This window comes from Maritimibacter sp. UBA3975, from assembly GCF_002384975.1.
Classification (GTDB): Bacteria; Pseudomonadota; Alphaproteobacteria; order Rhodobacterales; family Rhodobacteraceae; genus Maritimibacter.
The window spans coordinates 194643-307689 of record NZ_DGCP01000017.1 but is presented as its reverse complement, the minus strand read 5'-3'; the positions used below and the strand labels follow the sequence as shown (position 1 = coordinate 307689).

The 113047-nt window shown below is 64.4% G+C and carries 105 protein-coding genes (2 of these 105 only partly in view); 64 read left to right on the top strand and 41 right to left on the bottom strand.

Annotated elements, in window-relative coordinates; all coding sequences use genetic code 11:
- On the top strand, positions 1-459 hold the 3' portion of the coding sequence (locus B2585_RS18160) for an ABC transporter ATP-binding protein (RefSeq protein ID WP_292025350.1). 1203 nt of this gene lie to the left of the window's left edge; 459 of the gene's 1662 nt are visible here — the last part of the coding sequence; its start codon lies beyond the left edge, outside the window; its stop codon occupies positions 457-459.
- 94 nt (positions 460-553) lie between these two features.
- On the opposite strand, the gene B2585_RS18155 is transcribed toward B2585_RS18160, so the two are convergent.
- From B2585_RS18155 to B2585_RS18115, 9 genes are all read right to left on the bottom strand, one after another.
- Positions 554-676, bottom strand: coding sequence for a hypothetical protein (locus tag B2585_RS18155; protein ID WP_292025349.1), 123 nt, complete (start codon positions 674-676; stop codon positions 554-556).
- A gap of 318 nt (positions 677-994) precedes the next feature.
- The gene (locus tag B2585_RS18150) at positions 995-2554 is read right to left on the bottom strand and encodes a flotillin family protein (protein ID WP_292025348.1); all 1560 of its coding nucleotides are present in this window, start codon (positions 2552-2554) and stop codon (positions 995-997) included.
- 13 nt (positions 2555-2567) lie between these two features.
- The gene (locus tag B2585_RS18145) at positions 2568-4043 is read right to left on the bottom strand and encodes an aldehyde dehydrogenase family protein (RefSeq protein ID WP_292025347.1); all 1476 of its coding nucleotides are present in this window, start codon (positions 4041-4043) and stop codon (positions 2568-2570) included.
- A gap of 16 nt (positions 4044-4059) precedes the next feature.
- Positions 4060-5265, bottom strand: a complete 1206-nt coding sequence (locus tag B2585_RS18140; protein ID WP_292025346.1) for an ABC transporter ATP-binding protein — start codon at positions 5263-5265, stop codon at positions 4060-4062.
- Complete coding sequence (locus tag B2585_RS18135) at positions 5258-5989, bottom strand: ABC transporter ATP-binding protein (RefSeq protein ID WP_292025662.1); 732 nt, start codon at positions 5987-5989, stop codon at positions 5258-5260. Before B2585_RS18135 ends, B2585_RS18140 begins: the two co-directional genes overlap by 8 nt.
- Entirely contained in the window at positions 5989-6921 is a 933-nt protein-coding gene (locus B2585_RS18130) for a branched-chain amino acid ABC transporter permease (RefSeq protein ID WP_292025345.1), read from the bottom strand. Before B2585_RS18130 ends, B2585_RS18135 begins: the two co-directional genes overlap by 1 nt.
- A complete protein-coding gene (locus B2585_RS18125) occupies positions 6918-7784 on the bottom strand; it encodes a branched-chain amino acid ABC transporter permease (protein WP_292025344.1) in 867 nt (288 codons plus the stop codon). Before B2585_RS18125 ends, B2585_RS18130 begins: the two co-directional genes overlap by 4 nt.
- 63 nt (positions 7785-7847) lie before the next feature.
- Complete coding sequence (locus tag B2585_RS18120) at positions 7848-9047, bottom strand: amino acid ABC transporter substrate-binding protein (RefSeq protein ID WP_292025343.1); 1200 nt, start codon at positions 9045-9047, stop codon at positions 7848-7850.
- A gap of 39 nt (positions 9048-9086) precedes the next feature.
- On the bottom strand, positions 9087-10535 hold the full coding sequence (locus B2585_RS18115; RefSeq protein ID WP_292025342.1) for an aldehyde dehydrogenase family protein: 1449 nt from the start codon (positions 10533-10535) through the stop codon (positions 9087-9089).
- 147 nt (positions 10536-10682) lie between these two features.
- Here B2585_RS18115 and B2585_RS18110 point away from each other — a divergent pair, with 147 nt between their 5' ends.
- On the top strand, positions 10683-11573 hold the full coding sequence (locus tag B2585_RS18110) for an AraC family transcriptional regulator (RefSeq protein ID WP_292025341.1): 891 nt from the start codon (positions 10683-10685) through the stop codon (positions 11571-11573).
- A gap of 7 nt (positions 11574-11580) precedes the next feature.
- On the opposite strand, the gene B2585_RS18105 is transcribed toward B2585_RS18110, so the two are convergent.
- Positions 11581-12480 (bottom strand): LysR family transcriptional regulator, encoded by a 900-nt coding sequence (locus tag B2585_RS18105; RefSeq protein ID WP_292025340.1) that lies wholly within the window; start codon positions 12478-12480, stop codon positions 11581-11583.
- 131 nt (positions 12481-12611) lie between these two features.
- Here B2585_RS18105 and B2585_RS18100 point away from each other — a divergent pair, with 131 nt between their 5' ends.
- The 5 genes from B2585_RS18100 to B2585_RS18080 all read left to right on the top strand — a co-directional run bounded on the left by B2585_RS18100 (position 12612) and on the right by B2585_RS18080 (position 19284).
- The gene (locus B2585_RS18100; RefSeq protein ID WP_292025339.1) at positions 12612-13619 is read left to right on the top strand and encodes a TAXI family TRAP transporter solute-binding subunit; all 1008 of its coding nucleotides are present in this window, start codon (positions 12612-12614) and stop codon (positions 13617-13619) included.
- 107 nt (positions 13620-13726) lie between these two features.
- A complete protein-coding gene (locus tag B2585_RS18095; RefSeq protein ID WP_292025338.1) occupies positions 13727-15643 on the top strand; it encodes a TRAP transporter permease in 1917 nt (638 codons plus the stop codon).
- On the top strand, positions 15630-16676 hold the full coding sequence (locus B2585_RS18090) for an amidohydrolase family protein (protein WP_292025337.1): 1047 nt from the start codon (positions 15630-15632) through the stop codon (positions 16674-16676). The genes B2585_RS18095 and B2585_RS18090 overlap by 14 nt, the downstream gene beginning before the upstream one ends.
- Positions 16673-18322, top strand: a complete 1650-nt coding sequence (locus B2585_RS18085) for an FAD-dependent oxidoreductase (RefSeq protein WP_292025336.1) — start codon at positions 16673-16675, stop codon at positions 18320-18322. Before B2585_RS18090 ends, B2585_RS18085 begins: the two co-directional genes overlap by 4 nt.
- Complete coding sequence (locus B2585_RS18080; RefSeq protein ID WP_292025335.1) at positions 18319-19284, top strand: amidohydrolase family protein; 966 nt, start codon at positions 18319-18321, stop codon at positions 19282-19284. Before B2585_RS18085 ends, B2585_RS18080 begins: the two co-directional genes overlap by 4 nt.
- A gap of 19 nt (positions 19285-19303) precedes the next feature.
- Here B2585_RS18080 and B2585_RS18075 read toward each other — a convergent pair whose 3' ends face one another.
- On the bottom strand, positions 19304-20113 hold the full coding sequence (locus B2585_RS18075; RefSeq protein WP_292025334.1) for an enoyl-CoA hydratase/isomerase family protein: 810 nt from the start codon (positions 20111-20113) through the stop codon (positions 19304-19306).
- A complete protein-coding gene (locus B2585_RS18070; RefSeq protein ID WP_292025333.1) occupies positions 20110-21828 on the bottom strand; it encodes an AMP-binding protein in 1719 nt (572 codons plus the stop codon). The genes B2585_RS18075 and B2585_RS18070 overlap by 4 nt, the downstream gene beginning before the upstream one ends.
- A 137-nt stretch (positions 21829-21965) precedes the next feature.
- Here B2585_RS18070 and B2585_RS18065 point away from each other — a divergent pair, with 137 nt between their 5' ends.
- Complete coding sequence (locus B2585_RS18065; RefSeq protein ID WP_292025332.1) at positions 21966-22469, top strand: MarR family winged helix-turn-helix transcriptional regulator; 504 nt, start codon at positions 21966-21968, stop codon at positions 22467-22469.
- Between the two features lie 55 nt (positions 22470-22524).
- On the opposite strand, the gene B2585_RS18060 is transcribed toward B2585_RS18065, so the two are convergent.
- Complete coding sequence (locus B2585_RS18060) at positions 22525-24537, bottom strand: acetoacetate--CoA ligase (protein WP_292025331.1); 2013 nt, start codon at positions 24535-24537, stop codon at positions 22525-22527.
- 263 nt (positions 24538-24800) lie between these two features.
- Between B2585_RS18060 and B2585_RS18055 the strand changes: the two genes are divergently transcribed.
- The 5 genes from B2585_RS18055 to B2585_RS18035 all read left to right on the top strand — a co-directional run bounded on the left by B2585_RS18055 (position 24801) and on the right by B2585_RS18035 (position 30086).
- Positions 24801-25226: a GFA family protein gene (locus B2585_RS18055; protein ID WP_292025330.1), complete on the top strand. Its 426-nt coding sequence runs from the start codon at positions 24801-24803 to the stop codon at positions 25224-25226.
- Positions 25227-25395: 169 nt separating this feature from the next.
- A complete protein-coding gene (locus B2585_RS18050; protein ID WP_292025329.1) occupies positions 25396-26355 on the top strand; it encodes a TAXI family TRAP transporter solute-binding subunit in 960 nt (319 codons plus the stop codon).
- Positions 26352-26828 carry a DUF1850 domain-containing protein gene (locus tag B2585_RS18045; RefSeq protein WP_292025328.1) on the top strand — a complete coding sequence of 159 codons (477 nt, stop codon included), beginning with the start codon at positions 26352-26354 and terminating at the stop codon, positions 26826-26828. The genes B2585_RS18050 and B2585_RS18045 overlap by 4 nt, the downstream gene beginning before the upstream one ends.
- Entirely contained in the window at positions 26825-28834 is a 2010-nt protein-coding gene (locus B2585_RS18040) for a TRAP transporter permease (RefSeq protein ID WP_292025327.1), read from the top strand. Before B2585_RS18045 ends, B2585_RS18040 begins: the two co-directional genes overlap by 4 nt.
- Positions 28821-30086 (top strand): aminotransferase class V-fold PLP-dependent enzyme, encoded by a 1266-nt coding sequence (locus tag B2585_RS18035; protein WP_292025326.1) that lies wholly within the window; start codon positions 28821-28823, stop codon positions 30084-30086. Before B2585_RS18040 ends, B2585_RS18035 begins: the two co-directional genes overlap by 14 nt.
- A 6-nt stretch (positions 30087-30092) precedes the next feature.
- Here B2585_RS18035 and B2585_RS18030 read toward each other — a convergent pair whose 3' ends face one another.
- From B2585_RS18030 to xylF, 3 genes are all read right to left on the bottom strand, one after another.
- Entirely contained in the window at positions 30093-30851 is a 759-nt protein-coding gene (locus B2585_RS18030; protein ID WP_292025325.1) for an ATP-binding cassette domain-containing protein, read from the bottom strand.
- Positions 30851-32143, bottom strand: a complete 1293-nt coding sequence (locus B2585_RS18025) for a sugar ABC transporter permease (RefSeq protein ID WP_292025324.1) — start codon at positions 32141-32143, stop codon at positions 30851-30853. Before B2585_RS18025 ends, B2585_RS18030 begins: the two co-directional genes overlap by 1 nt.
- 75 nt (positions 32144-32218) lie before the next feature.
- On the bottom strand, positions 32219-33238 hold the full coding sequence (xylF, locus tag B2585_RS18020; RefSeq protein WP_292025323.1) for a D-xylose ABC transporter substrate-binding protein: 1020 nt from the start codon (positions 33236-33238) through the stop codon (positions 32219-32221).
- 226 nt (positions 33239-33464) lie between these two features.
- On the opposite strand from xylF, the gene B2585_RS18015 reads away from it, so the two are divergent.
- Together B2585_RS18015 and B2585_RS18010 are read left to right on the top strand one after the other, a co-directional pair.
- Positions 33465-34721 (top strand): ROK family transcriptional regulator, encoded by a 1257-nt coding sequence (locus B2585_RS18015; RefSeq protein WP_292025322.1) that lies wholly within the window; start codon positions 33465-33467, stop codon positions 34719-34721.
- On the top strand, positions 34718-36214 hold the full coding sequence (locus B2585_RS18010) for a CRTAC1 family protein (RefSeq protein ID WP_292025321.1): 1497 nt from the start codon (positions 34718-34720) through the stop codon (positions 36212-36214). The genes B2585_RS18015 and B2585_RS18010 overlap by 4 nt, the downstream gene beginning before the upstream one ends.
- Here B2585_RS18010 and B2585_RS18005 read toward each other — a convergent pair.
- Positions 36211-37539 (bottom strand): cytochrome-c peroxidase, encoded by a 1329-nt coding sequence (locus B2585_RS18005; RefSeq protein ID WP_292025320.1) that lies wholly within the window; start codon positions 37537-37539, stop codon positions 36211-36213. The genes B2585_RS18010 and B2585_RS18005 overlap by 4 nt on opposite strands.
- Positions 37540-37673: 134 nt before the next feature.
- Between B2585_RS18005 and B2585_RS18000 the strand changes: the two genes are divergently transcribed.
- The 7 genes from B2585_RS18000 (at position 37674) to pip (ending at position 43123) form a co-directional block, all read left to right on the top strand.
- Entirely contained in the window at positions 37674-38723 is a 1050-nt protein-coding gene (locus B2585_RS18000; protein WP_292025319.1) for a LysR family transcriptional regulator, read from the top strand.
- Positions 38724-38889: 166 nt separating this feature from the next.
- On the top strand, positions 38890-38970 hold the full coding sequence (pqqA, locus tag B2585_RS17995; protein WP_292025661.1) for a pyrroloquinoline quinone precursor peptide PqqA: 81 nt from the start codon (positions 38890-38892) through the stop codon (positions 38968-38970).
- Between the two features lie 41 nt (positions 38971-39011).
- Positions 39012-39935: a pyrroloquinoline quinone biosynthesis protein PqqB gene (gene pqqB / locus B2585_RS17990; protein ID WP_292025318.1), complete on the top strand. Its 924-nt coding sequence runs from the start codon at positions 39012-39014 to the stop codon at positions 39933-39935.
- Positions 39932-40702 (top strand): pyrroloquinoline-quinone synthase PqqC, encoded by a 771-nt coding sequence (pqqC, locus tag B2585_RS17985; protein ID WP_292025317.1) that lies wholly within the window; start codon positions 39932-39934, stop codon positions 40700-40702. Before pqqB ends, pqqC begins: the two co-directional genes overlap by 4 nt.
- Positions 40699-41019 (top strand): pyrroloquinoline quinone biosynthesis peptide chaperone PqqD, encoded by a 321-nt coding sequence (pqqD, locus tag B2585_RS17980; RefSeq protein ID WP_292025316.1) that lies wholly within the window; start codon positions 40699-40701, stop codon positions 41017-41019. The genes pqqC and pqqD overlap by 4 nt, the downstream gene beginning before the upstream one ends.
- Positions 41012-42166: a pyrroloquinoline quinone biosynthesis protein PqqE gene (pqqE, locus tag B2585_RS17975; protein ID WP_292025315.1), complete on the top strand. Its 1155-nt coding sequence runs from the start codon at positions 41012-41014 to the stop codon at positions 42164-42166. The genes pqqD and pqqE overlap by 8 nt, the downstream gene beginning before the upstream one ends.
- A 9-nt stretch (positions 42167-42175) precedes the next feature.
- A complete protein-coding gene (gene pip, locus B2585_RS17970) occupies positions 42176-43123 on the top strand; it encodes a prolyl aminopeptidase (protein WP_292025314.1) in 948 nt (315 codons plus the stop codon).
- Between the two features lie 82 nt (positions 43124-43205).
- On the opposite strand, the gene B2585_RS17965 is transcribed toward pip, so the two are convergent.
- Both B2585_RS17965 and paaZ read right to left on the bottom strand, forming a co-directional pair.
- Entirely contained in the window at positions 43206-43991 is a 786-nt protein-coding gene (locus B2585_RS17965) for a PaaX family transcriptional regulator C-terminal domain-containing protein (protein WP_292025313.1), read from the bottom strand.
- 31 nt (positions 43992-44022) lie between these two features.
- Positions 44023-46053 (bottom strand): phenylacetic acid degradation bifunctional protein PaaZ, encoded by a 2031-nt coding sequence (gene paaZ, locus B2585_RS17960; protein ID WP_292025312.1) that lies wholly within the window; start codon positions 46051-46053, stop codon positions 44023-44025.
- 107 nt (positions 46054-46160) lie between these two features.
- Between paaZ and paaG the strand changes: the two genes are divergently transcribed.
- Genes paaG through B2585_RS17940 form a run of 4 tightly spaced genes read left to right on the top strand, consistent with a single transcriptional unit; the run spans position 46161 to position 49289 of the window.
- Positions 46161-46952 carry a 2-(1,2-epoxy-1,2-dihydrophenyl)acetyl-CoA isomerase PaaG gene (paaG, locus tag B2585_RS17955; protein ID WP_292025311.1) on the top strand — a complete coding sequence of 264 codons (792 nt, stop codon included), beginning with the start codon at positions 46161-46163 and terminating at the stop codon, positions 46950-46952.
- The gene (gene paaI / locus B2585_RS17950) at positions 46949-47383 is read left to right on the top strand and encodes a hydroxyphenylacetyl-CoA thioesterase PaaI (RefSeq protein WP_292025310.1); all 435 of its coding nucleotides are present in this window, start codon (positions 46949-46951) and stop codon (positions 47381-47383) included. The genes paaG and paaI overlap by 4 nt, the downstream gene beginning before the upstream one ends.
- Positions 47380-48690 carry a phenylacetate--CoA ligase PaaK gene (gene paaK / locus B2585_RS17945; protein WP_292025309.1) on the top strand — a complete coding sequence of 437 codons (1311 nt, stop codon included), beginning with the start codon at positions 47380-47382 and terminating at the stop codon, positions 48688-48690. Before paaI ends, paaK begins: the two co-directional genes overlap by 4 nt.
- Positions 48690-49289, top strand: a complete 600-nt coding sequence (locus tag B2585_RS17940) for a TetR/AcrR family transcriptional regulator (protein WP_292025308.1) — start codon at positions 48690-48692, stop codon at positions 49287-49289. The genes paaK and B2585_RS17940 overlap by 1 nt, the downstream gene beginning before the upstream one ends.
- Positions 49290-49298: 9 nt before the next feature.
- Here the strand turns inward: B2585_RS17940 and B2585_RS17935 are convergent, their stop codons facing one another.
- From B2585_RS17935 to B2585_RS17895, 9 genes are all read right to left on the bottom strand, one after another.
- Positions 49299-50060, bottom strand: a complete 762-nt coding sequence (locus tag B2585_RS17935; RefSeq protein WP_292025307.1) for a Phenylacetic acid catabolic protein — start codon at positions 50058-50060, stop codon at positions 49299-49301.
- On the bottom strand, positions 50050-51120 hold the full coding sequence (locus B2585_RS17930; protein ID WP_292025306.1) for a 2Fe-2S iron-sulfur cluster-binding protein: 1071 nt from the start codon (positions 51118-51120) through the stop codon (positions 50050-50052). Before B2585_RS17930 ends, B2585_RS17935 begins: the two co-directional genes overlap by 11 nt.
- A 10-nt stretch (positions 51121-51130) precedes the next feature.
- A complete protein-coding gene (gene paaD / locus B2585_RS17925) occupies positions 51131-51592 on the bottom strand; it encodes a 1,2-phenylacetyl-CoA epoxidase subunit PaaD (protein ID WP_292025305.1) in 462 nt (153 codons plus the stop codon).
- Between the two features lie 4 nt (positions 51593-51596).
- Positions 51597-52364: a 1,2-phenylacetyl-CoA epoxidase subunit PaaC gene (gene paaC / locus B2585_RS17920; protein WP_292025304.1), complete on the bottom strand. Its 768-nt coding sequence runs from the start codon at positions 52362-52364 to the stop codon at positions 51597-51599.
- Complete coding sequence (paaB, locus tag B2585_RS17915; protein WP_292025303.1) at positions 52364-52648, bottom strand: 1,2-phenylacetyl-CoA epoxidase subunit PaaB; 285 nt, start codon at positions 52646-52648, stop codon at positions 52364-52366. The genes paaC and paaB overlap by 1 nt, the downstream gene beginning before the upstream one ends.
- Before the next feature lie 11 nt (positions 52649-52659).
- Positions 52660-53652 (bottom strand): 1,2-phenylacetyl-CoA epoxidase subunit PaaA, encoded by a 993-nt coding sequence (gene paaA, locus B2585_RS17910; RefSeq protein ID WP_292025302.1) that lies wholly within the window; start codon positions 53650-53652, stop codon positions 52660-52662.
- 24 nt (positions 53653-53676) lie between these two features.
- Positions 53677-54882, bottom strand: a complete 1206-nt coding sequence (gene pcaF / locus B2585_RS17905) for a 3-oxoadipyl-CoA thiolase (RefSeq protein ID WP_292025301.1) — start codon at positions 54880-54882, stop codon at positions 53677-53679.
- Between the two features lie 185 nt (positions 54883-55067).
- Entirely contained in the window at positions 55068-56291 is a 1224-nt protein-coding gene (locus B2585_RS17900) for a M20 family metallo-hydrolase (RefSeq protein WP_292025300.1), read from the bottom strand.
- Positions 56284-56946, bottom strand: coding sequence for a DUF1028 domain-containing protein (locus B2585_RS17895; protein WP_292025299.1), 663 nt, complete (start codon positions 56944-56946; stop codon positions 56284-56286). The genes B2585_RS17900 and B2585_RS17895 overlap by 8 nt, the downstream gene beginning before the upstream one ends.
- A gap of 117 nt (positions 56947-57063) precedes the next feature.
- Here B2585_RS17895 and B2585_RS17890 point away from each other — a divergent pair, with 117 nt between their 5' ends.
- The 6 genes from B2585_RS17890 to B2585_RS17865 all read left to right on the top strand — a co-directional run bounded on the left by B2585_RS17890 (position 57064) and on the right by B2585_RS17865 (position 64408).
- The gene (locus B2585_RS17890; protein WP_292025298.1) at positions 57064-58650 is read left to right on the top strand and encodes an ABC transporter substrate-binding protein; all 1587 of its coding nucleotides are present in this window, start codon (positions 57064-57066) and stop codon (positions 58648-58650) included.
- Positions 58651-58797: 147 nt separating this feature from the next.
- Positions 58798-59745: an ABC transporter permease gene (locus B2585_RS17885; RefSeq protein WP_292025297.1), complete on the top strand. Its 948-nt coding sequence runs from the start codon at positions 58798-58800 to the stop codon at positions 59743-59745.
- Positions 59742-61607 (top strand): dipeptide/oligopeptide/nickel ABC transporter permease/ATP-binding protein, encoded by a 1866-nt coding sequence (locus B2585_RS17880; RefSeq protein WP_292025296.1) that lies wholly within the window; start codon positions 59742-59744, stop codon positions 61605-61607. Before B2585_RS17885 ends, B2585_RS17880 begins: the two co-directional genes overlap by 4 nt.
- Positions 61604-62563, top strand: coding sequence for an ABC transporter ATP-binding protein (locus B2585_RS17875; RefSeq protein WP_292025295.1), 960 nt, complete (start codon positions 61604-61606; stop codon positions 62561-62563). Before B2585_RS17880 ends, B2585_RS17875 begins: the two co-directional genes overlap by 4 nt.
- Positions 62532-63299, top strand: a complete 768-nt coding sequence (locus B2585_RS17870; protein ID WP_292025294.1) for a FadR/GntR family transcriptional regulator — start codon at positions 62532-62534, stop codon at positions 63297-63299. Before B2585_RS17875 ends, B2585_RS17870 begins: the two co-directional genes overlap by 32 nt.
- A 47-nt stretch (positions 63300-63346) precedes the next feature.
- Entirely contained in the window at positions 63347-64408 is a 1062-nt protein-coding gene (locus B2585_RS17865) for an AbrB family transcriptional regulator (protein ID WP_292025293.1), read from the top strand.
- A 3-nt stretch (positions 64409-64411) separates the two neighbouring features.
- Here the strand turns inward: B2585_RS17865 and B2585_RS17860 are convergent, their stop codons facing one another.
- Positions 64412-64696, bottom strand: a complete 285-nt coding sequence (locus tag B2585_RS17860) for a hypothetical protein (protein ID WP_292025292.1) — start codon at positions 64694-64696, stop codon at positions 64412-64414.
- 152 nt (positions 64697-64848) lie between these two features.
- Between B2585_RS17860 and B2585_RS17855 the strand changes: the two genes are divergently transcribed.
- Together B2585_RS17855 and B2585_RS17850 are read left to right on the top strand one after the other, a co-directional pair.
- Positions 64849-65922 (top strand): acyltransferase family protein, encoded by a 1074-nt coding sequence (locus B2585_RS17855; RefSeq protein WP_292025291.1) that lies wholly within the window; start codon positions 64849-64851, stop codon positions 65920-65922.
- 3 nt (positions 65923-65925) lie between these two features.
- Positions 65926-66291 (top strand): DCC1-like thiol-disulfide oxidoreductase family protein, encoded by a 366-nt coding sequence (locus B2585_RS17850; protein WP_292025290.1) that lies wholly within the window; start codon positions 65926-65928, stop codon positions 66289-66291.
- Positions 66292-66297: 6 nt separating this feature from the next.
- Here B2585_RS17850 and B2585_RS17845 read toward each other — a convergent pair whose 3' ends face one another.
- The 5 genes from B2585_RS17845 to B2585_RS17825 all read right to left on the bottom strand — a co-directional run bounded on the left by B2585_RS17845 (position 66298) and on the right by B2585_RS17825 (position 72148).
- The gene (locus tag B2585_RS17845; protein ID WP_292025289.1) at positions 66298-67716 is read right to left on the bottom strand and encodes a hypothetical protein; all 1419 of its coding nucleotides are present in this window, start codon (positions 67714-67716) and stop codon (positions 66298-66300) included.
- A 117-nt stretch (positions 67717-67833) separates the two neighbouring features.
- Entirely contained in the window at positions 67834-68577 is a 744-nt protein-coding gene (locus tag B2585_RS17840; protein ID WP_292025288.1) for a maleate cis-trans isomerase family protein, read from the bottom strand.
- A complete protein-coding gene (locus B2585_RS17835) occupies positions 68574-69734 on the bottom strand; it encodes a M24 family metallopeptidase (RefSeq protein WP_292025287.1) in 1161 nt (386 codons plus the stop codon). Before B2585_RS17835 ends, B2585_RS17840 begins: the two co-directional genes overlap by 4 nt.
- On the bottom strand, positions 69731-70765 hold the full coding sequence (locus B2585_RS17830) for a pyridoxal-phosphate dependent enzyme (protein ID WP_292025286.1): 1035 nt from the start codon (positions 70763-70765) through the stop codon (positions 69731-69733). Before B2585_RS17830 ends, B2585_RS17835 begins: the two co-directional genes overlap by 4 nt.
- Positions 70766-72148: an aspartate aminotransferase family protein gene (locus B2585_RS17825; RefSeq protein WP_292025285.1), complete on the bottom strand. Its 1383-nt coding sequence runs from the start codon at positions 72146-72148 to the stop codon at positions 70766-70768.
- 126 nt (positions 72149-72274) lie between these two features.
- Here B2585_RS17825 and B2585_RS17820 point away from each other — a divergent pair, with 126 nt between their 5' ends.
- From B2585_RS17820 to B2585_RS17805, 4 genes are all read left to right on the top strand, one after another.
- Positions 72275-72658: an acyl-CoA thioesterase gene (locus B2585_RS17820; protein ID WP_292025284.1), complete on the top strand. Its 384-nt coding sequence runs from the start codon at positions 72275-72277 to the stop codon at positions 72656-72658.
- An 83-nt stretch (positions 72659-72741) separates the two neighbouring features.
- Positions 72742-73776, top strand: coding sequence for a phosphatase PAP2 family protein (locus B2585_RS17815; protein ID WP_292025283.1), 1035 nt, complete (start codon positions 72742-72744; stop codon positions 73774-73776).
- A 79-nt stretch (positions 73777-73855) separates the two neighbouring features.
- Positions 73856-76330: an ATP-dependent helicase gene (locus B2585_RS17810; protein WP_292025282.1), complete on the top strand. Its 2475-nt coding sequence runs from the start codon at positions 73856-73858 to the stop codon at positions 76328-76330.
- Between the two features lie 288 nt (positions 76331-76618).
- Positions 76619-77626 (top strand): Hint domain-containing protein, encoded by a 1008-nt coding sequence (locus B2585_RS17805; protein WP_292025281.1) that lies wholly within the window; start codon positions 76619-76621, stop codon positions 77624-77626.
- 380 nt (positions 77627-78006) lie between these two features.
- On the opposite strand, the gene B2585_RS17800 is transcribed toward B2585_RS17805, so the two are convergent.
- On the bottom strand, positions 78007-78225 hold the full coding sequence (locus B2585_RS17800) for a DUF1127 domain-containing protein (protein ID WP_292025280.1): 219 nt from the start codon (positions 78223-78225) through the stop codon (positions 78007-78009).
- Positions 78226-78505: 280 nt separating this feature from the next.
- On the opposite strand from B2585_RS17800, the gene B2585_RS17795 reads away from it, so the two are divergent.
- Entirely contained in the window at positions 78506-79585 is a 1080-nt protein-coding gene (locus tag B2585_RS17795; protein WP_292025279.1) for an Mrp/NBP35 family ATP-binding protein, read from the top strand.
- 44 nt (positions 79586-79629) lie between these two features.
- Positions 79630-80091 carry a VOC family protein gene (locus B2585_RS17790; protein ID WP_292025278.1) on the top strand — a complete coding sequence of 154 codons (462 nt, stop codon included), beginning with the start codon at positions 79630-79632 and terminating at the stop codon, positions 80089-80091.
- Here the strand turns inward: B2585_RS17790 and B2585_RS17785 are convergent.
- A complete protein-coding gene (locus tag B2585_RS17785) occupies positions 80088-80975 on the bottom strand; it encodes a DUF4253 domain-containing protein (protein WP_292025277.1) in 888 nt (295 codons plus the stop codon). The two genes, B2585_RS17790 and B2585_RS17785, sit on opposite strands and share 4 nt — an antisense overlap.
- Positions 80976-81616: 641 nt before the next feature.
- On the opposite strand from B2585_RS17785, the gene B2585_RS17780 reads away from it, so the two are divergent.
- Genes B2585_RS17780 through mraY form a run of 7 tightly spaced genes read left to right on the top strand, consistent with a single transcriptional unit; the run spans position 81617 to position 89321 of the window.
- Entirely contained in the window at positions 81617-82117 is a 501-nt protein-coding gene (locus B2585_RS17780; protein WP_292025276.1) for a division/cell wall cluster transcriptional repressor MraZ, read from the top strand.
- Positions 82117-83106, top strand: a complete 990-nt coding sequence (gene rsmH / locus B2585_RS17775) for a 16S rRNA (cytosine(1402)-N(4))-methyltransferase RsmH (RefSeq protein ID WP_292025660.1) — start codon at positions 82117-82119, stop codon at positions 83104-83106. The genes B2585_RS17780 and rsmH overlap by 1 nt, the downstream gene beginning before the upstream one ends.
- A gap of 6 nt (positions 83107-83112) precedes the next feature.
- Positions 83113-83502: a cell division protein FtsL gene (ftsL, locus tag B2585_RS17770; protein WP_292025659.1), complete on the top strand. Its 390-nt coding sequence runs from the start codon at positions 83113-83115 to the stop codon at positions 83500-83502.
- A complete protein-coding gene (locus B2585_RS17765; RefSeq protein WP_292025275.1) occupies positions 83499-85286 on the top strand; it encodes a peptidoglycan D,D-transpeptidase FtsI family protein in 1788 nt (595 codons plus the stop codon). Before ftsL ends, B2585_RS17765 begins: the two co-directional genes overlap by 4 nt.
- A gap of 19 nt (positions 85287-85305) precedes the next feature.
- Complete coding sequence (locus B2585_RS17760) at positions 85306-86793, top strand: UDP-N-acetylmuramoyl-L-alanyl-D-glutamate--2,6-diaminopimelate ligase (RefSeq protein WP_292025274.1); 1488 nt, start codon at positions 85306-85308, stop codon at positions 86791-86793.
- Positions 86790-88214 carry a UDP-N-acetylmuramoyl-tripeptide--D-alanyl-D-alanine ligase gene (locus B2585_RS17755; protein ID WP_292025273.1) on the top strand — a complete coding sequence of 475 codons (1425 nt, stop codon included), beginning with the start codon at positions 86790-86792 and terminating at the stop codon, positions 88212-88214. Before B2585_RS17760 ends, B2585_RS17755 begins: the two co-directional genes overlap by 4 nt.
- Positions 88215-88232: 18 nt before the next feature.
- On the top strand, positions 88233-89321 hold the full coding sequence (mraY, locus tag B2585_RS17750; RefSeq protein WP_292025272.1) for a phospho-N-acetylmuramoyl-pentapeptide-transferase: 1089 nt from the start codon (positions 88233-88235) through the stop codon (positions 89319-89321).
- A gap of 2 nt (positions 89322-89323) precedes the next feature.
- Here the strand turns inward: mraY and B2585_RS17745 are convergent, their stop codons facing one another.
- A complete protein-coding gene (locus B2585_RS17745; RefSeq protein WP_292025271.1) occupies positions 89324-90493 on the bottom strand; it encodes a Hint domain-containing protein in 1170 nt (389 codons plus the stop codon).
- 179 nt (positions 90494-90672) lie between these two features.
- On the opposite strand from B2585_RS17745, the gene murD reads away from it, so the two are divergent.
- From murD to recN, 16 genes are all read left to right on the top strand, one after another.
- Complete coding sequence (gene murD / locus B2585_RS17740; RefSeq protein ID WP_292025270.1) at positions 90673-92076, top strand: UDP-N-acetylmuramoyl-L-alanine--D-glutamate ligase; 1404 nt, start codon at positions 90673-90675, stop codon at positions 92074-92076.
- Positions 92066-92998, top strand: coding sequence for a DMT family transporter (locus B2585_RS17735; RefSeq protein ID WP_292025269.1), 933 nt, complete (start codon positions 92066-92068; stop codon positions 92996-92998). The genes murD and B2585_RS17735 overlap by 11 nt, the downstream gene beginning before the upstream one ends.
- Before the next feature lie 223 nt (positions 92999-93221).
- The gene (gene ftsW, locus B2585_RS17730) at positions 93222-94391 is read left to right on the top strand and encodes a putative lipid II flippase FtsW (RefSeq protein ID WP_292025268.1); all 1170 of its coding nucleotides are present in this window, start codon (positions 93222-93224) and stop codon (positions 94389-94391) included.
- Positions 94388-95515 (top strand): UDP-N-acetylglucosamine--N-acetylmuramyl-(pentapeptide) pyrophosphoryl-undecaprenol N-acetylglucosamine transferase, encoded by a 1128-nt coding sequence (locus B2585_RS17725; protein WP_292025267.1) that lies wholly within the window; start codon positions 94388-94390, stop codon positions 95513-95515. Before ftsW ends, B2585_RS17725 begins: the two co-directional genes overlap by 4 nt.
- Before the next feature lie 45 nt (positions 95516-95560).
- Positions 95561-96955, top strand: coding sequence for a UDP-N-acetylmuramate--L-alanine ligase (gene murC, locus B2585_RS17720; RefSeq protein WP_292025266.1), 1395 nt, complete (start codon positions 95561-95563; stop codon positions 96953-96955).
- A gap of 77 nt (positions 96956-97032) precedes the next feature.
- Positions 97033-97872, top strand: a complete 840-nt coding sequence (locus B2585_RS17715; RefSeq protein ID WP_292025265.1) for an aldo/keto reductase — start codon at positions 97033-97035, stop codon at positions 97870-97872.
- A gap of 66 nt (positions 97873-97938) precedes the next feature.
- Positions 97939-98391: a GNAT family N-acetyltransferase gene (locus B2585_RS17710; RefSeq protein WP_292025264.1), complete on the top strand. Its 453-nt coding sequence runs from the start codon at positions 97939-97941 to the stop codon at positions 98389-98391.
- A gap of 50 nt (positions 98392-98441) precedes the next feature.
- A complete protein-coding gene (locus tag B2585_RS17705; protein WP_292025263.1) occupies positions 98442-99632 on the top strand; it encodes an APC family permease in 1191 nt (396 codons plus the stop codon).
- 98 nt (positions 99633-99730) lie between these two features.
- Positions 99731-99988: a DUF2484 family protein gene (locus B2585_RS17700; protein WP_292025262.1), complete on the top strand. Its 258-nt coding sequence runs from the start codon at positions 99731-99733 to the stop codon at positions 99986-99988.
- A gap of 124 nt (positions 99989-100112) precedes the next feature.
- Positions 100113-101042 carry a UDP-N-acetylmuramate dehydrogenase gene (murB, locus tag B2585_RS17695; RefSeq protein WP_292025261.1) on the top strand — a complete coding sequence of 310 codons (930 nt, stop codon included), beginning with the start codon at positions 100113-100115 and terminating at the stop codon, positions 101040-101042.
- A 45-nt stretch (positions 101043-101087) separates the two neighbouring features.
- The gene (locus B2585_RS17690) at positions 101088-102008 is read left to right on the top strand and encodes a D-alanine--D-alanine ligase (RefSeq protein WP_292025260.1); all 921 of its coding nucleotides are present in this window, start codon (positions 101088-101090) and stop codon (positions 102006-102008) included.
- A complete protein-coding gene (locus tag B2585_RS17685) occupies positions 101996-102898 on the top strand; it encodes a cell division protein FtsQ/DivIB (RefSeq protein WP_292025259.1) in 903 nt (300 codons plus the stop codon). Before B2585_RS17690 ends, B2585_RS17685 begins: the two co-directional genes overlap by 13 nt.
- Positions 102895-104229 carry a cell division protein FtsA gene (gene ftsA / locus B2585_RS17680; RefSeq protein ID WP_292025258.1) on the top strand — a complete coding sequence of 445 codons (1335 nt, stop codon included), beginning with the start codon at positions 102895-102897 and terminating at the stop codon, positions 104227-104229. The genes B2585_RS17685 and ftsA overlap by 4 nt, the downstream gene beginning before the upstream one ends.
- 236 nt (positions 104230-104465) lie before the next feature.
- Positions 104466-106124, top strand: coding sequence for a cell division protein FtsZ (ftsZ, locus tag B2585_RS17675; RefSeq protein ID WP_292025257.1), 1659 nt, complete (start codon positions 104466-104468; stop codon positions 106122-106124).
- Between the two features lie 259 nt (positions 106125-106383).
- Positions 106384-107277 (top strand): outer membrane protein assembly factor BamD, encoded by an 894-nt coding sequence (locus B2585_RS17670; protein ID WP_292025256.1) that lies wholly within the window; start codon positions 106384-106386, stop codon positions 107275-107277.
- 9 nt (positions 107278-107286) lie between these two features.
- Positions 107287-108939: a DNA repair protein RecN gene (gene recN / locus B2585_RS17665; RefSeq protein WP_292025255.1), complete on the top strand. Its 1653-nt coding sequence runs from the start codon at positions 107287-107289 to the stop codon at positions 108937-108939.
- Between the two features lie 27 nt (positions 108940-108966).
- On the opposite strand, the gene B2585_RS17660 is transcribed toward recN, so the two are convergent.
- Both B2585_RS17660 and B2585_RS17655 read right to left on the bottom strand, forming a co-directional pair.
- The gene (locus B2585_RS17660; RefSeq protein ID WP_292025254.1) at positions 108967-109179 is read right to left on the bottom strand and encodes a hypothetical protein; all 213 of its coding nucleotides are present in this window, start codon (positions 109177-109179) and stop codon (positions 108967-108969) included.
- Positions 109180-109232: 53 nt separating this feature from the next.
- Positions 109233-110603, bottom strand: a complete 1371-nt coding sequence (locus tag B2585_RS17655; protein ID WP_292025253.1) for an FAD-binding oxidoreductase — start codon at positions 110601-110603, stop codon at positions 109233-109235.
- Between the two features lie 78 nt (positions 110604-110681).
- On the opposite strand from B2585_RS17655, the gene B2585_RS17650 reads away from it, so the two are divergent.
- Entirely contained in the window at positions 110682-112370 is a 1689-nt protein-coding gene (locus B2585_RS17650; RefSeq protein WP_292025252.1) for a chloride channel protein, read from the top strand.
- A 27-nt stretch (positions 112371-112397) separates the two neighbouring features.
- On the opposite strand, the gene B2585_RS17645 is transcribed toward B2585_RS17650, so the two are convergent.
- Positions 112398-112739 (bottom strand): DUF427 domain-containing protein, encoded by a 342-nt coding sequence (locus B2585_RS17645; RefSeq protein WP_292025251.1) that lies wholly within the window; start codon positions 112737-112739, stop codon positions 112398-112400.
- Positions 112740-112798: 59 nt separating this feature from the next.
- Positions 112799-113047, bottom strand: partial view of an aminopeptidase P family protein gene (locus B2585_RS17640; protein ID WP_292025250.1) — the end only. It continues 1551 nt past the right edge of the window; the window shows 249 of its 1800 coding nt (coding positions 1552-1800); its start codon lies beyond the right edge, outside the window — the gene reads right to left on this strand; its stop codon occupies positions 112799-112801.

The following is a 113047-nucleotide window of genomic DNA, read 5'->3' as shown; positions in this document are numbered from 1 at the left end:
GTAGACGAGTTGCTCGACCTGATCGAGCTCGAGCCGTCCAAGTACTACTACCGTTACCCGCCGGAACTGTCGGGCGGCCAGAAACAGCGGATTGGCATCGCCCGGGCGCTGGCGGCTGAGCCGGAGTTCATCATCTGTGACGAGGTGACGTCAGCGCTCGACCAGCTGGTCGCCGAGGGCATCCTCAAGCTCCTAGACCGACTACAGAGAGACCTGGGCCTGGCTTACATGTTCATCACCCACGACCTCGCCACGGTTCGTTCGATCGCCGACGAGGTGGTCGTGATGCAGAACGGCAAAGTGGTGGAGCAGGGGCCAAAGGACAAGATGTTCACACCGCCGCACCACCCCTATACCGACCTGCTCTTGTCATCGGTGCCGGAGATGGACCCCAACTGGCTCACCACCCTGCTTGAAGAGCGGGGCGTCGACAATATTGGCGAAAAAGCAGACGTCTGATTGCCTTGGCGACCGCGTGCTACAGAAATGGCCCCGATGCGAAAGTGTCGGGGTCTTCGTCAATTCATGGCTGGGGCGTGTGTCGGTCGCGCGCTCAGATGATGGCGGAGGCGGTCAGAACGAGCACGGCGATCAGACCGACATAGAACACCACCAGACCGGACAGACTTCCACTGCGGGCTTCGTATTCGCGGATCAGTTGTTCGCGTGTCAGCATGGCCTTGCTCCGTTCGGTTCGAGCCAGTGTTTTCTTCGTCGCTTCAATTCGCCCGTTACACCCGTTCAATGCCTCGATCAAGCGTTCTTTTTGATGCAATCGCCGAAATCTTTTCGCTGGCGTATTGTCCGGCAAGAACCCGCGGACTCCGGTCCAAAACGCGACATCTAGGAGCGGTCTTCACCTCTTGGGGAGCCGTATTTGAAAGCCTGGCAGGACCGGATGTCATCGCACAGGTCGCCGGATTTTGGCCGCCATAATGAGATTGGGCCCCCGCGATATGCGGAGGCCCATGGTACTGTCTTGGCGAGATTTGGTTTAATCCGCCTTCTTGGCCCCAGTGCGTTTTCCGACGTTCTCACCGATCATTTCGCCGAGCTGGTTCATGGCCGGGGCCGAAACCGCCAGGTCCAGGATCGAGTCCACGATCTGTGATACAGGCGAGCTGGAAGCCTGACCTTCCGCTGCGCTATCGCGCCGACCGAGGCCGTTCAACTGATGAATCGTGATGCTGTCGATCTTCTCGGCAGGCTTGACCATCTGGCTCACGATGCCCGGCATGGCGTCGAGGCGCATCTTCTCCATCTCCAGCGCGGCGAGCGCGTCGGAGCGGGCGTTCTGGGCCTTGATCCGGGCGGCTTCGGCCTCGACCTCGGCCAGTTGAAGATACTTCATCGCCTCGGTCTCTTCCCGCTTGGCCTCGGCCTTGTCCTTGGCGGTGGCCTTGTCGCTTTCGGCGGCGATGCGCGCGCGGGTGGCAGCCGTTTCGGCATCCTGCTGCGCGGACAGAAGCGCCACGGCCTTGCGCCGCTCGGCCTCGGCCATCTGACGCGCGGTCTGAATGGCTTCTTCCGCCTTCACCGCTTCAGCGCGGGCGGTGTCCGCATCGGCGCGGGCGCGGCTTTCCTCCTGCGACTTGGCGGAAATCTGGATCTGCCGCTCTTGCTCCGCGATCTGGAGCGCGCGTTCCTGCGAAATCTCGGCCTCTCGTATCGCCAGTTCGCGGGCGATGTCGGCGGACTGGATTTCCTGCTCCATGCGGATGCGGGCATGGGCCGCCGAGCGTTCGGCGTCGGCCTTGCGGCTCGCCACCTCGGCCAGTTGCGCGGCCATGAGGGTTTCGACCTCCTGCGCCTGCGCGATCTCGGCCCGGCGTTCCTCCAAGTCGATCTCCAGCTTGCGGCGCGAGGCCTCCATCGCGGTGCGCCGCACTTCGACTTCGCTGTCGCCCTCGATCTGGGCGCGCTCGCGTTTCGACTTGGCTATCACCTCGGCCAGTTTGCGCATGCCGACCGCGTTGAAGGCGTTGGTTTCATCCAGCGAGTTGAAAGGCGTCTGGTCGAAATCGGTCAAAGACACGCTGTCGAGTTGGAGGCCGTAGCGCCCGAGCGTCTCGCCCAGAATGTCACGCACCTCGCGCACGAATTCGGCGCGGTTCTCATGCAACTCGTCCATCGTCATCTGGGCCGCGACCGTGCGCAGCGCGTCGATCATCATGCCGTCGATCAGGCTTTTCAGCTCGTCGGGCTGGAACGTGCGCCGCCCCAGCGTCTGCGCGGCCCGCGCGATGGCATCCGCCTCGGGCACGACCGAGGCATAGAACTCGGCCCCCACGTCCACCCGCATCCGGTCCTTGGTGATGAGGGCGCTGTCACCGCGCCGCACCACGTCCATGCGGATCGTCTGCATGTTCACGCGGTTGATCTCGTGAAAATACGGGATCGCCAGCGTGCCGCCGTCGATGATGACCTTGCGGCCCCCGATCCCGGTTTTCACGAGGCTGATCTCGTTCGTCGCCCGTTCGTAAAACCACGCGGCGAGCGCGATCAGAACGGCGGCGACGATAACGAGGAGGATGATCCATCCAATCGCAGTCATGGCGTGTCCTTTCTCAGAAGACCGGCGGGAAATGACGCCCGCCGCGGTCGAGGGTGATCCAGCGCAACTCGGTGAACGCGTCGAGCGACCAGCGCCCGCCGTAGCGGCCCACGCCGGAGGCCTTTGTGCCGCCAAACGGCACATGCGGCTCGTCGTTGATGTTCTGGCAGTTCACGTGGCAGATGCCGGTTTCGATATGCTCGGCCATTCGCAGGGCCTTGGCCTCATCCGCCGTCATGATCGCCGCCGTCAGCCCGTATTCGGTGTCATTGTTCAGCGCGATCGCCTCCTCTTCCGTGCGGAAGGGGGCAACGATGACGACGGGGCCAAAGGTCTCGTCATGCCAGATGTCCATGTCCGCGCTCACGTTGGTGAGCACCGTGGGTTCGACGAAGTTGTCCCACGCATTGCCGCCCAGTTCGACGGTCGCGCCTTTGGCCACGGCATCGTCGATCAGCGCCTTGACGCGCAGCGCCTGCCGCGTGTTGACCAGCGGGCCGATCACGTTGTCCTTGTCCTTGGTGTGCCCCGTCTTGAGCTTGGCGGCACGGGCGAGGAACTGATGCATGAAGTCGTCGTAGACACCGTCCTGCACAAGGATCTTTTCGGTCGACATGCAGACCTGACCCTGGTGCATGAACGAGCCGAAGTTGGCGGCCTTGGCGGCGTGGTCGAGGTCGGCGTCGTCCATGATGATCATGGAGTCCTTGCCGCCCAGTTCCACGCAGGCCTTCTTCAGATGCGCGCCGCACTTGGCCGCGATGTGACGCCCCACGGCGGTCGATCCGGTAAAGGACACGGCCTTGACCGTCGGGTTCTCGATCATCTCGTCGCCCACGGCGCCCACGCTGTCGCGTGAGCAGGTGACGACGTTGAACACCCCCGGCGGGATGCCCGCCTCTTCCAGCACTTCGGCAAAGTAGAGCCCGCCGGAATAGGGCGTATCCTCGGAGGGTTTCAGAACCACGGTATTGCCCACGGCCAGCGCCGCCGCGAACCCGCGCGAGGTCAGGATGCCGGGCATGTTCCACGGGGAAATGACGCTGACGACGCCCAGCGGAAAGCGGGTCGCCATCATGAACTTGTGGTGCTCGGAGGGGAGCACCTCGCCGATGTTCTGGTAGCAAAGCGCCGAGGCGGAACGGAACACTTCTGCCACGTATCCAGCCTCGAACACGCCCTTGCCGAACCAGCCGCCGCCCTCTTGCACGGCGGCGTTGATGAAGTCGCCCTGACGCTTGTCCCAGACCTCGGCGATCTTGAGCAGGTAATGCGCGCGCTGGTGAAAGGCGAGGCCGGACCACGCCGGGAACGCCGCCTTGGCCGCCGCGATCGCCTTTTTCACATCGTCCGGTGAGCCGTCGGGGATGCGGGCGTAAAGCGAATTGTCGGACGGGTTCAGGTCATCGAAGGTACGGGACGCGGGCGTCCACTGGCCGTCGATATACATGCCCTTGATGGTGGGCGCTTTGCTGGGACTGTCGAGCATCGGTGTCTCCTCTCCCTCAGGGTTTGCCACGGTGCCGGGTGCGCGAACGGTCGCGGGCCCGGGCGGCGGCGGTTTCGATTTCAGTCAGTACGTCGCGCAGCCGGTCGCTGTGGCTGCCGAGGTCCGGCATGGGCGTGCTGGGGGGCCGGCGAACGGGCTTCGGCGGCTCCGGCATCGGCGCGGGGCGCGGCGGCAGACTGGGCGGCGCATCGCGGCGCGACGACTGGGTCGCGGCCTTGGACACATAGCTTGCCGTATCGATGCCTGTGGGCTTGGAGGTCGCGGCAGGTGCGGGGCGCGGCGCGGGCTTGGCCGCTGGCGGGGCCGGCGGCGGCGCGGGGCGCGGGGCTGGCTCTGGTGCCGGTGTGGGTTTCGCCGGGCGCGCCGGGGTGATCCCCTGCATGGCCTGCGCGGCGATGTCCGAGGGCGACGGCCCCTTTGCCGGACGCGGGGCGCTTGGCGCGGGCATGGGGGAAGCCTCGGGTTTCCCCTTGCCAGCCCCGCCCTTGGCTGCAGCGCCACCCAGGTAGGCCTTTTGCACCGCCGGGTCTTTGGCAAGGTTGGCGCCGGTATCCTCGTGAATGATCTCGGTGTTCTCGAGCAGGTAACCCCGATCCGCGATGGCGAGCGACGCTTTGGCGTTTTGTTCGACCAACAGGATACCGATGCCGGTGTCGCGCACCGCCTTGAGGCTTTGGAAAAGCTCCTTGGACAGAAGCGGCGAGAGGCCGAGCGAGGGTTCGTCCAGCGTCAGAATAGCCGGGTTCGACATCATGGCGCGGCCGATGGCGACCATCTGCTGCTCGCCGCCCGACATGGTGCGCGCGACCTGTCTGCGTCGTTCCAGAAGCTTGGGAAACAGCGCATAGACCCGGTCGAGGTTCGTGCGTTCGGCATCCTTGGCCCGCTCGGAATAGGCGCCGAGCGTCAGGTTTTCCTCGACGGTCAGGTCGCCGAAAATGCCGCGCCCCTCGGGCACCAGCGCGATGCCCTCTTCCACGATCCGGTCGGGCTTCATGCCGACAAGCTCATGCCCGTTCATGCGAACCGTGCCCGTGACCTTGCCCTCACAGATGCCGCTGATCGCCTTCAGGAGCGTCGACTTCCCGGCGCCGTTCGCGCCGAGGATCACGACGATCTCGCCCTTGCCGACGCGCACCGAGGCGTTGTTCAGCGCGGGGTGCTGGCCGTAGGCAGCGGAAAGTCCCTTCACCTCAAGCATCGTCATCCCCCAGATAGGCGCGGATGACTTCGGGATCGGACAGCACGTCGTCTGTCGTCCCTTCCGCGATTTTCTTGCCTGAGGACATGACCACGCAGTTGTCGCAAAGCGAGCGGATCGCATCCATGACGTGTTCAACGAGGATGATCGTGCGCCCCTCGTCGCGCAGCCGGTGGATGAGGTCGATGCCTTCGGAAAGCTCGGTCGGGTTCAGCCCGGCGAGCCATTCGTCGAGCAGCAGAACCTCGGGTTCGCCTGACAGCGCGCGGGCAAGCTCGACCCGTTTCGTGTCGATATAAGTCAGCTGGCCGACACGCGACTTGGCCTTGTCCGCCATGCCGATCTTTTCGAGCACCTGCATCGCGTGGCGTTCGGCCGACTGCCCCCAGCGGCGGCGGTGGCCAAAGACGCCCCCGGCCATGACGTTTTCGAGCACGTTCATCGAGGGCAGGAGCCGCACGAGTTGGAAGGTCCGAGACACGCCCTTGCGCGCGATCTGGCGGGCGGGCAGTCCGGTGATCGTGCCGCCGCGCAAGCTGATCTCGCCATCCGTGGCGGGCAGCGCGCCGGAGATGAGGTTGAGCGTCGTGGACTTGCCCGACCCGTTCGGGCCGATCAGCCCCAGCACCTCATGCTCGCGCACGTCGAAGCTGACGTTGTCGACCGCGACCAGTCCGCCGAACTGCTTGGTCGCGCCGCGCAGCGATATGACCGTATTCGCCATCATGCCATTGCGCTCCGCTTGGCCGCGCGGCCCTTGAGACGGTCGTAGAGACCGACGAAGCCGCCCGGCAACAGGTAGACAATGGCGAGGAAGCTGAGGCCCAGAAGCAGCGTCGTCTGGTTCGGGAAGGAGGACGAGATCGCCTCCCAGAGCAGCGTGAAGGGGATGACGCCGACGAGCGGACCCCACAGCCGACCCGTGCCGCCCAGAAGCGCCATGATGACAACCTGGAAAGACAACATTGGCGTGAAGGCGGTCGAAGGTTCGATATAGACATATCTGGGCGCGATGATGGCCCCGACGATGGCAGCCACCGCTCCGGACACCACAAAAAGAGCCACTTTGGACAGCGCGGTGTTGATGCCGACATGGCGCGCCACGTCCTCGTCATCGCCGATGATGCGCAGCGCGAAGCCGAGGCGCGAGCGGCCGATGCCCCAGCCGACGAGATAGACGAGTGCAGCGAGGCCGAGAAGCTGCCAGTAGATGTCGTTGTCGGTCAGGTCGGTCAGAACATAGGTGCCCTTGTGCCCGGTCTGGTTCTGGTACCACGTCACCCCTTGCCGGGTCATTTCGGCCAATCCCAGCGTGAAGATCACGAAGTACACGCCGGACAGGCGGAGGGTGGCGAGACCCACGAGTGCGGCGAGCACGCCCCCGATCAGCCCGGCGATGGGCAGGAGCACCCAGTAGGGCAGGACCTCGATCCCGGACCCCATGACGTAGGTGCCGATCCCGAAGAACGCCGCCGTCGCGAGAGAAATGTAATGTGTGGGCCCGGAGAACAGCGCCCAGCTTGTCGCGAGTACCGTGTACATCGCGATCGAAACCCCGAGCGAGATTAGGTAGCCGTCACCTGTCAGCGGCAAGAGCGCTGCGACGGCGAGCAGGGCAGTGGCCCAACCCAGCGTTTTCCACTCGTCGCGCTTCATGTCGGCTTCCTCCCGAAGAACCCCTGTGGACGGAACAGCAGGATCAGGATGAACAGCGCGTAGGCCGCGACGAGCGTGAGGCCCGGATCGATGACGGAGGCGACGAAGGTTTCGCCGATGCCCAGAACCAGGGCCGCGAGGATCGTGCCGCGCACGTCACCGACGCCACCCATGATGACGATAATGAGCGCCTTCATGGTGAACATCACGCCGGTGGAGGCGTCCAGCGTCAGGAAGGTCGAGATCACGGCCCCGCCCACTGCAGTCACCGCTCCACCCAGAGCGAAGGCACGGGCCGAAAGCTTGGGCACGTCGATACCGACGAGTCGCGCGTTTTCGGGCGACACGGCGACGGCGCGGATCGCCATCCCGGCGCGCGAGACGTTGAGCCAGAGGAAGAGTCCCGCGCAGAGTACCGCAGCGCAAAGGAAGGCGACCACACGGTTCAGGCCGAAATTGTCACCGAAAATCACGATGGGCCGCGCGAGATAGGAATAGCTGAAGTAATCGCCTCCGAAGGCCCAGATCATGATGCCCACCATCACGAAGGACAGGCCGAATGTGGTCAGGATCGCATCGACCTCAAGCATTCCCCTATTCTTGGCCCGGTTCACCAGCGGACGGAGCATGATCCGGTAGATCAGCCAGTTCAGGACGTAGGCGAGGGGCGCCACGAGGAAAATCGTGAGGAGCGGGCTGACCTGCCCAACGGTGAAAAGGGTGAACGCGACGAAAGCGCCGATCACGAGCATCTCGCCGTTGGCGAGGTTCATGATGCGCGACACGCCGTATTGCAAGTTCAGCCCTAGCGCGATCAGCGCATAGGTCCCGCCGAGAATGAGGCCGGTGATGAGGATGTCCATGAGGTCTCCGTGACAGCTGGCGGGCCCGGATCGGTCCGGACCCGCCCTTCGCGTTGGACGGGGTTATTCCCAGCCGGTCTTGACCATCGGCTCGACGGCACCTTCGCGGCCCGTCTCCTTGATCCCCTTGAACTCGCCGTCCTGCCACTGGCCGACAGTCCAGTAGGCCGTGTTGTTGTTCTGATCGTCGAAGTCGATCGTGCCCATCACGGTCTCGAATGCGTTGTCCTTGATGTACTGGGTGACCTCGGCCATATCGAGCGTCCCGGTCGTCTCGATCGCTTCTTCGAGAATTTGGAGCGAGGCATACATCATGCCCGCAGCCCAGTAGTCCGGCTTGGACCCGGTCGCCGCTTCAAGGCGTGCGGCGTAGTCCTGGAACTCCGGCGATGCGGTGTTGACGCCGCCGATGCCCATGACCCCTTCCGCTGCCGCACCGAAACGTGCGCCGTAGGACGGGAATGCGGTGGCGACGGCGGTGTAGAAGGCCTTGACGTTCAGCTCTTCGATCATCGCCTGCTCGGTCAGTCCGAAAGTGTCCGGCGGATAGGACCAAGCCATGAAGGCGTCGGGCTCGGCGGCCTTGGCGGCCTTCATGATGGGTGAGAGGTCCTGCGTGCCCAGCGGGTACGAAGTTTCATAGACGATCTCGAACCCGGCCGCTTCCAGGGCCGGTTTGCCGACGGCTGCAAGCTCGATTCCGAAGGCGTCGGCCACGTTCACCATCGCGACCTTGTTGCCGATCTCGCCCGCTTCACGCAGGTCAGACAGCACCTCGACCGCATCTTCTGCGAGGTCGGTGGACCGGCCAAGCAGGAAGAACATGTCGTTGAACTGCTCAGTCAATTCACCGATCTGGTCAGTCGCGGCCGACGAGGTGATCTGCGGGAACCCGAGCTTGTCGAAGATTGGCGCGGCGGCGAGGTTCAGGCCGGTCGAATAGGGCGCGAGGATAATATCCGCGTCGTCCTGCGTGGCCAGGCGCTGCACCGCCTTGATGGTCTCGGACGGGTTGGTCTGGTCGTCGTACTCGATGACTTCGAGCATCCGCTGCTCGCCACCCACGTTCAGACCGCCACGTTCGTTCACCTCTTCCACCCAGAGGGCGATGTTCGGCCAATGGGTCACGGCGGCGCCGCCGGCCAGCGGACCGGTCTTGGGCGCCACGGCCCCGACGACAATCGAGTCCTGGGCGAATGCGGCACCGGCCACCAGCGTGGCAGCCAGCGTCGTCGTCACCTTGAAGAGTGTTCTCCGTTTCATGTGTTTCCTCCCTGAGTTCGCGCGTCTGTCGCGCTTTGATTACGTCCAGAACGGGTAATCGGATCTCGGCTCCTGGACGGTGATCCACCGGAGTTCGGTGAATTCGTGAATGGCGGATGTTCCGCCGAAGCGCCCATAGCCCGAGGTTTTCACCCCTCCGAAGGGCTTGGACGGGTCGTCGTAGACGGTCGGGCCATTGATGTGGCAAACGCCGGTTTCGAGCAGGCCGGCAAGGGCGCGGGCCCGGCTCGTGTCAGCGGTGAAGACGGAAGCCACAAGACCGTATTGCGTGTCGTTCGCGATGGATATCGCCTCTGCCTCGTCGCCGGCGCGTATGATGGCGGCGACGGGGCCGAAGCTTTCCTCTCCATAAATCTGCATCTCCGGGGTCACCCGGTCCAGCAGGGTGGGCACCACGTAGGAGCCGGACACCTCGCCGCCCGCGATGAGCGTCGCACCCTTCGAAAGCGCGTCCTCTATCAGACGTCCGACTCGGCGCGCGGCCTCGGCGCTGATAAGCTCGCCGACCTTGTCGCGGTTCTTGCGCGTCAACAACTCGGCGCATTGCGCTTCCATCTCGGCGCGGAACGGATCCGCAACGGCGTCGACCACGATCATACGTTCGGTGGCCATGCAGATCTGGCCCTGATTGAAATATGCGCCGTAGGCTGCGGCCTTTGCAGCAGCGGCGAGATCGGCGTCTTCAAGGACGATCAGCGGCGCCTTGCCGGACAGTTCAAGAAGGCATGGTTTCAGGTGGCGCGCGCAGATGTCGGCCACGCGTCGACCTACTCGTGTCGAACCGGTGAAGTTCACACGTCGCACCGCCGGGTGTCCGGCAAGTGCATCGACCACGGGCTCGGCCATCTCCGGTGCGTGAATGACAGAAGTCAGCGCCCCGGCGGGAAGACCCGCCTCGCAGATCACGTCCACAATTCGCGAATGAAGCATCGGGCACAACTCGCTGCCCTTGAAGACAACCGTGTTTCCGCACGCCAGCGGCCAGACGATGGCGCGCACCGCAAGTGTCACCGGCGCATTCCACGGTGCGATGGCCAGAACCGCGCCCACCGGCTCTCGAAAAACCGTGGATTGGATTCCGCTCTTTTCGGATGTCTCCTCGGTCTGCGTGATCTTTTCGGGTATTTTCATCGCCTCGTTGAACACATCGACCGCGATCGAGACGTTGAACCTAATCCAATCCGGCGTAGAGCCCAGTTCTTCGGCGGCGATCTCGACGAACTCCTCGGTATGTTCGATGAGAAGATCGCGCGCACGGGCGAGGACCTTGCGTTTTTCTTCAACTGACGTGGCACGCCAGACCGGAAAGGCGGCCGCAGAAGCATTGGCGGCGTCACGCGCGTCACGCGGACCTGCCGCAACCGCGCGGGTGACAGGTTGGCCGCTGACCGGCGACAGGCGTTCGAACACGGCACCATCGCGTGCCCCGACTCCCGCGTCGCGGATATGAAGCTTGGCTTCGAACATGATCCTCCCTTGGCCCGCCGGTGTGCCCCGACGTGACCCTGGAGATCAGCATGACCGAGGATCGCTCCAGAAATAATGCCAAAAAATGGGCATGTATTGCTGAAAGTTGGGTAAAGTGCAGGAGGGCTGCACCTTTTGGAGGTCGTCATGTTCGATTCGCCATCGTCCCGGTTCCGAGCGGGCCATATTGAATGCGCGCTTCAGGAGCGCGTCGTCGGTGCGCGCGCAGCGGCCGCGACATATGAGTGGTTCGTCTTCTACCTCGACAGTGGGCAGGCCGTGGCCGAAACCCACGACGGCGATTTCGAGATGTCGGGGCCTGCACTGCGCTGGGGACCGTTGGACGAGCATACCCGATTGCGGGTCTCCGCCGGCGGCGCGGGCTACTATCTCTTCTTCGGCACCCCGGTATTCGAGGATGCCATCGGTCTCGCCGCAGAGGGCGCCGATCTGAGGATGTTCGCGACACAACATCTCGTCGCGTCCTTTGAGCGCAGCGATACGCTGGGGCAGCGGCTCGACACACTTTTTGATCGAATTACGAACGAAGCGACGACGCCGCAGTTCGGAAGCGAAATCGCACTATCGGCCTACCTGCGGCTACTTCTCGTTCTACTCTGGCGCAGTGTTGACCGGGACATCATCCCGCAGGAGCCAAAAAGCCAGGGACTGGGCGACATCAATGTGTTCCGCAATCTGGTGGAGGCGCATTTTCGGGCGCGTTGGACGGCGCGGCACTATGCCGACGAGATGGGCATTACCTATGACCGACTGCATGATCTTTGTGTGCGCCTTGTCGGCAAGCCACCGGCCCGCCTGATCCGTGAGCGCTCGCTCCACGAGGCGCGGGTGCTTCTGCAACGCACGTCCTTGTCCGCAGAACGGATCGCCGCGATGCTCGGCTTTTCTTCCGCGAGCCAGTTCAACCACTTCTTCAAATCGATGGCGGGCGAAACGCCGGGTGCCTTCCGCAAGCAGGCTCTCGGGCGGCGCGAGGAAAGCGAAGTTGGGTTGGAGCGGTTCTCGGACTGGCCGTGAGCCGGAGTCATTTACGCAGGTCCTGTGCCAGCATGTCGATGAAACGCTCCGCACTGGGCGAAAGCGTGTGCCGACGGCGCTTCACGAGACCGGCGTCGCGCTTGATGACCGGGTCGACGAGCGGGAGGCTACGGATGCCCGGCGCCGGCTGCGCGCTGGCCAGACGCCCTGGCAGGACCGCTAGTCCAATGCCGCAGGCAGACATCCACGCCGCGCTGCCGAGAAACCCGACCTCTGCAACCACACGGGGGCGAATGTTCAGTTTCGCAAGCGTCGTCTCAACCATCCCGCGCACACCATAGTCGCGGCGCGACAAGATGAGAGGTTCGTCCACCAGTTCGCTCCAGCCGACGCTCTCGCGGTCGGCAAAGCGATGCTCAGCAGCACAGATGATGCATAACGGGTCGGCATGGAGGCTTTGCCAGTCCAGCGCGGACTTGTCCTCCGGTTCAGTTCCGATGCCGAAGTCGGCGCGCTGTTCGATGATGTTGGAATAGAACTGGTCCGGTGCGCAGTCGTCGAGGATCAGACTGACTGCGGGATAGGCCGCACGAAACCGTCGCACGGTCGGGGGCAGGAGGGTCAGCCCGGTCGCGGGCGTTGCCGTGAGACGGATGCGCCCGCGCTCCAGGTCCCGCAGTCCGCGGATGGTTTCCTCCAATGTAGAGAGATCGCCGAGAATACGCTCCACCAGACCGATCACGCTTTCGCCCGCCGCTGAAGGGGCAAGCGAGCGCGTCGTACGGTCGAACAGAGTCGCTCCGAGGACCGTTTCCGCCTGCCGGATCAGCACACTCGCCGCAGACTGCGTGATGTTGAGTGCTTCGGCGGCCGCCGAGATCTGACCGGTGCGGTAGACCTGCTGGATGGCGCGCAACTGTTTGAGAGTCAGGCTGGAAACCGACATTTGATACATTCATTTTGTTCATGAATTAATTACAAAAATTCAGTTTTGTTATCAAGCGGTTCATATTAGCCTTTTCCCACACACCTCGTCGCATCGAAAAACAAGACGGCGGGGGTGCAGGGAGGAATGACATGTTTTCCAAGATAAAAGGGCTCGCCGTTGCGGCGACCTTCGTGGCGGCGACCGGTTTTGCAGCCGATGACGCCGCGGCCCAGGGCCGCGTGACGATCGGCACCAATCCGCAGGGCTCGCTTTACTACACAATCGGCAGCGGTATCGCGGCCGCGCTTCAGGACTCGCTCCAGCGGCCCGTCACAGTGCAGCCTTTCACCGGGTCGTCGGTCTACCTGCCGCTGATCTCGGCGGGCGAAGTGACGGTCGGGTTGAACTCTGCCATCGACGCAGGTGGCTGGTACAGCGGCGACACTTCAGGCGAGGCGCTGACGGACCTGCGCGTTCTCGCGCGCCTCTGGCCGCTGCGCCAAGCCTATGTCACGCGCGCCAATGACGGTATGACCGAGGTGAAAGACCTCGCAGGCAAGCGCACCGTGGTCGACATGACCGCGCTGACGGGTGTGTCCGCCGTGAACCGCGCGACCATTCAGGCCGGCGGCCTTGCCATCGAGGACGTGGAAGCGGTCGAGGTCTCGGGCCTCAAAGCCGGGCTCGACGCGCTGGTCGAAGGCAACCTCGACGCAACGGCGGCGGCTATCGGTATTCCGCTTACGCAGCAGGCTAACGCCAGCATCCCCGGCGGTATCAGGTACCTGAGTCTGACCGGCGAAAACGCGACCGAGGCGTTCTTTGACGAGAACCTGCCGGGTGTCTACCCGCTCGAGGTCGGTCCGAACCCGGCCATGCCCGAGATCACGGAACCGGTCGTCGTGTCGGCCTACGACATCTTCCTGACCACAAGTGCGGCGGTGGCGGATGAAGAGGCGACGGCGATCCTGTCAGCACTCTACGACGCTTTCCCGCAGCTGCGCGAAGACTATCCGCCGCTGCGCGGTGGGGCGCAGGATGCAATGGGCAATGCCAGCAACACCGTGCCGTATCACCCGGCTGCCATCGCCTTTTTCAAGGAAAAGGGCATGTGGTCGGACGCGAACGACACACGCGAAGCCACCTTCTCCGAGTGAGCTGATTGTGGTGGCCGGGGAGCTTCCGGCCACCAACCTCCGTCGCCCCGCGGGCGATGTTCGGTGACGCCGGATACCCGGCGCACGCCCCATCCCGGAGCCCCAACATGCGTGCCGTTGCCGCTGTCCTTGCCGCGAGCCTTCCCGTGCTCGGCATCGCCTGGACGTTCAACCTCCCCGAGATGATCGGGCAGGTCTATATCACCGAGCAATACCTGGCGGTGATCCTCGGCCTGACGATCATGGCCGGATTGATGGTCAAACGGCAGCCCCCTGTGCCCATGGTTGCAGACCTGGTCTTCGGCCTCGCAGCGCTTGCCGGCTGGTGGTGGCTTGCGATCAACTACCAGGACTGGCTGCTCGACCCGGTCAATCGTGGACCTGAAAAATGGGTCCCCGCCGTGGTCGGCATCCTCGGTTTGTTCGAAGCGACACGGCGACATTGCGGGCTGGTCCTGAGCCTTCTGGGCGTGGGCTTCATGCTCTACGGCTTCTTCGGCCACTTTGCGCCGGGGATCTTCGAGGCTGCTTACCTCACCCCTCCGCGTTACCTGCTTTACGTCTACAACGACTCCAACGGTGTGCCGGGCCTCGTCCTCGGCGTCGGAGCCACGCAGATCCTCGGCTTCATAATCTTCGGGGCGGTGCTCACGGCAGTGGGCGGCTCGGCTGCGATGACCGACCTGGCGATGGCGGCGATGGGCCACCGCCGGGGTGGCCCGGCCAAGGTCGCCATCCTCGCCTCGTCGCTTTTCGGCACACTTTCGGGCTCGACCGTGGCGAATGTCATGTCCACGGGCGTCGTGACCATCCCGATGATGAAGAAAAGCGGCTGGCCCGCACGCCACGCCGGGGCCATCGAGGCTGTGGCCTCCAACGGCGGACAGATCGCCCCCCCGGTCATGGGTGCCACCGCCTTCATCATCGCGGAATTCCTGCAGATTTCCTACACCGACGTGGTGATTGCGGCGCTCCTGCCGGCTGCCTTCTACTACCTGCTGCTTTACCGCCAGGTGGACAGCTACGCCGCCGCGAACGGTCTGCATGGTGAACCCCGCGAGTCCCTGCCGCGCCTCGGGGCTGCGCTGAAAGGCAGCACCCCACTCATCCTGCCGCTGGGCGTGCTGATCTATTTCCTGTTCTGGCTCGGGTATGCGCCCGGCAAGTCGGCGCTCTACGCCTCGGGCGCGGCGCTCGCGCTTTACCTCGCGACCGGGCTGCGCCTGATCTCGGGCCTGCGTGAGCTGCCCGGAATTCTTGTGAGGGCAGGGGAAACGCTGATCCCGATCCTGCTCGTCTGCGCCATTGCCGGTATCATCATCGGCACGATCAACGTCACCGGCCTGGGCTTCGCGCTGACGCTTGCGTTGGGCAAGATCGCGGAACTCGGCGGGGTGCTGCCGCTCCTCGCCACGACCGCAGTGATCGCAATCGTTCTGGGCGTGGGAATGCCGACCTCAGGCGTTTATGTGGTCGTCGCCGTGCTGCTCGCCCCCGCGCTCGTTCGGAACGGGATCAACATCACCGCCGCGCATCTGTTTATCCTCTATTTCGGCCTTCTGTCGATGCTGACGCCGCCTGTCGCCATCGCGAGCTACGCGGCCGCCTCGATCGCCAAGAGCGATATGTGGCAGACTGGTGTGACGGGCGTGCGGCTGGCGTTTGTGGCCTATCTCCTGCCCTTCGTCTTCGCGTTCAACCCTGCGCTCATCATGGAAGGTACATGGTTCCAGATCGCCGTGTCCTGCGCGACGGTCTACGCGGGCGGGCATGTTCTGGCCGAGGTGCTGGCGCGAAAGAGTGCGTTCGGCGGCGGCTTCCTGCGGCTTTTCGCAAGCCTTGGCGGGCTGCTCCTGTTCAGCGCCACGGCCATCGTGAACCCGACCCATCCCATTGCCATCGCCGCGGCCATCGCAGGCATTGCTCTGCTGTTCCTGCTGGCCTGGCAGTCCCGCCGCGCCGCGGCTCAACCAACCTTTTCCCGAGAAACCCTAGAAAACGGAGCGCCAGATGCCCGATCATAACCCAAACCCGCCCTACAAACGGATCGCCACCGAGGAAGCCTGGCTTCCGCAGGAAATCCTCGACCTTTACCGGGCCGAAGTGCGTGACAAGAAAATCAACGAACCCGGCTTTCAGGCTTTGTGGGGCTTCTTTGCTGGCGACAACGACATCGCCAAAGCCCACAACCGTCGCATCGTCGAACTCGGCGAAGAGAGATTGGCCGACATGGACCGTGCCGGCATCGACATTGCGGTCCTTTCGCTGTCCTCGCCGGGCGTTCAGATTTTCGACCCGGCGACCGCTACCAGCCTGTCGATCCGCGCCAACGACGAACTTGCCGAAGGAATTGCCAAGAACCCGGACCGCTACGTCGGTCTGGCGGCCTTTTCGCCGCTCGACCCTGAGGGCGGGGCGAAAGAACTCGAACGTGGCGTGACCAAGCTGGGTCTCAAGGGTGGCATCCTGAACTCCCACACGCTTGGCACCTACATGGATGACGAAAAGTACTGGGCGCTCTTCGAAGCCGCCGAAAGCCTTGGCGTGCCGATCTACCTGCACCCCAATACGCCGTCACCGCAGATGCTGGAGCCGTTCCTTTCACGCGGTCTGGACGCTGCGGTCTATGGCTTTTCCTGTGAAACCGGGCTGCATGCCCTGCGCCTGATCGTTTCCGGTCTGTTCGACCGTTTCCCGAAACTTCAGATCGTCCTCGGCCATACCGGCGAAGCGTTGCCCTTCTGGCTCTACCGGATCGACTTCATGCACACACGCATTTCGCAGTCCAACCGCTATCCCGGGGTCAAGCCGCTCAAACGCAAGGCTTCGGACTATCTGCGTGAGAATTTCTACTACACATCCTCGGGCGTCGGCGATCCCAAGCCCATCATGTATGTGCAGGATGTCATCGGTGCTGACCGGATGATGTACGCGATGGACTACCCGTGGCAGTACGTCGTCGAGGAAACCGCCTATCTCGACGCGATGCCGGTTTCGCCGGAGGTGCTCAAGGCCTTCTACGAGGACAACGCGCGCAAGGTCTTTGGCATCTCATGACGGATCTGTCCGCAGATGTCGTCATCGTCGGCGCAGGCCCGGTGGGCCTGACGCTGGCGATGGAACTCGACCGGCGTGGGGTGAGCTCACTCATCATCGAGAAGCGCCGCGCCGGAGAGCCGCCGAACGTGAAGTGCAATCACGTCTCGGCACGTTCGATGGAGATCTTTCGCGGCCTTGGCATCGCGGACCGCATACGGGCCACGGGGCTGCCCGATGATTATCCCCACAGCGTGAGCTACCGAACGACCGTGACGGGACGTGAGATCACTTGCGTCCCGATCCCGTCGCGCGCCGGGCGTGAGCGGGGCGATCCGGGGCCCGATACGGACTGGCCCACGCCGGAACCGCCGCACCGGATCAACCAGATTTTTCTTGAGCCGGTGCTGTTCGAAGCTGCACTGGAACGCCCCGGAATCGAGATCGTGAACGAAGCCAAAGTCACGGGCTTCACCGACACTGGCGGTGGCGTCACGGTCAGCATAGAGCGCGACGACGGGCGGACGTTCTCCGCGTCAGGGCGCTATATGGTGGGTTGCGACGGTGGCCGCTCGGAGGTGCGCAGCGCGATCGGCGCGAAGCTGCAAGGGGACGCGGTGGTCCAGCGCGTGCAATCCACCTATATCCGTGCGCCCGGACTCATCGACTTGATGGACGGGCCGCCGACGTGGGGGATGTTCGCTTACAATCCGGTGCGCACCGGTGTCGTCTATTCCATCGACGGGCGCGACACCTGGCTTATCCACAATTACCTGAAGGAGGACGAAGCGGATTTCGACAGCGTGGATCGTGACTGGGCGATCCGGCAGATCCTCGGCGTGGATGACGACTTTTCATATGAAATTCTGACGCGCGAGGACTGGTTCGGTCGTCGACTCGTTGTCGACAAACTGCGGGAGGGAAACGTCTTCATCTGTGGAGACGCGGCCCATCTCTGGGTACCCTATGCAGGTTACGGGATGAACGCGGGGATAGCGGACGCGCACAACCTCGCCATGCATATGGGCGGTGTCTTCGCCGGCTGGGCTGACCCCAGTGCGCTCGACGCTCACGAAGCCGAACGGCTCCCGATTACCGAGCAGGTGTCCCATTTCGCGATGAATCACGCGCATGAAATGGCCCGCAAACGCAAGGCCGTGCCGCCGGAAATCGATGACGACACACCAGAAGGAGCGGCCGCACGAGAAAAGGCGGGCAAAGCGCTTTATGACCTGAACGTTCAGCAATACTGCTGCGCCGGTCTCAACTTCGGTTATTACTACGAGGCCTCGCCCCTGATCGTGCGGGACGGGACACCACCGCCTTACAGCATGGGAGATTTCACGGCCTCGACAGTGCCGGGCGCGCGGTTGCCGAATGTGCGTATCGACGACGAGCAATGGCTCTATGATGTGCAAGGCACAGGGTTCGCGCTGATCTGCACCGACCCCGAGTCAGAGGTCGAGTCGCTTCTCTCGGCGGCGCGCGCGGCGGGGCTTCCGATCACGTTGATCGACCTGCCGGATGCGCCGGAGCCATATGGCAAGGCGCTGGTTCTCGCCCGGCCTGACAATCACATCGCATGGCGGAGCAACAAGGTGCCAACTGATCCAACCGCACTGATCGACCGCCTGCGGGGGGTGCGGGTGCCGGAGGCTGTCCGATGATCGTTGATGTTCACACGCACATGGTGACCGAGGACTACCTGAATCTATTGAGACGTGATGGCGGTCCGAAATACACGTTCCGCACGCTTCCGGCTGGCGGTGAAGTGATCGACAAGGATGGGGTGCCGTTTTTCACGCTTCTCCCGGCCATGTGGGACTTCGATCAGCGCATCCGAGACATGGATGCCGCCGGCGTCGACGTGGCCGTGATCTCGCTCACCTCGCCCAATGCGATCTTCGCGGACGGCGATCTGAGCCGCACTGCGGCCCGCTTGATGAACGATGCGTTTGCCGAGGCACGCACCGCGCATCCAGACCGGCTGCGCTGGTTCGCATCCCTGCCTTGGACTGACCCGAGCGGTGCCGTCGAGGAGCTGTCTCGCGCCGTTTCGCTTGGCGCGTCCGGTGTGTTCGCCGTAGCGACCGTGGACGGCCGGCCGCTGACGGACCCGGCCTACGCGCCGATCTGGGAAGCCATTGATACCGCAGGCCTGCCGGTGTTCCTGCACCCGTCCGTGCCGCCGGGGGAGCAGGAGCTGGGCCTTGGTGACCATAACCTGTCGCCGCCGGTCGGGTTCGTATTCGACACGACGCTTGCCATCAGCCGGATGCTCTATGACGGGTTCTTCGAACGCTACAGGCAACTGAGCATGATCCTCGCTCATGGCGGAGGGACGCTTCCGTTCCTGATCGGGCGTCTGGATGTCTGCCACGATCGTATCCCGGCCTGCGCGGCGGGAACGGCGCAGCCACCCTCGGCCTTCCTCGATCGTCTCTATCTCGACAGCGTCGTATATTCAAAAGGCGCCCTCGATCTGTGTATTGAGACGGTGGGCGCGGACCGGATTCTTTTCGGGTCGGACTACCCGCACAACATCGGGGACATGGCCGGTCGCCGGGCATTGCTCGAGGCGAGCGGCGCGCCACATCGCAAGACCGCTGCGGCCTTGTTTGGCCTCTGAGCACTCGGGCAACGCCTCGTCAGGAGCCTTTGTAATCCGGCGCCCGCTTTTCCATGAAGGCGCGGGGTCCCTCCCGTGCGTCATCGGTTTCCATGACGATGGCCTTCGCGCGATCTTCCAGCACGAAGCCCTCCTCCAGAGGTCGGCCTATCGACTCGACGACGGTCTTCTTGATCTGCCGGACCGAGACTGGAGCGTTGGCAGCGATGCGTTCCGCCATGCCCCTTGCTGCTGCTTGCAGGTCTTCGGGCGGAACGATCCGGTTGATCAGGCCGTGACGCAGGGCGGTCTCCGCGTCCATAGGCACATTCGCCACCATCATCTCCATCGCTGCCGTATACGGAATCTGACGCGGCAGGCGCGCGAGTGCGCCCGCGAAGGGGATGACGCCGCGGGCCGCCTCGGGCAGGGCGAACGTCGCGAAAGGCACGGCCAACCGGATGTCCGTCGCGAGCAGAATTTCCATTCCGCCGGCCATGCACGGGCCGTTGATTGCAGCCACGATGGGCTTGTTCATCTCGAAGCCCCGCAAGGCGGTTCGCGCGTGGACGCTGGGGTCGTCAAGAAACCGGTGGTCCCACTCGGTCTCCGGCGCGCGGGCACCTGACAGCAGGGGCAAGGAGAGTTCGAGGTCCCCGCCGGAGCAGAAAGCCTTGTCCCCCGCGCCGGTCAGGATCACGGCGCGGATCGACCCGTCTTCGGCGATATCCGCCATCGCGTCAGCCAGCCGGCATATTACCTCCGGGCTCATCGCGTTGCGCCGCTCCGGGCGGTTGAAGGTGAGCGTGGCAACGTGTCCATCACGCTCGAAAAGGAAGGGCGTGTTCATCGGCGCACTGGGGTCAGCGACCCGTCCGTGATGGCCTGCGTCGCCTGATCGCGCAGAGCGAATTTCTGGACCTTGCCATTCGCAGTCATCGGGAGCGCATCGATCCCAACGATATACTTTGGCATCTTGTGCCGCGCCATCCGCTCCCGGCAAAAGGCCTGTAGCACTTGCGGATCGACCGTCGCCCCGGGCACAGGCACCACGAAGGCGCAGATTTCCTCGTCCAGTTGCTTGTCCGGTACCCCAACCACCTGCGCTTCGCTCACGCTCTGATGATCCAGCAAACACTCCTCGATCTCGACGGGATAGACGTTCTCACCGCCCCGGATGATCATATCCTTGAGCCGTCCCACGATCCTGAGGTGCCCGCTTTGGGCCAGTTCCGCGAGATCGCCCGAATGAAGCCAGCCGTCCGCGTCGATGGTCTCGGCGGTCTTTTCCGGCATGTCGAAATAGCCCGCCATCGTGTTGTAGCCCCGGATGCACAATTCGCCGCTTTCCCCCCAGCCGCGGACCGCGCCGGTGTCGGGGTCCACGATGCGGATTTCGGTGTGGGGAAGGGGCGTCCCCGCCGTGCTGACCTGATCCTCGAAACTGTCGCCAGGGTTGGTCAGCGTGATCACCGGGCTGCATTCGGTCATCCCCATCAGGACAAGCGGGTCGCCCCCGGTCTTTTCCTTCATTGTACGCAGCAGGCTCGGCGGGATGTTCGTTCCGCCGGTATAGGTCTTGCGCAGGGTATGGGTGTTGAAGGAGTCCCAGTCCGGGTGCTCCATCATCCGGATCATCATGGTGGGCACTGCGTTCAGGATCGTCGGCTCATGGGCGTCCCACAGTTCCAGCATGCGGCGCGCGTCGAAGCCGTCCATCGTGACGAGATGCCCGCCGGACACGAGCATCGCCATCACGTTGCAGACGCAACCGGCAGTGTGAAAAAGCGGCATTGCAGAGAGCAGGACATCGTCAGGCCCGAACCCGCCCCGATCACCGGCGAGGCGGGCGTTGTTGACAGTCGAGCGGTGTGTGAGCATCGCGCCCTTGGGCTTGCCGGTGGTGCCCGAGGTGTATTGGATCTGAGCGATGTCCGCGCTTGCCACCTTGGCCTGTCGGGCCGCGAGGGCGTCGGGTGACACCGTGTCGGCGTGGTCACAAAGGTCCCGGAACGACATGGCGAAGGCTGGAGGCTCGCCCACGGCGACCAGCGTTTCGAGGTCGGGAAGCGTCCGGTTGCCCGTCCGCCGTCCTCCCTCGGTCGTGGCGAGGTCCGGCATCAGCCCTGCAAGATGAGCCGCGATGTCGTTTGTGCGGAACTGAGGACAGAAGACGAGCGCTTTCGCGCGGCTTTGAGTCAGCAGGTAGTCGACCTCGTTTTGCAGAAGCGCCGGGTTCACCGTCACAAGCACCGCGCCTGTCTTGGCCAACGCGTATTCCAAAAGGATCCACTCGGCGCAATTCTGCGCCATGACTGCGACATGGTCGCCCCGTTCAATCCCGAGTCCCATGAGGCCGCGCCCAACGATATCGGCCTGCTTCTTCAACTCGGCGTAGGTCCAGGAGGTGCTTTTTGCGCCACCGTTCTCATCCACCGTGACGGCGGTCCTGTCAGCGAAAGCAATCGCCTGCTGGTCCAGCATATCGCCCAGCGTCACATCGAGGATCTCGGGGCCGCTCGCGTCCGGCCGCCACCATGCCAGGGTATCTTCTACCGTCGTCATGTCCCGGTCCTCTTCCTCCGTTCGCCCTGTGCTCGCTCGCCGCGCCGCTGGACGGGTTCCGGATTGGATGTTATCCAATGGTTCGACATCGATCAATTGGGCATCGATCAATTCAACGCCGACGACGATGGTGGCATATGAGCGAACAGGGCACATCAACCCCGAAAGCCGCGCCGTTCGAAGGTACTGAACCCGAAGAGCTTCTGGCGCTTGGTCATGACCTCGACCGGTCGCTGAACTTTCGCATTCGAATGGCTCAGATCCTGTCATTCCGGCATTTCGAAAAACAGCATCCCGGATACGGTGGAGCGTCCCGGTTTCTGGGCCTCCTGTCGATTATCAAAACCAATCCGGGCGCCCCGCAGAACCGCCTTGCCGAGGCCGTTGGCCTTCAGCGCTCCAGTCTCGTTCCGATCCTGGACCGGATGGAGACTGAAGGGATCGTTGAACGGCGCGATGTCGAGGGAGACCGGCGGGCCAAGGCCGTGTTCCTGACCGCGAAGGGCGAAGGTGTCGTCGCAGACCTCAGTGCCTCGGCACTCGAAAGTGAGCGGCGGATGTCTGCCGGCTTGACCGACGATCAGGTGACCGTCCTGATCGACGGGCTGGACCGGATCATCCACAACCTGCGACACCTGTAGGCGCCTGAGCTCTGCCGAGACGCTGGCGCACTTCAGCCACAGTAATTGCGCGACGTCACTCTCTTTTACTTAGCCTCTTCGCAGCGAATTCCGCGAACCAGTCGAGCGCCGCGGGATTGCGTGTGGCATCCTTTGAGGCGACTTTTTCCGGATTTTCGCCCAGAAGCATCCGGCGCACCGGAACCTCCATCTTCTTTCCCGTGAGGGTGGTCGGAATCTCGGGCACCTCGACGATCACGTCGGGCACATGACGCGGCGAGCGCTCCGAGCGGAGGCGTCGAACGATTTCTTTTTCGATGTCCCCGGTCAGCCGGACACCCTGCGCCATCTGAACGAACAGTGGCATGTAGTATCCGCCGTCCGCCTCTTCGATACAGACGATCAGACTGTCGGCGACCTCGTCGAACCCTTCGATGGTGCGGTAGATCTCGGCCGATCCGATGCGAACGCCGAAGCGGTTAAGCGTGGCATCCGAGCGTCCGAGCACATAGGAGCCGCCGCGCTCGTTGAACCGCACGCGGTCGCCATGGCGCCAGACGCCCGGGTACATATCGAAGTAACTGTCGGCATATCGTTTGAATCCGTCGTCGCCCCACAGAAACAGCGGCATGGAAGGCATCGGCTGACGCATGACCAACTCGCCAACGGCGCCGGTCTCCGCTACCTTGCCGTTTTCATCGAAGGCCGCCGCGTCGCATCCGAGCGCCGGCGCCTGAATCTCGCCCGCATGTGCCGGGAGAAGGGGAGAGCCTGCGAGGATTCCTGAGCAGACCTCCGTCCCGCCGGATTGGGTCGTCGCGTAAATGTCCGGTTTCACCGCCTCGTGAATCCAGGCAAGAATTTCGGGCGTCACAGGCGAGCCGGTGAGAAGGATCGTCTCAAGGGGAGCGATGTCGAACTCCTCACCCGGTCGGATACCTTCGTTACGCACCATCTGCATAAAAGTGGGTGACACGCCGAAGGTCGTCACGCCCGTGTCCGCCATCAGACGCCAGAGTGCGCGGGCGTCGGGATAAGTCGGGTGACCGTCATAGAGCGTCACGTGCCCATTCAGCAGCGGCCCCATCATCAGCGTGTTCCACACCATCCAGCCGGTGGTGGAATAGCAGAACTGTACGGCGTCTTCGTGCATATCGAGATGGAACGCCCCGGACTTGAGGTGTTCCAGCACGATTCCGTGGTGGCCGTGAACGATAGGCTTCGGCAAGCCGGTCGTGCCGGACGAAAACAAAACCCACAGCGGATGGTCCGAGGGCACGCGCGTATAGTTGAACGCCTCCCGCGATACCTCCGGCCCGTCCAGCAGACTGTCCCAAGCGAGTGTCTCGCCGGAGAAATCGGGAGTGCCTGCATCAGGCAGATAGTCCAGAAGCACCAGTCGTTCGGCTTTGGGCAGTTGACCCAGGATATTGGTCAGCTCATCCGTGCGGTCGTAGTCCTTTCCCCCGTAAAGGTAACCGTTCACGGCGAAGACCAGCTTGGGTTCGATCTGGCCGAACCGGTCAATTACGGTCTGAGCGCCGAACTCGGGCGCGGCGGAGGACCATGTGGCACCGATCGCGGTGGTGGCCAGCATTGCGATGAAGGTCTCGGGTATATTGGGCATGTAGGCGACGATACGGTCGCCCGGTTCCACACCCATCTCGCGCAGCCGCGTGGCCATCTTGCGAACGTCGCGACCAACGTCGGCCCAGCTCAGGTTGCGTGTCTCTGGCCGGGTTTCGGACAGGTGCGCGATCATCGGACGCGTTGGGTCGCCGGTCGCCTCATGCCGTAGAACGTGCTCGGCGTAGTTGAGGCGCGTGCCCGTGAACCAGCGCGTACGTGGCATCGGGTCGCTGGTCATGACTTCGTCGATCTCGCCGTCGTGGATGATGTCGAAGTAATCCCAGACCGCGCGCCAGAAGCCCGGCACATCCTCGATCGACCAGCGCCAGAGGTCGAAATAGCCGTCGAATTCCTTGCCTCGCTCGGCGGCGAGCCAGTGCAGGAAGCGCGTGGTGTGGACGCGCGTGCGCCGTTCTTCCGACGCGCGCCAGAGTTCCTGGCCTTCGATCACTCTTGTCATACGGGTGCTTTCTTCATCTCGACGTCGTCTACGATGGCCGCGCTTCGGGCCGTCGCCATCTTCCCGGCGCGTAATCCGTTGTTATTATCCATCAATGCTCCCCCCCCAAGCTTTGCGCGGAGTATGCCGCGCCCCCGTCGCGGCTTCCAGCCCTGACACGACGAACCTCGATCAGTCGCCGGGCGCAGGCGGGAGAAGGCCCGGAACTGGACAGTTGCGATCCTCCCGGTGCGCGCGACAAGATGGAAAAAGGGAGGACGGTCATGAGCGAAATACACGAAGGCGGCTGCCAATGCGGTGGCGTACGGTATCGCACCACGGGCCAGCCTCACCGGACCGGTGTCTGTCACTGCCGTTTCTGCCAGACCCGGACCGGGAGTGCCTTTGGTGTGTCCGTCTATTTCGACGCGGATCAGGTGGAAATCCTGTCTGGGGATCTAAAGGACTACAGTTTTACGACCGACGGCGGGCGACGCTTTACGACGCGCTTCTGCAAGACCTGCGGGACGAGCGTGTTCTGGACGCTTGAGCTGTTCGACGATGCCATCGCCGTGGCAGGTGGCACGTTTGATCCGCCCACCTTCTGGTTCGATGTGGGACGCGAAATCTTCACGCGCAGCAAGGCACCCTTCGTTCACCTCGACGTCGCCGAGAGCGACGAGACCACGCCGGGAGCTGCGCAGGAATAGTCATTCCCATCCCGGCGCGAGGATTGGCCGGATCATCTCGGTATCGTCCGTTTTCACGGTTACGGCAGTTGACGGATGCCCCGCAGGTTGGTTTCCTGAAATCTGGTCCGGTCGGGAAACGCGCGGCAGGACACTGGCCCGACAGAGGCCGATCAACTGGGAGGAAATCATGAAGCTTTTCAAGGCCGTTGCGGCCACAGCTATGCTTGCGGCGACGCCTGTTGTCGCACAAACCCCGCTCTCCGTCGCCACCGGCGGCACCGGCGGCGTCTACTATCCGATGGGCGGGGGCCTCGCCGAAGTCATCAACAACCATGTCGAAGGCTATTCTGCCACCGCAGAGGTGACCGGCGCTTCCGTCGAGAACATGGGTCTCGTCGCCACCGGCGACGCAGACCTCGCCATCGGGCTTGCGGACACCGTCTATCAGGCACGCACCGGCACGGGCCGTTTCGAAGGTCAGCAGCTCGAGATGGTCCATGGCGTCGCGTCGCTCTACGCCAACATGATCCAGATCGTGACGCTCGCCGACAGCGGCATCACGTCGCTTGACGATCTGACCGGCAAGCGCGTGTCGATCGGTGCGCCCGGATCGGGCACCGAGGTGAACGCCGAGCAGGTGCTGACCGCCGCCGGCATCAGCTACGACGATATCGAGGAACAGCGCCTCAACTTCAACGAAACCGCCGACGCGCTGGCGAACGGCGACATCGACGCCGGTTTCTGGAGCGTGGGCGCGCCGACTTCGTCGATTCTCAACCTCGCGACAACGCAGGATATCGTCGTCATCGAACTGACGGACGAGCAGATCGCGGCGGCGCAGGAGGCCCAGCCGCTCTTCGCGCGCACGACCCTCTCCGCCGGCATCTATGACGGTGTGGACGAGGATGTGACGGTGCTCGGCGTACCCAACGTACTCGTCGCTTCGTCGGAAATGTCCGAGGACCTCGCCTACGAGATCACCAAGGCGATGTTCGAAAATATCGCGGACCTGCAGGCGGTGCACCCGGCAGCGAACCAGACCACAGTCGAGTTCACCCTGTCGGCGACGCCGATCCCGCTGCACCCCGGCGCCCTCAAGTATTACGAGGAAACCGGCGCGGACATTCCCGACAAACTCCGTCCGTGATCGCCAAAACCGGAGGAGCGCTCGCCGCGCTCCTCCTCTTCCACACCGCTATGCCAGGCCATGCCGGAACGCTCACCGCGTCGCTGGCGGCGACGGGCGAGGTGCTGGCCCGTATCGAGGTCGCGCAGGGCACGGGCTGGTGCGTTCTTTGGCGCCATTCGGTGCAGGGGTTCGAGGTGGAGGATTGTTATGAAAACCGGTCGGGCCGGATGGTGCTCCACCGCTCCCACTTGCCGGATTTCGCTGCCGGGCTCGACCATATCCCCGGTCGCGGGCGGCAGATCTCGGACGGGCAGGGGGGCTATTGGATCGAAGACCTGGATGAAGCTGTGCCGGGCAACGCCTATATCCTGCGACCCGGTACCATGAATGTCGATCACAGGCTGCGCGCGGGTGAGACCGTCATCTCCCTCTCTGCGCTGGCCGCACATGAACGGGTGCGCATCGCGCTCACACCGGATGAGGATCAATGACGGACTTCCAGACCGAGACCCGAGCAGAAGTCGTGCAGCCCAGATTCGTGCTTGGCCTGATCTCTGTCGTCGGGATCGCCCTTTCCCTGTTTCAACTCTATGCCGCTGGCATCCAGCCGCTTGGCCTGTTCTATCAGCGCCCCATCCACCTCGGTTTCATCCTTGTCCTGTGTTTTCTGATCTACCCGGTCTTCGGCAAGCACCGGCCGCGCGGGTTGGTCGGCTGGCTTATCGACGGGCCGCTCATCCTGTGCGGCATCCTTGTGGGCTTCTGGGTGCCTTACAACATCGACACCATCGCCAACGCGATTTTCCCGCGCAGCATCGACGTGGCCGTCGGGATCGTTTCGGTGCTCGTCGTGCTGGAGGCCGCGCGGCGTGCGGTCGGCCTGGTCCTGACCATCATCGGCGCTTTCTTCGTGGTCTATGCCTTCGCCGGTCTGCGCGGGGAGTTGCCGTGGCTCGCCGACCTGATGCCGGGTATCCTGAACCACCGTGGCTATTCCATCGACCGGGTGGCGAGCCAGCTGACCCTTGGCGCCGAAGGGCTCTTTGGTATCCCACTGGGCGTGGCAGCCACGTTCATTTTCATCTTCGTCCTTTTCGGAGCACTCCTCGAGGTAACCGGGGCGGGGAAGTTCTTTATCGATCTCGCCTATGCTGCGACCGGGCGGCAGCGTGGCGGGCCGGCCAAGGCCGCAGTCATCGCGTCGGCGGGAATGGGGTCCATCTCGGGCTCAGCCATCGCCAACGTCGTGACGACGGGTGCCTTCACCATCCCGCTCATGAAGAAACTCGGATACCGCCCCGCGCAGGCCGGCGGGATCGAGGCGGCGGCGTCCACCGGCGGTCAGATCATGCCGCCTCTGATGGGCGCGGGCGCCTTCCTGATGAGCGAGTTCACACAGGTGCCTTACATCGAGATCGTGCTCGTCTCGATCTTCCCGGCGATGCTTTACTTCGGCTCGGTCTACCTTCTCGTACATATTGCGGCGGTGAAGCTGGGGCTGAAGGGCATACCGGCGATTGACCTGCCGCGCGTCCGCGACGTGCTGGCGCAGGGGTGGCATTTCCTCCTGCCTCTCGTGGTGCTCGTCTATTTTCTCGTCTCTGGCTACTCGCCGCTGCGCGTGGGTTTCTTTGCGGTGGTCTCGGTCGCCGCGGCCGCGATCGCGCGGGCACTTTGGGATTTCCTGCGCGACAAACCTTCAATGGCGGGGGCTGGTGCATTGGCCCGACGAGGTCTGGCGCTCACACTTCAGGCTTTGGAATTAGGCGCGCGTAACGCCGTCGCCGTGTCGATGGCCTGCGCCGTGGCAGGCATCATCGTGGGCGTGGTCGGCCTCACCGGACTGGGTCTCAAGTTCTCGGCCATGATGCTCGCTTTCTCTGGCGGCAACATGGTTCTGGCTCTCCTGCTCGTCATCATCGCGAGCCTTATCCTGGGCATGGGCCTTCCAGTGACTGCGGCCTATATCGTGCTCATCATCCTCGTCGGCCCCGCGCTGACCAGCGAGTTCGGTGTCCCGATCCTCATCGCCCACCTGGTCGTCTTCTGGTACTCGCAGGACTCAAACGTCACGCCACCCGTGGCGCTCGCGGGCTTCGCGGGCGCGGCCATTGCCGGATCGAAACCCATGGAGACGAGTTTCCAGGCGTGGAAATTCGCCAAGGGCCTCTACCTCATCCCCATGTTCATGGTTTTCAACGAACCGATCATTCTCGGCGGTCCGGTGCCGCTCGTGATCTGGAACGGCGCGCTGGCGATCATCGCCCTCACCGCCTTTGCGGCCATGCTGGAGGGATATCTTTTCGCGACGATTCCCCTTTGGCAACGGATCATTCTCGCCCCTGCCATCGTTGCGGTTTTCTGGCCGGTGTTCGAGGTCGAGGCGGCCGGGGCGGCGGTGATCGTGGTCCTGCTGGGGCTGAACTGGCTTGCGAAGGGTCGCGGCGACGTGACAGGAGAGGCGCGTAATCCGGAGCCCGTGAATGACCAAGCCTGATATCTCCGCCGCGCTGATGAATGATGTACGTGCCCGTTTCGCCCATGTCGACAACTGCCCTTTCGAGGGCGAGCGCGTGTTCTTCGAGAACGCAGGTGGGGCGCTGACGCTCAATTCCGTGGTTGAAACCTCGGCCCGGATGGCGGCGATTCCGGACAATCAGGGTCGCTCCAACGCGGCGTCGAAAGCGCTTCAGGACATGATCGACACAGCAAAGGCCGACATGCGCGTGTTCTTCAATGCGCCGGAGGGGCAGTTCTTCGTCGGTGAAAGCGGCACCGAGCTTCTATTTCGCCTGATCCGCTCTGCCTGCCTTGGCACACCGTTGGGCCGGGTTCTTGGAAGCACGTTGGAGCATCCGGCAAGTCGGAGCGCTGCCGCACGATGGTCAAAGGTGGCGGGCAAGCCCCATTTCCTTGTGGCCCATGACGACGCGCGCGGCACGGTCACGGCCGAGGATTACGCGCCGCTCGTGACGCCGGATACGGTCGTGGCCACCATTCTTCACACCTCGCCCGTCACGGGCATTGGCGTGGACGTGGCCGCAGTGGCCGCGCAGATCCGCGACATAGCCCCCGACTGCTTCATCATCGTCGATGGCATCCAACACGCGGCCCATGGACGGCTCGACATCGCGGCATACGGCATCGACGGCTATGTCATCTCGCCTTACAAGGTTTTTTCGCGCCACGGCTATGGCGTGGCCTGGGTGTCGGACCGCCTGGCCGCGCTGCCCCATGATACGCTCATGGGTGCCCCTACGGCTTCGTGGGAACTTGGCACGCGTGACACCGGGGCCTATGCGACCTTTTCGGACGTCGTATCCTATTTTGACTGGCTGGGTGGCGAAGTGTCCGGATCAGAAGATCGCCGGTCGCGGATCGTTGCGGCGGGGGAGGCGATCCATACGCAGGAAACCGCCCTTTGCCACGCGATGATCCACGGAACGGGAAACCAAAAGGGCCTGGCGGAATACGAGGGTGTCACGATCCTTGGCGGCACCGACAATCCAGGTCGAGAAGGGCTCGTCTGTTTCGCGCTGGACAGCGTCCCTGCGCCGAATCTGGTCGATGCGCTCAACGCGCGGGGTATCCGCACGCATATCCGCAAGGCCGATCACTACTCAGGCAACATCCTCGATCCGCTCGGCATGGAACACTGCGTGAGGGTTTCGATGTGCCACTACAACACCGAGGCCGAAGTGGCGCAGTTCCTTCAGGCGATCAAGGAGATCACCGACGCGCAAGGCTGACTGCGCTCAGGCGGCCTCCGGCGTTTTTCCGAGGATGATCATGCCGAGAATGTCCTCATCCGTGACCTCGTCCACATTCACCGTCCCGACAAGCTTTCCGTTCTTCATCACCGACGCCCGGTCGCAAAGCTTCATCACATTGTGGATGTCGTGTTCGATCAGGAAGATCCCGATGCCTTGGGACTTGAGCTCTTTGATCAGCTCCGCGACCATCTCGGTCTCCTGCGGGCCGAGGGCGGCTGTAGGTTCGTCCATGATGAGAATACGCGCATTGAAATAGACCGCGCGGGCAATGGCGACCGATTGTCTCTGGCCGCCCGAGAGCGCCTTCACCGGGTCCTTGAACTTCTTGAAGTTCGAGTTGAGCCGACCCATGATCCTGCGCGTTTCCGCCTCCATCTGGGCATCGTTCACAAAGCCCATCGGCGTGACCAGTTCACGCCCCAGGAAGAGGTTCGAGGCGGCGTCGAGATTGTCAGCCAGCGCGAGTGTCTGGTAGATCGTCTCGATGTTGTAGGCGCGTGCATCGCGCGGATTGCCGATCTCGGCCCGTTCGCCATCAATCAGAATCTCTCCCGCGTCCATCTTGTAGGCGCCCGACAAGCACTTGATGAGCGTCGACTTGCCCGCGCCGTTGTGCCCCAGAAGGCCCACGACCTCACCGGGGTAAAGATCGACGGTCACGTTGTCGACGGCCTGGATGCCGCCGAAAGCGACCGAGACATCGCGCATTTCGACAAGAGGGGGGGCTTTGCGGTCCGACATCAGGCGTCTCCCGTCCGTTTGCGGTAGATGATATCGACGAGGACGGCGAGCACGAGCACGGCGCCAACGACGATGTTCTGGAACGGAGCATCCACGCCGACCATGGCCATACCCGACTGGAGAGACTGCATGATCAGAGCTCCAAGGATGGCGCCGTAAATCGTCCCGATCCCGCCGGCGAGCGCAGTGCCGCCGATGACAGCCGCGGCGATCACACGCAGTTCGTCCAGGGTGCCGATGTCGTTGGAATGGAACGACAGGCGCGCCGAAGCGACCAGCGCGGCAAGCGCGCACAGCGTCCCCATGATCGCAAAGACCTTGACCGTCAGAAGCCGGGTGTTGATGCCCGACAGTTCCGCCGCGTCCGGGTTCCCACCGGTCGCGAAAATGTAGCGGCCAAGGCGGGTGCGTTGAGCGACGAGCGTCATGACTACGGCCACCGCGACAAGCAGCAGGACCGAGTAAGGCACGCCGTAGCCCTCGGTGTACCCCTCTGGCATGACCTCGCCCCGGGCCTCGAACCCGCGTTCCAGGACGCGGCTGGGCACTTCGTAGGCGTTGAGCATACCGATGAAACCGAGGATTAACACGGAGCAGATCAGCATGAGAACGGCTTCTGCCCAGACCGGCTTTACCGGAAACTCATGCGCCACGCGTGCGCGCCGGGCCTGCCAGATCGCGTAACAGGTGGCGGCCACCGCAATTGCGCCGAAGATCCAGCTCGCCGTCACGCCCATCGTGCCGCCGATGCCGCCAAGGGTCTGGAATGTGTCGTTGAGCGGCCCGATGGTCTGGCCGGTCGTCAGATACCAGGCCACGTTTCGCCAGACGAGCAGCCCGCCCAGTGTCACGATGAAAGCGGGGATCGTGAGGTAACCGATCAGCCAGCCGTGGAACGCGCCGATGAGGGCGCCGGTCACGAGGCCCACGACGATGGCGAGAACCGCGATCATTGGGTTCGAGTAGTCGAAGCCGAGACTTGGCAGAAACTGCGTCTGCGTGATCGCCATCATCGCCGAACAGGTGGCGAGAAGCGATCCGACGCTCAGGTCGATATGGCGGGTGACGATCACGAAGACCATGCCGGTCGCCATGATGGCGACGCTCACTGTCTGGATCGTCAGGTTGAAGACATTGCGCGACGTCAGGAAACGCCCGTCCGTCAGGACGTTGAAAATCAGGCAGACGACCACGAACGCCCCGACCATGCCAAGCAGGCGGGTGTCGAATTCGAGGGTCTTGAAGATGTTCTTGCGGCCGGTCGATGTGCCGGAGGCGCTGGCCTCGGTCATGGCGTGACCTCTGGTGCTTGGGGGTGGTGTGTCTCACCCGGACGATGCCGGATGAGACCTTGGATCAGGTGAAGATCAGTTGCAGGGGGCCGGGCCGTCGGTGACGCCCTGGCAGAGCGCGTCCTGCTCGATCCAGCCAGCATCCACGACGACGCTGAGGTTGTCGGCGGTGACCGGAACCGGCTCGAGGAACTCGGCCCAAAGGGTCGTGCCCGAGGGCGATGTCCACTCGTTTGCGCCTTCAATGTCGGACATGGCAGTGCCACCGGCCAGCGCGACGGCGATTTCGCCGGCGCGCATGCCGAGGTCACGCGCATCTTTCCAGACCGAGACGGTCTGCGTGCCGCGTGCGATGCGGTTCAGAGCGGCATGGTCGCCGTCCTGCCCGGAGACCGGGATGCCTTCCATGCCCTGCGCGGTGAGCGCCGCCACGGTGCCGCCGGCGGTGCCGTCGTTCGAGGCCACGACAGCGTCGACGTTATTGTCTTCGGCCGTCAGGATCTGTTCCATGTTGCGCTGTGCGTTCGCGGGAAGCCAGCCATCGGTATAAGCCTCGCCGACGATGGTGATGTCACCGGCGTCGATGGCGTCTTGGAGCACTTCCTGCTGACCGCCGCGAAGGAAATCCGCGTTCGGGTCGGTGGGCGAGCCCTTGATCATCACATAGTTGCCGGTCGGCTGCGCTTCGAGCACGGCACGCGCCTGCATCCGGCCCACTTCGACGTTGTCGAAGGTGAGGTAGAACGCGCGCGGATCTTCGATCAGACGGTCATAGGCGATGACAGGCACACCCTCGTTCGCGGCGGCTTCGACGGCCGGGATAATGGCCTGCGTGTCCTGCGCGAGGATGATGAGCGCGTCTACGCCCTGCGCCATTAGCGATTCGACGTCCGAAAGCTGCTTGGACGACGACGATTGTGCGTCAGCGGAAATGTATTCGGCGCCGGCGGCTTCGAGAGCCGACTTGATTGCGGCTTCATCGGTTTTCCAGCGTTCTTCCTGGAAGTTGGACCAGGAAACGCCAACGGTCTGCGCAGAAGCGGTTGCGGCAAGGCCAACCGCCATGGCGGTCGCGGCCAAAAGTGTCTTGTACATTGTGTCCTCCCATTTGACCCATATCGGGCAGCCCGGCTGACTCGCCGGAACAGAGTCAGGTTGTCTTGAATAATTTTAGTTGTCAAAATTAAAATTGGCTTTCACAGTGCCCTTCCGTAGGTTTTTTGGACGTATTGCTGCGATGCGGCGAAATATTGCCCCGTTTCGTTGTGACTTCCAATCTTATTTATTCACTGGGTGAACTAACTCCGGGCGGCGGGTCGAGATGCAAATAGGACGGGATACACCGGGTTGCGGCCCCTTGATCCAGCCGGTCACATCGGCACAGCGCCCGCTGCGGCAGCAGGTCTTCGAGCATGTGCGTGCCCTTGGCGAGATCGCGCGGGTGCAGCTTGCCAAGGACCTGCGCGTGAGCCCCGCGTCAGTCACGACAATCACGTCTGAACTCATCGAAGCCGGTCTTCTGGAGGAGGTCCAAGCGCCACGCGAGGGCGATTGGGGGCGCGGTCGTCCGGCAGTCGCGTTGCGCGTGCGGGCCGGCGGCTTTCACGTTGCGGGGATGAAGCTCTCGGACCATGAAAACTCAGCTGTAGTTGTGGACCTGTCCGGGCGCGTCGTGGCGAGCGCTTCGCTCCCCCGCGCCCCCGGTGCCATGACCAGCGAGCAAGTCATCGACGCCGCCGTGTCGCTCCTCCACCGTGTCTGTGCAGCGTGCGGTCTTCAGCCGTCCGACCTAGGCGGTGTCGGGCTCGGGGTCCCGGGCTTCATCGACGGTGTGGCAGGTGTCGTGCATTGGTCGCCGATCCTCGAGCATCGAGAGATCGACCTCGCCCCGCGTTTGTCCGAACGCATCGGGCTCCCGGTTCAGATCGACAACGACGCGAACCTTTGCACCTTGGCCGAACTGTGGTTCGGCGCGGGACGCTCACTGTCCGATTTCGCCGTTGTGACGATCGAACATGGTGTCGGCATGGGCTTTGTCATCAACCACCGACTCTATCGCGGGGCGCGCGGGATGGGGATGGAGCTGGGGCATACCAAGGTGCAACTGGATGGCGACCTTTGTCGCTGCGGTCAGCGCGGTTGCCTCGAGGCATATCTGGCCGACTACGCACTAGTGCGCGAGGCGCGGGCGGCCCTGAACCTTCCGGACACCGAAATCCGCTCGGTCGCGGCGCTTCTTGAAACGCTGTTCGGACAGGCCAAGGCGGGCAACCCGGTCGCGCGTTCCATCTTCGAGCGGGCGGGGCGCTACCTCGCCCTCGCGCTTGCGAACGTGGCCAACCTCTTCGACCCCGAGCTCATCATTTTGTCGGGCGAGCGGATGCGCTACGACTACCTCTATGCGCGGGAAACATTGTCGGAGATGCAGAAGATGATGCTGGAGACGGGCCGCGATGCACCTACATTGCAGATCCACGCTTGGGGCGACATGCTCTGGGCACACGGAGCGGCGGCACTCGCGCTGGACGAATTGACCGAGGTGATGCTCGGTGCGGGCCGGGACCTCGCAGCGCAATGAGAGTGCTCAGTTCGTTCCTCCTCATGCCCGCCGTGGCGCTGGGCCAGCCCGCCTTTGAAGACAATTCTGTCGGCCTTCCTTCAGCTCATGTCTATTCCGGCGGATGGGAGCATTTCGTGGGCGGCGGTGTCGCGGCGTTCGACTGTAATGGTGACGACCTGCCGGAGCTTTTCGCCGCAGGCGGCACCGCGCCGGCTTCACTTTACGTCAACGCCTCAGAACCGGGCGGCCCTTTGCGTTTTTCGACTGGCGAGATCGCCCCTATGACCGGCGTTACCGGAGCTTATCCCATCGACATTGACGGGGACGGCCACCTGGACCTTGCCGTTCTGCGCGTCGGACCGAACGTGATCCTGCGCGGGCAAGGCAATTGCCAGTTCGAGGACGTAACCGGGGCGTGGGGACTGCCTCAGCGTGACGCCTGGACTACGGCCTTTGCCGCAACCTGGGAAGATGGCAAGGAATGGCCCACCCTCTTCTTTGGCAACTACGTTGACCGAGACGACCCGGAAGGACCGTTCGAAGCCTGCGACACGAGCGAGGTCGCCCGTCCCGAAGGTCGCCGCTTCGGCGCGGTCGATGTGGTCGATCCCGGCTGGTGTACGCTGTCGGCCCTCATTACCGACTGGCAACGCACCGGCACGCCGGAACTGCGCCTGTCGAATGACCGCCATTACTATGTGCGCGGGGGATACGAACAGATGTTCCGTCTCTCGCCGCTCGAAGAGCGCAACGCATGGGATAAGGTCTCTCTCTGGGGGATGGGGATCGCCTCGCGCGACCTTACGGGAGACGGGTTGCCGGAGGTGATGATGACCTCGATGGGCGACCAGTTACTCCAGTTCAACCGTGGCGACGGATTCGAGGACGCGCCTTATGAGTTGGGCACCACAGCGCACCGTCCGCATACTGGCGACGACGGCAGGCCTTCGACCGGCTGGCACGCCGAGTTCGGCGACGTGAACAACGATGGCCTGTCCGACCTGTTCATCTCGAAAGGAAATGTGGATCAGATGCCCTCAATGGCGATGCACGATCCGAATTCGCTTCTCATGCAACAGCCGGATGGCAGCTTCACCGAGGCAGGAGCCGATGCCGGAATCGCGACGATGGACAGGGGGCGAGGCGCGGCATTGGTGGACATGAACGCGGACGGCCTGCTTGACCTCGCGGTCGTGAACCGTCGCGCACCAATGGAATTGTGGCGCAACGTAACGGCGGGAACAGGCAACTGGGCCGCCGTAGCGCTCAGCCAACCTGGGACAAACACTCGTGCCGTCGGGGCTTGGGTCGAACTTCGCAGCGAAGGCCGCGTTCAGGCGCAGGAGGTGACCGTCGGTGGCGGGCACGCAGGCGGGAGCGCAGGTCCGCTCCACTTTGGTCTTGGCGCCGCGCAGGACGCCGAAGTCAGGGTGATCTGGCCGGACGGGACGACGAGCGCATGGCAACCCGCCGCCTTGGGGGCGATCACTGAGGTCGCCCGGGCGCCTTAGCGGTCCACCGGAAGGCCCGAAGGCACGGCCTCCGGCACGCCGAGCCGTCCCGAAATCGCCGCCGGATCGGTCAGTGTCTCGAGAAAAGCCATGAGCGCGGCGATCTCGTCCGTGGACAGCAAAATGCCGGGACCCGCCGCTGCCGCGATGGCCGCGACCTCGTCATCCGACGTCAGGATCGCCCAATCGGGCTTTGTGTCGGGCAGGTCTGGCAAAACGACAGCGCGCGAATACCGCGTCAGCCCGTCGGCCCTTGAGGCGTGGTCGGCGAGGAACGTGGCTAGGTCGTCATGTGCACCTGCGTGCCCCCACGGTCCTGTGCGCGTCACATTGCGTAGCGATGGCGTGCGGAACGCAAAGCGGTCTTCCTCACGCCCCGTCACCCGCATCCGCCCATCGTCGCGCGCGTGGCGCTCGAACCGTTCTGCCTTGCCGGGGCCGATCTGCGGGGCGGCCATGGCGTGAAAGTCGTGATCCGTCTGGAACGGCCCGGAATGGCAGGACGCGCACCCGGCCTCGCCGTAGAAAAGAGACGCGCCTTCTGCCGCCATACCCACCAACGGCGCCGTGCCGCGCAAGGCCGCGTCGAAGGGACTACTGTCCGACCGCCATTCGAAGGCGACGAAGGCGGCGATCGCATTGGAAATATCGGTGAAGCCGATGTCATCCGGCTCGTCGATCTGCGGATAGACATCCGCGAAGCGCGCCGCATAGTCCTCCACGCCGGCAACCCGTCGCGAAATCACGTCCCAAGCCCCACCGGCACCGGTGATCCGGCCTGAACGCACGGCTTTCGCCACGTCGTTCTCGGAATAATGGCCGGCCATCTCGTCGGGCGACAGGACGGGGAACATGGTCTGCGCCGACAGTACGCCTGAGAATCCCGTCACCATTTCCTCCGCCATCGGCGTGCGGATGCCGCTGGGACGCTTAGGATCAGCCTCGATCCGCCCGTCGTGAAAGAGCGTCGTGAATTCATGTGCGCCCAGGTTGAACAGAGCTGTTGCGTTGCGCGGTATGCGCTGCTCGGGGCGGTTCTCGTCGGTCACATGGCGTTCGGGGCCCAGGCCCACGCCGCCTTCGCCAAGACCGAGGCTCAATCCGTCCGAAGTTGCGAAACGCGGGTGGTGGCAGGTGGCGCAGGAAATATTGCGGTTGCCCGAGAGGATAGGGTCATAGAACAGAAGCTGCCCGAGTGCCGCTTCTCCCGGGTCGATCGAAATGTAGTCGCGGTCGCTCACCGGCGCGGGCAAGGGCGTCTCGGCACCCGCCGTCGCCGCGACGCACACCGACAATAACGTTGCGCTGGCGCTGATCCTGATCATGAGATCCTCCCTCCCGGCAAGATATGGCATGCGCCCTTGCGTCCCGGCAAGCGTCGCACAATATCACCTATTGGCCCCCTCTATGAAGAACCGGGCCACTCTGACCTTCACGGAATCGGGAGCGAGGGCACGACGTGGCGACGGCAAAAGGCGAGACGGGTTCGGGGCAGGGGAGCGAGCCGAAGGTTCGGGTGCCGGGAGATACGTCCAGCGGGCTGACCCTGCGCCGCCTTCAGGTGTTCTGGGCGGTAGCGAACCTGTCGAGTCTCACGCGGGCCAGCAAACAGCTTGGCCTCGCGCAACCGTCCGTTTCGCAACAGATCGCCTCGCTTGAAGAGATCGTCGGCTCCAAGCTTTTCGACCGTCGCTCGAACACTCTCGAGCTGACCGAGGCAGGTCGCCATCTGCTGCGTCATGTCGAGAAAGTGCTTGAAAGCATGCAAGTGCTGGAGGACGGCCTTGCGGCGATTACCGACGGCTCGCGCCAGACTGTTCACCTTGCCGGCCTCAATTCGATTCTTCGCGTGCTGCTGCCAAGCGCGATGCAATCGCTGCACGCGGAATTTCCGCGGATCGACTATGAGATTCACGAAAGCGCCCCGGCGGAAGTGCTGGAGATGCTTTATGCGCGGCGCATCAACCTGGGTCTCATCTCCACCAACGCCATTGCACCCGCAAGCGCCGGGTTCCAGCAAGTGCCGATTTGCGCGGACCCGTATGTCCTCGCCGTGCCCGATACGCTCGACCTTTCGGGTGTCGAAGACCCGGACCGCGGACTGAGCTCGGAACAGGGGGCCGTGCTCAGGAGCACGATCCAATTCGCCTTCGGGACTCAGCACGCGAAACGGGTTCAGGCTTGGTACAATGCCGTTCTTCCGGGCAACTGGCCGCTCGCTCAGGCGCGCAGTTTCGAGGTCGCGCTGGGCATGGTGCAGGCGGGTTTGGGCGTCTGCCTCGCCCCCGCGATGTCCTGCGTCGTCGGGGGAGAGCCCGTCCGTGGTGTGCGGCTTTACTCTGTGGACTACCCCAGCCGAAACGTTGTTGCGCTCCTGCCCAAACACTACCTGCGGCAGGAACCTTACGCGAGCCTGGTTCGCGCGCTCGAAACGGCGGGCGCGGCCTATGCGCCACCACGAACCGAGCCGACGCCGCCGTTCCTGAATATGCCGCCCGAGGTGCGTTGACATGGGCGTGATCGCATGCAACCGACTGAAAAATAAGCGTATATATAACGCTGCGCTGCCGTATAGTGGCATCTATCAGGACGATAGATTGCGGCAAACCCGCGCTGATCCCTAACGTCGGATCAGCAGTAATTCCGCTGCGCAACAGCAACGAAGGGAGGTCCACATGGCTTGGGACGCACCGAAAGTCCGCGAAGTTCAGGTCGGCATGGAAATCAACATGTACGCCTGCGCCAAGCAGAAATAATCGATGCCCCTCCGCCCGATCACACAGAGCCCCGACCACGCATGTTGAGCATCGTGGTACTCGGCGGCGCTGCGGGCGGAGGGGTGCCCCAATGGAACTGCAATTGCGCCACTTGCAAGGCGGCGCGAAACGATCCGGATCTGGCCGACGGGCAGGCCTCTATCGCGGTCAGCGCGGATGGCAAGAACTGGTTCCTCGTCAACGCTTCGCCGGACATCCGCCAACAGATCAACGACACATGGGAACTCCATCCCGATGAAAGCGAGTTGCGCCACAGCCCCATCGCCGGCGTCATCCTGACAAATGGCGAGGTCGACGCGGTGGCCGGGCTCTTGTCCCTGCGCGAAGGCTCGCCATTCGGTATCTGGGGCCATGAGCGTGTCCTGGGACTGCTCGACGCGAACAGCATCTTCAACGTGCTGGACCGCGAAAAGGTGCCCAGGCGGGCCATCGCGATTGATGAGCCTTTCGATCTCTTACTACAGGACGGGACGCCGTCGGGCCTGACGGCCGAAGCCTTCGAGGTGCCCGGGAAGTCGGCGTGGTACCTTGAGACGACCGAACACGGGCATCAGCGGGATGTGTCGGGAGACACGCTCGGGCTCAAGATAACCGGGTCCTGCGGCAAATCGTTCTTCATCGTCGCGGCCTGCGCCGGGATGGATGACGCACTCGCGGACCGCCTCCGGGGCGCCGACCTCGTCTTCTTCGATGGAACGCTCTGGACGGATGATGAGATCGTGACGGCGGGCCTCGGGCCCAAGACCGGGCAACGCATGGGGCACATGTCGATGTCCGGCGGCGATGGGGTGATGGCCGCGTTCGAGCCGCTCGACGTCAAGCGTAAGTTCTTCATCCATATCAACAATTCCAATCCCGCCCATCTGCCGCGTGCGCCGGAGCGCGTCTTGCTGGAGAACGCCGGGTGGGACATTGCCACGCAGGGTCAGAAAGTGACGCTATGAGCCTCGATACCGTTTCCCACCCCGAGATTCCCAAGACGCCGCTCAACACGGCCGAAGAGATGGAGGAACGCCTGCGCCTCATCGGCGAGACGCGGTATCATAACCTGCATCCGTTCCACGACATGCTGCATGGCGGGAAGCTGAACATCGGGCAGGTGCAGGCCTGGGCGATCAACCGGTACTACTACCAGACCTCGATCCCGCTGAAGGATGCCATAGTCATTTCGCGCTTCACCGACCGGCTCACCCGCGTCGAGTGGCGCCACCGGATCGAGGACCACGACGGCGCGCCGGAGAGCGAGGGCGGGATCGAACGCTGGCTGCAACTCACCGACGGGCTCGGGGTGAACCGCGCATATGTGGAATCGACGGAAGGCATCCTTCCTGCCACACGGTTTGCCGTGGATGCCTATGTCCATTTCGTTCGCGACCGCACACCGTTGGAGGCAATCGCCTCTTCGCTGACCGAGCTCTTCGCGCCGACCCTGCACGAACAACGCATCTCGGGGATGCTGGAGCACTACGATTTCATCCGCCCCGAGATCATGACCTATTTCAAGCGCCGCCTGTCACAAGCGCCGCGGGACGCCGAGTTTGCGCTGAACTACGTCAAGGAACACGCGCAGACCCCTGCGGAGCGGCAGGCGGTCTGCGATGCGCTTCTGTTCAAGACGCAGGTTCTTTGGGTGCAGCTCGATGCGCTCTACCATGCGTATGTCTCTGGCTTCCCACCGCCCGGCGCTTTCGTTCCGGAGACGATGAAATGACCGGCGACGCGCGCGCGCCGCAGCGGCTGATCGTGACGGGGGAGATGGCCGTGACCCTGCCGCGCCACGTTCAGTTGAGATTCAACAAGCCGCGCGACATGTGGCTCCTCCTCGCTCCCGAACGGGTGCTCGAGCCGGATGCCATCGCCGTGACAGTGCTTCAGAAATGCGACGGAACCCGCACGATCCGGGACATCTCGCAGGAGTTGGCCGACATTTACACCGCGCCGGTCGAAACGATCGAGGCCGACGTGACAGCCATGATGCAGGACCTCGCCGACAAGGGGTTTCTGACCGAAGGGAGGACACATGAGTGACGCGAGCGCGCTGGAACCGGACACCGGCCTGACGCCGGGCAAGGGGACATCACACGGCTTGCCCGTGGCGGTGTTGCTCGAGGTCACGCATCGCTGCCCGCTCCAATGCCCCTATTGCTCGAATCCGGTGGAACTGGACCGGCCCAAGAGCGAGCTTTCCACCGAGGAATGGGTGCGCGTCCTGCACGAGATGCCGGATCTCGGCATCCTTCAGGTGCACTTTTCCGGCGGCGAGCCGATGGCCCGCAAGGACATCGTGGAACTGGTGCAAGCCGCCACGGACGCCGGGCTCTACTCGAACCTCATAACCTCGGGCGTGACGCTGACACGCGAGCGGCTGGAAGCCTTGGCCGACGCGGGCCTCAGCCATGTGCAGATAAGCTTTCAGGCCAATGACCCTGTCCTGGCCAACCGCGTGGGCGGCTACAAGAACGGCCACGCCAAGAAGCTTGAGGCGGCGAAATGGACGCGCGAGGCAGGGCTTCCACTCACCGTGAACGCCGTGATGCACCGGCAGAACCTGCATGAACTCCCGGACATGATCGACATGGCGGTCGAGATGGGCGCGCACCGGATCGAGGTCGCGAACGTCCAGTATTATGGCTGGGCGCTCAAGAACCGCGCGGCGCTCATGCCGACCATGGCCCAGATCGAAGAGTGCAACCGCGTGGTGGAAGAGGCCGAGGAGCGGCTCAAGGGCATCCTCGCGATCGACTATGTGGTTCCAGACTATTACGCCGTGCGCCCCAAGACCTGCATGGGCGGTTGGGGCCGGCAGTTCTTCAACATCTCGCCAGCCGGCCGTGTGCTCCCCTGCCACGCTGCCGAGTCGATCACCGGCCTTGAATTCGACAGCGTACGGGACCATGCGCTTGGCTGGATCTGGGACCACTCCCCGGCGCTCAATCTTTACCGCGGCACGGACTGGATGCCAGAACCCTGCCAAAGCTGCGATTTCAAGGAAGAGGACTTCGGTGGCTGCCGCTGTCAGGCTTTCGCCCTGACAGGCGACGCGGCAAATACCGACCCGGCCTGTTCATTCTCCCCACACCATGACGCGATCTTCAAGACCGCCGAGACCGAGGCCGAGACGGGCGAGACGCGCTTTATCTATCGCAACCTTGCGGGCGGAACGCCCGAGGCATAGCCTCGCCCGATGAAATGGCTCACCGATGACTTTCTTCCTGTAGGCGACGGGCACGAGATCTGCGTTCGTTCGACCGGCAATCCCAAAGGCGTGCCGGTCGTCTATCTCCACGGCGGCCCTGGAAGTGGCGTGCAGGAGGCGCAGTTGCGGCTCTTCGACCCTAAGACATTCCACCTCATCGCGTTCGATCAGCGCGGGGCGGGGTTGAGCCGCCCGAAAGGCGGGCGCGAATCCAACACCACGGATCATCTCGTGACCGACATGGAAAAGATCCGTACACACTTCGGCCTCGAGCGCTGGATGATCGTCGGCGGCTCGTGGGGCGCAACGCTGGCGCTTGCCTACGCTGTAGCTCATCCGGAGCGTGTGACGGGAATTGTCCTGCGCGCTGTGTTCCTCGGCACCCGCGCTGAACTCGACCGGGCGTTCCTCGCACATCTGCCGACGTTCTATCCCTCGCTTTTTGAGGACTTCCTCGGTCTGCTCACTGCGGACGAGCGCGCAGCGCCACTCGAGTCCTACTGGGCCCGCATCCTGTCGGATGACTCCGAGATGCATTTGCCCGCCGCCCGTGCATGGGGTGAGACGGAGCGGTCGCTGTCAGTACTCAGCCCCTCCAACCCGTGTCTGGACCTGTCGGCGCTTGCGCGACCGGGTGCGCCGGTGCCGTCATCGCCGTTCATGGAGGCGCATTACTTCAGCCACGACTGCTTTCTGCGCGTGCCGCTGATGGAACGAGCTGCACGGCTTTCGGGCATTCCGGGACGCATCGTGCAGGGGCGCTATGACCTTCTGTGTCCGCCCGCCAACGCGCACGCGCTCGCCGAAGCCTGGCCTGACGCGTCGGTGGACGTCGTGGACGCGGCCGGCCACGATCTCGGCCATCCGCCTATCTGGAAAGCGGTGGAGGCCGCTGTGTCTGAGCTGGGAAAGCAGATCGCCAAGGCGCGCGCCTAATGCTTCGAAGGAAAATGTTAATCTTCAGTGACTTGCCGGGATTCTTTCATTAATTGGATCGCATGCGTACCAACTGCGAAATTCACACAGCGGTCGCCCCGATTGCCGTTCTCAATTCGTCCATTGTGGGACGTGGGTAGCGGCTCAATACGTCCGAGATCGCGGACCGTGCGCGGGCGCCGGGCCACCCGGGACCGAGCAGCACGTCCGGCAGGTCACCGTGGCGCAGGCGCAGGCGGCGCCAGTGGTGAAAGGACAGCAAGCGGATCACGGTCGCTTGCAGCACTCCGTCAGGGGCTGGCCCCAGTCCGGTGAGCGCCGCCGTCAGCCCCTCGTACTCTCCGAGCGCCTTGGGCGAGATCACGACTTCTGAAACCCAGTCTGGCGCCGTGCTCGCATCCAGCGGCGCGACTAATGCGCCTTCGGGCAAGTCAGCGCGCGGCCCGGCTGTCAGGCCGGCGCGCGGACTGGGAAAGACCGTATCGTCCGGCATTGTCTCGGCGAATGAGGGTGTCGACATCGCCGGGTCGGGCAGCACCAGATAGGCAACGCGTCCCGCAACCGACTCTGTGCCATATATCAGCGGACGCACTGCCTCGCTTCTTGCGCGCCCTTCAGATGTAAGCGCATAAGAAGAGACACGCCCGTCGCGCTCGGCCTCGATCCATCCGTCACGTTTCAGGCGATGGAGCGCAACGCGAAGCGCCTGATTGTTGATTCCCATTTCCTCGACCAGTCGGGTCAGAACCGGACCTTCGATCCTGTCCGTCGGTGCGCGGCACAGATCGCCCATGATCGTCATGACGACGGACCAGACCTTGAGAGGGCCGAAGGCGATCAGCCGGTCGATTGGCGCGGTTTGGTTCATGGGGCGAGGCTACCCCCGCCCCGAGGGGGCCTCAATAGGCGTTCATCGTCAGCAGTTCGTATTGCGCAACGGGGGCATCATCCTGATTGAGGATCATCACATGCCAACGCACCTCGCCGTATTCATCCGTGCGCCGGGTCTTTTTCTTTACCGTAAGCCGGACGTGGATCGAGTCGCCCGCCGGCACCGGCTGCATGAAACGCAGGTTGTCGAGGCCGGTGTTGGCCAGCACGGGCCCTTCGTCCGGATCGACGAACAGCCCGGCGGCGAAACTCAGGAGCAGGTAGCCATGCGCCACGCGGCCCGGGAAAAACGGGTTCCGCTTGGCCGCATCGTCGTCCATGTGCGCATAGAACGTGTCGCCGGTGAAGTCTGCGAAATGCTCAATATCCTCCAGCGTGACCTCGCGCTGCTCGGTCGTGATCGTCTCGCCAATCTCGAGCTCGGTGAAGGTGCGGGTGAAGGGGTGCGCGGGCGCGGGCCGGGGGTTGGACCCCGGTACGAACTCCTGGCCGATGGCCTGGATCATCTCCGGCGACCCCTGGATTGCGGTGCGCTGCATGAAGTGCTTCACGCCGCGCACACCGCCCATCTCTTCGCCGCCCCCCGCGCGGCCCGGTCCGCCGTGGATCATGTGGGGCAGGGGCGCACCGTGCCCTGTGCTCTCTTTCATCGAGGTGCGGTTATTAATGTAGATGCGGCCATGATAGGCGCCAGCGCCGAGCGCGACTTGCCGCGCTGTCGCCGGGTCGTTCGAAATGAGTGAGACGACAAGCGACCCTTGGCCGCGGTTGGCCAGGTCGATCGCGTGGTCGAGGTCTCGGTAGCCCATGATGGTGGACACCGGCCCGAAGGCCTCGGTCTCGTGAACCTTTGTTGCGCGGTCCGGCTCGGCGCAATGATAGAGCATAGGAGGCAGGAAAGCGCCCTTGTCGCGGTCGGCGCCCACAACCTCGAAGTTGTCCGGATCGCCGATAACCCGCTCGGCCTCCGTGCCGAGGACGGCGATTTTATCCAGCACATCCGCACGTTGGCCGGTTGAGACGAGCGCGCCCATCCGGGTGCCTTCCGCCGCCGGGTCTCCAATCACGGTCTTCGCCAACCGCTCGCGCAGGGCGTCGATCACCGCCTCCACATGAGTCTCCGGCGCAATAATGCGGCGGATCGCGGTGCATTTCTGGCCTGCCTTCACCGTCATCTCGCGCTGCACTTCCTTGACGAACAGGTCGAATTCCGGCGTGCCGGGTTCGGCGTCCGGAGCAAGGATCGACGCGTTCAGGCTGTCGGCCTCTGCCGTAAATCGCACGGCGTTGGCGAGGATCGCGCGGGTGGAGCGTAACTGGAGCGCGGTGTCCGCCGACCCGGTGAAACTCACCGAATCCTGGCAGGTCAGCCGGTCAAGCAAGTCGCCGGTTCCACCTGCCACGAACTGCACCGCGCCCTCGGGCAACAGCCCGGACTCCAGCATCAGCCTGACGCAATGCTCGGTCACATAGCTTGTCGCGGTCGCTGGTTTGACGATGGCCGGAACCCCGGCGAGCAAGGTCGGGGCGAGTTTTTCCAGCATCCCCCAGACAGGGAAATTATAGGCGTTGATATGCACGGCCACGCCCCGCATCGGCGTGTAGATGTGCTGACCGAGGAAGGTTCCGTTGCGCGAGAATTGCTCCACGTCGCCGTCCAGCAGAACGTGCCCGTCCGGCAATTCCCGTCGGCCCTTGGAGGCGAAGACGAAGAGCGTGCCGATGCCGCCGTCGATGTCGAACCCGTGGTCGCCTTGCGTGGCGCCGGTGGCGAAAGAAATGTCGTAGAGCGCCTGCTTGTGCTCGCTCAGGTATTGCCCGAGCGCCTTGAGCATCTTTGCGCGTTCATGGAATGTCATCTTGCGCAGGGCGGGGCCGCCGACGGTGTGGGCGTGGTCGAGCATGGCCTGCACGTCGAGGCTGTCGTTGCCTGCGGTCGCGATCACCTCTCCCGTCACGGCGCTTGCGATGTTGCGTGCGCCTGCGCCGGGTTTCACCCAGTCGCCAGCGGCGTAGCTGGACACATCCATGAGCGTCATGGTCATCCTCCCTTTCTGTGTCGGTCCGCCCGAGTCGCGGTCAAGATCATTATTGACCGTCCGGTCGGTTTAAGCAAGGATAACGCCGAACAGAGGGGGAGGAGTCGATGAGCGATACCGTGCGCGTGGACCGGCAGGACGGAAGGGTGGAAATCACTCTGAACCGCCCGGACCGGCTCAACAGCTTCAACGAAGAAATGCACTTGGCCCTGCGCGCCGCACTCGAGGATGCTGCAAGTGACGGGACGCGGGCCGTGCTGCTCACAGGGGCCGGCAAGGGGTTTTGCGCCGGGCAGGACCTTGGCGACCGCGACCCGCGAAAGACCGACAAGATCGATCTCGGCCACACCGTGCGCACCTTCTGGGCCCCGCTGGTGCGCCAGATCCGCGCGCTTGAGATGCCGGTCGTCTGTGCCGTGAACGGTGTCGCCGCGGGGGCGGGGTCTTCGCTCGCGCTCGCCTGCGACATGGTCATCGCGTCGGAAAAGGCCAAGTTCATCCAGAGCTTCGCGAATGTCGGGCTGATCCCGGATACAGGCGGCTCATTCTCGCTCACCAACCTCGTCGGGCCTGCCCGGGCGCGCGGTCTCGCCCTCACTGCCGAGCCGCTGACGGGCGAGACGGCCGAGGCCTGGGGCCTGATCTGGAAATGCCTGCCCGAAGACGCGTACCTTGACGCCGCACGCGACCAGGTCGCGAAATTCGCCAAGGGACCGACCTTCGGTTACGCCCAGACGAAAAAGGCAATTCAGGCCGCCGAGACCAACACGATGAACGCGCAGCTCGACTTGGAGGCGCAGCTCATGTTCGAATGCGGCAACTCGCCGGATTACGCCGAGGGCGTCGGGGCTTTCCTCGACAAACGCAAACCGCAATTCACCGGGGAGAAGCCCGAATGACGCCGAAAGAACGCGCCGAAAAGGCATGTTGGGCCATGTGGGACAACGACCAGTCGTCCAAGTGGTTCGGGATGGAGCTTGGCGATGTGGACGAAGGGCGTGCAACCATGACGCTCAAGGTTCTGCCGCACCACTGCAACGGTCACGCGATCTGCCACGGCGGGGTGATTTTCGCGCTGGCTGACAGCACGTTCGCCTTCGCTTGCAACAGCCGAAACCAGAGCACGGTGGCCCAGCACAACATGATCTCGTTCCTCGCACCGGGGAAAGAAGGCGACGTGCTGACGGCCGTGGCGGAGGAGACTTATATCAAGGGCCGCTCCGGCATCTACGACATCCACGTCACCAATCAGGACGGCAGCCGCATTGCCGAGATGCGCGGCATGTCCCGCGCCATTCCCGGCACGCTTTTCGAGGAGGAAACCGAATGAAAGACCTCACCCCCGACCGCGCGACGCTTGACCCGATCGAGATCGCCTCGATCGACGAGATCCGCGCGCTGCAACTCGACCGACTGAAATGGTCTGTGCGCCATGCTTACGACAACGTGCCGATGTACAAGCAGCGGTTCGACGCGGCGGGGGTTCATCCGGACGACCTGCAGCAGCTGTCGGACCTCGCGAAGTTCCCCTTCACCTATAAGACGGACCTACGCGACAACTACCCCTTTGGTCTTTTCGCGGTCCCGCGCGAACAGATCCGGCGCATCCATGCCTCCTCCGGCACGACCGGCAAACCGACGGTGGTGGGCTACACGGAAAACGACCTGAACAATTGGGCCAACCTCGTCGCGCGTTCGATGCGCGCATCGGGGACGCGTTCGGGTGACATCGTGCATGTGGCCTATGGCTACGGGCTATTCACTGGCGGCCTTGGCGCACATTACGGGGCCGAGCGGCTGGGCGCGACCGTGGTTCCGATATCCGGCGGGATGACCGAGCGGCAGGTAACGCTGATCCAAGACTTCAAGCCGACCACGATCATGGTCACCCCGTCCTACATGCTCAACATTCTGGAACAATTCCACAAGGCTGGGCTGGACCCGCGCGACTCGTCGCTCGAAGTGGGCATCTTCGGCGCCGAGCCGTGGACGGACTCGATGCGCAGGGAGGTCGAGGACGCCTTCGACATGCACGCTGTCGACATCTATGGCCTGTCCGAAATCATGGGGCCGGGGGTTGCGAACGAATGTGTCGAGACCAAAGACGGCCCCGTGATCTGGGAAGATCACTTCTTGCCGGAAATCATCCACCCGGAAACGGGCGAGGTTCTGCCGGATGGCGAAATCGGTGAACTGGTCTTCACAACCCTCACTAAAGAGGGTCTGCCGATGATCCGCTACCGCACCCGCGACCTGACCCGGCTTCTGCCCGGAACGGCGCGGTCGATGCGGCGGATGGAGAAGATCACCGGGCGCTCGGACGACATGATCATCTTGCGCGGCGTCAACGTCTTCCCGACCCAGATCGAGGAGCAGGTGCTGGCGACGGGCGGCATCTCCCCGCACTTCCAGATCGAGCTCTACAAGTCCGGCCGGATGGACGGGATGCGAGTCTATGTCGAGGCGTCGGAGGACTCTACTGACGAGGCGTCGAAAACGGCTGCCGCACGGATGCTCACCAAGCGGATCAAGGACGTCGTGGGCGTGTCCACCGAGATCATCGTGGGCGCACCCGGTGAGGTGGAGCGCAGTCAGGGCAAGGCTCAGCGGGTCGTGGACAACCGGGGGAAGGGCTGATGGCAGCCCGTTCGATCGCCCGTGACCATGATGAAAAGCGCGCCCAGATCCTTGCGGCGGCGGCGCGCGTTTTCGCGACCGAAGGGTATGACCGCTCGTCCATGACGCGGCTTGCCGATGAGGTCGGCATTTCCAAGGCCAACATCTATCACTACTACCCGTCGAAGGAGGCGCTGCTCTACGACATCCTCGACAGCCACCTGCGGTCGCTGCGCGACATGGTACTCAGTCTCGATCTGACGGGATTGACGGCGGAGGAACAGCTTCGCGCGGTCGTTCGGGCGATCATGCTCGCCTATGAAGGCTACGACTACAAACACCGTATCCAGATGAACGAAATGGCGCTTCTGCCGGACGATCAGCAGCGCGAACTGCGCGGGCTCCAGCGCGATCTGGTGCGGTTCCTGTCGGACCTCCTCACGCGTCTCGCGCCCGACCGGCTCGGAGGCGACCCGGCCAAGCAACGCTCGGCGACCATGGCCGTGTTCGGAATGCTGAACTGGTATTTCACATGGGCGCGCGGTGCCGGACCGGCGGATCGTGAGGACTATTCGGCGGTCGTCGCCGACATGGTACTGGGCGGGGTGAAGTCGGTCTGAAGCCAGCTCTTAGGCTGTCCTCAGCCCCAGTTCCGCCAGGATAGGACGCATACGTTCCATCCAGTCTGACTTCAGCGCGGTGTTCTCGATGTGCCGCAGACCCATCGCCTTGAGCTGTTCCAACCGACCGGCATCTCCGATCCCGAAACTGACAGCCACGCGCGGCATCCAGTAGTCGACGGACGGCTGCAATTCGGCGGTCTCAAGGGCCAGGACGCGAGCGCCCTCAACGGCCAGCGCAGCATGGTGCTCTTCGATCTTGAGGATGTCTCTGAACGCCTCGGCCAGCGGTTGATAGCTCACCTGCCGCAGTTCTTCGAGTTGGACACACACCGCCGTGCCCATGAGCAGGTTCATCACCACGGAATCCGCCCAGCTTGTGAAGGGATAGTTGAAGACGGCGAGCCGCATGTCATGCTCGATCCGGGTCGCACCAATGTCGGCGCTCCGCTCCAGTCGCGTGTCCCACGGGTGCTGGCGAACGTAGCGGTCGGTGTCCGCGCCGAATTCGCCCATCAGGGTCAGCACCCGGTCGGCATTGGCAAGCTTTTCGGCCACGATCCGTGCCGCAGCGCCTCGCGCCTTGATCCCCGGCGCGCTGTTGATCATATCCGCAAACCCGGCTGCGCCCGCGAGGTTGGAATCCACGAAAGTCGCCATGATTTTCAGCAACTCCGCCCGGTAGCGCGGCGGCACGTTGCCGGGGGAAGTGAGCCGACCGCCTTGGGCGAGATAGTCGGAAAGGGTCATTTCCGCGAAATCACTGGTCATAGTCCACCACCACCTTGTCGGTCACGGGAAAGCTCTGGCAGGACAGGACATAGCCCTTCTCTACCTCGTAGTCTTCGAGCGCGTGGTTCGTCACCATCTCGACCTCGCCCTCCAGAACGCGGCAGCGGCAGGTGGAGCAAACCCCCGCCTTGCAAGCATAAGGCGCGTCGAGGTTCTCGGCCCGCGCCGCGTCCAGTACGGACAGTTGTTTCGAGGCCGCAACGGTGCGCGTTGCCCCGTCCAGCGTGACCACGATCTGTGCTTCGTTCGCGGTCTTGCCCGCTTCCTTCGAAATCACGCGCTTTGCGAGGCGACCGGGTTGGGCCGACGCGAATAGCTCGAACTTGATCTGGTCCTCGGCCATTCCGGCGGCCTTCAGACCGGCGGCGATGCCCAGCATCATCGGCTCAGGCCCACAGATGAACGCCGTGTCGGTCGCGTCGGTGTCGAGGAAACCCGAGCGGAAAAGCTGGCCCACCTTTTCCTCGGTGACGAGGCCAGTGAACAAGTCGATCTCTTGCGCGTCGGTTTCGAGGATGTGGATGACCGAAAGCCGACCCATGTAGGTGTTTTTCAGATCCTCCAGTTCCTCGCGAAACATGATGGAGGCCACGCCCTTGTTCGCGTAGACCAACGTGAAGGTCGAACGCGGCTCGCGCGCCAGTGTCGTCTTGAGGATGGACAGGACCGGCGTGATGCCCGAACCGCCCGCGAAGCCGAGGTAGTTCTTACCTGCATCCGGCTCCAATTCCGTGAAGAACCGGCCCATCGGGGGCATCGCTTCCAGCGTGTCGCCCACTTTAAGCTCTTCGTTGGCGAAGGTCGAAAATGCCCCGCCGTCGACCCTCTTGATTCCGACCTGAAGCTTGCCTTCATCGGTGCCCGCGCAGATCGAATAGGAGCGGCGCAGTTCCTCCCCGTCGAAGTCGCGGCGGAACGTCAGGTATTGGCCTTGCGTGAAGGCGAAAGCCTCGGGTTCCGACGGTTTCAGCGTGACGACGACCGCATCGCGGATCGTCTTGTGAATGTCGGTGACTTCGAGTTCGTGGAAGCGAGCCATCCGCTCCTCCTCAGATGCACTTGAAATAGTCGAAAGGCTCGAGGCAGTCGTTACACCGCCATTGTGCCTTGCAGGGGGTCGAGCCGAACTGGCTCAGCTTTTCGACACGGGCCGAGCCGCATTGCGGGCATTTCTCGGGTCCGCCCGCAGGTTGCGGCGGCGCGATGCCATAGGCTTCGAGCTTTTCGCGGCCCCGTTGGCTCATCCAGTCGGTCGTCCAGGCGGGGGAGAGCTGACGCTTCAGTTCGATCCGCTCAAGCCCGTGTTCGCGCAGCGCCGTCTCGATCTCCATGTTGATGAGTGACGTAGCCGGGCAGCCGGAATAGGTGGGCGTGACGGTCACGATACAGGTGTCGCCCTCCCAGCCCACGTCCCGAATGATGCCCAGATCGGTCAGCGTGATCGCCGGGATTTCGGGGTCGGGAATGGAGTCGAGCCAGTCCCAGACCTGATCTGTCGACGGATGGGACATGACCTCACCAAGCCTGACCCGGGTAAGCCCGTTGCAGCCACTGCATCTGGGTCAGGATATGGCCCAGATGCTCGGTGTGCATCTTGCCGTCCTTGCCCGATCCGCGATGCCCGAAATGCGCCACGGGCACCTCGAGCGTCGCCTCGGCCAGCACGGCGCGCACTTCGGTGTCCCATGCGTCCTGCAGCGATTTGGGATGCGGGATTACGCCGGCCTCGGCCATCGCGTCGTCCACCTCGTCGGTGATGAAAAGCTCCTGCGCATAGGGCCACAGGATGTTCAGCGCGTCCTGCATCCGGCGGTGGCTTTCCTCGGTCCCGTCACCCAGCCCGATCACGGTGCCTTCGGAGCGTTCGACGTGATAGCTGGCCTCTTTCGCGGCCTTCTCGGCAATGTCGGCAATGCGCTGATCGGTGGACTGCGTCAGCGCCGTGAGGTTCAGGCGGTTGAACACGTCGAACAGGTACTGCCGCATGATCGTCTGCCCGAAATCGCCGTTTGGCAGTTCGACCAGCAGGACGTTCCGGAAATCCCACGCATCGCGCAGAAACGCCAGATCATCCGCCGAGCGGCCCTTGCCCTCGACTTCGCCCGCGTATTCCAGCCAGAGGTTCGTCTGCCCCAGCAGGTCGAGCGCGGTGTTGGCGAGCGCGATGTCCTCTTCCAGCACGGGCGCATGGCCGCACCATTCGCTGACACGGTGTCCGAGGATAAGCGTATTGTCTCCGAGCCGCAGAAGCGCCTCGAACTTAGGGTCGGCTGCCTTGGTCATCACATGTGCCCTATTTCGTCCGGGATGTCGTAGAAGGTCGGGTGACGGTAGATCTTGCTCTCACTGGGTTCGAAGATCGGGCCTTTGTCACCCGGCGCGGTGGCCGTGATGTGCTTGGCCTCGACCACCCAGATCGACACGCCTTCGTTGCGGCGCGTGTAGACGTCGCGCGCGTTCTTCACGGCGGTTTCCGCGTCGGGGGCGTGCAAGCTGCCGACGTGACGGTGGCTCAGGCCATGCTGGCCGCGAATGAAGATTTCCCACAGGGGCCATTCTTTGCTCATGTCGCTCGTCCTTATTCCGCAGCCACTTTGCGCGCCGCGCGTTTCTCTGCATGGGCCAGCAGACCGTCGCGCACCCAGGCACCGTCGTCCCAGGCCTTGCGGCGGGCTTCCAGACGGTCGTTGTTCACGGGGCCCGCGCCCTTCAGCACGTCGAAGAACTCGTCCCAGTCGGGTTCGGCGAAGTCGTAACCGCCCTTTTCCTCGTTCCACGCGAGCGTCTCGTCGGGAACGGTGAGGCCGAGGTATTCGGCCTGCGGCACGGTCTGGTCGACGAATTTCTGGCGCAGCTCGTCGTTGGTGTTGATCTTGATCTTCCACGCCATCGACTGCTCGGAATGGACCGAGTTCGCGTCGGACGGCCCGAACATCATCAGCGACGGATACCAGAAGCGGTTGAGCGCATCCTGCGCCATGCGGCGCTGCGCCTCGGACCCTTTGGCCATGCGCATCATGATGTCGTAGCCCTGCCGCTGGTGAAAGCTCTCTTCCTTGCAGATACGCACCATCGCGCGGGCATAGGGGCCATAGGAGGTGCGCTGGAGCGGCACCTGGTTCATGATCGCCGCCCCATCGACCAGCCAGCCGACCGCGCCGATATCGGCCCATGTCAGCGTTGGGTAGTTGAAGATCGACGAATACTTCATCTTGCCGGACAGAAGCTGCTCGGTCATGTCGTCGCGGCTGATGCCCAGCGTCTCGGCGGCGCAATAGAGGTAGAGGCCATGGCCCGCCTCGTCCTGCACCTTGGCGAGCAGGATCATCTTGCGCTCCAGCGTGGGGGCGCGAGTGATCCAGTTGCCCTCGGGCAGCTGACCGACGATCTCGGAATGTGCGTGCTGGCCGATCTGACGGATCAACGTCTTCTTGTAGCCCTCGGGCATCCAGTCGCGCGGTTCGATGCGAATGTCCGCATCGACCTTTTCTTGGAATTCGCGCTCCACCGGGTCCATTTCGTCCAGCGATTTAACGCCTTGGCCCGTGGATTTGACCATTTGAGCATACATGTCGTCGGTCCTCCTCTTTGCGGGTCAAACCCGCTCGATAATCATCGCTGTGCCTTGGCCCACGCCCACGCACATCGTGCACAGGGCATAACGCCCGCCGCGACGCTTGAGTTCATAGGCCGCCGTCAGCACCAGCCGCGCCCCGGACATGCCAAGCGGGTGGCCGATGGCGATGGCGCCGCCATTGGGGTTCACCCGGTCGTCGTCATCCGCGACACCCAGTTCCCGCAGGGTTGCGAGACCTTGCGAGGCGAAGGCTTCGTTCAATTCTATCACATCCATGTCGTCCATGGTGAGCCCGGTCTTCGCGAGCACTTTGCGCGTCGCCGGCACCGGGCCGATCCCCATGACGCGCGGCTCGACACCTGCGGCCTGCATCGACACGACGCGGGCGAGGGGGGTGAGGCCGTGGGCTTTCGCACCGGCCTCCGACGCCATCAGGATCGCGGCAGCCCCATCGTTCACGCCCGAGGCATTGCCTGCGGTGACGCTCAGGTCCGGGCCATTCACTCCCTTGAGCTTGGCGAGCTGTTCGACCCCGGTGCCGGGACGCGGATGCTCGTCCGTGTCAACGACGACCGGATCGCCCTTGCGCTGCGGCACGGACACCGGCGTGATCTCATCGGCAAAGCGTCCGGCCTCGTGGGCGGCGGCCCAGCGGGCCTGCGAACGGGCGGCAAAGGCGTCCTGATCTTCGCGATTGATCTGGTAGTCCTGCGCCACGTTGTCGGCGGTTTCAGGCATCGAATGGGTGCCGTGCTCGGCATGCATTTTCTTGTTCACGAAGCGCCAGCCGATGGTGGTGTCATAGACCGCGTTCTGGCGCGCAAAGGCGCTCGTCGCCTTGGGCATCACGAAGGGCGCGCGGCTCATGCTTTCCACGCCACCCGCGATGGCGAGGTCATAGTCGCCCGCCTTGAGGCCCCGCGACGCCATGCCCACGGCATCCATACCGCTCGCGCACAGGCGGTTCACGGTGGTGCCCGGCACGTCGGTCGGCAGACCCGCGAGCAGCGCGGCCATACGCGCCACGTTGCGGTTGTCTTCGCCCGCCTGGTTCGCGTCGCCATAGATGACGTCGTCCAGCTTGGCCCAATCCACCTGCGGGTTGCGCGCCATGAGCGCGGCGATCGGGATCGCGGCGAGGTCGTCGGTGCGCACCGAGGACAGGGCGCCGCCATAGCGGCCAATCGGGGTGCGCTGTGCGTCACAGATGAAAGCGTCTGACATTGATCCTCCCAGATCCAACAAGATTTGCCGACCGCACGGTCGAAATAGGAGGTTGCACGATTCGATTCAAGGAAAAATGTTACTGAAATGTTGATTACTTGGAAAACGTGTAACGCATTATCTCGCATGCGGCTGCGATGGCGTGGAAGTTCTGAAAAACAAGGTGGGCGCGAGCGCCTGTCGCCTTAGACCGTAGCTCGGGACGCCAGCAGGGCCGCCATGGCTTCGACGGCGCGGCCCATATCCGCCGCGCTTGCATGTTCCTCGGGCACATGGCTGACGCCGCCCCGGCATCGCACGAATAGCATCGCGATCGGGCAGAGGTCAGCCATGGCCGATGCGTCATGCGTCGCGCCCGAGGCGAGCTCGACCCCCGCGCCGCCGCCCGCCATCACGGCCTCCACGAGCCCCGCGCGCAGGTCGGGATCGCAGGGCTGGGCAGGTTGGGCGTAAGTGCGGGCCATGTCGAGGTCGAGCGACCATCGCCCCGCGATCTCCCGGGCCTTGCGTGTCAGCAAATCCCCTGCCGCCTCCCGCTGCCGGTCGTCCGGCGCGCGGATTTCCAGCGTAAGCCGCACCTCGCGGGGAACGGCGTTGACCACATTTGGGGATACATCGAGTTGCCCGACCGTGACGCGCAACTCCGGATCTTCACGACCCAGATGATGCGCCAGAGTGACGAATTCGCTCGCCCCCACCAGCGCGTCGCGCCGCGACCGCATGGGAAGCGTTCCGGCATGGCCGGTTTCGCCCGTAAAAGCGACAGAGTGACGCTCGATCCCGCAGATCGCCGTGACCACGCCGAGCGCTTCGTCGCTGGTTTCCAGGACCGGTCCTTGTTCGATATGGGTTTCGAGATAGCCAATGGCGGCGCCCGGGGCGCGGGCGAGGCCGGTAATATCGGCGGGCGCGAGGCCGAAGCCCTCCATCACGGTATCCAGCCGAGCACCGGACTTGTCGGCCAGTGCGAGCACGGACGGATCGAACGTCCCCGCAAGCGCGCGCGGACCGATCAGCGCGGTCGGGAACCGGACGCCTTCTTCATCGGCAAAGGCCAGCACTTCGAGCGCGAAGGGCAGGGTGTCTCCGTCTTCGGCGAGCTTCTGCACGGCGAGGCAAGCCAGTGCCACGCCCATGATCCCGTCGAACGCCCCGCCATGGCGCACGCTGTCCTGATGCGATCCCATGTAGAAGGTCCCGCTATCCGCCGCGCCGGGCTTGCGCCCGACCAACGTACCCGCCGCATCCAGTTCCGGGGTCAGGCCGGCGGCCTGCATCCAGTCTCGAATCTCGGCCAACGCGGCACGGTGTTCAGGTGTGAAGGGCAGGCGGGTCACGCCCGGTCCGGGTTCCGAGACCTTCGCGATCCGCGCAAGCCGCTCGGCCGCGAGTGCGCCCCAGTCAGTCAAGGATACGTTCCGGGTCATGCAATGTCGGCACCTGCCGCGCCCAGAATGCGTACTCGCCGGACGTCGCGCGGGCGAGCAGATCGGACAGGTCGCCAAGCGGGTCTTCGGAATGGTCGATCCTGAGCGACAGGGGTGCGCGGTCGGGACCGACCACGAGGAGGGCTGCCGAAAACAGCCCCCGCGCGTCGCTGCCGGCGTCCTGAGCCGCCAGAAGTCCGGCCAGAAGTTGTTCGGGAAAGGTCCCTGAGGCCCCGGAAAATCCGTCGACAAGCGCTGGGATCACGCCTTCGGAGGCCAACAGGTTCCCCGCCGCGACGCCACGCTCGAACACTTGATCCGCGATGCGCGGGGAATTGCGCTCGCCAGAGAAAACCGCGCCGGACCCTTCGCGCCCGAGAACGGCCAATTGTCGGAAGGCACGGCCCCGGTCGGCATCGGTAATGCGGCACACCACGTCCTCTGCGCCCTGTCCCTGTGCCAGAGCATCTACGGCTGCCTCGCCCCAGAGCGTGGAAGGAGAGGCCCCCTGACTTGCAGACAGCCCCGCATCCGCGCGTCCGCGCAGCACCCAGCCGCCAACGCAGAGCGACCCGGTCGCAGCACCGCCGCCCATCAGGCCGGTTTCCGGGTCGCGTGCTAGGATGGAAAAAGTCATGTAATCTCCCTGAGTCACCCAATTATCATGAAAAATTGACCGATGCAATTTATCATGATAATTTGAGTCGCAATGACGAAAGAAAATTCGCGAAAAAACCAACCTGGGAGCCTGATTATGACCTTTTCGACCTGGACCCGCCGGGGCCTGTTTGCCGCCGCGGCGAGCGCGGCCCTCGCCACCGGCATGGCCCTTACTCCAACGTCTTCGCTTGCACAGACGCCACCGGGCGTTCTGATTGTCGGACAGATTGCCGAACCCAAGGCGCTCGACCCCGCAGCGGTCACCGCACAGAACGATTTCCGGATCGTGGTGAACCTTTACGAGGGGCTGGTCCAGTATGCCTCCGGCACGCTCGAGGTGGAGCCGAGCTTGGCCGAGAGCTGGGAGGTGTCGGACGACGGCACCGAATACACATTCATGCTGCGTGAAGGCGTGATGTTCCATGACGGCACGCCGTTCAACGCCGAAGCAGTCAAATTCAACTTCGACCGGATGCTTGATGAGGAACATCCCTACCACGACACCGGCCCCTTCCCACTGGCCTTCTTCTTCTCGGCGGTTGAGAACGTGGAAGTCGTGGATGATCTGACCGTGAAATTCACGCTGAACGAGCCCTACGCACCGTTCCTGTCGAACCTTGCCTATCCCACCGGCCTGCTCGTCTCGCCCGCCGCGGTCGAGGCGAATGGCGCCGATTACGGCCGTAACCCGGTCGGCACCGGCCCGTTCCAGTTCGTCGAATGGCGCTCGAACGAGCGCGTCGTGGTCGAACGCTACGCCGATTACTGGGGTGAGCCAGCGGCCAGCGAGGCAGTCGTCTTCCGCCCGATCACCGATGCGAACACCCGGGTGGCCGAGATGCTCTCGGGCGGGATCGACGTGATGGTGGAGGTGCCGCCCACTGCACTGTCCGAGTTCCAGGGCGATGACTACAAGATCCTCGAACAGGCCGGGCCGCACGTCTGGTTCCTGATCCTGAACGCCAAGGAAGGCCCCTTCGCCGACAAGCTGGTGCGGCAGGCCGCGAACTACGCGATCAACAAGGAAGCGCTGGTCAACGACGTGCTCGAAGGTACGGCCGACGTCGCCGCCGGACCGATCCCGCCCGCCTTTGCATGGGCCTACAACGAAGAGCTTGACCCCTATCCCTATGACCCCGACCGCGCCAAGGAATTGCTGGCCGAAGCAGGCGTCGAGAACCCCGAAGTGACCTTCTACGTCACCGAAGGCGGTTCCGGCATGCTCGACCCGATCCCAATGGGCACCGCGATTCAGGCCGACCTGAACGCCGTCGGTTTTGATGTGTCCATCGAGACCTACGAGTGGAACACCTTCTTGGGTGAAGTGAACCCGGGGCTCGAAGGCAAGGCGGACATGGCCGAGATGGCGTGGATGACCAACGACCCGGATACGCTCCCCTTCCTTGCGCTGCGCACGGAGGCGTTCCCGGATCAGGGCGGCTTCAACTCCGGCTATTACTCCAACCCGGAGGTGGACGAGCTCCTGTCACAGGCCCGTGTGTCCACCAGCCAGGACGAGCGCGCCGCGCTTTACAAGGAGATGCAGGCCATCGTTCAGGAGGATGCGCCCTGGGTCTTTGTTGCGAACTGGAAACAGAATGCGGTGACGAAGGACTCGGTCGAGAACCTCACGCTCGAGCCGTCCTTCCTGCTCCAGCTTGAAGACGTCGTGAAGAACTGAAGGGTTTCGGGCCGGTTTGCGCCGGCCCGACCCGCGCGGGGGCTTTGCCATGGTCATGTTTTCCTGCAAACATGACCCACCGCACCCCCGAGGTATTTTCAGACCGAAGACAGCGCGCGCGCGCTTCAGCCCGAGAGCGGGGTGGCCATGGGCAACTACATCCTCAAACGCCTGATCTCAGCGATCCCCGTGTTGCTCGGCATCACGATCATCGTGTTTCTCATCATGGCGATGATCCCGGGTGATCCGGCGACCGCGATCCTCGGCAGCTATGCGACGCCCGAAAACGTGGAGAAGCTGAACCGCGACCTCGGCCTCGATAAGCCACTCGTGGTGCGCTACTTCATCTGGCTCGGCAATCTGCTCACGGGCGATTTCGGACGGTCGTTCAGCCTGAACCGCCCGGTCATCGACGAAATCCTCGAACGGTTCAACGCGACCCTGATCCTTGCGGGCACCGCCTGGGTGCTGTGCGCGATCTTCGGCATCCTCGCCGGTGTCGTCTCGGCCTCGCGCCAGTACGGCTTCGCGGACAAGGCGATTACCTTCGTGGTGCTGATCGGCATTTCGGTCCCGTCCTTCTTCCTCGGCATGATGATGATCCTGTTCTTCGCCGTGAACCTGAAGATCCTGCCCGTCTCGGGCATGTTCGCAATCTACGGGGGCGGGGACCTCCCCGACCTTTTGCGACACCTCGTGATGCCCGCCATCGCGCTCGCCGTCGTCGCAACAGGGGTCGTCGCACGTCTGTCGCGCTCGGCCATGCTGGAGGTGCTGCGGCAGGACTACATCCGCACCGCACGCGCCAAGGGGGTGGGGGAGCGCCGGGTGCTCTACGGTCATGCGCTGCGTGCCGCGATGGTGTCGATCATTCCGGTGCTGGGCATTCAGGCGGGCTTCGTCCTGTCAGGCTCGGTTTTCATCGAGATCGTGTTCCAGTGGCCCGGCGTGGGCCGGATGCTGGTCGATGCGATCCTGACCCGAGACATCCTGCTCGTGCAGGGCGGCGTGGTCTTCGTCGCCGCCTGCTATGTATTCTTCAACATCTGCGTGGACGTGGCCCAGTCGCTCCTCGACCCGAGGATCAAGACATGAACTTCGTGCGCCTGATCTTTCGCAATCGGCTGGCGGCACTCGGCGCGGTCGTCCTTGGCCTGATCCTGCTGTTCGTCATCATCACACCGCTCCTGCCGCTTCAGGACCCGGATGTGACGAACACCGCCGACCGGTTCCTGCCGCCGTTCTCCGAGGGGCACCTGCTGGGCACCGACCACCTCGGGCGGGACCTGCTCGCCCGGCTCCTGTACGGCACGCGCGTGTCACTGGCGGTGGGCATCTTCGCCGCCCTGATCGCGGGCACGATCGGCTCGGCCATCGGCATCGTCGCGGGATATTTCGGCGGGCGCACGGACAATGTCATCATGCGCGGCGTCGACATGCTCATGGCGTTTCCCTACATCCTGCTGGCGCTTGCCATCGTCGCGGCCCTCGGGCCGGGGCTGTTCAACGCGCTCATCGCCGTGGCCGCCGTGAACATCCCGTTTTTCGCGCGCAACATCCGGGGTGTGACCGTCTCGCTGGCAGGGCGCGAGTTCATCGACGCGGCGCGACTGGCCGGCATGGGGCACACCCGGATCATCCTGACCGAGCTACTGCCCAACGTGCTCTCGACCATCGTGATCGCCATGTCCACGACCGTGGGCTGGATGATCCTCGAGACCGCCGGGCTGTCGTTCCTCGGCCTCGGCAGCCAGCCTCCGCAGGCCGACCTGGGCTCGATGCTGGGCGAGGCGCGCTCGCAGCTCATCACCGATCCGCATACCTCCATCATCCCCGGCATCATGATTTTCCTGATCGTCATGTCGATCAACCTCTTGGGCGACGGCGTGCGCGATGCGCTCGACCCACGCCTGCGCTCCGGCGCTCTCACCCGCCCGCGCGCTCAGACGCTGGTGGACCGGGGCGACGATGTGCCGGCAGACGATCAGAAGGGCATCCTGAACCTACAGCGGCTGTCGACGCAGTTCCACGTGGGACCGCGCATCTACAAGGCGGTCAACGAGGTGTCGCTCTTCGTTAAACCCGGCGAATGCGTGGGGGTGATCGGGGAGTCCGGCTCGGGCAAATCCGTAACCGCACTCTCCGTCATGGGCCTCGTCCCGTCGCCGCCGGGCGTCGTGACCGGCGGGGCCGTGCGGTACGAAGGTGAGGACCTGCTGGACATGCCGTTCGAGAAGCTGCGCCAGCACCGGGGCGACAGGGTCGCCTATATCTTTCAGGACCCGCTTTCGACGCTGCACCCGCTCTACAAGGTCGGCGACCAGTTGAAGGAAGCGATCAGCGTCCACCACAAGGTGTCGGACAAGGAGCTCACGAACCGGGCCATCGACCTCCTGAAATCCGTGCGCATTCCCAATGCCGAGAACCGCGTCCGAAACTACCCGCACGAGATGTCGGGCGGCATGCGCCAGCGCGTCGGCATCGCGATGGCGCTCGCGAACGACCCCGAGGTCATCATCGCGGACGAGCCGACGACAGCGCTCGACGTCACCGTTCAGGCCCAGATCCTCGCGCTGCTCGACGATCTGAGGCGCGAGCGGGGCCTCGCCATCGTGTTCATTACGCATGATTTCGGCGTCGTCGCTCAACTCTGCGACCGGGTTGGCGTGATGTATGGCGGCAAGATCGTGGAGGAGGGGTCCACCACCGACATCCTTGACCATCCCGCGCATCCCTACACGAAACGCCTCATGGCCTGCGTGCCGGAACTGGGCGGTGGCAAGCGTGAGCTTGCCGCGATCCCCGGCTTGCCGCCCATCGTGTCGGACCTGCCGCCCGGCTGCGCCTTCGCACCCCGCTGCGACAAGGCGACCGAGGCCTGCAAACAGGGCGAGATCACGCTCGACGGCAGCGCCCACAAGGTGCGCTGCATCCATCCCGAGGAGGAGGTCGCATGACCGCTGCACTCAAGGTCGACAATCTCGCCAAGACGTTTTCCATCTCCGGTGGCCTGTTCGGCGGACAAAAGGCCGGCGTGCGCGCCATCCGCCCGATGTCGTTCGAGGTTCAGACCGGCGAAACCCTTGGCATCGTGGGGGAATCCGGCTGCGGCAAATCCACACTGGCCCGGATGCTGGTGGGACTGCTTGAGCCGACCGAGGGCACCATCGAGATCGAGGGCAAGGCGCTCGACAATGCCGACCCTGCGGCTTTCGGGCGGCTGATCCAGTACATGTTTCAGGACCCGGTCTCCTCGCTCAACCCGCGCAAGACGATCAAGCAGATCATGGAGGCCCCGCTCAAACGGCTCTACGGCATGAACCGGGCTGAGCGGGACGCGCGGATCGACGAGATTTTCGACAGCGTGAACCTGCGGCCTGAATTTCTCGAACGCTATCCGCACGAGTTTTCCGGCGGGCAGGCGCAGCGGATCGGGGTGGCCCGTGCGCTCGCCGCCGCGCCGCGCATCATCATCCTCGACGAACCCGTCTCTGCGCTCGACGTGTCGGTGCAGGCGCAGGTGCTCAACCTGCTCCGGCGGCTGAAGGACGAGTTCAACCTGACCTATCTCTTCATCTCGCACGACCTCGCGGTGGTCGAGGCCGTGTCCGACAGGATCGTCGTGCTCTATTTCGGCGCGGTGGTGGAGATCGGGCGGGCGGAAGAGGTTTTCTCGAATCCGAAACACCCCTATACCAAGCTTCTCGCGGATTCCGCCCCTGTGGTGGGCCGCCCGCTCAAGGCGCCCGAGCAGAAGGACAGCGAGCTGCCCGATCCGCTGAACCCGCCGCCGGGCTGCGCATTCGCCACGCGCTGCCCGCGGGCGACAGACATCTGCCGGGAGAAAGACCCGGCGCTCGAACCCATGGGAAAAGACCAGTTTGCCGCGTGTTTCCACCCCCTCGAAGGCTGAAGGCCCGAAGCTGAGTCGTCCGGCACAGGTTGCCGAGGCGATCAAGGACTTCATCGTGCGTGAGGGGCTTCAGCCGGGCGACAGGCTGCCCTCGGAGCCGGAATTGATCGAGCGCTTCGGTATGGCCAAAGGGACGATCCGCGAAGCATTGCGGCTGCTCGACGCGCAGGGGCTGGTCAAGTCGCGCACGGGGCCGGGCGGCGGGACTTTCGTTCATGAGGTGTCTCAACAGCGGGCCGAGGCGCTGCTCGCCAACTATTTCTATTTCAAGGATCTGACGATCTCCGACATCTACCAGATCCGGCGTGTGCTCGAACCCGAGCTCGTGGCGGATCTCGCGGGCGCGTTGAGCCCGCGTGTTATGGAGGAGTTGCGTGACATCCTCGCCTCCTACTCCGACCCGGCCACAACGGACGAGGAGGAGCGGGATCAGCATGTCGCAACCTTGCAATTCCACAAGTTGCTGGCGGACCAAAGCGCCAATCCGCTCCTGTCCTTTCTGATCGGCTTCATGCTCACGATCCTCACGGACATCACGGTCTACCGGAAGCTCTACACGCCGATCAACAGGGATCTCTGGGCCCGCGGTCTCGACTACCAGACCCGGTTGCTCGACGCGCTGGAAACCGGCGACAGCGGTGCCGCGCGCGCGATCATGAAGGCGCACATGCAGACTGCGGGGCCACTGATGGAGGGGCAGGAAGCCTTTTCCCTCAAGCGGTTCCTCTCGCACTGACGCATACCGGCCGTTGAACTCGGCCCCCGGCGGTCTATACCTGCGCCATGACGTTTCCGCCCCTGCGCCACAACCTGTTCACCTTGCTGCTGCTGATTTGTGGCGGCGCGGCGGGGTTCGCGTTCGCCTGGATCGGACTGCCGCTCCCGTTCATGCTTGGGAGCCTCTTTGTCTCGGCCATTGCGGCACTGAGCTTTGCGCGCCGGATTCCCGAAAACTACAGCTATCCACTTCCTTTCCGACAACTCTTCGTGGGCGTCATTGGGGTCATGATCGGCGCACAGGTCTCGCCCGATCTGCTGGCGCTTGCACCAAACATGGCGGTGACGATCCCTGCCATCCTGTTGTTCGTGGTTCTCGCGCATTCCGGGAATTTCCTGATCTTCCGGAAGGTTGGTGGGCTCGATCGCTCGACGGCCTTCTTCTCCGGGTCTCCCGGCGGGCTGCTCGAAGCCATTTCGTTCGGCGAGGAATCGGGCGCCGACATACGCATGCTCACCATCCTTCAATTCCTGCGCATCATCGTTGTCGTTGTAATCCTCCCGCTGGGCATCTCGATCTACGAAGGGGAGGCGGTCGGCTCGGCAGCGGGCCTGACCTTGTCCGCGACTCCGGCAACGCTCATCGACGTCATCCTCGTGCTGGGCGCCTCAATCATCGGCGTTTGGCTTGGCGGTAAAGCGAAACTGCCCGCCGCACAGCTCGCCGGGCCTCTCATCCTCGTTGGGATCGCCACCGCGTTCGGTCTCGTGTCGCTCAGCATCCCCGGCTGGCTCGTCGGGTTCGCACAGGTGGTCGTGGGCACGAGCCTTGGCCTCCGGTTCGTGGGGATCACCCGGCGGATGCTCTTGGGCGGCCTCGGCCTTGCCCTGGTGTCGGGGGTTTTTATGCTGGCATTGGGCGGCGCGATGTCGCTGGCTGTGGCCCGGGCGACAGGTTTCGACCTCGAAACGCTCATCATCAGCTTCGCACCGGGCGGCGTGACCGAAATGAGCCTCATCGCCCTGTCACTGGCCGCCAATCCGGCCTTCGTAACGCTGCATCACCTCGTGCGGATCGTCGCGACCGTCGTGGAACTCGCCGTCGTGCGAAAGCTGCGGCTCGTCTGAGCCTTACTTGTTCGCGTCGATCCAGCGGCTCATGAGGCCCGCGTCGCGGAAACACTCATCCGGAATGGCCCTTCGCTTGATGCGTGCGATCTTCTCGGCGAAGGCCACCTGCCGCGACGTGGCGACACCTTGTGTGGAACTGCGCGTGCGGTTGCGGTCGATCCAGCTCGACAGCGCCTGCCGCGTCTCGAGGCTCGCGCGTGGAATAGGGGTGTCGAGCTTGCGCGCGATGGCGCGGGCATAGCCCAGTTGCTTGTCGGTCGGCGGTAAAGGGTTCGTCTCATACATGATGCGGTTCTCCCGATAATGAGAACAAATATAGAACAAATGTTCTCACCTGCAAAGAGGGAACGCCTCAACTGGCCGTGAAGTTGCACAATGTGTTGGGGGGCACGCAATTGTTGCCACATCATTGTCCAATTTTCGGTGTACCCGGAGGCATGACGACGCGCGCGCCCGAGAGACAGGAACGCCCCCGCCTGCTCGCCCCGTTCGAGGGGTTGCGCGGGTTCGCGGCATTGGCAGTCTTCATCTACCATTTCCACCATGTTGCGGGCCTCGACGCCCTGACCGCGCTTGCGCCCGGTTTCTTCGGGTCCGGCTGGGTCTTCGTGGATGTATTCTTCGTACTGTCCGGCTGGGTCATAGCGCATGTCTATGCTGACCGGCTGGTGACAGGCTCGGCCACGCTGCGGAACTTCTTCGCAGCCCGGATCGCCCGGCTCTGGCCGCTTCACATGACCGTTCTCGTGGCCTGGTTCGCGCTGGCACCGGCCCTGTTCGGTGCGCCCGGGGTCGCGAGTTACGCCGGATGCTTCGGCCAACTCATCACCCTCAGCTTCACATGGGGGCTGCTGGCCTGCGCCGCGCCCGTGCCGCCGGCCTGGTCGATCAGCGCCGAGATGGTCGCTTACATGGTCTTCCCGGTGCTGGTTGCACTCGGCTTGACCCGAAACCTACGCGGCGGGGTCATGTTGCTCGTCGCGGGCCTCGGCGGATACTTGGCCATGCAGGCAGCATGGGGTGGGTTTCACGTCTATGACGGACGCGCACCGCTCAGGGCGGTGGCCGGATTCTCCATAGGTGCCGGGTTGTGGCGAATGGAAAGGGCGGGCTTTCTGCCGTCGGGGCGCCTTCAGGTTGTTGCCGCGGCGGCCTTGATCGTTGGCGTGGCATCCAACGCCCCACCCTTCGCTTTGCTTCTTGTCAGCATATTCCTGATCGCCACTCTTGGGGACGGGACCGGACCAGTCGCCCGGTTTTTGTCGAGCCGCCCTGCGATGACCCTTGGCCGATTGAGCTTCGGGCTCTATCTCTGGCACTGGTTCGCCATCGCGGGCCTCGCCGCTCTGGGCGCCGCCGCAACGCCGATCATGGCTCTGGTCGCGGTGCTCGCGGTGCTGGGTTTGGCAGAGGTTTCCTACCGGCTGATCGAAATGCCGGCACGGGAGCGGATCAAGTCCGTGATGGGCCGGTCCGGACAAACAGTGCAGGCGACACCGCACGAAGGATGAACGATGCAAATCGTCTATGACGGAGAATGCCCCTTCTGCTCGCGCTACGTCGCGATGCTGCGCCTGCGTGAGGCAGCGGGGCCGGTCGAACTCGTGAATGCGCGCGAGGATCATCCGGCAGTGACGCGCGTGATGGCGGCGGGGTTCGACCTCGACAAAGGCATGGCGCTGATCGATGGCGACACGATCCACTACGGGGACGACTGCATTCACCGGCTCGCCTTGATGAGCACCAATTCGACGCTGTTCAACCGCCTGAACGCCCGCATCTTCCGCTCGCCCCGCGTGGCGAAGCTGCTCTACCCGGTACTCAAGACGGGGCGCAACGTGACCTTGGCCCTGATGGGTCGTCGCAAGATCTCAGGCTGACCCGGTTCAGTGCGAGCAGACCTTGGGCCGCGCCCAATCAACCGGTTTGAATGTCAGGAACTTCTGCGCCACCAGCCCGTGCGCTAGATAGGTATTCGCCCAGCCCGGACTCGCCGTCGAAACGACCCCCGCTTCGGTCTGCACCATCACCTCAAGCCCCGGTGTCGTCGCCAGCATCCGGTCGAGTTCGTAGCGCACCAGATCGTATCCCGGCGCAACGAAGCGCGCGTCGAACCCGGGGCTGTTGGACGCCACCGGGGTCACCAACGCCTCTTGATAGCCTGCGCCGAAGGGCAGAACGCCGTGAAACAGGTGGTTCGTCTCGCCGCCCTCCGTGTGGAGATTCGAAAACATGGCCACCGAGCTTTCGGTCTTGAGGCCGAGGTAGGGGCTCCACCCGTTCGCGAAGTAGAGCATCGGAATGATGAGCAGCCAACCCGCACGGTAGCCCTGTTTCGCGCCGCCATCACGCGGCATGAACAGGATGAGGAAGGCATAAAACCCAAGCGCGTAGAGCGCGAAGAAGGGCATGAAACTTCGGTCGTCAGGAATGAACCGCACCGGGTCGAGCAGTGCGCCCATCGCCGCGACATACGCGATCACGAACAGGATCAGCGCCCAGCGGCCGAATTTCAGCGCCCGCTCCTGGCTCCCCGCCCAGCGTGTCGCGGCGTCTAGAGCGTTAGTGAAGACCTCTTTCGGCAGAAACAGGGCGTAGAGGACCAGCACGATGGTCGAGAAGTCTTTGTAATAGGCGTATCCGGTGAAGCCGATGATGATGTGAAACGGCACACCGATTAGGATACCGATGGTTTTCAGGCGCGGTATGAAGAGGGCGATCATGGCGATCCCCTCGATGATGAAGGTCGCGTAGATTGCGCCATATTGCCCGAAGGACCAGTTGCCCAGCCCGATACCGTTGAACAGTGCCTTGTACAGCACCACCGCGCAGCTCACGGCGGGGTCGAGGAAGTCGATGTTGATCTTGTGGTAGATGCCGAAAAAATACATCGCGGGCAGGATCAGCCGGCCGGCCGACGCGACGCGATGAAAGAACCGGTCGCGATCCGCTTCGCCCGACGGGCGCACCATGAGCGCGGCCCCCAGTACGACGAGCGAGAAGGCGAAGGCGGTCGTCTGATTGTTGGAAGCGACGGGCGAATTCAACAGGTATGTTGCCGACCATGCGAACGCGTTGATGAGCAGGACGCCCCAGAGGCGCGGGTGCACGATCCCTGCCACGCTCATCCCCATGAACACGCCATGCAAGGCCGGGGGCAGGGGGGTGCCGCCCATCGTCAGGCCCCAAATCTGGAAAAAGTAGATCGACGACAGGAGCGTGATCAGCCCCAGCCGATCCAGAGGCCGCGCCGCGATGCCCGAAATGGTGATGCCGCGCGCCCGTGTTGCCCCGATGTTTTCCATGTCAGCCCCGATGATCGGTTATCGTCTGATTGTTTTCATCTGGGCATAAATGAGAAATGCGGTGAAAAATGGGCGTGATTGTCCGTCTTTCGCGGCGCGTGGCGCTGTTTTTCGGCCTCAGGCGCGGGCGAGGCGCCCTGGAACATCAGCGGCCAGCGGCACTTCCGCGCGCCGCGCCATATCCCATGCCATCACGAGGTTCGATGACATCACGGGCATGTCCAGCTCAGCTTCCAGATCGTCGATGATGCCAAGCGCGCGCAGGTTGGTGCAGGACATGAACAAAGCGTCCACGCCCCCCGATTCCACGAGTGCACGTGCGGCTTGCTTGATCGAGTCGGGCGAAATGCGCGCGACACGGGCCTCTGACGAGACGTTGAAGCTGCCGAATACCGGCGTCTCGACACCGCCCTCGGCCAAGACCGCGCAAATCCGGTCCGACACTTCCGCGAGGTAGGGCGACAGGAAAGCGATGCGTTGTATGCCAAGTGCATTGCAGGCGGCGAGAAGCGCCGAGACCGGCTCGGTCACGGCCCGCGTCTGCGCGGCACCCGAGATCAACTCTGCCACCCTGGCGCGCCCGATTTGGGCCGTGCCGGAGGTGCAGCCGTATCCGATCGCGCCGAATTGCGTCCAAGGGCACAGAAGCCCGGCACTGGTGCCGAGGTCGGCCTCCATCGCGGCCAGTGTCTCGGGCGTAACATCGGCACCGGACCGGATGCGGCTGAATTGCAGGTCCACGTCCGGTCCGAAAAGGCGGCGGAAATCCTGCTCGATGGTCTCGTCGGACTGGAGAACGATGACGCCGAGCTGGGCCGGAAAGGTCTCGACAGGTTCAAAAGGGAAGGTGCGAAAACTCATGGGGCCACCTCGAGGATGTCGTGGCCGGTCGGGGACGACAGCCACCGCGCGCCGGTCTCGGTTACCACGATGTTCTCTTCGTGAACCATGATGCGCCCGCCCGAGAGGTCGATGACCGGTTCAAGGGTCAGCACCACGCCGGGGGCCAAAGGCGTGTGGTCGGCCGGGATAAGCGAGGGTGGCTCCGTGAGTTGCATCCCGAGTCCGTGACCTAGACGCCCCTTCACCGGACCACCGCCGCCGGTCAGGACATAGTCCATCGCGGCGTAAAGCTCGGCAGGTGTCGCGCCGGGGCGGGCCGCCTCGAACCCGGCCTGCGTCGCGTCGACCAGCCGGGCATGCGCGTCTGCGACCTCTGCCGTCGGCGGGCCGATCGAGAAGTTGCGGTCGAAGTCGCAGAAATAGCCATCCCACACCGCGCCAGTGTCGAGCATGAGCACATCGCCCTCGCCCAACGCCGCGTCCGTGGCCGGGGAAATCACGTCACCATAACCGCCCGGCGCTGCCGCACCCGCGACATAGGGCACCCAGTCTGCGCCTTCTTCCAGCAGGGCCGCCTGGAACCCTCGAAAGACATCGGCGAGGGGCACGCCCGCACCCGCAAGGTCGTTCATCCGGGCAAAGGCCGCGTCGGCAATGCCGCAGGTCCAGCGGATCTTGGTGATTTCGGCTTCGGATTTCACCATCCGGCAGGCCCGCAGTATGCCGGCGTCGTCTCCGAATTTGCGGTCCCCAAGCCGGTCGCGCAGAGCGGTCCAATCGTGGAGCGGCATCCGGAGGTGCGTTTCCATGCCCGAGGGCTGTCCGATGGTGCCGCCGACCGGGGTGACCGCCGCAAGCACATCCGCCAGAAGGGATACGCCGTCGTCGGAATAGTCGGGCGAAACCCAGGTGCGGATGTCGTCCACCCATGTCTGGCGCATCAGGTGCGCACCGATCTCCGGGACGACCGCAATTGGTTTTCCTGTCTCGGGCACCACCACGAACCACGGGCGGGTCGGGCTTTCCCAAAAGCGGGTCAGGAACCCGGTGACGTATCTCACCTCTGGTTCTGTGGTCAGAAGCAGCGCGGAAATCCCGGCTTCGGCCATGCGCGACTGGATAGGGTCGATCCGCGCCGCGAACTCGGCTGCCGGAAACCCGCGCGCCGGGGTCACGGCGCTTCCGACAGGATGGTAAGTATGCGTGCTTTCGGCCCGAACCCGAGCTCGGGCGGGGGCTTTGCGAGCAGCGCGGCGATGCCCGCAGCACCGGAGGGCGTGGACGCGAAACCACCCTCCGCCGCCCTGTCGCAGCCTTGCTGCGCCTCGTCCTCGGTGATCGTCACGAACCAGTCGGCGTCCCGCGCAAGGCCTTTGAGCGCGATGAGCGAGGGCATCTTGCAATCCAGCCGTCCCATGATCGAAACCGGCCCGCCGCTCTCCGTGGGGGCACCGGCCTCTATGGACCCGATGAGGGCCGGGGCGGCGTCCGGCTCCACAACGACGATCACGGGGTCATCGCCCCAGATGCGCCGGGCGTGGGCCGCGGCCGCTCCCGCCAGCCCGCCGACACCAGCCTGCAAAAGGATATGCGTCGGCGGCTCGGGCATCTGGTCCGCCACTTCGGCCATCAGGATCAGGTAGCCCTCCATCAGGACATGGGGCATCTCGGTATAGCCCGGCCACGAACTGTCCGAGAGAAGCGTAAGACCCTCGGCTTGCGCCTCGGCCAGAGCGGCGGCCATGCTGTCTTCATAGGTCGCGCCCGCACGGCGCACTTCGGCACCCTCGGCGCGAAGGCGTTCAGCGAAGCTCTCGGGCACCGTTTCGGCAAGATAGATGCGCGAGGCCGCCCCGAACGCCGCGGCCCCGGCAGCAACGGAGAGACCGTGGTTTCCGGCGCTCGCCGCGACATAGGTGCGTCCCTTCGCCCGGCCCGCAGCGGCATCGCAGGCGATAACGTGGGCCGCGCCGAGCGCCTTGAAGCTTCCCAGCCCCATCCGGTCGCGCTCATCCTTGATCAGGACGCTCCCGACACCCGCCAGATCCCCAAGCTCCGTGCAGGGCAGAAGCGGCGTGATCTGATGTCTCGGGCAACGAGCCACGCGGGCCAGCGCCGCGTCCGCGTCTTCGGCGGGATAGGGAATATCGGCGAGGGCCGGGTGATCCAGCCCCGCGCCGCGATAAGGGTTCCGAACAGCGCGCACCTAGCCGAACACCGCAGTCAGCGCGCCGTCGACCGCATCGGTGATCGCGTCGATATCGGCGGGCGTGGCGATGAGGGCGGGCGAGAAACACAACACGTTGTTCAGCCCCGGCACGGAGCGGTTGGAGGCGCCGATGATGACGCCCCGTTCGGCGCAACCCGCGACCACCGCCCCGATATCGGCTTCCGCCACAGGCTCCTTGCTCTCCCGGTCCTTGACCAGTTCCAGCCCCTGAAACAGGCCGATGCCGCGCACGTCCCCGATCACCTCGTGCTTTTCTTCCAGCGCCTTGAGGTTCGCGGTCAGCCGCTCCCCCATCTTCTCGGCGTTTTCGACCAGCCCCTCGTCCTCGATGATCCGCATGTTTTCCAGCGCCGCCGCCGGACCGCCGGTGCAGCCCCCGAAGGTCGAGATGTCGCGGAAATGATCCATCGGATCGGTCGGGTCGGACTTGAAAAGGTCGAACACCTTTTCGGTCGTCACACAGCAGGCGATGGCGGCGTAGCCCGAGGCCACACCTTTCGCGAGCGTCACGAAATCCGGCTCGATCCCGTAATGCTGATAGCCGAACCACTTGCCGGTCCGGCCCATGCCGCAGACGACCTCGTCGATATGGAGCAGCACGTCATACTTGCGGCAGATCTCCTGCACCCTGTCCCAGTAGCCCGGCGGAGGCGTGATGACCCCACCGCCCGCCGTGATCGGTTCGAGGCAGAGCGCGCCGACCGTTTCAGGCCCTTCGCGCAGGATCACTTCTTCGATCGCGTCGGCGGCCTTGCGGCCGTATTCCTCGCCCGATAGGTCCCACTGCGCGCGGTATTCCATGCAATGCGGCACGCGCACGAAATCGGGTGCCATAGGTCCGTACTGCATCACGCGCTCGTCCTGCCCGCCCGCGCTCATCGTCCCGTAGGTGCCGCCGTGGTAATCGCGGTCGCGGTAGAGGATCTTTGTCTTCTTGCCGCCATAACGCTTGTGCGCGATCTGGCGGATCATCTTGAACGCCTTCTCGTTCGCCTCGGACCCGGAGTTGGTGTAGTAGACCCGGCTCATCCCCGGCATCTTCTCGATCAGCTTTTCGGCGAAGATCGCCCCCGGAATGGTCCCCGCGGCGCCTGCAAAATAGTTCATCTTCACCAGCTGTTCCCGCACCGCATCCGCAATGCTCTCGCGCCCGTAACCAACGTTCACGGTCCAGACCGCACCCGACACGGCGTCGATGAATTCGCGACCCTTCTGGTCCCAGACACGGATGCCTTTGCCCTCGACGACGATGCGCGGCTCGCCCGTTTCGAACGGTTTGTGTTGGATCAGGTGGTGCCAGACATGGGCCTTGTCGGCCTCGACCACATGGGAAATATCGTTGTCGGTATAGCCGTCCATCGGGACCTCCTGCGGGGCTTTTGTCTTTTTGATCAAAAAAACCCTATTGGCGGTGCCGGTTGATGTAAATGGACGACTTGCCGCCCCGGCAGGGTCCGCTAGGGTCGCGCGAAACAGGAGGGGACGATGACCGAAACCATGCCACAGGGCCACGCCGTTCTGCGCACCGTCGCCATGCCTGCCGACGTGAACGGCGCGGGCGACATCTTCGGCGGCTGGGTTCTGAGCCAGATGGACATCGCGGGCGGCATCGTGTCCGCCGAGCGGGCGCGGGGGCGCGTGGCGACCGTCGCCATCGAGGCGATGAAGTTCATCCGGCCCGTGAAGGTCTCCGACATTCTGTGTATCTACGGCGAGGTCGAGCGGGTCGGGAACACGTCGGTCGCCGTCCGGCTCGACGCGTGGGTCGTGCGGGGGCAGGGGGCGACGACAGAGAAGGTGACGGAGGGCGTCTTTACCTTCGTCGCGCTGGATTTCGAGGGGAACAAGCGACCGATTGACAACACCTGAGCCGCCACCGTCCGGCCGCCGCTTGCAAAGCATCCGGCCCCGGTTCACCGTGCCGCAGAACCCGCGCATTCAGGATCGTTACCATGTCACCGCGACTTGTCCGCTTTCCCCGGATCTGCTTGCCCAAAGCGTTCTTTTTCCTCGGCTTCGTCCTGCTCTGGCTCGTCCAGCCCGCACAGGCGCAATCGCAATTCAAATTCAGCTTCGGCGACGCCGTCCCGAGTTTTCAGGGCGGCTATTACATCGACGGTATCCCCTCCACCGCCTTCATCGACACCGGAGAAAACCGGTTCCAGAAGGCGGGACGCGTGTTTGGCGAGGCCATCGGCGGCGTCGAGGGTATTGGCGATGACCTGACCGATATCGCTTTCTTCCCATTTCGTGAGCCGCTCCTGTTCGGCGCGGCCGCGCTGGGCGTGGGGGCATTGGTGGCGACGGATTACCCGGTGACGGCCTACTATCAGGACAAGATCGAACCGATCTTCGCAGGCTTCACACCGCCGCCGATCATCCCGCGCAAAGGCGTGCTGAGCGCGCTGGCGGTGGAGGATCAATACCTCCTCGCGGGCATCGGCCTGACCTATGCCTACGGTGTCGCTGCCAATGACGAACGGGCTCAGGTCGCGGCCCTGCTGTCGTCCAAGGCGGTCGCCTATTCCTATCTCGTGTCTCACCTGCTTCTGAAGCCGGCGATCGGTCGAATCCGGCCGGCGCGCAACCTGTCGTCCTATGGCGGGCCTGTCGATATCCTGACACCCGCACAGCGCTCGCCGAACCCCTACAACTGGGGCAACGCCGTCGCGCCCACTCTGCGGCCGAGCAGCTTTGGCACATCTTTCCCGAGCTTTCACTACACGCTCTATTTCTCGGTCGCGCGGGTTTATTCCGGCGTCTACGACAACTCGATCCTGCCTTATGTCGCTGCCGGGATACTGTCCGTGTCCAATATTCGCGGCCACAATCACTGGGTCAGCGACATGGCCGCCGGGGCACTGATCGGCACGGTGATCGGCCAGTCGATCCTGAACAACTACTCTGAGCGAAAAGGTCTCTCGACCAGCTTCACGCCGGTCGTATCCTCGAACGGTGTCGGCGCACAGTTCACGATGCGGTTCTGACAGGCGCAGCGGCGCGGACCGGGGTAGAACATTCCCCGAACACCTTTTCCTCTCGCAGGGCTTTGTGTAGTCTCGCGCCATGAGCAGCCAAGACGACTCCCCCGCCATGTCCGGTGCGCGCCCGAGCCTGAGCCAGATGGCGATGGCCGCGCGTCCGATGCCCTATCTCGACGACCTCAATCCCGAGCAGCGCGCGGCGGTCGAGGCGCTCGACGGCCCCGTCCTGATGCTCGCGGGCGCGGGCACCGGCAAGACCAAGGCGCTGACGGCCCGGATCGCCCATTTGCTCAACACGAACACCGCGCGCCCGAATGAAATCCTCGCGGTGACGTTCACCAACAAGGCCGCGCGGGAAATGAAGAACCGGGTCGGCCGCCACCTTGGCGAGGCGGTTGAGGGGATGCCGTGGCTCGGCACCTTCCACGCGATCTGCGTCAAGCTCCTGCGCCGCCACGCAGAACTCGCCGGGCTGAAGTCGAATTTCACGATCCTCGACACCGACGACCAGATCCGGCTGATGAAGCAGCTATTGGAGGCAGAGAACGTCGACACGAAGCGGTGGCCGCCGCGCGTCGTATTGGGAGCAATTGACGGCTGGAAAAATTCGGCGCTTTCACCAGAAGACGTCGGAGCATCGAGAGACTTCGATATGGAGGCGGATCGGATTTTTGATGAAGATCAAGCGGCCAGCTTCGACTCTAAACGAATTTTCAAACACAAGAACCCATACAGCAAAGCTATTGGGCGTCGGGTCATTAATGGCGCAGCGCTATACGGACAGTATCAGGCCCGTCTCAAGACGCTGAATGCCGTCGATTTCGGCGACCTGCTTTTGCATATGGTCACGATCTTTCGCGAGCATGAAGACGTCCTGAAGCAGTACCAGCGCTGGTTCCGCTACATCCTCGTCGACGAGTATCAGGATACCAATGTCGCGCAGTATCTCTGGCTCCGGCTTCTGGCCTCGGAGCACAAGAACATCTGTTGCGTGGGCGACGACGACCAGTCGATCTATGGCTGGCGCGGGGCCGAGGTGGGCAACATCCTGCGGTTCGAAAAGGATTTCCCCGGCGCCAAGGTGGTGCGGCTGGAGCAGAATTACCGCTCCACCCCCCATATTCTCGGCGCCGCCGCCGGTGTGATCCGGGGGAACGCCGACCGCTTGGGCAAGGAACTCTGGACCGAAGCGGAGGAGGGAGAGCTCGTCCGCCTCATCGGCCATTGGGACGGCGAAGAAGAAGCCCGCTGGATCGGGGAGGAGGTCGAGTCGATGCAAGCGGGCTCGCGCGGCATGAACCCGATGAGCCTCGACGACATGGCGATCCTCGTGCGCGCGTCCCATCAGATGCGCGCCTTCGAGGACCGGTTCCTGACCATCGGGCTGCCGTACCGCGTCATCGGCGGCCCGCGCTTTTACGAACGGCTCGAAATCCGCGACGCGATGGCCTATTTTCGCCTCGCCGTCTCGCCCGACGACGACCTGGCGTTCGAGAGGATCGTGAATACCCCGCGCCGGGGACTGGGAGACAAGGCTGTCCAGACCATCCAGCGCATGGCCCGCGACCACAATGTGCCGCTTGTCGATGGCGCGGCCAAGTGTCTGGACGAAGGGATCATCAAGGGGAAAGGGGCCAAGGGGCTCTCCGACCTTGTGCAGGGCATCTACCGCTGGCACGCGCAGGTGCGTGACGAGGCAGATACCCATGTCGAGCTGGCCGAGATGATCCTGGAGGAATCCGGCTACACCGAGATGTGGCAGAACGACAAGACGCCGGAAGCGCCGGGGCGGCTCGAAAACCTCAAGGAGCTCGTGAAGGCGCTTGAGGAATTCGACAACCTCCAGGGCTTCCTCGAACACGTCGCGCTCATCATGGACAACAGCTCCGAGGAGGCGGAGGAGAAGGTCACGATCATGACCCTTCACGCCGCCAAGGGCCTCGAATACCCCGCCGTGTTCCTGCCGGGTTGGGAAGATGGGCTTTTCCCGTCGCAGCGTTCGATGGACGAAAGCGGCCTCAAGGGGCTGGAGGAGGAGCGTCGGCTGGCCTATGTCGGCATTACGCGGGCCGAGGAGCTTTGCACCATATCCTTCGCGTCCAACCGCCGGGTCTATGGTCAGTGGCAAAGCCAGATGCCATCCCGTTTCATCGACGAGTTGCCCGAGGAACATGTGGACGTCCTTACACCGCCGGGTCTCTACGGCGGCGGTTACGGCGCGGCCGGGGCCTTCAGCGGCGGTGGCTCGACGCTGGAGGAACGTGCGGCGCGGGCCGATGCCTACAACTCGCCGGGATGGCGAAGGATGCAGGCGCGCGGCGGAGCCGAGCGGTCGATGCACAGCCCCAACGAGTCCCGGCATCTGACCATCGATTCCACGGCCGTCGCGGCCTTCACCCAAGGCGACAGGGTGTTTCACCAGAAGTTCGGCTACGGCTACGTCATGGGGATCGAGGGCGACAAGATCGACATCGAGTTCGAACATGCCGGCGCGAAGAAGGTCGTCGCCAAGTTTCTCGTCCCCGCCGACCGTGCCGGAGACGATGTGCCGTTCTGATTCTCCTTTAGGTTGATTAACCAGTATGACGCGGCGGCGGAAATGTGACCCTTTCGCCACCTTCCGAGATGCGAGGTACGGTTTTCGTCACCCTTCGCGGGGTTTATGACGGACCGCGTCAAAAAAGGTCAGGTTTGCCTTACCAAAAAGCCACGCGTGACCCCTTTGCGTCGCAGATTCTCCAAAACCTACCGGTAAACCATACCCTCATACGGCCTCGGGGGATGCGCCGTGCAGAATCGAGAACGATTTTAACAGAAGGGGCGCCAGAAGGCGTCGAGCTGCCAAATGGCCACTATCAGGGCTGAGAACACCGAGATTGCGAAAGCGACCGGCTCGAACATCAATTCGAGCGGGGACGAGTCGGATTTCGACCTGCCGCTTACGGACATGACCGATCTGGTCATCTACACGCCGCTGCTCGATTTCGATCCGTACATGTTCGATCTCGGTGAGACGCATACGCTCACCTGGAATGACGGCGACGGCGCCCACACCATGTACAATGCCGAAGTCGTCCGGTCGGACCTCAAGTGGGGCACCGCCAATCAGGGCGCTGTCGTCTTCGAGGGCACAGACACGGATGGCAACGATGCACAGATCCTCTGGACACCGGACCTGAACGTTCACCAGTGGTATGCGGACACGCAGGCCGACGGCAAACACCCGATGTTCTGGAATGTCGACCAACACTCCTCCACCTATGGCTACGTCTGTTTCGCCGCCGAGACGCGGATCGAGACGGACAAGGGGCTCAAGCGCATCGACAGTCTGAAAGTGGGCGACCGGGTCGCTACGCTGGACAACGGCTATCAGGAAATCCGCTGGGTCGGTCATCACCGGACCGATGGCCGGGGCGACGCCGCGCCGATCCATATCGCCAAAGGCGCAATGGGCCGCAATCAGGCGCTGCGCCTGTCTCCGCAGCACAAGGTCGTCATCCGGGATGTCGCGTTCAAGCAGGTGCTCGGCCAGGCACAGGTCATGGTCGCCGCCAAGTCGCTCGAAGGCCGTCCGGGCGTCACGCGCCAGCCGGTCGAGACGGTGGACTACTACAATATCTTGTTCGACCGCCATGAGGTGATCTTTGCCGAGGGGCTCGCCTGCGAGTCGCTCTACTTGGGACAGATCGCCGAAACGCTGATCGACCCCGACGCGGTCGACCCGACCCAGCACTATCCCGATCTCGCGCGCCTCAAGATCGACCGCCACCCCGAAATGGCCCGCCCCACGCTGACCGTGGGCGAAGCGCGCCGCTATTTCGGCTTGCTCGATGCGGACCTGGTTGCCGCCTGAGCGCGAAAAACCTCCCCTACGAAAACAAAAACGGTGACGCCCGGGAGGAGGTGGGCGCCACCGTTCTTGCAAGCAATCGGCTTCAGGGAGGAGGTAGAAGCCTTTCGCGTATCGCGCGGGGTTGCCCCCGTATGTTGCCCGTCGACCCCAGGGAGGAGGAGAGGGGTGTTCGGGTCACGGTCGCCCCAGGGAGGAGGAGAGGGGCTTCCGATCTTTTGGCCGGTGACGCCCGGGAGGAGGTGGGCGCCACCGACTATGCAGATCTTCCCGGGAGGAGGTGGGAAGGTCCGTATTGGGGACCCGGAGGCGCGTTAGGGAGGAGGAGACGCTGTCCGGGTCATCAGGAACCTCAGGGAGGAGGAAGAGGTTCCCGAAAACTGTTATTTTTTTCCGTAGGCCGCTTCGCGGGCGATGAACGGGATTTCGGCGCGCGAGATGCCGAGGTCGGCAAGATCGCGACCGTTGAGGGCGCGCAACTCGGCCAGCGTGGTGCGGTACACCTTGCGCTGGGCGCGGGCGTCGCCGAAGGATTTCAGCAGAGTGGACACGCGGTCGAAGAGGCCGTGGTCGGAATGGCGGATATCGGTTGCGTAAGCCATGTCGTCTTTCTTTCTCGTCTTGAGCGCCTGTCTGCGGCGCGGTGCGGATGCCGTTCTGCGAAGCGCTGTGCCCCGCTCGGTTGAGATGAAGATGGGCGATTTGCTGCACCTGCACAATCCGCAGAAGGTTCAATGCCGCTATGCAGCAAATGCATACATAAGACTGACCTACTCGGTTAACGCTAGGTAAAGATTGGCGAAACCGTCGGGGCGCGCAGGCGACCCCTTGAGATCAGGGGGAAAAAGGGCATCTATGCCTCAGGATAATCTGGAGGAAATGATGGCGCTCACACGCGATCGTATCATGTCGGTGCTGGCCACGGTGTCTTTGCCCGACCAAGGTGACCTGGCGTCACGGGACTTGATCCGCGCTTTGACCATCGACGGCGGCAACGTCAGTTTCGTGATCGAAGCCCCGTCGCCCGAGATCGCGGCCGGCTGGGAAGCGCAGCGCAAGGCCGCCGAGTCGGCCGTCGCCGCGCTCGACGGCGTGGAAAAAGTGACCGCCATTCTCACCGCCCACGGTGCCGGCAAGCCCGCCCCGAAGGGTGACGCGCCGAACCTGCGCGTGGGCGGACACCCGAAGCCCCAGGCCGGCCCTCAGGCCATTCCCGGCGTGAAACAGGTGATCGCCATCGCCTCCGGCAAGGGCGGCGTGGGCAAGTCGACGGTCTCCTCCAACCTTGCCGTCGCGCTCGCCGCCTCGGGTCGCAAGGTCGGGCTGCTGGACGCCGACATCCTCGGCCCCAGTCAGGCGATGATGATGGGGATTACCGAAAAGCCGACCTCGTCCGACGGCAAGGTGCTCGATCCGGTCATGGCCCACGGCATCAAGGTCATGTCGGTCGGCATGATCGTGGACCCGGATCAGGCGGTCGTCTGGCGCGGGCCCATGCTCATGGGCACGCTGCAACAATTCGCGTTTCAGGTGAACTGGGGTGAACTAGACGTGCTTCTCGTCGATTTGCCGCCCGGCACCGGCGACGTTCAACTGACGCTGGCCCAGAAAGTTGTGATGACCGGCGCGCTTGTCGTGTCCACGCCGCAGGACGTCGCCCTCCTCGACGCGCATAAGGCGATCGACATGTTCGGCAAGGTCTCGGTCCCCATTCTCGGTCTGATCGAGAACATGTCGTCCTATGTCTGTCCCAATTGCGGGCATGAGGCGCACCTGTTCGGTGAGGGTGGCGTCGCAGCGGAGGCCGCCAAGATCGGTGCGCCGCTCCTCGGCCAGCTTCCCCTGTCGCTCGATGTGCGGAAGGCAGGCGATGCCGGCATCCCCGTCGCTCTCACCGACGGGCCGGTGGGCGAGGCTTACCGTGCGCTCGCCGGCGACCTGCTCGCGCGCGGGATCGGTTGACTGGGCCTTGGGGATGACGTTTCCTTTCTGAAAGGAGACATATCATGTCCAGCATCCGCACCTGCCTCTGGTTCGAACGTGATGGCGAGGTCGCCGCGCATTTCTACACCTCGCTGATCGCGAACTCCGCGATCACGTCAGAGGTCGGCCGGACGCAATCGGGCGCGCCGCTCATGGTCAACTTCCACCTCGACGGCGTGCCCTATCAGGCGTTGAACGGCGGGCCGACCTACCAGCCCAGTCCCGCAGCCTCCATCGCGATCACCACACCGGATCAGGCCGAGACGGACCGGATCTGGAACGCGCTCGTGGCTGATGGCGGTCGGGAAAGCCGATGCGCGTGGTGCATCGACCGGTTCGGCGTAAGCTGGCAGGTCGTTCCCGAGGCGCTGCCCGGTTTCGTGGGCGGCCCGGACCCCGAGGGTGCGCGCCGGGCGACCGAGGCGATGATGGCCATGACTAAGATCGATATTGCGGCACTCGAAGCCGCCTACGCCGGTCATTAATCCCACCAGAAGTACCACAGGTCCGACACCATGAGCGTCGCGGCCAGCGCCGAGAGCGTGCCGCTGCCCTGATCGACGATATCCGGACAGTATTCATACATCTCGCGCGCAAGGGTGAGCGCGTCTTCACGCGTTGCCGGACGGCGCGTCACCTCCATCTCGATCACGTCACCGCTCATGGCCACGGGCACGGCCCCATAGCGCGCGTTCCAGTCGCGGAAGGCGGCGACGTGCATTTCGGGCTGCGGATTGAGGTTCCAGCCGCCGAACCGCACCCAGGCGGGCAAGGCGGTCTGGTCCGGGGTCGGGACCTGAGCGATGAAGACCCTTGGGTGCGGCGCACCGTCCAGCCAGTTGTGGGCGAGCGCCAGCGTCTGTGAGGGTTCCGGCGGGGTTTCAGGCCACTCGCCGGTGATCTGCGCGGCCCATTCGTCGGGTGTGCCGAGTTCGTCGACGAACTCCGGATCTTCTGCCTCCATCTCGGCGATGAATTCCGCGTGCATCGCACGGTTCCGGGCGAACAGGTCTTCGGGGAAGTCGATCGCGTCAGCGGCTTGCAGGATATCGTCCGTCGATTGCATGGGGCCGCTCTTCGCATCCTCCTGAAACATACGCATCAAGGGCAGGGCGTCCTCCGCCGGACCGACAATGAGGGGCACGGTTCCGTCCGCGTCCCGCATCCCACGCCACCGGGCCAGAGCGGCGGCGCCCGACGTCTCGGTCAATGCATAAGGAAACGCGCGGCGCGCCTCGCGGAAATCTGGCGGCAGCTCCCATGCAGGAAGGAAAAGACCGAGGACGAACCCCAGCACGGCGTCGAACAGGCGTTCCATTACGGCAGGGTGCCAGAGGACGAGGGCGAAGGCGACCGGTAAGCGCCCCATGGGATCACATGCCACCGCGCTCCGGGTGAAACCCGAGTGGGCAGCTCCGACCATGGTATTCCATCCCACTGCTCCTAAATCACCGATTCAGGATGTTCGATTTATGCAATAATCCGCCTGATTCACCTTGATTCCCCATCGAAAACCCGGCATCAGACCGCCGGTCCCCTCGAAATGGCGGGTCGGGGGTGAAAAAAAACAAAAAAATCGCATTCCCCATATCTTGTGCTCTCTTAACCGTGATCTCGCAATATCAGGCAATTTGTTCTCTTTTTGATCCGCAATACTTTGTGTTCAAAGGGCCGCCTGTACAACATCTGGTAGCCGTTTCCCATAAAAAGGGGTTGTTTCCCATGAAGTGCCATGGCATTCCTAAGTCATCGAAGAGACGGGAACATAACGGGGCGACAAAGAACCCCTGAAACATCTCCCAAGTCAGGTTTCATACAGGCACCCCGCCTCTTCGGAATTGAGAGATCCGACGCGTACGCGAGCAGACATCCCCCCAGGTGGCGCGCGTGATCGGACGAACCCAGAGATGGGACGAGGGCGGCGGATTGGGCAGTGGCAGCAGCTCAATCCGTCGTTTTCGTTTCTGGCGGACGTTGGTGAAGGCAAGGGACAGATAGGAGCCGCGAGCAGTGGCCGAAGTGTTTCTGAACGGTGGGCGTCACAAGGTTGACGCGAAAGGTCGGGTGTCCATCCCGTCCGGTTTCCGTTCTGTCATCGCCCAGGGCGACCCGTCCGACGACACCACCCACCAGCCCCAGTTCGTGATCTTTTTCGGCGATCCCCGACGCAATTACCTCGAATGCTACACGATCGAGGCCTGGGAAGAGATCGTCGCGCGCATCAAGGCGATGCCGCGCAGTTCCGAAAAGCGCAAGACAGCGCAATTCATGTATTTCCACGGCTCGCAGAAGATGTCGGTCGACGATACGGGCCGGATCGTCCTGCCGCAGAAGCTCCGCGACAAGATCGGCCTGTCGGGCGAGGCGGAGTTCGTCGCCGCCGGTGACACCTTCCAGATCTGGGAGCCGGGCGTCTTCGAAGAATACGAGGCCAGCCGTGTCAGCGTCATCGAGGCGCTGCCGGACCACATCGATGCCGCAGCCCTCCTCGACGAGGATTTCGATCTATGATGGTCGCTGCCGCCGCCAACGCCGCTCCGCATATCCCCGTTCTGTTGCGCCCCCTTCTGGACGCGGTCGCCCCGGTTTCGGGTGTCTGGGTCGACGGAACCTTCGGGGCAGGGGGCTATGCGCGCGGATTGGTCGAGGCCGGCGCTGACCGCGTGATCGGCATCGACCGCGACCCGCTTGCGCTCGATATGGCCCGGGAGTGGATCGCCGATTTCGACGGCCGGATCGAGCTGGCTCAGGGCACGTTTTCCGAGATGGACGACATCGCGGGCGACCTGGTGGACGGGATCGTGCTGGACCTCGGCGTCTCCTCGATGCAACTGGACCTCGCAGAGCGCGGGTTTTCCTTCATGCGCGACGGCCCGCTCGACATGCGGATGAGCCAGGACGGGCCGTCTGCGGCCGACCTCGTGAACGAGGCGCCGGAGGAGGAACTTGCGGACATCCTCTACCACTACGGCGAAGAACGCGCGTCGCGCCGGATCGCGCGTCAGATCACCAAAACCCGCACAACGGACCCATTCAAGACAACGGCGCAACTGGCGGAAACCATTGAAAAATGCTTGCCGCGCGCGAAGCCCGGTCAGAGCCACCCGGCCACTCGGAGCTTCCAGGCGATCCGCATCGCGGTGAACGACGAATTCGGGCAGCTTGCCGAAGGGCTGGACGCCGCAGAACGCGCGCTCAGACCCGGCGGCAAGCTGGCCGTCGTCACGTTCCATTCGCTCGAAGACCGGGTCGTCAAACGCTTCCTGCAACTTGCCGCCTCCACCGGCGGCGGCGGCTCACGCTATGCCCCCGAGCCCGACGCGCACACGCCGCGCTTCGACCTCACCCCGCGCCGCGCCATCGGACCGGACGAGGACGAACTCGCCCAGAACCCGCGTGCCCGCTCCGCCCGCCTGCGAGTCGCCACCCGGACCGAGGCACCGGCAGAAGTCACCGACCGCTCCAAACTGGGCCTTCCCGCGCCCGCATTCCGAGGCTGACCGATGATGCGTTCCGCTCTCTATGTGCTCTCGACGCTGATCGTGATGGGGCTGGGCTACTGGGCTTATGTGGAGAACTACAAGACGCAGGCGGCGCTTGACGAAGTCGAGACGCTCCAGCGCGACATCGGCCAGATGCGAGAGCGGCTTGTGGTCCTGAAAGCCGAATGGGCGTATCTCAACCGCCCCGACCGGCTGCGCGACCTGGCCGAGATGAATTTCGACCGTTTAGGCCTGCTCCCGCTGGCCCCGGAGCAATTCGGGCGCGTGGACCAGATCGCCTATCCGCAGGAAGCCGACGCGTTGCCCCTGATTTCGTCCGAGGACTCGGTGGACGTGCAGGGCGACCTCACCGTGCCGCTTGACGGGATTGAAGACCTGGAGACCCAACCATGACCCGTGTGCCGCTCCGGCCGCTGGCCCGCATCCTTGAAGCCCGTGCCTCGGGCGGCGACCCGAACGCCATCGAGCGCGAGAACAAGCGGCTCCGGCACGAGGAGATGCGCGACAAGGCCCGGCTGCGGGCCGAAGGTCGCCTCTTGGTCCTCGCGGCTTTGTTCTTCTGCGCTTTCGTGACGGTCGGCGTGCGTATGGGTACGCTGTCGGCCACGGTCCCGTCCGAACCGCGCGCGCAGGCGCCCGGCGCCCTGATCGCCCAGACCCGGGCCGATATCGTCGACCGGCAGGGGCGACTTCTCGCCACCAACTTCGTCACCCACGCGCTCTATGCCGAGACCGAGAACATGGTCGATCCGGCACGCGCGGCGGCGGAACTGGCCAGGATATTTCCGGACCTCGAAGAAGAGGCGCTCCTGCGCCGCTTCACCGGCAAGACCAAGTTTCTCTGGATCAAGCCACAGATCAGCCCGGAACAGAAACAGGCCGTCCACGACATTGGCGATCCCGGCCTCCTCTTCGGCCCCCGCGACATGCGCCTTTATCCCAACGGTGGTCTCGCGGCCCACGTCTTGGGCGGTGCTCGCTTTGGCGAACAGGCGGTGCAAGCCGCCGAACTTATCGGCGTGGCTGGCATCGAACGCGCCTTCGACGAACGACTCTCGGACCCGGCGCGTGCGGGCGAGCCGCTCATGCTCACGCTGGACCTGACCGTTCAGGCGGCGGTGGAGCGGGTGCTTGCAGGCGGGATGCAGGTCATGAATGCGCAGGGCGCGGCTGCGATCCTGATGGATGCACATACGGGCGAGATCGTTTCGCTCGCCTCGCTCCCTGATTTCGACCCGAACGACCGGCCCAACCCGCCGACCAAAGGTGACCCCTCCGACAGCCCGATCTTCAACCGGGCGGTGCAAGGGGTCTATGAACTCGGCTCGACCTACAAGATCTTCGCCGCCGCACAGGCGCTGGAACTGGGCCTCGTAAACCCGGAAACCATGATCGACACCCGCGGCCCGATCCGCTGGGGCAAACACCGGATCAACGATTTCCACGACTACGGCGCGCAACTCTCCGTCACCGACGTGATCGTTCGGTCCTCCAACATCGGCACGGCGCGGCTCGCCCAACAGATCGGCGGCGCGCGCCAGCGGGAATTCCTCGACCAACTCGGGCTGACCCAACCAACGGCGCTGGAACTCAGCGAAGCGGCGCGCATCAAGCCGCTCCTCCCGTCGAACTGGTCGGAGCTTTCGACCATGACGATCTCCTACGGCCACGGCATCTCGGCCAGCCCGCTGCACCTTGCAACAGCCTATGCCTCGCTCCTGAACGGCGGCACGCGGGTCACGCCCACGCTGGTGCGCAGCGGTCCGGTCGCCCCCGGTCCGCGCGTCGTGAGCGAAAAGACCTCCGCCATCGCCCGCGACATGCTGCGGCAGGTGGTGGCCTCCGAGAAAGGCACCGCGTCCTTCGGCGAGGTTCCGGGCTACGCGGTGGGCGGCAAGACCGGCACGGCGGACAAACCCAAGCCGCGCGGTGGCTATTACGAGGACAAGGTGATCGGCACCTTCGCGAGCGTGTTCCCGGCACATGACCCCAAGTACATTCTCGTGGTCTCGCTCGATGAGCCGGTCATCTCGATCCTGGGCGAGGCGCGGCGCACAGCGGGCTTCACGGCCGTCCCGGTCGCCGCCGAAATCATCCGGCGCGTCGCGCCCCTCCTTGGCCTGAGGCCGGAGATTGAACCCAAGGGTCCGATCGGTGTAACACTCACTTCGAACTGAGCTTGTCCCGGGGGGGACCATGTCACCGTCCAGAACGCTTCCACTCACCGCCCTCGGACTGCGTGCGCAGGGCGGTCAAGATGCTGAAATTTCAGGGCTTTCCGTTGATAGCCGATTGGTCAAACCCGGCCATCTCTTCGCGGCCTTGCCGGGGTCCGAGGTGCACGGCGGCGAGTTCATCCAGTACGCGCTGCGCATGGACGCCGCCGCGATCCTCACCGATCCCGAAGGCGCGCGGATTGCCGCCGATGAACTCGCGGCCTCCGACGCCGCGCTGATCGTCACGCAGGACCCGCGCGCGGCACTGGCCTACGCCGCCGCGCTCTGGTTCGGAGCGCAGCCGGAAGCGATGGTCGCGGTCACGGGCACGAACGGCAAGACCTCGGTCGCCACCTTCACGCGCCAGATTTGGATGGAGCTTGGGCTTCAGGCCGCCAACCTCGGCACAACCGGGGTCGAGGGCGCCTATACCGCGCCGTCCCGCCACACGACGCCGGAGCCGATCACGCTGCACCGGCTGCTGGCCGACATGGCGCAGGCCGGAATAACCCACGCCGCGATGGAGGCGTCCTCGCATGGCCTCGACCAGCGCCGGCTCGAAGGGGTCCACCTCGCCGCCGCCGGGTTCACCAATTTCACGCAGGATCACCTCGACTACCATGCGACCTTCGAGGACTACTTCAACGCCAAGGCGCGGCTCTTCAACCGGGTGCTGCCCGACGACGGCGTGGCGGTCATCAACGTGGACGATCCGCGCGGGCGAGAACTCGAAGAAATCGCGCAGGCGCGCGGACAGGAGGTCATCTCCATCGGCCGGACCGAGGACTGCACCCTCCAACTCACCTCGCAGCGCTACCACACGACCGGCCAGCAGATCCGCTTTCTCTACAACGGACGACCGCAGACCGCCCAACTCGACCTGATCGGCGGGTTCCAAGCGGAAAACGTGCTGGTCGCCGCCGGTCTGGCCATCGCCTCGGGCTGCGAGCCGGAGGAGGTTTTCTCGACGTTCCCGGCGCTTACGACCGTGCGCGGCCGAATGCAGCTTGCCGCCCGGCGCGACAACGGGGCCGCGATCTTCGTGGATTACGCCCACACGCCCGACGCCATCTCGAAGGCGCTCGAGGCGCTGCGCCCCCATGTCCTGGGCAAACTGGTCATCGTCTTCGGCGCAGGCGGGGACCGTGACACCACCAAGCGCCCGCTCATGGGACGGGCTGCTGCCGATTTCGCGGATGTGGCCATCGTGACCGACGACAACCCCCGGACCGAGGATGCGGCCAGCATCCGCGCGATGGTCAGGGAGGGCTGCCCGGAGGCCAATGAGTATGGCGACCGGGCCGAGGCGATCCTGCGCGGCGTGGACATGTTGGAGCCCGGCGACGCGCTGCTCATCGCGGGCAAAGGACACGAGACGGGACAGATCGTGGGCGACGACGTGCTGCCCTTCGACGACGTGGAGCAGGCCTCGGTGGCCGTCGCCGCGCTCGAGGGCCGACTCGCATGAACCTGTGGACCGCCGCCGAGGCTGCGGCTGCGACGGGTGGGAACGCCACCGGCGACTGGACTGTGTCCGGCGTCTCGATCGACACGCGCACGATCCAGCCCGGAGACCTGTTCGTGGCGCTCACGGACGTGCGCGATGGGCATGACTTCGTGGCTGATGCGCTTGCCAAGGGGGCAGGGGCTGCGATGGTCTCGCGCATCCCCGACGGGGTGAAGGATACCGCGCCGCTCCTCGTCGTGGACGATGTGCTCGCCGCGCTCGAACGCCTTGGAATGGCGGGGCGCAAGCGGACGCAGGCGCGCGTGGTGGCCGTCACCGGGTCGGTCGGCAAGACATCGACCAAGGAAATGCTCGCGACTGTCCTGGACCGGCAGGCGCGCTGCCATGCCGCCGAGGCGAGTTACAACAATCAATGGGGCGTGCCCCTTACACTCGCCCGGATGCCGCGCGAGACGGACTTCGCGGTGATCGAGATCGGGATGAACCATCCGGGCGAGATCGCGCCGCTGGCCCGACTGGCGCGTCCGCATGTCGCCGCCATCACCACCGTGGCCGCCGTCCACCTCGAAGCCTTCGAGGACGTGGACGGGATCGCGCGCGAGAAGGCGGCAATCTTCGACGGTCTGGAACCGGCCGGGGTCGCGATCCTCCCTGGCGAAATCGACACGACCCCGATCCTGCTCGCCGCCGCCGACGCCCGCGCCGGGCGGGTCGAAACCTTCGGGGCCGGGGAGGCGAACACTTTGCGCCTGACCCATCTGGACCTGACCGACGTGGCCACCGTGGCACAGATCGAAATCGGCGACGTCACCCATCTCGTTCGCATCGCCACGCCGGGCCGCCACTTCGCGATGAACGCCGTGGCCGTCCTGGGAGCGGTGCGCGCGCTCGGGGGTGACGTGACGCTGGCCGCGCGCGACTTGTCCTTCTGGACCCCGCCCGAGGGGCGCGGCACCCGCGAAACGATCCTGCTGGACGCGGTGGAGCACGAGGGGATCATCCTGATCGACGACGCGTTCAACGCGAATCCGACCTCGATGGCCGCCGCACTTGAAGTACTGGCGGCCACGCGCCCGGATCACGGCATCGGCCGGATCGCGCGGGGGCGGCGGATCGCGGTGCTGGGCGACATGCTCGAACTCGGCGATGGAGAGGCCGCGCTGCACGCGGGCCTCGCCGCGCTCCCTCATCTGGCCGAGGTTGATCTGGTCCATTGCGCCGGGCCGCTCATGCGCCACTTGTGGGAGGCGCTGCCGGCCGAGAAACAAGGACGCTGGTCCGAAACCGCCGAAGAACTGGCCGCAGACGCGCATCACCTCATCGACGCCGGCGACGTTCTGCTGGTCAAGGGCTCCAAGGGCAGCCGCGTCTCCCGCGTGGTTGACGCGGTGCGAAAACTGGGCCATCCGCAGGGCGCATAAGAACAAGGGACGCGAGACATGCTCTACTGGTTGGCCGAACTCTCTGACGGCGGCGACTTCTTCAACCTGTTTCGCTACATCACCTTTCGTGCTGGTGCCGCGTTCTTCACCGCCCTGATCTTCGGCTTCATCTTCGGCCGTCCGCTCATCAACCTTCTGAAACGACGCCAGAAATCCGGCCAGCCGATCCGCGCCGACGGCCCCGAAGGGCACCTTGAAACCAAGGCGGGGACCCCGACGATGGGGGGGGCGCTGATCCTTGGCGCGATCACCGTCTCGACGCTGCTCTGGGCGCGTCTCGACAACGGCTTCGTCTGGGTCGTGCTCGGCGTGACGCTGAGTTACGGGCTGATCGGCTTTGCCGACGACTACAACAAGATCACGAAGAACGACAATTACGCAGGGCTGTCGGGCAAGATGCGCCTCTTCCTCGAGGGGATGATCGCGCTCGCAGCGGCTTACGTCATCATGACCTTGCATCCGGACGAACTGACCGGTCGGCTGGCGTTTCCGGTGTTCAAGGACCTGCTCCTGAACCTCGGCCTCTTCTTCCTGCCGATGGCCATGTTCATCATGGTTGGCGCGGCCAATGCCGTGAACCTGACCGACGGTCTCGACGGGCTCGCCATCATGCCCGTGATGATCGCGGCGGCCACACTGGGCGTCATCGCCTATGCTGTGGGCCGGGTCGACGTGACGGAATACCTGGACGTCCATTACGTTCCCGGCACCGGCGAACTGCTCGTGTTCGCAGCCGGTCTGATAGGTGGGGGCCTCGGGTTCCTGTGGTACAACGCCCCGCCCGCTGCGGTCTTCATGGGCGACACCGGCTCGCTTGCGCTGGGCGGCGCACTCGGCGCGGCGGCCGTGTCGATGAAGCACGAACTGGTGCTGGGCATCGTCGGCGGGCTGTTCGTGGTCGAGGCGCTCTCGGTCATCATCCAGGTGCTCTATTTCAAGCGCACCGGCAAACGGGTCTTCCTGATGGCGCCGATTCATCACCATTTCGAGAAGCGCGGCTGGGCCGAACCTCAGATCGTCATCCGGTTCTGGATCATCTCGCTGGTGCTCGCGCTGATCGCGCTCTCCACCCTGAAGCTGCGCTGAGGTCAGTCGCCTCCGACCACGCGCAGGCGCGGGGTTTCAGGCTCTGACTGCATCGCGCGCGCCGGGGCGAGGCTGGCCGCCACCAGCGGTTTCGCGTTCTTCTTGTGCCGACGGACGAGTTCCTTGATCTGCGCGCCCGCTTCCACGATCGGGCGGGCGGGAGTGAACGTACGGCCCGTCAGCGCTAAGACCGCCCTCCGGTCCGCCGGGTCAAGTCCGTCCCATGTCCCCTTGTCCGGCAACAGGCTTTCCGCCGGGGCGCCATCCGCCCAGATCACCTCATGCCGGTCGAACAGCAGGTGGCAATAGATTATCTGGGCGTCCTTGCGATGCCGGGTGATGCCCGGCAGACCGATGAGCCGCTTGGCTGGCACCAGTATTTCGCGCGCGCCGAAGATACGCTCGGCGATCTTCGAGGCCACCAGCACACGGTGCTGCGGGGAGACGATCAGGTCACGCGCAGGCATTCCGGCGCCGAGCGACCCGCGCCGGATTTTTACCGGAGCATTGCGCTTGTCGCGCATCCGGTTGTCCAGCGGCACGGTTTTGGCGCGCGCCCAGCGAACGGCTTGCGCACCGTGATCTAGCGTCAGAACGAGGTCGCCGGGCGTGATGTCCTCGACGGGACACGGCCCGCCGGGCGTGTCGATGCGCGTGCCTGCCGCGAAACAGACCGTGACATTGTTGTTCTGGTCGAGGTCGATCTTGACGTCGTTGCCGGCCGGGTCCCAGTCAAGGCTGCGGACCTGGATCGAGGTGATGTCGGGCAGGTCGCCGACGCTGTCGTCCACCGCCATGAAATACCGGTCGCTGCCGCCGCCCAACGGGCTCGCGATGATGAAGACGACTTGGGACGCCCCGCTGTCGCCGCTGAGATTGGCGGCATTTGCGCCGCCGTTGTAGGTAACGGTGACCAGCGTGTTGTCGGGATCGGCGAGCTGGATGTTGTAGTCGACGCCGTCGATGGTCAAGACGCCGTTGTCCGCGTCCGCCGTTTCGTTGAGTTCGCCGATCCGCGTGGAGCTGTTGCCGCCTTCGTCGTCCGTATAGGTGGCGTTGTCGACAAAGCCGATGATATCCCCGCCGCCGCCCGGCGTCGTGGTGAACGTCCTGTTCTCGCCGATGCTCGAAAGCTCGACCAGGTCGTACAGAGGCGTGTTGTTGGCACCCATCAGGCACTCCGGCACTTACTACTGGTTTTCCTTACCGTCGAGGGATGGGCCGTAACGGGCAGGAATGTGGCTTTTTGCGGGAATCTTACGCCGCTACTGGTTAACGACAGGCTGAACCGGGCAGCCTATGGTCAATTCTGGCGCCGGGGGCTACCAATCGGCGCAAAGTGAGGTGTTCCATGATCCCCGTTCGCGGATATGAAGGCGAGAGAGTCGCGGTCCTGGGTCTCGGTCGCTCCGGGCTCGCGACAGCCCGTGCGCTGGCCGCCGGAGGCGCCATGCCCCTGTGCTGGGACGACGGCGCCGAGGCGCGAGGACGGGCCGAAGAGGCCGGGCTCACGCTCCACGATCTGGGCCGTCAGAACGCCTTCGATGGTGTGGCGGCCCTCATCACCAGCCCCGGAATCCCGCATCTCTACCCGGCAACGAACCCGCACATCCTGCGCGCCTACAAGCTTGGCATCCCGGTCGACAACGACATCGGCCTGTTCTTCCGCTCGCTCGGATCGGGCGAGTGGGACGAGATGGACCAGCCCCCACGCGTGGTGGCCGTCACCGGGTCGAACGGGAAGTCCACGACCTCGGCCCTGATCCATCATGTGCTGGAGGAAGCCGGGAAGCCCGTGCAGTTGGCTGGAAACATCGGGCGCGGCGTGCTCGATATCGAGCCGCCGGTGGACGGCGAAGTGATCGTGCTGGAGCTGTCGAGCTACCAGACAGACCTCGCCCGCGCGCTCACGCCGGACGTGGCCGTGTTCACGAACCTGTCTCCCGACCACCTCGACCGCCACGGTGGGCCGGGGGGCTACTTCGCGGCCAAACGGCGGCTCTTCGCCGAAGGCGGACCGGACCGGGCCGTGATCGGCGTGGACGAACCCGAGGGGCTTTTCCTCGCGGGTCAAATGGCGATGGGCCCGGGGGACGACCGGGTCATCCGCGTGTCGGTAGAGGAAAAGCTGACAGGTCCCGGCTGGCTCGTCCATGCGCGCAAGGGGTTTCTCGCCGAGACGCGCAAAGGCAAACAGGTGGGCTCCATCGACCTGCGCCAGATCGCGAACCTGCCCGGCACGCACAACCACCAGAACGCCTGCGCGGCTTATGCCGTTTGCAGGACACTGGGCCTGTCGCCCAAGGTGATCGAGGCGGCGTTCCACAGATTCACCGGCCTGCCGCACCGGTCCCAACTCGTCGCCGAGGCGGGCGGGGTGCGCTATGTGAACGACTCCAAGGCCACGAACGTGGATGCCGCACTCATGGCACTGCTCGCCTTCCGAAATATCCGCTGGATCGTCGGCGGGCTTCAGAAGGAAGGCGGGCTCGCGGGTCTCGCCCCCGGCCTCGCCAACGTGACCAAGGCCTATGTGATCGGGCGCGAGGCGGAGGCCTTTGCCCGCGATCTGGGCGACGTGGAGGCACAAGTCTGCAAGACCATGCAGGCCGCCGTCGCCGCCGCTATGGCCGAGGCGGGCGAAGGCGATACGGTGCTCCTCGCCCCGGCCGCCGCGAGTTTCGACCAGTACGACAGTTTCGAGAAGCGTGGCGAGGACTTCATCGCCCGGGTCAGGGCCGGGCTTGGCTCATAGCGCCTATCGTCCGGGCGTCGGCATCTCGCTCAAGATCGGGGCCGTGCTGTGCTTTACCCTGATGGGCGCGCTCATCAAGGGGACCGGGGGCCGCGTGCCCACGGGCGAAGTCGTGTTCTTCCGCTCGCTCCTCGCCGTGCCGGTGATGATCGCTTGGCTCGCTTATGTCGGCCAGTTGTCCGAAGGGGTGCGCACCACCCGCCCGCTTGGCCATTTGTGGCGCGGGCTCATCGGCACGACGGCGATGGGGCTCATGTTCACCTCGCTCATGCTCCTGCCGCTGCCCGAAGTGACGGCAATCCAGTACGCAACACCCATGTTCATCACGCTGCTCGCGGCGTTGATGCTGGGCGAGCGTATCCGGCTGTTTCGCATGACGGCGGTCATCATCGGTCTCGTCGGTGTGATCGTCGTGCTCTATCCCCGCCTCGGCGGGCTGGGGGCCGTGGGCGGTTCGGAAACGCTGGGCGCGGTCCTCATGCTCACCTCGACCCTTGCCGCGGCGCTGGCCCAGGTGCAGGTGCGCCGTCTGGTGGCGACCGAACGACCGGCAACCGTCGCGCTCTATTTCTCATTCTCCTCGACCTTCTACGCACTCCTGACCCTGCCCTTTGGCTGGGTTCTGCCGGGCGCGCAGGACATGGCGATGCTGGTGGCCTGCGGGCTGATCGGGGGTGTGGGCCAAGGGATGCTCTCGGCCTCGTACCAATACGCTCCGGCGTCGGTCGTCGCGCCATTCGATTATGTGTCGATCTTCTTCGCAACCGCACTGGGCATGGCGTTTTTCGACGAGGTTCCCACGCGCACGACGCTCGCCGGTGCGGCCATCGTGATCGCCGCCGGCGTGCTCATCATCTGGCGCGAACGTCAGCTCGGCATGAACCGCGAAGCGTCCAAGCGGGCGAAACAACCGCCGACGTGACCTGACGGCGCGCGGCTGGGGCCGCGCACAGGATTTGCGCGAGCCTGCACTTGCGTGCAGGCACACGCGGCGACGGGGGAGGCCAGCCTCCCCCGAACCCCCTCCGAAGTATTTGAGGAACAGAGAAGACAGGACGTGGCTCTATGCAGCCCAAAGGTTTCGCGCTAGAGTGAGGCCAGACCCGGAAAACCGGGCGTATTGAGGCAGTATCGGGCGGTTTCTCATGACCGAAATGGTGTATGGCGCGGTGCCGCGGCAGGCGAAGGATCCTATTCTTCCCCGCTGGTGGCGAACGATCGACAAATGGTCGGTCTCTTGCATTCTTCTTCTGTTCGCGATCGGCATTCTGCTGGGCCTCGCTGCCTCGCCGCCACTGGCGCAACGCAACGGGCTCGATCCGTTCTACTACGTCGAACGGCAGCTCCTGTTCGGGTTTCTCGCCTTCGTCGTGATGTTCGCGACGACGATGATGTCGCCCCTCATGGTGCGACGGCTTGGTGTACTGGCGTTTTTCGTCGTGTTCGTGGCGCTGATCGGGCTGCCGTTCTTCGGCACCGACTTCGGCAAGGGCGCGGTGCGCTGGTATTCCCTCGGCTTTGCGTCCTTCCAGCCGTCGGAGTTCCTCAAGCCGGTCTTCGTGGTCGTGATCGCTTGGCTCATGGCCGCGAGCCAGGAGATTCAGGGCCCGCCGGGAAAATCAATGTCACTGGTCCTGACGCTCATAATCGTGGGCTTCCTCGCCATGCAGCCGGACTTCGGCCAGTCGGCACTGGTGCTGTTCGGTTGGGGGGTGATGTATTTCCTCGCGGGCGCGCCCTATGTTCTGATCGTGGGCGTGGCGGCGCTCGTGGTGCTTGCGGGTTTTGCCTTTTACGAAAACTCCGAACATTTCGCGCGCCGGATCGACGGGTTCCTGAACCCTGAGGTCGACCCGACCACGCAGCTTGGCTACGCGACCAATGCGATCCGTGAAGGCGGGTTCTTCGGCGTGGGCGTGGGCGAGGGGCAGGTGAAATGGTCGCTCCCCGACGCCCATACGGATTTCATCATCGCGGTCGCGGCCGAGGAATACGGCCTCATCCTCGTCATGCTCATCATCGCGCTTTACGCCACCGTCGTCGTGCGCTCGTTCCTGCGGCTGATCAACGAACGTGACCCGTTCATCCGGCTGGCCGGCACCGGCCTTGCCGCCATGTTCGGCGTTCAGGCGCTCATCAACATGGGTGTGGCTGTGCGCCTCTTGCCCGCCAAGGGGATGACGCTACCTTTCGTGAGCTACGGGGGCTCGTCGCTCATCGCGACCGGCATCGCCGCGGGGATGCTGATCGCGTTCACGCGGACACGGCCCCAGGGCAAGATCGAGGACTTCCTCAGGCAACGAGGACATACATGACCAACAAGGCACCGCTGCTGATCATCGCGGCGGGAGGGACGGGCGGACACATGTTCCCCGCGCAGGCGCTGGCCGAGGCCATGCTCGCGCGTGGCTGGCGTGTGAAACTGTCGACAGACGTCCGGGGCGCGCGCTACGCGGGCGGATTTCCGGACGCGGTGGGGATCGAGGAGCGGTCGTCGGCCACCTTTGCGCGGGGCGGGCCCCTCGGCAAGCTCGCTGTACCGTTTCGCGTCGCGGGCGGTGTTCTGGGGGCTTTGGTGCGTATGCTTACGGACAGTCCTTCTGCCGTGGTCGGATTCGGCGGGTATCCTTCTATCCCGGCGCTGACCGCAGCGACGCTCCTGCGACTGCCACGCATGATCCACGAACAGAACGGCGTGCTGGGAACGGTGAACAAGCTCTTCGCCAAGCGCGTGCACATCCTCGCCTGCGGCACATGGCCGACCGCGCCGATCCCGGACGGGGTGGAGGCGGTTCATGTGGGCAATCCCGTGCGCGCCGCCGTGCTGGAGCGCGCTGGTGCGGGCTATATCCCGCCCGGTGACTATCCCATGACGCTCCTCGTTATCGGTGGTTCGCAAGGTGCGCGGGCGCTGTCGGACAACGTGCCGGCCGCCATCGCGGCGCTGCCGGATCACATCCGCGCCCATGTCTCGGTCGCCCATCAGGCGCGAGACGAAGACGGGGAGCGTGTGCGCGACTTCTACGCCGCACAAGGTATCCGGGCGGATGTGGAGCCATTCTTCGCTGACGTCCCGCGCCGGATCGCCGAGAGCCAGCTGGTCATCAGCCGCGCGGGGGCTTCTTCCGTGGCCGATATCTCGGTCATCGGGCGGCCCGCGATCCTCATCCCCTATCCCCACGCTACCGGCGATCACCAGACAGCGAATGCTCAAGGGCTGGTCGAGGCGGGTGGGGCCGTGCGCATCCCCGAGACACAGCTGGAACCCGCCATGTTGTCGGAACACATCGCCAGTGTGCTGGACAATCCCGACGGCGCATTGCAGATGGCGCTCGCCAGCTTGTCCGTCGGCAAGCCCGAAGCCGCCGAAACGCTCGCGCGACTGGTGGAAATGCTGGCCGACAAGACGGACAAAGCCGCCGAGGGACAGGCGGCGTGAGGCGGCCCCGGGACCGGGGCGCTTCGCAATGAGAAGGGACAGGCGATGAACGCAGCGGCGACGAAACTCCCCACCGAGATGGGGGCCATTCACTTCGTGGGCATTGGCGGCATCGGCATGTCTGGGATTGCGGAAGTGCTGCTGAACCACGGCTACCGGGTGCAGGGGTCGGATCTGAAGACCTCGCCGATCACCGAACGGCTGGCTGGCCTCGGGGCGGAAATCTTCATCGGTCAGCGCGCCGAAAACCTCGAAAACGCGGAGGTCGTGGTCATTTCCTCCGCGATCAAGCCGGGCAACCCGGAACTCGATACCGCCCGTAAGACGGGACTGCCCGTCGTGCGCCGGGCCGAAATGCTGGCCGAACTCATGCGACTCAAATCCAACATCGCGGTCGCGGGCACCCACGGCAAGACGACGACGACGACGTTGGTCGCGGAGCTCCTTGTCTCCGGCGGCATCGACCCGACCGTGATCAATGGCGGGATCATTCACGCCTATGGCTCGAACGCGCGGATGGGGCAGGGCGAATGGATGGTCGTTGAAGCCGACGAAAGTGACGGCACGTTCAACCGGCTTCCCGCCACCATCGCCATCGTCACCAACATCGACCCCGAGCACATGGATCACTGGGGCACCGAAGAAGCGCTGCATCAGGGCTTTTACGACTTCGTGTCGAACATCCCGTTCTACGGCCTCGCTGTGTGCTGCACCGATGACCCGGATGTGCAGACGCTTGTGGGCAAGGTGACGGACCGCCGCGTCGTGACCTTCGGCTTCAACGCCCAGGCCGATGTGCGCGCGGTGAACCTGACCTACGAGGCGGGGATCGCGCAGTTCGACATCGCGATGCCCGACCTGACCATCGAGGGCTGTACCCTCCCGATGCCCGGCGATCATAACGTGTCCAACGCGCTCGCCGCCGTCGCCGTGGCCCGCCATCTCGGCATGAAATCCGCCGAGATCAAGGCGGCCCTCGCGGCCTTTGGCGGTGTGAACCGCCGCTTTACCCGGGTCGGGCTGTGGAACGGCGTGCCGATCATCGACGATTACGGCCACCACCCGGTCGAGATCGCGGCTGTGCTCAAGGCCGCGCGGCAGGCCGTGAAGGGCCGCGTCATCGCGGTCCACCAGCCGCACCGCTACACCCGACTTCATACGCTGTTCGAAGACTTCTGCACCTGCTTCAACGAGGCCGATGTAGTGGGCATTTCCGAGGTCTACGCGGCCGGCGAAGACCCGATCCCCGGCGCGACCCGCGACGATCTGGTGGCGGGTCTCACCGCCCACGGCCACCGCCATGCTTTCGCGGTCGACACGGAAGCGGACCTCGCCGAGCTTGTGAAACGCGAAGCGAAAGAGGGCGACATCGTCGTCTGTCTGGGCGCTGGCACGATCTCAACCTGGGCGCGTGAGCTGGAAGAAAAACTCACTGCCTGAGCCGCGAGCGGGTTGACCCGCGCGGCCCTCGGTTTAGGTCGGTGACTGACCGTTCACCCCACAACCCCGGAGGCCCCATGTCCGACGCGCCGCATATTGTTCCCACGACCACGCTCCTGAACGGGGTGGAAATGCCTCGTCTCGGTCTCGGCACCTGGCCCATGAACGACGACGAAGCCGCACGCGCTGTCGCCTCGGCCCTCGACCTTGGCTACCGGCTGGTGGACACGGCCGAGAATTACGGCAACGAGGCGGGTGTGGGCGAGGGGATCAAGGCATCCTCGGTGCCGCGCGACGAGGTTTTCGTAACCACCAAGTTCAACCGGAATTGGCACAGCGTCGCGGGCGCGCGGCAGGCCTGCGAGGCGAGCCTCGCGCGGATGGGCCTCGACTACATCGATCTGCTCCTGATCCACTGGCCGAACCCGGAGCAGGGCGCTTATGTCGAAGCGTTCGATGGCATCACCCGGCTTGTGGACGCAGGGCTCGTGCGCGCGGCAGGCGTGTCGAATTTCAAGCCACACCATCTGAACGAGCTGTTCGAGGCGGGCTTCACCCCGGCGGTGAACCAGATTCAGATCGACCCCCATCATCTGCGGTCCGAAGAAGTCGCGATCCACCGTGAAAAGGGCATCGTGACCGAAGCCTGGAGCCCCATCGGCCGCGCGGGCGACCTGCTGACTGAGCCGGCGATCAAAAGCGCAGCGCAGGCCCACGACAAGACGCCCGCCCAGATCGTCCTGCGCTGGCATGTCCAGTCGGGGCACGTCCCCGCGCCGAAATCCGCCGATCCGACGCGGCAGGCCGAAAACCTCGATGTCTTCGGCTTCGACCTCACCGATACGGAAATGCAGGCGCTCGGGGCGCTCGACCGGCCCGATCCGAACATGCTCGACGCCGACAGCTTTGGTCACTGATAACAACCTGCCCTTGACCGCGCCCGGCGAAGGGCGGACCCTGTGCGCGAGATCAGGGAGGATGCCATGACGACCGAGACCAAGCCCCGCGTGCGGGAACTGTCGCGTTACGATTTCCCCGATCTGCACGAGCTTCTGACGCATTACAGCGGTGGCAAGCCGGTTCCCAGCGGGGCCGAGGGCGAGGCGATTCTCTATGAAATCCTCGCCATGCCGGGCACATCGCTTTTCGGTGGAGAATGCGAAGGCCGGATCGTCTCCACCGCGATGCTGTCGATCCTGCCGAACCTCACCTTCGGGGGTCGCCCGCTGGCACGGATCGAGAATGTCGTCACGCTGCCCGAGTACCGGGGCCGTGGATTCGCGGCTGCGGTCATGGAGCGGGCCATCGAAAAGGCCAAGTCCAAGGACTGCGCGGATATATCGCTCCTGTCCCCCAAGTCCCTGAAAGCCGAAGGGTTTTACCGCAAGCTCGGCTTCACCGACGACACCGTGGGCCTGCACCTCTCCATCGGCTGACTTGCCCCCCGGCCCGCGGACCACCAAGGTCGCCGCAGGACGGGACAGACATGGCAGACACGCTACCGAAACGACTGAGCACCGGGCTCCTGACCGCCTATGGCGTCGGGATCATGGTGGGCGCGGGGATCTATGTCCTCGTTGGCCACGCGGCCGGGGCTGCGGGCATCTGGGCCCCGCTGGCCTTCCTGCTTGCAGGCCTCGTGGCGGTGCCCTCGGCGCTCTCTTTTGCAGAACTCAGCTCGCGCATACCCGAGGCTGCGGGCGACAGCGCCTATGTCGAACACGGTCTGCACATGCACTGGCTGGCGGTGCTGGTCGGCTTCATCAACATTCTGGCGGGCATCATCGGGGGCGCGGCCGTATTGCGCGGCGGGGTAGGCTACCTGACCGCGCTCGTGCCGATCGACCCCACGGTCGCCATGCTGGCGCTCGGCGGGGCCCTCACCGTGATCGCCGTTCTGGGCGTTGTCGAGAGCCTGTCCTTCGCCGCCATCCTCACGCTCGTCGAGGTCGTGGGCCTCGCCCTCGTTATCTGGGCGGGCTTCAGCGCGACGCCGAGCGGAGACTGGACGGCGCCCACATCCCTCCACCTGCCGGGTGTGCTCGCCGCCTCGATCTTTGCCTTTTTCGCATTCCTCGGCTTCGACGACCTCGTGAACATGGCCGAAGAGGCGCGCGACCCGGCGCGCCAGATGCCGCGCGCGATCCTGTGGTCGCTGGCGATCACCTCCGCGCTCTACGCGCTCGTCACCTGGGCCGCCGTGCGGGCCGTGCCGGTGGCCGACCTTGCCGCGTCGGAACGCCCGCTCGCGCTGGTCTGGACCGCCGCGACCGGCGCGCCGGCGGCGTTCCTGTCCTCCATCGCGGTGGCTGCGGCCCTGAACGGCGTGCTGGCCCAGATCGTCATGGCCGCCCGCGTGTTCTTCGGCCTCGGGCGCCGCTCGCGCTGGCTGTGTGTCTTCAACCGGACCAACCCGCGGTTCGGAACTCCACTGCTCGCCACCTGCGTGACCGGCGTGCTTACCACCGCCGCCGCCCTCGCGCTGCCCGTCGCGACGCTGGCGGAATACACCACGCTCGCGCTGCTCGTCGTCTTCTCCATCGTGAACGCCGCGCTGATCGGCGTGAAACGCTCGGGCGTCCTGTCGCCGTTTTCGGTCCCCCGCATCGTGCCATGGCTGGGCCTCGCCGGAGCACTGGCGCTGTTCGCGGTGAACATGGCGGCCTTCCTGACCTGACGCGCGGCCGGGGGCGAAACAAAAACCCATTGGGGCCGCAGTTTCGCCCGGTTTCGCGGACAGTCTGCCCGGACCAGCGCCATGCAGGAGACCGCGCCATGTCCTTATCCCTCATCGCAGGATGCCTTTGGGTCCTCGCCGCCTCGCTCATCGCCTTTCTGCCGATCCGCAAACAGATCATTCCGGGCACGATCCTTGGCCTCTCCGCCTTCGCGCTTCTCGGCTGGATCGGGTACCAGAACGGCTGGATCTGGACGGCGGTCGGCACTTTCGCGTTCGTCTCGCTCTTCCGCAACGGCTTCAAGGCGATCCCGGCCATGATGCGCGGTGAGAAGCTGGAAATCCCCGAGCACTGATCCTCTTCTTCGTTCCCCAAATACTTCGGGGGTGCGGGGGCAGCGCCCCCGCGCGGGTCGGATGGCGCGCAAGCGCCATTCGAAATCTTGCCACCGCACCCGGTCCACGCTACCTCCGTGCCCCATGACCATCAAGCTCCCCCCCGTCCGAGGTACCCTCACCGAAAACCGCGACCTGTCCTCGCTGACCTGGATGCGGGTGGGCGGACCGGCGGACTGGCTGTTTCAGCCGGCCGACGAAAAGGACCTTGCCGACTTCCTGCGCGCGCTCGACCCCGACGTTCCGGTCTTTCCGATGGGCGTCGGCTCCAACCTCATCGTGCGCGACGGCGGCATCCGGGGCGTGGTGATCCGGCTCGGACGCGGCTTCAACGGGATCGAGATCGACGGCACCACCGTGACTGTCGGCACCTCCGCGCTCGACGCCCATGTCGCGCGCAAGGCGGCGGCGGCGGGCGTGGACCTCACTTTCCTGCGCACAATCCCCGGTGCCATCGGCGGCGCACTTCGCATGAACGCGGGCTGCTATGGCCGCTACACTGCCGATGTTTTCCGGTCCGCCCGCGCGGTGACGCGGGGCGGGGAGGTGGTGACGCTCACCGCCGACGACCTCAACTTTCGCTACCGCCAGTCGGACCTGCCCGAAGGCACGGTCCTCACATCCGCCACACTCGAGGGCCCGGCGGGCGACCCCGAGGCGCTGGAGGCGATGATGGCAGACCAGCTTGCCAAGCGCGACGCGACCCAACCGACGAAAGACCGCACCGCCGGATCGACATTTCGGAACCCGGCGGGCTTCTCTTCGACGGGCCGCGCAGACGACACCCATGACCTCAAGGCATGGAAGGTGATCGACGACGCAGGAATGCGTGGCGCGATGATCGGTGGCGCGCAGATGAACGAGAAACACTCGAATTTCCTCACCAACACCGGCACGGCCACGGCGCAGGACCTTGAATCTTTGGGAGAGGAGGTCCGGAAAAAGGTTTACGAAACCAGCGGCCTGACGCTAGAATGGGAAATCATGCGCGTGGGCGAACCCGCGGCACAATAACGACAAGCTGAACGGCCACCATAAGGCCGTCGCGAGAGGCAGACAGTGGGCGATGCGAGCAGGCATTCCCCGATAGTCGCAGTTTTGAAAGGTGGTCCTTCCGCAGAGCGGGAGGTGTCGCTGAGTACAGGGCGTGAATGCGCTGCGGCATTGCGGGCAGAAGGCTATGAGGTGGTCGAGGTCGATGCCGGACCCGACCTCTGCGCGCGCCTGCAAGAGATTTCACCGGACATCGTGTTCAACGCGCTCCACGGTCGCTGGGGCGAGGATGGCTGTGTGCAGGGCATCCTTGAATGGATGAAGCTCCCCTATACCCATTCCGGCGTGCTGGCCTCGGCGCTCGCGATGGACAAGGAACGCTCGAAAGAGGTGTTCCGCGCGGCCGGACTGCCAGTCGCCGAGAGCCGCCTCGCCTGGAAGGCCGAGATCGAAGGGCACCATGTCATGGAACCGCCCTACGTCGTGAAGCCCTATAACGAGGGCTCGTCCGTAGGCGTCTACATCGTGGCCGAAGGCGCGAACACGCCGCCCCGTCTGGCCGAGGATCTGCCCGACACGCTGATGGTCGAGAAATACGTTCCGGGCCGCGAACTGACCGTCACCGTCATGGGCGACCGGGCGCTGGGCGTGACCGAGATCATCTCGGACGGCTGGTACGACTACCATGCCAAATATGCCGAGGGCGGTTCGCGCCACGAAGTGCCAGCGAACCTGCCCGACCAGATCACTGCGACCTGCCTCGACATCGCCCGCCGCGCCCATGATGCGCTCGGGTGCCGCGGCGTGTCGCGTTCGGATTTCCGCTGGGATGAAGACAAGGGGCTCGACGGGCTGATCCTGCTCGAACAGAACACGCAGCCCGGCATGACGCCCACCTCGCTCACGCCCGAACAGGCGGCGAAAGCGGGCATCGATTTTGGCCCGTTGTGCCGCTGGATGGTGGAGGATGCCTCGTGCAATCGGTAAGTGCGGAACGTCCCGGCGTCACGCCAAGGCCCGTGCGCCGCGATCCGGCACCGTCGCGCTGGGCCTACCGGGTCCACCGCATGTGGCTCACTCCTTTTTACCGCGCCATGTTGCGCATCGGCCTGCCGGTGTTTCTCGTGGTCGCTCTTGCGGGCTGGTACGTCTCCAACCCCACCAACCGCTTCGCCATCGCCGAAAAGGTGAGCGAGATCCGCCGCTCCGTCGAAACCCGGCCCGAGTTTACCGTAAAGCTCATGGCCGTCGAAGGCGCGTCGCCGGTGGTGGAAAAGGCGATCCGAGAAATCGTGGGAAGCGAATTTCCGATCTCCTCCTTCGACCTCGACCTCGACGGGCTGCAACGCACCATCGCCGCGTTCGACGTGATCGAGGACGTGGCGCTCCGGGTCCGCCCCGGCGGCGTGCTTGAGGTGGCCGTCGCCGAGCGTGAGCCGGTCATGCTGTGGCGCCATGCCAGCGGGATCGAACTGCTCGACGCCACCGGGCACCGCGTGGCCTCGCTCATGGACCGGGCCTCGCGCCCGGACCTGCCGCTGATCGTCGGGCAGGGCGCCCGCGACGCAGTGGCCGAGGCCGAGGCATTGTTCGACGCCGCCGGGCCCGTCGCGCACCGTTTGCGCGGGCTGGTCCGCGTCGGGTCGCGGCGCTGGGACATCGTGCTCGACCGCGACCAGCGTATTCTTCTTCCCGAAATCGCCCCGGTCGCGGCGCTTGAGCAGGTGCTCGCGCTCGATGAAGCGCAGGATCTCCTCGCCCGCGACCTCACCCATATCGATATGCGCAACCCCGCCCGCCCGACGCTTCGCATGACCGACCCCGCGGTCGACGAACTGCGCCGCATCCGGAGCCTCGACAACGGAGTACCAAGATGACCGAGCTCTACGAACAACAGCGTGCCATGCGCGCCATGCGAAAGGCCGCCATGCAGCGCGGCGTGATCGCGGTTCTGGACATCGGCACCTCCAAGATCGGTTGCCTCGTCCTGCGCTTCGACGGGCCCGAACGGACGGCGGCCAACGACGGGGTCGGCTCGCTCGCTGGTCAGTCGGGTTTCCGTGTCATCGGTGCGGCAACGACCCGCTCGCGCGGCGTGCGCTTCGGCGAGATCGACGCGATGCAGGAGACGGAACGCGCGATCCGCACCGCGATCCAAGCGGCCCAGAAGATGGCGAATATCCGCGTTGACCATGTCATCGCGACCTTCTCCGGTGCCAATCCCCGCAGCTACGGCGTCGCGGGCGACGTCGAGGTGGCCGGAACCTCCGTGATCGAGGATGACATCGCGCGCGTCATGGCCTCCTGCGACGTGCCGGACTTCGGTGAGGGGCGGGAGGTGCTGCACGCCCAGCCGGTCAACTTCGCGCTCGACCACCGCTCCGGTCTGTCCGACCCGCGCGGGCAGGTGGGCAAACGGCTTGCCGTGGACATGCATCTGCTCACGATCGACGCCGCGACGGTGCGCAACGTGGCGTATTGCATCAAGCGCTGCGACCTCGAGCTCGCGGGCCTCGCCTCCTCCAGCTATACGGCGGCCCTCGCGTCGCTCGTCGAGGACGAGCAGGAACTGGGTGCGGCCTGCATCGACATGGGGGGCGGCGCGACCGGCGTCTCGATCTTCATGAAGAAACACATGATCTACGGCGACTCCGTGCGCCTTGGCGGCGATCACGTCACATCGGACATCTCCAAGGGGCTCCAGATCCCCATGGCCACGGCCGAACGGATCAAGACCTTCTACGGCGGCGTCTTCGCCACCGGCATGGACGACCGCGAAATGATCGAGATCGGCGGCGACACCGGCGACTGGGAGCACGACCGGCGCACGGTCAGCCGGTCCGAGCTTATCGGCATCATGAAACCGCGTGTCGAAGAGATCCTCGAAGAGGTCCGCGCGCGCCTCGACGCCGCGGGATTCGACCATTTGCCGAGTCAGCAGATCGTTCTGACCGGCGGCGCAAGCCAGATTCCGGGTCTCGATACCCTCGCGCCCCGGATTCTCGGCCAACAAGTGCGCATCGGACGCCCCTTGCGCGTTCAGGGCTTGCCACAGGCCGCCACAGGTGCTGCATTCGCCTCGGCGGTGGGACTTTGCCTGTTCGCAGCATCGCCGCAGGACGAATGGTGGGATTTCGACATACCAGCCGAATCCTATCCATCGCGCAGCCTGCGGTGGGCCGTGAAATGGTTCAAGGATAACTGGTAGACACCAGATATCCACAATTCCGCAAAATCTCGCCGCTAAAGCCCGGTAATCCACCGGATTTAGGGGCTTTTTCGTGTTTTTTGCGTGACCTAGCGTCGCGTAGCGGTTAGGCTGATGGGAAATAGGCAGATAACCGGCAAAGATCGGGACAAGGCCAGCAAAAACTGGCACAACAAGGACAGGTCACTTACGGACACGTCAGAGACGACAAGTCGAAAAGGACAGGCGGAAAGATCATGACATTGAACCTCACCATGCCGGGTCAGGATGACCTCAAACCCCGCATCACCGTGTTTGGCGTCGGTGGCGCTGGCGGCAATGCGGTCAACAACATGATCGACAAGGCGCTCGAGGGCGTCGAGTTCGTGGTCGCGAATACCGATGCGCAGGCACTTGCGCAGTCGAAATCGCAGGCCCGCATCCAGATGGGCGTGAAGGTGACCGAGGGTCTGGGCGCAGGTGCGCGCGCGACCGTGGGGGCCGCCGCGGCTGAAGAGAGCATCGAACAGATCGTCGATCACCTGGCTGGCGCGCACATGTGCTTCATCACTGCCGGTATGGGCGGCGGCACCGGCACCGGCGCCGCGCCGATCATCGCGCAGGCCGCGCGGGAGCTCGGCGTTCTGACCGTCGGCGTCGTGACCAAACCCTTCCAGTTCGAAGGCGCCAAGCGGATGCGCCAGGCTGAGGAAGGCGTCGAATCGCTTCAGAAGATGGTCGATACGCTGATCATCATCCCGAACCAGAATCTCTTCCGCCTCGCGAACGAAAAAACGACCTTCACCGAAGCCTTCTCGATGGCCGACGACGTGCTCTATCAGGGCGTCAAGGGCATCTCGGACCTCATGGTCCAGCCGGGCCTCATCAACCTCGACTTCGCGGATGTCCGCTCGGTCATGGACGAGATGGGCAAGGCGATGATGGGCACGGGCGAGGCCGATGGCGAAGATCGCGCGATCCAGGCGGCCGAAAAGGCCATAGCGAACCCGCTTCTCGACGAGATCAGCCTCAAGGGTGCCCGTGGCGTTCTCATCAACATCACAGGCGGTTACGACCTCACGCTCTTCGAACTCGACGAGGCGGCCAACCGCATCCGCGAAGAAGTCGATCCGGACGCGAACATCATCGTCGGCTCCACGCTGGACACGAACATGGAGGGCGGGATGCGCGTCTCCGTGGTCGCAACCGGCATCGACGCCACCGAATCCCACCTCGACGTGCCGGTTCCGCGCCGCTCGCTGGCCGAGCCGCTCGCCAATCCGTCGGATGTCGAACATTCCTTCGGCCACGATGCGCCGACCTTCTCGAACACGCAGGCTGCGGAGGCCGAGGCCGAGGATTATTCCTCGCGCTACGCCGCGTCCGAACCGCAGCGGGCCGAGCCGCAGACCTCGTTCTTCGATGAGGAAATCGACCCGACCGCCGCTGCGGCCGAGGAGCAGGCCGAGAACATCTTCCCGGTCGAAGAGGCGGGCGACGACGTGCCGGCCCCGGTCTTTCAGGCCCAGCCGCGCTATGAGCCGGCGCAGCAACCCGCACCGCAGCCGGCCCCGCGCGCCGAGCAGGGCGTGGCCCAGTTCGTGGCGCCCAAGTCGCCGCAGCCCGGCCAGCCTTCGCCTGAAACGCTCGCCCGGCTCGAAGCCGCCGTCAGCCGCTCGCGCTCGGGCGAAGGCCAGCCGGCCGCCCAGCCGCGGGACGCGCAGGGTGGCGGGGCCGAACGTCCGCGCTTCGGCATCAACTCGCTCATCAACCGGATGACCGGGCAGGGCGCCGAGGCACAGGCCGAGCAGCGGCACGAGCCGCAGCCGCGCCCGGCTCAAGAGCCGACACAGGAGACCGACCCGGATCAGGAACGGGTTGAAATCCCCGCTTTCCTGCGCCGCCAGGCCAACTGACAACAGAGTTACCTCGCAAAAGGGCCGGCCTTCGGGTCGGTCTTTTTTGTTGTGATGTCCGGTGCTTGGGCGGGATAGTTAAGGTCTCGGGTATGCCGTTCCACAATATCTGGACGCCTTGTGGATAACTTTGACCACATCGGGTGTTTTTCGCCGCCAAACCATTTTGCCCGGAAAATTTATGTGCTAGGACAAGTGCCAACGCAGACTGGGCACAGGCAAGCCCGCTGAATCACTTGCGATGGGGTAGTCGGGGGATATGCACGCACATCGACAGGGCAAAACGGGGACCAGAGTCCTGAAGGGTGCTGCAACGCTGGCGCTCGTGGCCATGCTCGCCGGGTGTTCCGGCGGTGGTCTTGGCGGGTTCTTTGGCAACGTGTTCGGCGACGACCGGGAAACCAAGCCGATCGAGGAATACACGGCCGAGGAAATCTTTGCCCGCGCCGAGTACGACGCCGAGAACGGTGATTACGACGACGCAGCCAAGTGGTACGGCGAAGTCGAACGGGTCTATCCCTACACCCAGCTCGCCAAACGCGCGCTCATCATGCAGGCCTTTGCCCATCACAAGGATGGCGAATACGAACTGGCCCGCGCCGCCGCGCAGCGGTTCGTCGATTTCTACCCGGGGGACGAGGACGCGGGATACGCGACCTACCTCTTGGCGCTCAGCTACTACGACCAGATCGAGGATGTCGGTCGCGATCAGGGCCTGACCTTCCAAGCGCTTCAGGCCCTTCGTGACGTGATCGAGCTGTATCCCGATACCGAATACGCGCGCTCCGCGATCCTCAAATTCGACCTCGCCTACGACCACCTCGCGGCGAAGGAAATGGAGATCGGGCGCTACTACCTCAAGCGTAAGCATTATGCCGCCGCCACGAACCGCTTCCGCGTCGTGGTGGAGCAGTTCCAGACGACGACGCAGACGCCCGAGGCGCTGCACAGGCTTGTGGAGAGCTACCTGTCGCTGGGCCTCACGGAAGAGGCGCAGACCGCCGGCGCGATTCTGGGCCACAACTTCCAGTCGACCCAGTGGTATGAGGACAGCTACGCGCTCCTCGCGAGGAACGGGCTTCAGCCCAAGGCCAGCGGGAACAACTGGCTCGCCGCGATCTATCGTCAGATGATCAAGGGGGAGTGGCTCTAGACCACCGCCATGCTGGTCAGCCTCGACATCCGGGACATGCTTATCATCGACCGGCTGGAGCTTGGCTTCCGGCCCGGTCTGAACGTGCTCACCGGTGAGACCGGGGCGGGCAAATCCATCCTGCTCGATTCGCTCGGCTTCGTGCTGGGCTGGCGAGGACGCGCCGACCTCGTGCGTCAGGGCGCCGAGGAGGGCGAGGTGACGGCGGTATTCGCGCTTGCGGACGACCACCCGGCACAGCGCGTGCTTGAGCAGGCCGGGATTCCGGCGGGCGACGAGCTGATCCTCAGGCGGGTCAACCGGCGCGGCGGAACCAAGAGCGCCTGGATCAACGACCGGCGCGCCTCGGGTGACGTTTTGCGTGCGCTGTCGGATACGCTCGTGGAGCTCCACGGCCAGCAGGACGACCGGGGCCTTCTGAACCCGCGCTCCCACCGCGCGCTTCTCGACCAGTTCGCGGGGCTCGAGGGGCCGGTGGCACAGACCCGTGCGGCATGGCGCGGCTTGTCGCAGGCCGGCAAGGCGCTGGCCGAGGCCGAGGCCCGGCTGGCCGCCGCCCGCGAAGAAGAGGATTTCCTGCGCCACGCGGCCGGCGAACTCGAAGCGCTGGACCCGCAACCCGGCGAGGATGCCGAGCTGGACACCCGACGCCGCCAGATGCAGGCCGGTCAGCGAATCGGCGAGGACGTCGACCGCGCCGCTCAGGCCCTTGGGCCCGGCGAAGGGGCCGAGGGACGCATGGGTGACGCGCTGCGCTGGCTCGAAGGGGTGGCCGACAAGGCAGGCGATGCGCTCGACCCGGCGATCGAGGCGCTGAACCGCGCACTCGTGGAACTGGGCGAGGCCACGCAGGGTGTCGAGGTCGCGATGGAGGCGCTCGCCTTCGACCCCGCCGAACTGGACCGCGTGGAGGAGCGCCTCTTTGCCATCCGTGCGCTCGCCCGCAAGCACGGTGTCGCCCCCGACGACCTCGGGAGCTTCGCGGCGGATCTGCGCGACAAGCTTGCCGCGCTCGACAAGGGCGAGGGGGACATCGCCGATCTGCGCAAGGCCGAGCAGGCGGCGCGTGAGGCCTACGAGGCCGAAGCGCGCACCCTCAGCGCCGCGCGGGCCGAGGCTGCCGGGCGGCTCGACACGGCCATGGCTGACGAACTCGCGCCGCTCAAGATGGAACGCGCGATCTTCACGACCGAGATTGCTTCTGCCGACCCCGGCCCCGAAGGGCAGGACGCCGTCACGTTCACGGTCGCGACAAACCCCGGCGCGCCTTCCGGTCCGCTCAACAAGATCGCGTCGGGAGGCGAGCTCAGCCGGTTCCTGCTGGCCCTCAAGGTTTGCCTGACCCGCGAAGCCGAAGGGCTGACGATGATCTTCGACGAGATCGACAGGGGCGTGGGCGGAGCCACGGCGGACGCGGTGGGCAAGCGGTTGCAACGGCTTGCGGACGAAGGCGGTCAGGTGCTCGTCGTCACCCACTCGCCGCAGGTGGCCGCACGCGGGGCACACCACTGGCGGGTGTCCAAGGCGGTGGAGAACGACATTACTCTGTCCCGTGTCACGCCGTTGGAACCGGGTGACCGGGTGGACGAGATTGCGCGCATGATTTCAGGCGACGTCATCACGGATGAAGCGCGCGCAGCGGCACGAGCGCTCCTGCCCTGAGGGGTCGTTAGGTTCGAAAAGTGCAACTCAATGGCGGTCCTTGCGCCGTTTGGCACCAAAAACATCGCGAAACTGAAAGCGCTCCAGCCTTCCAGCGATCCCGCGCCATACCGGAACGACGTCCAGCGCCGCGACTGCCACGCCCAGCGGGATCATCCAGAAGCCCAGAACCGGCAGGAACCCGAAGACGCCCATGACCATCAGCAAGAGCCCCGCGACCAGCCGGGCCCCCGGCGGCAACTTGATGCGCGCCCAATGAAGTGTGCCGTCCCAGAGCCTGCGGATACGCCCCGTCAGGGCCGGATCAGCTTGCCGGGGTTCAGGATCCCGTTCGGGTCCAGTGTCCTCTTGATGTCGGTCATCACGTCCCATGCGTCGCCGTGCTGCGCCTCCATGTATGCGCGTTTGCCGATCCCGATGCCGTGTTCCCCGGTCACCGTCCCGCCCAGAGCGAGCGCGCGCTCGTTCATCCGGGCGGCCAGCGCCTTAGCCGCGTCGAGCTCAGCGGGCTGGCTCGGGTCAACGAGGAGGATCGCGTGGAAGTTCCCGTCGCCCACATGGCCCAGTATCGGCCCGTCGATGATCGAGGCGGCAATGTCGGCCTGCGTTTCCTCGACCGCCTGCGCGAGGTTCGAGATAGGAACGCACACATCCGTGACCACCGCCGTCGCGCCGGGTTTCAGGCCGAGACAGGCCCAGTAGACGTGGTGGCGCATGGTCCAGAGCGCCGTGCGGTCCTCGGGCTTCGTAGCCACCTCGACCCCCGAGGCACCGAAATCCGCCACGATCTCGCCGAACCGTGCGGCGTCCTCGGCCACACCCGCCTCGGAGCCGTGAAACTCCACGAACAGGTGGGGCGTCTCGGGCACGTTGGTGCCGGAATGGGCGTTCACCGCGCGCACGGCCTCGGCGTCAAGGAATTCGATCCGCGCCATCGGCAGGCCCATCTGGATCACGGCGACCACAGCCTCGACGGCCTCGGACATGGACTGAAACGCGCATATCCCGGATGACACCGCCTCGGGCTGGCCGTGGAGCCTCAGCGTCGCCTCCGTGATGACGCCCAGCGTGCCCTCGGACCCGATGAACAGACCGGTGAGATCATAGCCTGACGACGATTTGCGTGCCCGCGTGCCGGTCCGGATCACCCGGCCATCGGCCAGCACGACCTCCAGCCCAAGCACGTTGTCGCGCATCGTGCCATAGCGCACGGTCGTCGTGCCCGAGGCCCGTGTGGCCGCCATGCCACCCACGCTGGCATTCGCGCCCGGATCGACCGAAAAGAACAGACCCGTCGCCCGCAATTCCCGGTTCAGCGCCTCACGGGTGATGCCGGGCTGCACCACTGCGTCCATATCGCCCTGATGCACGGTCATCAGACGATCCATGCGCGAGAAGTCCAGCGTGACCCCCCCGCGGACCGCGCTCGTATGCCCCTCGAGCGATGTCCCGGCACCGTAGGCGATGACCGGCACGCCGTGCGCGTTGCAGACCGACAGGATGCGCGACACCTCGGCCGTGCTTTCCGGATAGGCGACGGCATCGGGCGGGGCGGATGGAAAATAGGTCTCGGAGGCGCCATGCGCGTCCAGATCGGACTTGGAGCGGCTCAACCGATCCCCTAGAACGGTCGAAAGCTCGGACAATGCGGCGTCAAGGGCCATTCTGGTTTTTCCCCCCGTGTGATCCGCGCCAATCTACAGAAGCGATTTGGTGAAAAAAAGGCCGGGAGCATCGCGAACATGGCGAGAGGGCTGAAACGGGCGATCCAGCGGCAATTGTCCGCCGCCAATGCCTATCGTCAGCAGTCTCTCGACCTGATCCGCGAGAAAGGGCCGGGTCAGGTCCAGTTCTGGGTCATCGCGCTCCTCATCGGGATCGCCGCCGGTTTCGCGGCGCTGTTCTTTCGCAAGGGGATCGAAGCGTTACAGGCGTTGCTCTACGGCACCGACGATGTGGCGCATCTGCACAGCTTCGCCGAAACCCTGCCGTGGTTCTTGATCCTGATGCTGCCCGTGGGCGGCGGGCTGGTAGTCGGCATCATCCTGAACTGGACGACGAACGACGGCCGTGTGCGCTCAGTCGCCGACGTGATCGAGGGCGCGGCCATGTGGGAGGGGCGGGTCGAGAAACGGGCCGGCCTCGGCTCGGCCCTCGCCTCCTTCATCACACTGTCCGTCGGCGGGTCTTCGGGGCGGGAGGGGCCGGTCGTCCATCTCGCCGCCGTCATGGCAACCTGGGTGTCCAACCGGATCGAGGCCTCGGGCGTCGACGCGCGCGACCTGTTGGGCTGCGCGGTGGCCGCTGCGGTATCGGCCAGTTTCAACGCGCCGATTGCCGGGGCGCTTTTCGCGCTCGAAGTCGTGCTGCGCCATTTCGCCGTCCACGCCTTCGCCCCCATCGCCATTGCCTCCGTCGCGGGGACGGTCATCAACCGGCTTGAATTCGGCGGGGTGACGGAGTTCGTCCTGCCACAGAAAGGCGGCCTCGCCTTCAACGTCGAGCTTCCGGCCTTCCTCCTTCTCGGGCTTATCGCAGGCGTCGTGGCGGTCGCGCTCATGCGTGCGATCTTCCTCGCCGACGATTTCGGCAACTGGCTCCAGTCGAAGCTTACCGTGCCACGCGTGCTGCGCCCGGCTTTCGCGGGGCTGATCCTCGGCACGCTCGCCATCGGCTTTCCGCACATCATCGGTGTCGGCTACGAGACGACCTCGCGCGCGCTCACCGGTGAGCTGATCCTGCACGAGGCCATCGTTTTCGCGATCCTCAAGGTCATCGCGGTGGCCGTCACGATGGGGGGCCGAATGGGCGGCGGCGTGTTCTCGCCCGCGCTCATGGTCGGCGCCCTCACGGGGCTGGCCTTCGGCCTCATCGCCACCGCCGTGTTTCCCGACGTCTCGGGCAGCGAGACGCTCTATGCACTCGCGGGCATGGGCGCGGTGGCGGCTGCGGTGCTGGGCGCGCCGGTCTCCACCACGATGATCGTGTTCGAACTGACCGGCGACTGGCAGACGGGGCTGGCCGTGATGGTCAGCGTCTCGATCTCGACCGCCGTGTCGTCGCGGCTGGTGAACCTGTCCTTCTTCCTCACCCAACTCTCCCGGCGCGGCATCAAGCTCGCCGCCGGGCCGCAGGCCTGGGTTCTGGCCACGCTGCGCGTCGCCTCGGTGATGCGCAAGAAGGAGGACCCGCGCGCGGCCTCGGAGGAGGCGTGTTGGGACCTCATCGAGGAAGGCGTCTATATCGACGCGAACGCGACGCTCGAGGCCGCCATGCCGATCTTCGACCAGAACGCCACGCCCTTCATCCCCGTGGTGACAATCGCGGGCGAGGGGGAGGGGCCGGAGCTGTGGGGCGCGCTGCACCATGTCGATGCGCTCAAGGCGTTCAACCGCAAGCTCGCCGACACCGCCCGCGAGGAACATTCCTGACCGCCGGGCGGGCTCGCCCAGAGAAGGTCAGAGTTCCTCGACCGTGACGCGGTCCGGGTAGAAGGCGATGTGGTCCTTGATCGCCGAGACCTCGTCGATCGGGTTTTCATAGGACCACGCGGCGTCCTTGATCACCGTGGATTTTGTCGGGATCGAGAAATAAGTGGCATCGCCCTTCCACGGGCAGTGGCTCGTCGTCTCGGTCGCCTCGAGGAACGACATGGCGAGGTCCGCGCGCGGGAAGTAGATCACCGGCGGGTAATCGCCTTCGCTGAGTTCGAGCGCGTTGCTGGTTTCGCCCAGAACAGCGCCGCCGGCACGCACAACCCATTTGCCCCGGGCTTTTCGTATCTTGATATGGTCGGCCATGCCGGTCTCCTCTGTCCCTGCGGAACGGATGCTAGCAGGTTTTTCGTGACTGTTCTGTGTCAAAGTGGCGCACAGGCGCGCGTCAGCCACAGATGGGCGGGGGCCGAGACGCGGCCCGAGAGCTTTTCAAGGCAACTGCGGTGATAGGAATTGAGCCAGTCGCGCTCGCCCGGGTCCAGCATGTCGGTCAGGATCAGGCGTCGGTCGATCGGCACGAAGGTCAGCGTTTCGAAGGCAAGGAAGGCGCGGTCGTCGCCGGTGGCCGGTCGCACGGCTTCGGTCACGACGATCAGGTTCTCGATCCGGAT

Excerpts from the sequence above, each read along its gene's own strand:
- B2585_RS17850 (WP_292025290.1), top strand. The coding sequence starts at position 65,926 with ATGCAAATCGTCTATGACGGAGAATGCCCCTTCTGCTCGCGCTACGTC.
- B2585_RS17875 (WP_292025295.1), top strand. The coding sequence starts at position 61,604 with ATGACCGCTGCACTCAAGGTCGACAATCTCGCCAAGACGTTTTCCATC.
- paaB (WP_292025303.1), bottom strand. The coding sequence starts at position 52,648 with ATGAGCAAAGAATGGCCCCTGTGGGAAATCTTCATTCGCGGCCAGCAT.
- B2585_RS17715 (WP_292025265.1), top strand. The coding sequence starts at position 97,033 with ATGTCCGACGCGCCGCATATTGTTCCCACGACCACGCTCCTGAACGGG.
- B2585_RS17760 (WP_292025274.1), top strand. The coding sequence starts at position 85,306 with ATGTCACCGTCCAGAACGCTTCCACTCACCGCCCTCGGACTGCGTGCG.
- B2585_RS18140 (WP_292025346.1), bottom strand. The coding sequence starts at position 5,265 with ATGCTTGAGGTGAAGGGACTTTCCGCTGCCTACGGCCAGCACCCCGCG.
- B2585_RS18135 (WP_292025662.1), bottom strand. The coding sequence starts at position 5,989 with ATGGCGAATACGGTCATATCGCTGCGCGGCGCGACCAAGCAGTTCGGC.
- B2585_RS17895 (WP_292025299.1), bottom strand. The coding sequence starts at position 56,946 with ATGACTTTTTCCATCCTAGCACGCGACCCGGAAACCGGCCTGATGGGC.
- pqqC (WP_292025317.1), top strand. The coding sequence starts at position 39,932 with ATGAGCCTCGATACCGTTTCCCACCCCGAGATTCCCAAGACGCCGCTC.
- murD (WP_292025270.1), top strand. The coding sequence starts at position 90,673 with ATGATCCCCGTTCGCGGATATGAAGGCGAGAGAGTCGCGGTCCTGGGT.
- B2585_RS17845 (WP_292025289.1), bottom strand. The coding sequence starts at position 67,716 with ATGGAAAACATCGGGGCAACACGGGCGCGCGGCATCACCATTTCGGGC.
- murB (WP_292025261.1), top strand. The coding sequence starts at position 100,113 with ATGACCATCAAGCTCCCCCCCGTCCGAGGTACCCTCACCGAAAACCGC.
- B2585_RS17755 (WP_292025273.1), top strand. The coding sequence starts at position 86,790 with ATGAACCTGTGGACCGCCGCCGAGGCTGCGGCTGCGACGGGTGGGAAC.
- paaI (WP_292025310.1), top strand. The coding sequence starts at position 46,949 with ATGACGCCGAAAGAACGCGCCGAAAAGGCATGTTGGGCCATGTGGGAC.
- B2585_RS17705 (WP_292025263.1), top strand. The coding sequence starts at position 98,442 with ATGGCAGACACGCTACCGAAACGACTGAGCACCGGGCTCCTGACCGCC.
- ftsL (WP_292025659.1), top strand. The coding sequence starts at position 83,113 with ATGCGTTCCGCTCTCTATGTGCTCTCGACGCTGATCGTGATGGGGCTG.
- B2585_RS17725 (WP_292025267.1), top strand. The coding sequence starts at position 94,388 with ATGACCAACAAGGCACCGCTGCTGATCATCGCGGCGGGAGGGACGGGC.
- B2585_RS18145 (WP_292025347.1), bottom strand. The coding sequence starts at position 4,043 with ATGCTCGACAGTCCCAGCAAAGCGCCCACCATCAAGGGCATGTATATC.
- B2585_RS17815 (WP_292025283.1), top strand. The coding sequence starts at position 72,742 with ATGTCACCGCGACTTGTCCGCTTTCCCCGGATCTGCTTGCCCAAAGCG.
- B2585_RS17805 (WP_292025281.1), top strand. The coding sequence starts at position 76,619 with ATGGCCACTATCAGGGCTGAGAACACCGAGATTGCGAAAGCGACCGGC.
- B2585_RS18030 (WP_292025325.1), bottom strand. The coding sequence starts at position 30,851 with ATGTCGGACCGCAAAGCCCCCCCTCTTGTCGAAATGCGCGATGTCTCG.
- mraY (WP_292025272.1), top strand. The coding sequence starts at position 88,233 with ATGCTCTACTGGTTGGCCGAACTCTCTGACGGCGGCGACTTCTTCAAC.
- rsmH (WP_292025660.1), top strand. The coding sequence starts at position 82,117 with ATGGTCGCTGCCGCCGCCAACGCCGCTCCGCATATCCCCGTTCTGTTG.
- ftsA (WP_292025258.1), top strand. The coding sequence starts at position 102,895 with ATGACCGAGCTCTACGAACAACAGCGTGCCATGCGCGCCATGCGAAAG.
- B2585_RS18125 (WP_292025344.1), bottom strand. The coding sequence starts at position 7,784 with ATGGACATCCTCATCACCGGCCTCATTCTCGGCGGGACCTATGCGCTG.
- B2585_RS17795 (WP_292025279.1), top strand. The coding sequence starts at position 78,506 with ATGGCGCTCACACGCGATCGTATCATGTCGGTGCTGGCCACGGTGTCT.
- B2585_RS18035 (WP_292025326.1), top strand. The coding sequence starts at position 28,821 with ATGACCAAGCCTGATATCTCCGCCGCGCTGATGAATGATGTACGTGCC.
- B2585_RS17855 (WP_292025291.1), top strand. The coding sequence starts at position 64,849 with ATGACGACGCGCGCGCCCGAGAGACAGGAACGCCCCCGCCTGCTCGCC.
- B2585_RS18015 (WP_292025322.1), top strand. The coding sequence starts at position 33,465 with ATGCAAATAGGACGGGATACACCGGGTTGCGGCCCCTTGATCCAGCCG.
- B2585_RS17800 (WP_292025280.1), bottom strand. The coding sequence starts at position 78,225 with ATGGCTTACGCAACCGATATCCGCCATTCCGACCACGGCCTCTTCGAC.
- pqqD (WP_292025316.1), top strand. The coding sequence starts at position 40,699 with ATGACCGGCGACGCGCGCGCGCCGCAGCGGCTGATCGTGACGGGGGAG.
- B2585_RS18100 (WP_292025339.1), top strand. The coding sequence starts at position 12,612 with ATGTTTTCCAAGATAAAAGGGCTCGCCGTTGCGGCGACCTTCGTGGCG.
- pcaF (WP_292025301.1), bottom strand. The coding sequence starts at position 54,882 with ATGTCAGACGCTTTCATCTGTGACGCACAGCGCACCCCGATTGGCCGC.
- B2585_RS18060 (WP_292025331.1), bottom strand. The coding sequence starts at position 24,537 with ATGACAAGAGTGATCGAAGGCCAGGAACTCTGGCGCGCGTCGGAAGAA.
- B2585_RS18110 (WP_292025341.1), top strand. The coding sequence starts at position 10,683 with ATGTTCGATTCGCCATCGTCCCGGTTCCGAGCGGGCCATATTGAATGC.
- B2585_RS18120 (WP_292025343.1), bottom strand. The coding sequence starts at position 9,047 with ATGAAACGGAGAACACTCTTCAAGGTGACGACGACGCTGGCTGCCACG.
- paaG (WP_292025311.1), top strand. The coding sequence starts at position 46,161 with ATGAGCGATACCGTGCGCGTGGACCGGCAGGACGGAAGGGTGGAAATC.
- B2585_RS17885 (WP_292025297.1), top strand. The coding sequence starts at position 58,798 with ATGGGCAACTACATCCTCAAACGCCTGATCTCAGCGATCCCCGTGTTG.
- B2585_RS18105 (WP_292025340.1), bottom strand. The coding sequence starts at position 12,480 with ATGTCGGTTTCCAGCCTGACTCTCAAACAGTTGCGCGCCATCCAGCAG.
- paaZ (WP_292025312.1), bottom strand. The coding sequence starts at position 46,053 with ATGACGCTCATGGATGTGTCCAGCTACGCCGCTGGCGACTGGGTGAAA.
- B2585_RS17785 (WP_292025277.1), bottom strand. The coding sequence starts at position 80,975 with ATGGGGCGCTTACCGGTCGCCTTCGCCCTCGTCCTCTGGCACCCTGCC.
- B2585_RS17645 (WP_292025251.1), bottom strand. The coding sequence starts at position 112,739 with ATGGCCGACCATATCAAGATACGAAAAGCCCGGGGCAAATGGGTTGTG.
- paaK (WP_292025309.1), top strand. The coding sequence starts at position 47,380 with ATGAAAGACCTCACCCCCGACCGCGCGACGCTTGACCCGATCGAGATC.
- B2585_RS18065 (WP_292025332.1), top strand. The coding sequence starts at position 21,966 with ATGAGCGAACAGGGCACATCAACCCCGAAAGCCGCGCCGTTCGAAGGT.
- B2585_RS17810 (WP_292025282.1), top strand. The coding sequence starts at position 73,856 with ATGAGCAGCCAAGACGACTCCCCCGCCATGTCCGGTGCGCGCCCGAGC.
- B2585_RS17965 (WP_292025313.1), bottom strand. The coding sequence starts at position 43,991 with ATGAACCAAACCGCGCCAATCGACCGGCTGATCGCCTTCGGCCCTCTC.
- B2585_RS18055 (WP_292025330.1), top strand. The coding sequence starts at position 24,801 with ATGAGCGAAATACACGAAGGCGGCTGCCAATGCGGTGGCGTACGGTAT.
- B2585_RS18090 (WP_292025337.1), top strand. The coding sequence starts at position 15,630 with ATGCCCGATCATAACCCAAACCCGCCCTACAAACGGATCGCCACCGAG.
- B2585_RS18010 (WP_292025321.1), top strand. The coding sequence starts at position 34,718 with ATGAGAGTGCTCAGTTCGTTCCTCCTCATGCCCGCCGTGGCGCTGGGC.
- B2585_RS17655 (WP_292025253.1), bottom strand. The coding sequence starts at position 110,603 with ATGGCCCTTGACGCCGCATTGTCCGAGCTTTCGACCGTTCTAGGGGAT.
- B2585_RS17820 (WP_292025284.1), top strand. The coding sequence starts at position 72,275 with ATGACCGAAACCATGCCACAGGGCCACGCCGTTCTGCGCACCGTCGCC.
- B2585_RS18130 (WP_292025345.1), bottom strand. The coding sequence starts at position 6,921 with ATGAAGCGCGACGAGTGGAAAACGCTGGGTTGGGCCACTGCCCTGCTC.
- B2585_RS18085 (WP_292025336.1), top strand. The coding sequence starts at position 16,673 with ATGACGGATCTGTCCGCAGATGTCGTCATCGTCGGCGCAGGCCCGGTG.
- pqqB (WP_292025318.1), top strand. The coding sequence starts at position 39,012 with ATGTTGAGCATCGTGGTACTCGGCGGCGCTGCGGGCGGAGGGGTGCCC.
- B2585_RS17670 (WP_292025256.1), top strand. The coding sequence starts at position 106,384 with ATGCACGCACATCGACAGGGCAAAACGGGGACCAGAGTCCTGAAGGGT.
- ftsW (WP_292025268.1), top strand. The coding sequence starts at position 93,222 with ATGACCGAAATGGTGTATGGCGCGGTGCCGCGGCAGGCGAAGGATCCT.
- B2585_RS17880 (WP_292025296.1), top strand. The coding sequence starts at position 59,742 with ATGAACTTCGTGCGCCTGATCTTTCGCAATCGGCTGGCGGCACTCGGC.
- B2585_RS17860 (WP_292025292.1), bottom strand. The coding sequence starts at position 64,696 with ATGTATGAGACGAACCCTTTACCGCCGACCGACAAGCAACTGGGCTAT.
- B2585_RS17745 (WP_292025271.1), bottom strand. The coding sequence starts at position 90,493 with ATGGGTGCCAACAACACGCCTCTGTACGACCTGGTCGAGCTTTCGAGC.
- B2585_RS17865 (WP_292025293.1), top strand. The coding sequence starts at position 63,347 with ATGACGTTTCCGCCCCTGCGCCACAACCTGTTCACCTTGCTGCTGCTG.
- murC (WP_292025266.1), top strand. The coding sequence starts at position 95,561 with ATGAACGCAGCGGCGACGAAACTCCCCACCGAGATGGGGGCCATTCAC.
- xylF (WP_292025323.1), bottom strand. The coding sequence starts at position 33,238 with ATGTACAAGACACTTTTGGCCGCGACCGCCATGGCGGTTGGCCTTGCC.
- paaA (WP_292025302.1), bottom strand. The coding sequence starts at position 53,652 with ATGTATGCTCAAATGGTCAAATCCACGGGCCAAGGCGTTAAATCGCTG.
- recN (WP_292025255.1), top strand. The coding sequence starts at position 107,287 with ATGCTGGTCAGCCTCGACATCCGGGACATGCTTATCATCGACCGGCTG.
- B2585_RS17765 (WP_292025275.1), top strand. The coding sequence starts at position 83,499 with ATGACCCGTGTGCCGCTCCGGCCGCTGGCCCGCATCCTTGAAGCCCGT.
- B2585_RS18040 (WP_292025327.1), top strand. The coding sequence starts at position 26,825 with ATGACGGACTTCCAGACCGAGACCCGAGCAGAAGTCGTGCAGCCCAGA.
- B2585_RS17650 (WP_292025252.1), top strand. The coding sequence starts at position 110,682 with ATGGCGAGAGGGCTGAAACGGGCGATCCAGCGGCAATTGTCCGCCGCC.
- B2585_RS18095 (WP_292025338.1), top strand. The coding sequence starts at position 13,727 with ATGCGTGCCGTTGCCGCTGTCCTTGCCGCGAGCCTTCCCGTGCTCGGC.
- B2585_RS17930 (WP_292025306.1), bottom strand. The coding sequence starts at position 51,120 with ATGGCTCGCTTCCACGAACTCGAAGTCACCGACATTCACAAGACGATC.
- B2585_RS17710 (WP_292025264.1), top strand. The coding sequence starts at position 97,939 with ATGACGACCGAGACCAAGCCCCGCGTGCGGGAACTGTCGCGTTACGAT.
- B2585_RS18070 (WP_292025333.1), bottom strand. The coding sequence starts at position 21,828 with ATGACGACGGTAGAAGATACCCTGGCATGGTGGCGGCCGGACGCGAGC.
- B2585_RS18155 (WP_292025349.1), bottom strand. The coding sequence starts at position 676 with ATGCTGACACGCGAACAACTGATCCGCGAATACGAAGCCCGCAGTGGA.
- B2585_RS18025 (WP_292025324.1), bottom strand. The coding sequence starts at position 32,143 with ATGACCGAGGCCAGCGCCTCCGGCACATCGACCGGCCGCAAGAACATC.
- B2585_RS18005 (WP_292025320.1), bottom strand. The coding sequence starts at position 37,539 with ATGATCAGGATCAGCGCCAGCGCAACGTTATTGTCGGTGTGCGTCGCG.
- B2585_RS17825 (WP_292025285.1), bottom strand. The coding sequence starts at position 72,148 with ATGGACGGCTATACCGACAACGATATTTCCCATGTGGTCGAGGCCGAC.
- pqqA (WP_292025661.1), top strand. The coding sequence starts at position 38,890 with ATGGCTTGGGACGCACCGAAAGTCCGCGAAGTTCAGGTCGGCATGGAA.
- B2585_RS17790 (WP_292025278.1), top strand. The coding sequence starts at position 79,630 with ATGTCCAGCATCCGCACCTGCCTCTGGTTCGAACGTGATGGCGAGGTC.
- ftsZ (WP_292025257.1), top strand. The coding sequence starts at position 104,466 with ATGACATTGAACCTCACCATGCCGGGTCAGGATGACCTCAAACCCCGC.
- B2585_RS18075 (WP_292025334.1), bottom strand. The coding sequence starts at position 20,113 with ATGAACACGCCCTTCCTTTTCGAGCGTGATGGACACGTTGCCACGCTC.
- B2585_RS17940 (WP_292025308.1), top strand. The coding sequence starts at position 48,690 with ATGGCAGCCCGTTCGATCGCCCGTGACCATGATGAAAAGCGCGCCCAG.
- paaC (WP_292025304.1), bottom strand. The coding sequence starts at position 52,364 with ATGACCAAGGCAGCCGACCCTAAGTTCGAGGCGCTTCTGCGGCTCGGA.
- B2585_RS17840 (WP_292025288.1), bottom strand. The coding sequence starts at position 68,577 with ATGAGTTTTCGCACCTTCCCTTTTGAACCTGTCGAGACCTTTCCGGCC.
- B2585_RS18150 (WP_292025348.1), bottom strand. The coding sequence starts at position 2,554 with ATGACTGCGATTGGATGGATCATCCTCCTCGTTATCGTCGCCGCCGTT.
- B2585_RS17935 (WP_292025307.1), bottom strand. The coding sequence starts at position 50,060 with ATGACCAGTGATTTCGCGGAAATGACCCTTTCCGACTATCTCGCCCAA.
- B2585_RS17700 (WP_292025262.1), top strand. The coding sequence starts at position 99,731 with ATGTCCTTATCCCTCATCGCAGGATGCCTTTGGGTCCTCGCCGCCTCG.
- pqqE (WP_292025315.1), top strand. The coding sequence starts at position 41,012 with ATGAGTGACGCGAGCGCGCTGGAACCGGACACCGGCCTGACGCCGGGC.
- B2585_RS18115 (WP_292025342.1), bottom strand. The coding sequence starts at position 10,535 with ATGTTCGAAGCCAAGCTTCATATCCGCGACGCGGGAGTCGGGGCACGC.
- B2585_RS17890 (WP_292025298.1), top strand. The coding sequence starts at position 57,064 with ATGACCTTTTCGACCTGGACCCGCCGGGGCCTGTTTGCCGCCGCGGCG.
- B2585_RS18080 (WP_292025335.1), top strand. The coding sequence starts at position 18,319 with ATGATCGTTGATGTTCACACGCACATGGTGACCGAGGACTACCTGAAT.
- paaD (WP_292025305.1), bottom strand. The coding sequence starts at position 51,592 with ATGTCCCATCCGTCGACAGATCAGGTCTGGGACTGGCTCGACTCCATT.
- B2585_RS18050 (WP_292025329.1), top strand. The coding sequence starts at position 25,396 with ATGAAGCTTTTCAAGGCCGTTGCGGCCACAGCTATGCTTGCGGCGACG.
- pip (WP_292025314.1), top strand. The coding sequence starts at position 42,176 with ATGAAATGGCTCACCGATGACTTTCTTCCTGTAGGCGACGGGCACGAG.